Source organism: Methylobacterium sp. Leaf94 (assembly GCF_001426045.1).
GTDB lineage: Bacteria > Pseudomonadota > Alphaproteobacteria > Rhizobiales > Beijerinckiaceae > Methylobacterium.
In genome coordinates this window covers 1-82,656 of sequence record NZ_LMRM01000014.1, presented here as the reverse complement: position 1 = coordinate 82,656, position 82,656 = coordinate 1, and the positions used below count along the sequence as shown (strand labels likewise).

Below are 82,656 nucleotides of genomic sequence, written 5' to 3'. Positions count from 1 at the left end.
GTGATGACAGCGCCCACTAGGTGTTTGGTCCCGGCATGTGGTGTGACGGATCGAGCCTGAAGCGTTCTGGCTCTTTCGTCCAGGTGTGGCAGATGAATTCGTAGGGCGTGAGGCCGCGCAGGGTCTTGAGCCGACGGCCGTAGTTGTAGGCATCTACGAAAAGCTGCAGGTGCTGCCGGAGCTCGTCATGGCTGGCGTAATGGTAGCGCTTGACCGTGGCGTCCTTGATGGTTCGGTTCATCCGCTCGACTTGACCATTCGTCCACGGGCAGCGCGGCTTGGTCAGGCGATGCTCGATCTTGGTCTGCTCGCAGGCCCAATCGAACGAGTGCCAGCGGTAGATGCGCGGCCGATCCTGGATCGCCCAGTAGGCGGCCGCCTTGGCTTCAGCCTCCTCGTCCACCGGATGATTGTCGGTGAACTGGATGCCATTGTCCGTCAGCACCGTGTGGATCGTGTACGGCACGGCGGCGACTAGATCGTGTAGAAAGGCTGCCGCAATGCGTTGCGTTGCTCGTCCGTGCAGTTAGACGAAGGCAAATTTACTCGTGCGGTCGATGGCCACGAACAGGTGCAGCTTGCCCTGTTCGGTGCTGACCTGTGCGATGTCGATGTGAAAGTAGCCGATCGGGTAGGCTTTGAAGCGCGAGCGCTTAGGTTTGTCGCCGTCGATATCCGGCAGGCGGCTGATGCCGTGACGCTGCAGACAGCGATGCAGGGACGAGCGGGTCAGATGCGGCAGGCTCGGCAGCAGCGCGTAGAGGCAGTCATCGAGTGGCAGCAGGGTATGCCGCCGGAAGGCCACGATCACCGCCTCGTCCTCCACGCTCAGCACGGTGGAATGAGGCTCCTTCGGCCCCATCCGCGCATCCGTGCTGGTCTGGCGTGAGCGCCACTTCTGCACCGTCGTGGCGCTGATGCCGTAGCGCTTGGCAGCGGCCCTTACGCTCTCTTGACGAGCTTGGATTGCGCGACGGACCGTCTCAGTCGTCGTGGCGCTGCCGTGAAGAACCTGTCCCATAGCGCGTCCCTCCATGCGGCATCAGTCGTACCCGCGCGTCCCTCCATGCGGCATCAGTCGTACCCAGGGCGTACGGCGCGGCGGCAGCGAACCGGTCGACGCGATCAAGGGACTGCGGCAGCTACGCTCTCTTGACGAGCTTGGATTGCGCGACGGACCGTCTCAGTCGTCGTGGCGCTGCCGTGAAGAACCTGTCCCATAGCGCGTCCCTCCATGCGGCATCAGTCGTACCTTTCGAACCTGACGGGCTGCGCCGAGCATCCCACCGGCGTTCTCCTGCGCGTTGCTGGTGCTGTGTAGGTTGCGGACGCCTCGCGGGGCGACATGCTCGTCGCCACGACCCGTAAGTCCACGGTCGACCGTGGCATGCTGTTCTTGGGCCAGTGCGGCGAGGCGGTGACCTACACTGATTAGACAGTCTCGATCCCGCCCGACGCCATCCGCCATCCGAACTCGGTCCAGGGGCCGAAGTCGGTCCCCGGCAATCCTGCTACCGACTTCGTCGCGCTGCGCGCCGATCCGATTGAACGCGCCAAGGTCCCGGTCTGAATGCAACGTGCCGTCCATGGCTCGGCGAAACGCCACGTCCTCGTCTTCGTCCACGGGTTCGACAACAGGTTCGAGAACGCCGTCCTCCGCTTCGCCCAGATCGTGCACGACTACGGCGCCGGGGTCGCGCCCGTGCTTTTCACGTGGCCCTCGCGCCGATCTGTCCTCGCCTACGGCTACGACCGGGAGAGCACAAACTTCTCGCGCAACGCCCTCGAGACGCTGCGGCGGGATCTCGCCAAGGATCCCAACGTCGGCGAAGTGACGGCCCTGGCCCACTCCATGGGCAACTGGCTCACCCTCGAGTGCCTGCGCCAGATGGCCATCCGCGGCCGTAGGGCGGCCCCCAAGATCCGGAACGTCATCCTGGCCGCCCCCGACGTCGACATGGATCTCGCCCGCGCCACCTTCCACGACATGGGCAAGTATCGCCCAAGGCTCACGCTGATGGTCTCCGGCGACGACCAAGCCCTGGCCGTCTCCAGGCTCGTCTGGGGCGACAGCGTGCGCCTGGGCGCCATCGACCCGAGTGCAGAGCCCTACCGCTCCGAGCTCGCTCGCGAGAACGTCGCCGTCCTGAACCTGACCTCGATCAAATCGCGCGACGCCCTCAGCCACGACCAGTTCGCCGGCGGCGAAGTCGTCGCCCTCCTCGGCGGGCGCCTCGCGGACGGCCAGCCGATCACGGACGAGCGGATCGGCATTGGCGACCGATTGGTCAGCGCAGCGGCCGGCGCCGCGTCCACGGTCGCCACCGGAGCAGCCCCGGCCGTTGCCGCCCCGGTAGTCATGATCGATCCCCAGACCCACGAGACCTACGGCGAGCATCTCTCGAACGTCGGATCCGGCCTGCGTGACACCGTCGGATCGATAGTAGATCTCGCCGGCGCACAGGTGCGGGCCCTCGGAAGCAGCGGGCGCTAGCGGTTTACCCCAACCGGGGTCGGGATGAGGGCGATCACGCGCGGACATCGTTTGATCGACCTCGTGAGGCGGTCGCGTGGAACCCTGATCGCGTCCGAACCGACGTGGAGGGACAGCACGTCTAATCAATTGATGAATGGGCAGCGACATGCCCCGCTGATTAGGCGATGTTCTACCATGCGGAAGCGTGGACGAGGACCCTATCTGGTGCCATGGCAGAGGCCAATCTGCAAGATTTACGCTCGGGTCGCCAAAAGTAGCACCGATCTCGAATGTCCGAGACGGCTCGCTGAAAGGCTGCTGGCCAGTCGCAGCGCCGACGTGGCGTCCTATAGGAGAAACGGACTGCTGGGCTTCGATCAGGGGCACGCTCGGCTCGGAAAAGACGGTTATTGGCTTAGGGGTCATGATCGAGGTTCGGCTGGAGGGCACGCGCCTCTGCCTAGGCTTACCGGAGGGAGCCGTTCGAGGACTCTTCTTTTTGCCGGTGGGGTTGAATTGCAGCCGAGCGTGAAGGCTTTCATCACTGGGGATTAGAAGCAGGGTCAAGGACAGGCATCCATCCACGAATCTGACCACCGCCAAAGCTACGGCGTTCCCCCACTGGGACTGGCCCTCTCTCATCTTCTGATAGGCCCAGGCGAGCGAGTCTACGCACCCGTAGGGAGCGCGAGCCCTCGCCAATCCGCAAACATGGTGGGTGACGCTCAGGACGCGGCCATTGGGACGGCCTGCGACCGAGAGGCGAGCTCCTGTTACCTGGTCGACGAACGCCGAGCAAACCTCGATCTTCCCGTGAATGACCCATGCATCCTGGCTACCCCAACCCAGTTCGCGGCGGAGGCTCTCCTCGAACGTGCGTTTGGGCAGAGTGTCGATGTCGAAACGGTTCGATAAAGTCGGCCGGTTGAATATGGCGCGCATAGGGAATGCCTCCTCGTATCCGGAAGGCTCGTGGACCGCGTCGCAAGAGGCAATCGACTGAGTTCGGGCTTCAGGGACCTGCTTCCCCTCATCGGCTAAGATGTCCGATGCATACCTTTGCGATTTTCAGGAGCCGTCTCCAACCTAGAAAAACGGCCACGGTTGAGAGCGTGCCAGCAATGTCACGGTCATACCGCCGAAGCCCCTGCAATGGAGTTGGAGATGAACAAATCAGAGATCAGAAAACGAGTGCGGGTCGTCTCTGTGAGGCTGACCCCGGATGAGTGTGACGTACTGACGCGGGCAGCTGAAGGGATGGGAGTTTCAAGCTTTCTACGCGAGGCTGCTCTAGCCGACGCCCAGTGTGCAAAGGGCAAAGTTTCTGCACGCAGGACGCGTATCGCGCTGCTTCGGGAACTCGTTGTTGCCTTCCAACCAATGGCGGAAGCAGCAGCAGCCCTGGCCAAGCGGCCGGGCCAGGAAGCAGCTATCGCCGACCAGTTGCTGACCGAACTCAGAGCGACCCGCCAATTGATCGCCGCCGTCGTCGAGCCGAGGCGGTCATGATCATCACGAGCTATGGCGCTGGCCGTAGCCGTCGAGACACACGAGATCTCGTGGCCCATCTCGCACTAACGACGGATGGTCAGAGCGTTACCGTCGAGCGGATCGTCGGAAGTGTAGCGGAGACGCCGGCAGAAACATTGGCGGATATGGATGCACTCCGTGCCGCAACGACCGCGCGCATCGCATATTATCACTTCACCCTGAACCCTCGCTCCGGGGTACCGAATGAGCAGCGAGCAGAGCAATGCGATGCAGCAGTCTCGCTCACCCTGGAGGCCCTTGGTGCGCAAGATCATTTACATGTCGTCGTCGCACACACCGGCAAACCCCGGGCGCGCGGCGAAGGGGCCGCCGATTATCACTGGCATCTGCTCGTCGCCAATGTCGGTCCGAATGGGCGTTGTCTGAACAGCTCCCATCTGTTTCCGCGGCTGGAGGCAGCACGCGCGACCTTCGAGGCGAGATTCGGGGAGCCGCTAACGGCGAGCCGGCACACGGACGCGATTGCCACGTACCTGGAAAAACGAGGGGATGTTGAGCTAGCCACTCGCGTCCGGCAAGACCGACCGGCTGAGCTTCCATCCGCTGGTCTGAGCAGTGTCCTCCGCGGCCGCCTTGCGCGTCAGGGTCTGTCCGCGCCTCGCCTGCGCGCTGCGGTGATCGCGGCGTGGCAGGGTAGCGATTCCGCGCTCGGGTTTAAAGCAGCGCTGGCGGAAGCCGGCCTACGCCTCTTGCTTGAGCACGACGGAAAATGGTTCATCTATGCCGGAGAGCACCCGATCGAGTATCTCAACCGCCTCCTTAGTTTACCCGTGGAAGCGGTTGCTGAGCGGCTCAACGATGTTCCTGCTGCGGTATCGACAACATCGCATGACGGGGAGATCTGGGTCGGCGATACCACCTCCTCAACAGAGCATAAGGAAAGCGCCCATACGCCTCTTTCCGAACCATTCGACGCATTCGTCCTGACCTATGCGATCGGACGCATCCCCTCCCAGATTTTTGGATGGAACACCAGGGGATGGATCCCGACACAGACCGAAGCACAAGCTGATCACACGGCGGCCAAGGCATACTGGACAACCCTGGGGTACATCGATCGCGAAAGAGCAAAGGTCCAAAAAGCGCTCGAAACACTGCGTAAAGGGCCGCCCGGACCTAAGAGCCGAGGTCTTGCGCTTCGTCAGGCCGGTGAGACCTTGACCCTGGCTTCGGCTGCCGAGGTACAGGCGGAAAGCAAGCTCATTGATGCGAAAATCGCCCAGGCCAAGAGGGAACGGCAGACATCCGGCTTCAAGGCGCCAGCTCACAAGGTCCTGGCGTGGGTCCGGAGGCAACCAACGGCGGCTCAACGCGATGAAGCGGAAATCGCGCGGGCTGAAGCCGTACTCGTTGAGGCAAAAACCTTTCGGAAGAACGCGTTTGAGGAGCGCGCTAAGGTCAAAGCGCAAATAGAGGCCGACAAGAAAGTCTACGCCGATCTCCTCGTTCGAGATGCTTCCAGCCGAGAGCTCGAGGAGCGTGGCCTTTTAACGGAACTCTATCGGTGGAACGATCAACGGGCAGTTCTCGGCGATGATCCGTGGTTGGCATCGAGCGGCACAGCAGCAATTGAGGCAGCCGTCGCCGAGTTGCGTCGCGCCCGTGTCGATGGTCCTCGATGCGGTACGAACGGACCGGACGGCGTATCGGAGGACCACACCTACCTCCATGCCGCTCGAGGAGAGATCCAAGATACGATCGAGAGGCATTTCAACGCCCCAGGCATGTGACCCGAACTCTTCTGAACCAAGGTCCTCACACCGTTCCATAGTCCCTCGCGGAGATCGAGGCGGTGGGAGAGAAAAACTCCAACTGCATCGCATCCTGTCGGAAACAGTTTCCGATTAATCCGTTGCAGCTCCGGCAACTTCCGAAAGACGTTTCGGGCAGCGTACGAGATTATCTCCAGTATCAGGCTACATATATATCCACATTGATGAACTATTTACAGTACAGGCCCAAATATAAATTTCTGAAATAAAAGAATTCTACTTACTACAATCTAATACTAGAATATTTTCTGCTCTTTGAAATATAAAAATCACATTGCAATATTACTTTACTTATGGATAATATCTTTCTCCGACTGTTGAATGGCTGACTTATGTTTCAGATTATGTAATGTATCAGCCATTACAATAAAGAGATAACACCGACGATCATCAAGTATCAAAATTTTCCAAGCATCGGGAAGTCGATGCTCAGGGCCGATTCGGTGGCCAGCGGAGCCTCGCGCCGGCGCGGCTTGCGATTGATGACCTGCTTCAGCTTGGCCTTCAGCACCGACATGTCGAAGGGCTTGAGGATGAAGGCGTCGGCCCCGGCCTGGTGAGCGAGATTGATGTCCTCGAAGTCGAACGAGGCTTCCGTCAGCAGGAACGGCGTGTTCATCAGGGCGTCGTCCGCCCGGATCTCCCGCAGGAACGAGAGGCCGTCCATCGGCTCCATGTCGAGATCGGAGATCACGAGCGCGTAGCGGCGCTCCCGCATGCGCTCGAGGGCCGTGACCGCATCGGTCACACCCTCGACATCGGGGAAGCCGAGCCGATTCATCAGCAGGATGACCAGCTTGAGCAACTTCTCCTGGTCATCGACGATGAGGATCGCGGGCGTATCGCTCATGAAATTTCACGGGTTTGAGGACGGGGCGACGACGGCGCGCCACGCAACCGCAGCATCAGACGAAAAGGTGGTCGATACCCTGCTTCGTCATCGACTCCGCCTGAAGCGTCGCCGCGAGGGCATGGATCGCGATGCCCTTCGGCGTTCCGCGCTGGAACATCGGGAGCAGGTTGGCTTTCTGGAAGATGGCGTCGTTGACTTGGCTTCTGATCCCCGTGGTGAACGAATTCACGAACTCGCGTTTCAGGATCTCGCGCCATTCCACGATCTGCACGTCACGATGCCGCGAATCGTTGCTGATCCGGGCAAAGGTCTCGCTCACCGAAGCCCGCTCGCCCTCGATGACCTGCGCAGCGAAGTTCTGCTCGATGAGCAGGAAGCTGGTGATCACCGAGAACTCGTTCTTCTTCTGCGCCTGCCGCGTGATCTCGCCGATCTGCCGGGTGCGCGTCGCCGCGTCCGCCGCGAGGTTGAGTCGCGAGAAGTAGATCAGATGGACGAGGGTCGACCGTTTGGCTCTCATGATTTCGATCCACCACCTTGTTCCGGCGACCTTAGACGCGACGACGATAACGGCACGTAAACGACCTCGCCTGCGACCGTTGACCCGGCAAAAGCTGCCGATCGGACGAAGCAAAGTACGATTCCTGCCGGGTACCGGTCACGGATATCGACGGATAATCAACGACTTGCCCATGGCATGCCGATTGCTCGATGAGGCTGAAGCCGTGCGGGAACGCGCCGGCACTGCCACCGTGACGCAAGGTTTTCGGCCATGGATGTCTTCACCGCGATGCAGACGGCCGTTTCCGGCCTCAAGGCGCAGGCGTTCTCGCTCGACAACATCTCGGGCAACATCGCGAATTCCCAAACGACCGGATTCAAGCGGGTCGATACGAGCTTCGTCGACCTAGTCGCCGAGCAGCAGACGCCGAGCCGGCAGGTCGCCGGATCGGTCGCGGCGAATTCTCGCCAGACCACGACGGTGCAGGGCAACCTGAACGCCACCGACATCGGCACGAACATGGCGTTGAACGGGGAGGGCTTCTTCGCCGTGGCCACCAAGTCCGGCGACGCCAACGGCCAGTCAAACTTCGCGACCGGCGATTCCTATACGCGACGCGGCGACTTCGCTCTGGACAAGGACGGGTACCTCGTCAACGGCGGGGGCGCCTATCTCAAGGGCAGCAGCCTAGACCCGCTGACCGGACAAGCGACCGGAGAAGGACCGATCAAGGTTTCGAATTCGATCATACCGGCGCACGCCACCACAACGATCACCTACTCGGCCAACCTGCCCAAGACGCCAGCGACATCCGCCGCGGACGCCAACAAGCCGAACTCGGAACTCATCGGCGATTCCGCGTGGAGAGCGAGTTCGACGGGCGCGCAGGTCAAAATCTCCGATCCGGCAGACATACAGAAATTCGTTGCAACCAGCATCGCTGGGCCGGCACTCACCGCCTACACGCCGAGCGGTGGACCAGTCGGCATCCAGATGCGGTGGGCGAAAGTTCAGAACGGCGCAGCGGCCAACGGGGCGACCCCGGCGACCAACGATGTCTGGAATCTGTACTATGCCGACAAGAGCACCGTGTCGGATTCCGGAACGTCCTGGGTCAATGCCGGTACGGATTTCCAGTTCAACAGCAGCGGTCAGCTGATTTCGCCAGCCTCCAACGCGGTGACCATTCCTGCTCTCACGGTCGGCGACGTTAATCTGGGCAACATTCAGCTCAATTACGGCAGCGGCGGCCTGACGGCCTACACCTCGGCCGGCGGCACCGTGACGACAAATACCCAGACTCAGGACGGCTACACCTCGGGGACACTCACCGGCCTCAGCATCACAACCGACGGCAAGGTCTCCGGTACCTACAGCAACGGCAACACCATCGCGCTGGCGAACATCAAGGTGGTGCAGTTCACCAACTCGGACGGCCTGAAGGCGAATTCGAACGGCACCTATCAGCAGACCCTCGAGTCCGGCACGGCCCTCGTCGGACTGAACGGAACCACCGTCGTCGGCAGCAACGTGGAGCAGTCGAATACCGACATTGCGGGCGAGTTTTCTAAGATGATCGTAACCCAACAGGCATATTCCGCCAATACGAAGGTTATCTCGACCGCCCAGGACATGATGTCCGCGTTGATCAACATCATCCGGTGAGGACGCCTGACACCGGACGCGATCCGACACCGAGGGGAGGGGCTTCGTGAGCTTCAACGCCATCAACACCGCCTCCGCCGGGCTGAAGGCGACCCAGGCCGCGATCGGGGTCGTCTCGCAGAACATCGCCAATGTCGGCACGGTCGGGTACACGAAGCGCACCCTCGACACCGTCTCGACGGGCGTTGGCAATTCCGGCGTCTCGGTCGGCACGATCGGCCGGGCCCTCGATGCGGCCTCCCTCCGGCAACTGCGCATGGAGACCTCGGGTGCCGCCTATACCGGCTCCCTCTCCGCGGTTCGGACGCAGCTCGATCAGCTCTACGGGACCCCCGGCGCGTCCACGGCCCTGGACGGCGTAATGAACGACTTCGCCCAGTCGCTGCAAGCCCTCGCCAGCGATCCGACCTCCGCACCGGCCCGTGCCACGGTCGTCACAAAGGCCGCGAACCTCGCCTCCACCATCGGCACGATCGCGCAGGGCGTCCAGGACCTGCGCTCGGCGACCGAGAGCCAGCTCGGCAGCGACACGGCGAAGGCGAGTGCGTACCTCGCCTCCATCGCCAAGCTGAACACGCAGATCACGGGCACCACCGACGAGGGGGCCCGCGCCAGCCTGCTCGACCAGCGCGACCAGGCCGTGACCGGCCTGTCCGCCTTCCTGGACATCCAGACCGTCGACCAGCGGGACGGCACCCTGACGGTCATCACCACGTCGGGCATGACCCTCGTCGATCGTGGCGCCGCGGCGATTCTCAGCTTCGACGGACGCGGCACGCTCTCGCCCGACTCGGAATACACGGACAACGCGGCGACCCGGGGGGTCGGAACGATCACCGCGACGACGCCCGGCGGCTCCAAGATCGACCTGATCGCCACCCAGGCGATTCGCTCCGGCTCGCTCGCCGCCGGAATCGAGCTGCGCGACTCGGTCCTGCCGCAGGCGCAGCGCCAGCTCGACGAACTGGCGGCTGGGCTCTCGCGCTCCCTGTCGGATCGCAGCGCGGTGGGTACTCCGCCCACCGACGGGACGACGGGGGCCTTGGATATCGACCTCGCCGGACTGAAGGCCGGTAATGCCGTGACGGTGAGCGTGCGCGACGCCGCCGGCACACAGCGCAACCTCGTCCTCCTCCCCTACACCTCGGACTCTGAGCCGAAAATCGATCGCGCGGATATAAACGACCCGACGGCATCGATCCTTCCGATCAAGCTGACGGGGACCAATGCCGGGCTGCGCGACGCCATCCAGACGGCCCTCGGGGCGAGCTTCAGCGTCACCAGCCAGCCGAGCGCCGGCACCGGCGGCCTGCGCATCCTCACCGATCCATCGAGTGGGGCGCCGACGCTCCTCGGCGTCAGCGCCAGCGTCACGCAACTGAAAGACCCGAACGATTTCCAGAGCGGCGCCGCACAGATTCCGCTCTTCGTCGACGGAAACAAGAAGGGCACGCTCTACACCGGCTCCTTCGACGGCGGTTCGCAGCTGACGGGTTTCGCGCAGCGGATCAGCGTGAACCAAGCGGTGGTCAGCAACACCGCTAACCTCGTGACCCTCTCGTCCAAGACCCTGGCGTCGGATGCGTCGCGGCCCCAGTACCTGTACCAGGCCCTCACCGGTGCAAGCCGAACTTTCGCGGCAGCCAGCGGAATCGGCGGCGTCGCGGCGCCCTACACCGCGAGCGTCCAGGATTTCGCCCAGCGGATCATCGACGCCCAAGGGGCGGGAGCGGCCTCCGCGCAGGACCTCGACGAAGGGCAGGGCATCGCGCTGGCGACCGCCCAGTCCCGCGTCGCCTCCGTCTCCGGCGTGAGCATCGACGAGGAGATGTCGAAGCTCGTGCAGCTCCAGACCGCTTACAGCGCCAATGCGCGGGTGCTCACCGCCGCCCGCGACCTCCTCGACACCCTCCTGCGGATCTGAGGCCGAGCCCCCATGTGCCGAGCCCGACCGAGACCCCGCCCACTTCCGAGGCACCGATGAGCATCGCTCCGTTCAATGCCAGCACCTATCTGGGCGACCGCAACACGGCCAACCTCGTCGGCCTGAAGAGTCGCCTCGATACGCTGACGAACCAGCTCTCCAGCGGCAAGGTCGGCACGACCTATGGCAGCCTCGGCACGGGGCGGACGACCAGCCTGAGCGCGCACGCGGCCCTCAGCGCCCTCGACGGCTACGACGCGGTGATCACGAACGCGACGACCCGCGTCACCCTCGCCAACGCGAGCGTGACGCAGATCAACACCCTCGGCGACGGGATGCGGCGCTCGCTGACCGCCAGCAACAGCTCGACGATCGCCAACACACCGCAGGTCGCGCGCAACAGCCTGGACGCGGCGGTCGATGCCCTGAACGTCGATCTCGCGGGCCAATACATCTTCGGCGGTCGCGCCACCGACTCGCCCCCGGTCGCCGCCACCGACACGATGCTGAACGGCGACGTCGCCAAGGGCCTCGCCGGCCTGAAGACCCTGATATCGGAGCAGAAGACCGCGGACCTCGGTCTGCCGACCGGATCTGGCCGGGTCAGTAGTTCCGTGACCGGGACGCCGGCCAACACCGTGACGATCAGCGAGGACGGGACCGGGGCCGCCGGAACCGAGACGCGGGCCAATTTCGGTTTTCGGCTCCTCTCGGCGACGAGTTCCAACACGACGGCGATCGCCGCCAGCGCTACCACCGCCGCGACGGCTCCGCCGGTGACGTTCACCCTGGCGAAGCCGCCGGCCGAGGGGGATCGCCTTCGGATCGCGATCAATCAGCCGGACGGAACGCAGAGCTTCGTCGATCTCACCGCGAAGGCGTCCTCGTCGGCGGGCGCGACAGACACCATGCCGGTCTTCGCCACGGCGGCCGAGGCGCAGACCTACCTCAACACTCGCTTCGCACCCTCGCCGGTCGCGAGCATCCAGGGCCCCACCGATCTCGGTGTGCAAGCCAATTTCGGAACCGGCACGCCGGCGTCGCTGACGCTTGGCGTCAATGGAACACCCGTCGCGGGCGACACCGTGACGGTCAGCGTTGCCATGCGCGACGGCACGACCCAGACCCTGACCCTGACGGCCAGCCCCAACGCCGATCCGACCTCCACCACCGAGTTCTCCCTGGCAGGCGGCCCACAGGCTGTTGCGAACAGTCTCTCGCAGGCCGTCACCAATGCCCTGAAGGGTGCGGCTTCCACCAGCCTCGCGGCGAGCTCGGCGTCCCGAGCGGCACAGGATTTCTTCGCCGGGTCGCAATCCGCCGGCCTCGCACCGCGGCGCATCAGCACCGACGGCAACGGCTACGCCGAAGCGGCCAGCACCAAGACCGTGATCTGGTACACGGGCGACGACACCTCGTCGGATCCACGCGCCACGGCCACGGCGCAGATCGGGGCGAACCGGGTCCTGAACATCGGCGTGCAGGCGAACGAAGCTCCGATCCGGAAGGTGCTCGCCGGTCTCGCCATGATCGCGGCCGATGCGGGAACGACGGCAGTCAGCGGGACGCCGGAGGCCCAACGCTTCAGCGCGCTCGCCGACCACGCCGGCACCCTGCTCGTCTCGAACAACACCACGGGGGGCGTTCCGGGCATCGCCAGCGATCTCGGCCTCGCCGCCAGCACCCTCTCGGACACCAAGATGGAAAACCGGACCAACCGCAACGCCCTTCAGGGCTCGCTCGACGGCGTCGAGAACATCTCGGCGGAGGACGTGACGGCGCAGCTCCTGCAGTTGCAGACGCAGCTCCAGGCGAGCTACCAGGTCACCTCGATGCTCTCGAAGCTGAACTTAGTGAACTATCTCAGCTGAGATCGGCGAGTTGGTCCGGCGGACGGGATGGCTTAACCCAGGGGCCGGAGCGAATGCGGGAGCCCGGTCATGACCCCCAGGATGCCTACCGTGCTGGCCATGGCGATGCTGATCGTGCCCGGCCTCTCGGTGGGAGCCGGCGCGGCGGAGCGTCTCCGACCACAGGTTCAGGGGGAGAAACTTCTGCCCTGCCCGAAACAGGGTGCGGGCTTCGTCCGCGTGCCGGGCTCACCCACCTGCATCCGCCTCAGCGGCCGCGCCGTCGGTGGCATCGACGTCGGCAGCCACGGCGCCGCGCCGGTCACGGCGGGGCAGCTTTCGATCGACACGCGCAGCGAATCCGAGTTCGGGCCGGTGCGTGCCTTCGTCCGCATGGGTCACGGGCGTCCCTGACGCGCCCCGCGGACAGGCGTCCCGCCGCGCGTCCTGTTATTCAGAGGCTGCGCGACAGCACCAGCGGCTGGCTTCGCGCGACCCCGCTGCGGCCATAGGGGGAGGGGCCCTGGGACGGGCGGCCATAGACGGTGGGCGTGCGGGTGCGCCCGATCTCGTCCGCCAGGGTCTTCACGAGGCCTTCCGACACGGTTCGAGCCGTCGCCAGCACGGCCTGGTTGGTCTCCAGGGCATGGGCGAAGCGGGCATGGGCCGCCTTGAGGGTGGCGATCCCCTCCGGCGCGAAGCGCGCGAGGGCGATGGCGTTAGCCTTCGTCGCCTCGAGGCCCTGGAAATAGGCGGCCGCCAGGGCCGACTTGCGCTCGTTCTCGGCGAGGCCCTCCCGCAGGCGGCCGACGCGGATGTGGTCGCTCTCGCGGGCGAGCACGCCCTCAAGCGCTTCGAGGCTCGCGATCACCTCGGCGACCAGGGCCGTCGCCCCGGCCCGGTCCGACACGCGGGGCGCCGGAACGTCAGCTGACCTTTGCACCGGCACCCTCCTGCATTTTCATCATCTCGCGGAACACCTGGTCGGCAATACCGACGCCACCGCTCTTCACGATCTGGCCGGCGTATTCCTTGGTGAGCATCGACCGGTAGACGCCACCCCCGGTGCCGTTGTCGCCGAGCGGACCGTCGGTACCCTCGGATTGCGACAGGCGGTCGAGGGACTGCTCTAGGAACATCGATTCGAAGTCGGTCGAGGCCTTCTTAGCCTTGGCCTCGGCGGCCGACTTCGCGGTGCTACCGGCGCTCCCGCCGACCGCGCTCTGAACGGTCTTGGCGATGTCGCCGACGATGGCCTTGCCGACCCCGAGGGCGGCACTGGCGGCGAGGGGCGCGAACAGCATGGGTTCAGGTCTCCGGCTGGAGTTGGGAGAGGGCGGCGAGAGGCATCACATCACCTCGATATCGGCCTGGAGGGCGCCCGCGGCCTTGATCGCCTGCAGGATCGAGATGAGGTCGCGAGGGCCGACGCCCAGGGCGTTGAGGCCGTCGACGAGTTCGCGCAGGGTCACGCCCTCCTTGACCAGGGCGAGCTTGTTGCCGTCGCCCGTGTCGACCTTGACGCCGGTGCGCGGCACCACCGTGGTGGTGCCGCTGGAGAGGGGAGCAGGCTGGCTCACCTGCGGCTGTTCGGTGATGGTGACGGTGAGGTTGCCCTGTGCGATCGCCACGGTGGAGACCCGCACGTCGCGGCCCATCACGATGATGCCCGAACGCTCGTCGACGACGACCCGGGCGGTCTGGTCGGGCTCGACCTTCAGCTGCTCGATCTCGGTCACGAGCCGGATCATGTTGCCGGTGTAGCGGGCAGGGATCTGCAGGGTCACCGTGGCGGGATCGGTGGGTTCGGCGGTATCGGCGCCCATGAAGTCGTTAATCGCAGCGGCGATGCGCTTCGAGGTGGTGAAGTCGGGATTGCGCAGGGACAGGCGCAGCGAGCGCATGTCGTTCATCTTGAACGCCATCTCGCGCTCGATCATCGCGCCGTTCGGCACCCGCCCGTTCGTGGGAACGCCGCGGGTGATCTTGGCGGCGTCGCCTTCGGCCGAGAAGCCCGCGATGGCCACCGAGCCCTGCGCCAGGGCGTAGACCTCGCCGTCGGCGCCCAGCAGCGGCGTGACCAGGAGGGTGCCGCCCTGGAGGGACTTGGCGTCGCCGAGGGACGAGACGGTGATGTCGATGCGGTTGCCCTGGGTGGCGAAGGGCGGCAGGCTCGCGGTCACCATCACGGCCGCGAGGTTCTGGGTGCGCATGGTAGCGCCGCGGGTGTTCACGCCGAGGCGCTCCAGCATCGCCTGGAGGGACTGCTTCGTGAACGGGATGTTGTTCAGGGTGTCGCCGGTGCCGTTGAGCCCGACCACGATGCCGTAGCCCACGAGCTGATTCTGGCGCACGCCCTCCACGCTGGCGAGGTCCTTGACCCGCGACAGGGCGAGGGCGGGGACCGCCTGGCCGACCAGCATCGCCCACCCTGCCAGAAGGCAGAGGGCGAAGCGCCGGATTCGGGTGGGGCCGTTCGGAGTGTCGGTCATGGCGCACTTTGCGACGGGAAGGTCCTGTCCAGTCTGCCAGGACCATGCCAACCGAACGCTTGTGCCAAAGCGTTGTATTTGAACGATATTCTCTGGCAATACCGGCGCCGGCCGGGCAAAGGTCCCGGACGCTTCATGCCGACCCGGCACGTTCTGCCGGGTCATTTACGACCGGTTAACCACGCTTGCCGGATTCTGCCGGCGCCGGGCGGACCATCGCCCCGATCGGTCTCACCTCATGCGCGTCGACACCCGCTTCGTCACTGCCAGCACCGGCCCGAGCGCGGCACCGCGCCGGAGCGAGGGCGCGCCCGCCTTCGCCGTCGCCAACCCGGCGACGAACGCGGGCGGGCCGGGCGCCACCGCCGCGGCATCGCTCGCCGGCCTCGATGCCATCCTCACGCTTCAGAGCAACACCGATACGCCGGAGGAGCGCCGGCGCCGGTCGACCCAGCGTGGCAACGACCTGCTCGATGGGCTCGACCGGCTGAAGGCCTCCCTGATCATGGGCCGCGTCTCGACGCGCGATCTACAGGCCATCGCGGCCCGCCTGTCGGAGCGCAGCGGCACCAGCGGCGACCCCCGTCTCGATGGATTGATCGCCGAGATCGAGCTGCGGGCCGCGGTCGAACTCGCCAAGCTGTCCGCCGCCCGCGCCGCCTGAGGCGCGGGGGCCGGAGCCGACCTCAGGCCTTCGTCTTCTTGGCGCGCGGCGTGTCGTCCGATCCGGCGGCGACTTCGCTGCCCTCGGTGTCGATCCGCTCGGCGATCTGGCTCAGCAGGGCGTCGGTCTTCTTCTCCTCCTCGAGGGTCTGTTCCAGGAGCTTGGCGGCATCCTCGTAGCCAAGCTGGCGTGCCCAGGTCTTCAGGGTGCCGTAGCGGGCGATCTCGTAATGCTCGACGGCCTGGGCACAGGCAGCCAGCACCGCATCGGCGGCTGGGCTATCGCCGAAATCCTCGAGATCCTCCTCCATCTCGGAGGTAATGCCCTGCATCGCCTCGCAGGTCTTGGCGCGGGCCGGCTTGCCAATGATCTCGAAGACCTGCTGGAGCCGCTCCACCTGCTCGGCACTCTCCTCCGCGTGAGTCTCGAACGCGCTGCGAAGCTCCGCGTGCTCGGCCGCCTTGGCCGACTTCTTCAGGGCTCGGACGGATTGCTTCTCGGCGTAGTAGACGTCCTTGAGGGTCTCGTAGAACGCGTCGTGCAGGGTTTTGGCCTTGGCTGCCATGGGGCGATCTCCGAAGTCGTGACGGTGGAAAAGGATGCGATCACCAGCGGAGTCAGGGCCGAGAAACCGGAAGGGTCCCGCAAGCGTCGCCATGGGAGAACCACACCCGCCGAGGCCAGTTCCCCTGGGATTTTTCTTCAATTTCTCGCTTTGCCTGCAGTGTCTTAGGATAGAATTGCCTGGTAGCACCGAAAATTATCGTTTCCTTGAGGACACCTTCCTGGCCCTGAGAACGAGAGAAGCCAGCAATAGCTTTGCGCATGGGCCCGTGCGACCCCGACGGGACGGCGTCGCCCGCGTTCTCCGCCGGACCGCCCCGGCCTGTCGGCAGGTGCAGGTCCGGTCCTGATCCCTCGCCACTGAGACCTGCATTTTAACGCAGGACAGATTCTAGGTGACAAAGCGCAGCCGCTGTTGCAACGCACAGCCTCCGGTGGCGTGTTTGCAGCCGTTGCGTGTTTGCCGCAGCGCGCAAAACATCCGAGAGGATTGCGGTGTGCGGTAACCACGATGCGTTGTCGTGGCCTGCACCCTGCATTATAGCCACGCAAAACGATCGCCGCGGACCGGCTGCAAGAGGCGCGAATGGCGAAGGTCACGATTGAGGACGGGTACGTACCAAGTGAGAGCGAGCCGTTCATGAATGATCGGCAGCGGGAGTATTTCCGTCGCAAACTGCTCGGCTGGAAGTCCGATATTCTACGTGAGGCCCAAGATACGCTGGTCGCGTTACAGACCGAGAACGAAAATCATCCCGATTTGGCGGATCGTGCCTCGTCCGAGACGGACCGGGCCATCGAGTTGCGAGCGCGGGACCGGCAACGCAAGCTCACCGGCAAGATCGACGCCGCCCTGGCGCGGCTGGAGGACGGTTCCTACGGCTATTGCGAGGAGACCGGCGAGCCGATCTCGCTGAAGCGCCTGGATGCCCGCCCCATCGCGACGCTGTCGCTCGAGGCGCAGGAGCGTCACGAGCGACGCGAGCGCGTCTACCGGGACGACTGAGCGGGCTGGTCGCGGGCGGACCGCGATCCAAACCGTTCTCCGAGAGGGACGAACGGGCTCCGACGGGGCTCAGAACGGCAGGAGCACGTCGACCAGCTGCTGACCGTAGCGCGGCTGCTGCACATCGGTGATCTGGCCGCGTCCGCCATAGGCGATCCGGGCCTGGGCGATCTTGCTCGAATCGATGGTGTTGTCGGACTCGATGTCCTCGGGCCGGACCACGCCCGCGACGATGAGTTCGCGGACCTCGAAGTTGATGCGGATCTCCTGCTTGCCCTCCACCACGAGGTTTCCATTGGGCAGGACCTGCGTGACGATGGCCGCGACGCTGGTGGTGACGGTCTCGTTGCGCTGAACCGAACCGGCACCGTCGCTCGATGTGGTCGAGGTGGCGTTGATGAGCTTGTCGGGGCTGATCCCGGCCGCCGTCACCCCCTTGCTGCTCTCCAGGCCGAAGGCGTTGGGCAGGCCGAAACCCTCGGCGTTCGAGCGCGAGCGCTTGGTCTCGTTGTTCAGGTTCGCCTTATCGGTGACATTGACCTTCACGGTGACGAGGTCGCCGATTCGGGCGGCCCGCTGGTCCTTGAAGAAGGCGCGCGAGCCTGTCCGCCACAGGGAGTTCGGAGCGTACGAGACCGGCTGGACCTCCGGCATCGGCAGGCGCACCGGTTTGTAGCCGGCCTGGGCGGTCGGGTCCTCGATGGCCGAGAGGGCTGGCGTCGCACCGATCTGGGATAGTCGGTCCGCAGTGTTGCAGGCGCCGAGGGTCGTGCAGAGGAGCGCGACGGCGAGGGCTGGAGAGACGCGGTGGGTCATCGGGACCGAACCTTTGGCAAACCGAAAAGGGACGCGGACGGGGCGGCTCAGCGCTGAAGCGCGGGACCGTCGAGGGCGGCGCTGGCCTGGCGCACCAGGGGCGCGGGACCGACGGAAACGCGGCCGGGTCCGATCACGGTGGCGGACAGGATCTTCTTCGAGACCGGGTTGGTGACCGTGATCATGGCGCCGAGGCGGCCACCCTCGTTGGCCAGTCCCCGGAGGGAAAGATTGAGACCGGGGGAATCGAAGAGGATCGTGACGGCCTCGCCCCGGGCCACGAGGTCGGGCGGCGCGAGGTCGCCCGAGCGCAGGATTGCACCGGCACCGAGGCTGCGCTGCGCCACCTGTCCGGCGAGATCGCCGAGGGACCCCTGCGCGTCCGACGGTGTCGCTTCGCGCGGACGGCGCTCGAGGGTCAGGTCAGCCGCGTTGATCGTCTCGCCGCGATTGAGGCTGCGCCCCAGGACGGCGACCTCCCGGATCTCCATGACCTGGCCCGAGACCCGGAGGGATGCCTGGCGCTCGCCCAGGGTGATTAGGCCGGCGATCCGGCGCGAGCGCGGATCGTAGCTGAGGTCGAGGGCGACGGCCTGACCGTTCAGGTCCAGGGGCGCCAGAAGGGTCGGGGACTCGCCATCGAGGCGAATGGCGAGGTTGCGCGGATCGACGCCGTAGCCGGATTCCAGGGCGCGCTTCAGGGCGGCCTCGATCTCCGGCTGCGTCACCCGGCGGGCGGCGCGCTGGACCGAGACCTGGACCCGGCCGCCGGTCTCCACCGGGCCGAGCCCGAGACCGGCCATCGCATCGGCGATGCGACGCGCCTGGATCGTGCCGGTGGCGCCAAGGGCCGGCGCCCGGAACAGCGGACGCTGCGCCGTCTCCGCAGAGGCCCCCTCGACGAGGTCGCCGAGGGTGAGGACGTCGCCGCGGGCGGTGACGTCGCCGCGCAAGCGCAGGCTCGCCCCGGCGGGGCGGGCCTCCTGGGCCAGGACCTGGAAGGTGAGGAACGAGAAGGCCAGGACGGCCAGCAGGGTTCGGCCCACGATGGCGACGCTCAGGGTCGAGACCCGGATCGGGCGGCGGGGGGGGATCTGTCTGAGCGCATGCATGGTCAGGACCTCGATCAGCTGCGGAACATCTGGGAGGTGGTCGAGAGCATCTGGTCGGCGGCGGTCACCACCTTCGAGTTCATCTCGTAGGCGCGCTGTGCCGCGATCAGCGACGAGATCTCGGTGACGGCGTTGACGTTCGCCTCCTCGAGATAGCTCTGCTGCAGGTTGCCGAACCCTTCCGAGCCCGGCAGACCGTTGATCGCCGGACCGGACCCGGCGGTCTCGATGAACAGGTTGTCGCCGATCGATTCGAGGCCGACCTTGTTGACGAAGCGGGCGAGCTGGAACTGGCCCAGGGCCTGCGGCGCGGTCTGCCCTGGCACGGTGGCCTGGACTGCTCCCTGGGCGCTGATCGTCACCGACGTGGCGTTGTTCGGCACCGTCACCCCGGGATCGACGAGGTAGCCGTCGCGGGTGACGAGCTGCCCCTGGGCCGAGAGGTCGAACGAGCCGTCGCGGGTGTAGGCCGTGCGCCCGTCCGGCAGCGTCACCCGGAACAGGCCTTCGCCGCGAATGGCGACGTCGTATTCCTTCTCGGTGCTCGTCAGCGTCCCCTGCGACATCACCCGGGCGGTCGACGTCGTCTTCACGCCCGAGCCGATGGCGAGGCCTGCGGGCAGCTGCGTGTTCTGGTCGGAGGTCGAGGAGCCCGCCCGGCGCAGGTTCTGGTAGAGCAGATCCTGGAAATGCGGCTGCTGGCGCTTGTAGCCGGTGGTGCGCAGGTTCGCGATGTTGTTCGAGATGACCTGGACGTTGAGTTCCTGGGCCGCCATGCCGGTGGCGGCGGCGTAGAGGGCGCGCATCTGCTGAGATCCTTACGCGACGTCGGCGAGACGGCGGATCGCCGTGCCGCGCAGATCGTCGAGGCGCGAGATCACGCCCGAGACCATGGTGTAGGTGCGGTTCACGTCCATGAGCCGGGTCATCTCGATGACGGGCTTCACGTTCGAGCGCTCCAGGGCGCCGGCCTCCACCCGGCCGGCGAGGCCGGCGGCCTGCGGCTGTGCCGCGGAGGCGTAGAGATTCGCGCCCTCGTTGGTCAGCGCCTGGGGATTGGCGAAGGTGACGAGGCGGACGCGGCCGCGGATGCCGAGGTTGGTCGAGACCGTGCCGTCCGGGCCGATCGACACGCCGGTCTCCTGCTGGCCGATCTGGATCGGCCCCGCCTCGCCTTGCACCGGGTACCCGTCGCTGGTGACCAGCGTCCCCTGGGCGTCGGTCTCGAACGCGCCGTTGCGGGTGTAGCGATCGCCATTCGGGGTGCGCACCACCAGGAAGGCCTCGCCGCGCACCGCCACGTGGAGGGGATTGCCGGTCTGCTCGATGGGTCCTTGGGCGAGGTCCAGGGCGGTGCCCTGGTCGATCACGTAGGAGACGCGGCGGTCCGGCCTCTGGAAGGAATCCGCGCTCGCCACCGGCATCAGGTATTCCTGGAACCGGCTGTTGCGCCCCTTGAAGCCGTTGGTGGAGATGTTGGCCATGTTGTTGGCGATGACGTCCAGCTCGCGCTGGAGCGCGACCTGGCTCGAAACCCCCACGAACAATGCGTTCTGCATGACACTCTCAGCCCCGACGAGCGACGATGTCCCGACATCCGCATGGGCCGTGCCAGCTCTGAAAATCCGTATTTTACGAACATCGTCAATATCTTAAATAGACATCGACGACCAGGCAGCGCCTGCCGTGTCCGACCGCGCGGCAAGTCCGACCCGGCAGCTTTTGCCGCCTTAACGACGCGTTAACCTTGCTGGCCCGATACCTCTGCGAGGGTCGATATCCGAGGGTGTCGATGTCGTCGAGCGGGTCCCGCTCGCCCCACCGCGCAGTCCCGAGGTCCAGCGATGGCCAAGAAGCCGAAGAAGGCCACCGCCGAGGGTGAGGAGGGCGCGGAGGGCGAGGCCCCGAAAGGCGGCAAGAAGAAGCTCATCATCATCGGCGCGGTGGTGCTGGCGCTGGTGGGTGGCAGCGGTTTCGTCTTCCTGAAGAAGAAGGCCGGCGACGGCCACGCCGAAGCGGCCGCCGAGGTGAAGAAGCCGGTCGTGTTCCTCGATGTCCGCGAGATGATGGTCAATCTCGCCAGCGAGCCGGGCCAGGACCGGACGCGCTTCGCCAAGATCAAGGTCGCGATCGAGCTCAAGGACGCCAAGGTCGAGGGCGAGGTGAAGCCCCTGATGCCGCGCATCGAGGACGCCTTCCAGGTCTACCTGCGCGAACTGCGTGCGAGCGACCTCGCCGGGTCGGCCGGCATCTATCGCCTGCGCGAGGAATTGCTGCGCCGGGTCAACGTCGCCATCCACCCGGCCCGGGCGGAGGCGGTCCTCTTCAAGGACGTGGTGATCCAGTAGGCGGGCGCCGCCGATTGGGATGGATGAAGTTTCGCAGGTGACGAGAGTCTGATGGCCGGACCGGAAGACGAGATCGACGAGGACGACTGGGCCGCAGCCCTCATCGCCCAGAACGGCGAGGGAGGCGAAGCCTCGCTCGCCGACGAGTGGGGCGCGGCACTCGCCGAACAGGGCACCACCACGCATGCCAGCGACGTCGCCGCCGAATGGGCGACGATGATCGAGGACGGGGAGACCGACAATCTCCCCGAACTCGCCGGCAACGACCGCATCCTGAACCAGGACGAGATCGACGGCGTCCTCGGCTTCTCCCTGCGCGAGCTCTCGGCCTCGGGGGCCGGAGGCGTCCGCGCCATCGTCGATTCGGGCGTCGTCCAGTACGAACGCCTGCCGATGCTGGAAATCGTCTTCGACCGGATGATCCGGTTGTTGTCGACCAGCCTGCGCAACTTCTTCCAGGACAACGTCGAGGTGACCCTCGACAACATCACCTCGGTGCGCTTCGGCGACTACCTGAACGCGATCCCGCTGCCGACCCTGCTCGGCGTCTTCCGGGCCGATGCCTGGGAGAATTCCGGCCTCGTCACGGTGGAATCCAATCTCGCCTACTCGACCCTCGACCTGCTCCTCGGCGGCAAGCGCGGCGGCTCCTCGACCCGCCTCGACGGACGCCCCTTCACCACTATCGAAATGCAGCTCGTGCGGCGCCTGGTGGAGATCATCCTCACGGACCTCGAGCTCTCGTTCCAGCCGCTCTCGCCGGTGCGCTTCGCCATCGACCGGATCGAGACCAACCCGCGCTTTGCGACCATCACCCGGCCCGCCAACGCCGCCATCCTGATCAGCCTCAAGCTCGACATGGATGGACGCGGCGGCCTGCTGCAGATCCTGTTCCCCTACGCCACCATCGAGCCGATCCGTGAACTGCTCATGCAGAGCTTCATGGGCGAGAAGCTCGGCCGCGACCACGTCTGGGAGAGCCACCTCGCCACGGAGATCTGGCAGGCCGACGCGACCATGGAGGCGGTGCTGCACGAGATGATGCTGCCGTTGAAGAAGGTGCTGTCGCTCAAGGTCGGCGATACGCTGATGTTCGACACCAAACCCTCGGACCTGATCGCGATCCGCTGCGGCGACTGGGCCCTGACCCAGGGCCGGATCGGCCGGATCGACGACAACATCGCGGTGCAGCTCACCCGGCCGCTGCGCCGGTCGCGCACCACGCTCCAGGCCTTCGAAGCCTCCATGAACAACCGCAACGACGGGTGACGCGACCAGCCATGAGCCTCCTCGTTACCCTCCTGGCCGATGGCCTCGTCGCCGTCCTGCTGGTCGCCAGCATCGTCTCCTCGATGCGCCTGAGCGGCCGCATCACCAAGCTCAAGTCCGACGAGGCGGCCCTGCGCCAGACCATCGGCGACCTCGTCATGGCGAGCTCCACCGCCGAACGGGCCATCGTCGGCCTGCGCGCCACCCTCGACGAGTGCGACCGGACCCTGGCCGACCGCCTCGGCACCGCCGAGCGCTACGCCACCGACCTCGCCGCCCACGTGGAGGCGGGTGAGACGGTGATCGCCCGCATCGCCTCCATCGTGGCCCAGGCCGCCCCGACCCGCGAGCTCGCGCGCACGGCGGCCCCGGCACCGGAGCCGCGTGACCTCGAGCGCGTGGTCCCGCCCGTCCGCGTCGCACCGCCCGCACCGTCGAGCCCCAACGGCGAGCGCCTTGGGGTCGCCGCCGCCGCCGCCCTGGCCATGTCCGAGCGCGCCCTCGGCCGCCTGCGGAGCAAGGCCGCGTGACGAAGGCGCCCCCCGGGAAACGGACCGGCAGCCTGGTCCGGTTCCGTCAGACGCGGCCGCTGAAGCTGCGCCTGATCGATGCCGTGACCCTGGCGGCGGCCGGGCTTCTGGTGCTGAAGGTCGCGGCCATCGCGGTGGAGGAATCGAAGCCGCAACCGGGCGCGGCGATGCCGGAGTTCGCGCGCGTCCTCGCCAAGGCCCGCACGAATTACGAGCCCGCAGACCCGTCGACCACCGGCTCGGTGACGCCGAAGGAACCCGAGAAGCCGGCTCCGGAGCCCGAGAAGCCGGCACCGCGTCCACCGCCGCCGGAGCCGATGCCGGCGTCCGAGCGCGCCCTCCTCGAGCGCCTCGCCGCGCGGCGCGATACCCTCAAGCAGCGCAGCGAGGCCCTCGATCTGCGCGAGCAGCTGCTCGGCACCGCCGAGCGCAAGCTGGAAGAGGGCGTCGACACGCTCAAGCAGGGTGAGGACAAGGCCGAAGGAGGCGGCTCGCAGCGCGCCGAAGCCGAGCGGGCCGCGCTGAAGAACATCGTCACAATGTACGAGACGATGAAGCCGAAGGACGCCGCGCGGGTGTTCGACCGGCTGAGCCTCGACGTCCTCGTGCCGATCGTTCTGGCGATGAATCCCCGCAAGATGGCCGAGGTGCTGGCGCTGATGCAGTCGGAGCCCGCGGAGAAGCTCACCGTGGCCCTGGCCAATCGGGCGCGCGGGCAGGCCGGCGGCCCGGCAGCCACGGTCGCGGCCGGTCTCGCCCCGAACGAACTCCCGGCGATCGACGCACCGACGCCTCCGCCCCGGCGCTGACCACCCTGACGTTTGCAGGCGGTCATCCACTGGGTTGTCCGCGCCTCCATTGCGCGTTCGTCCGCGCCCGACTAGGGGCAGGCATCCCGAGCGGATGAAATCCCCACCGCACGGGTTCGGGGAGCCAAGCACGTGCCGTCCATCAGCCTGATCCGAGTCCTCGCCGTCCTGAGCTTCGCCCTGACCGTGGCGGCTCCCGTCGCGGCACAGGACGCCGAAGCTCCGACCGCCACCGAGGCGCCGGCCAAGCCGAAACCGCGCAAGGCCGCCCCGCCGAAGCCGGCTCCGGCGAAGCCCGCGGCGCCGATGCCGGCCGCCGCCTCCGCGCCTCCGACCACCACGGCCGGCTGGCCGACCGGTGCGAGCTCCCTCACCGAGGTCTATGGCGACTGGACCGTGACCTGCGCGAAGGCCGAGGCCAAGGCCGACGCGAAGGCGGAATGCGCGGTGATGCAGGCCCAGGGGGCCAAGGGCCGTCGCGAATTCGCCCTGGAGATCCGGACGCCCAACGATGGGCGCGCGCAGGGCTTCATCCTGATGCCGCTCGGCCTCGCCATCGAGCCCGGCATTTCGTTCAAGCTCGACGAGGCCGTCCTCGGCAAGGGCGCGCCCTATCTGTCCTGCAGCCAGGAGGGATGCCTCGTGCCCATCAGCCTGCCCACCCTGGCGACCGACACGATGAAGACCGCCAAGAACCTGCTGGTTTCCGCGACGAAGCCGGAGGCCAAAGAACCCGTCACCATCACGGTACCGCTCGAAGGATTCGCCAACGCGCTGGCGCGCGCCATCGGGCTGACGAGCTGAGCGGGACCGTGGCGCGGCCGGACCCGAGGAGCGTAGCTATGAAGAGATCGGCCCTGCTGACCCGAAGCCTGATGACCCTGATGGTGGCCGGAGCCCTGGCGGCGCCGGCATGGGCCCAGGAGGAACGGCCACCCGAGAAGCCGCCCGCCCCCCCGCCGACGGCCGCCGAGGCCAAAGCCGAACGCCAGAAGAACAGCGCAGCCAAGCTCGCCGGCCTGCTCGCTTTCGTGGAAACCTACTGCCGCGACCTCAAACCGAACTCCGAGCGCTTGAATTCCGTCGTCGCCGGCCTCGGTGTCGCATCCGACGATCTGGTCCAGGGTGACCTGAACCTGCGCAGCCGGGCCTATACGGAGATCTACACCAAGGACATTTCCGCCAATTGCGCGCGCGCCGCCGAGAATTTTGGCGAGACTGGCCGGACGATCCCGGGTCTGATCACCAAACGTTAGCGGTCCGGAGAAAGCGCCACCGCGTCTTAAGCGCCCGTTAGCCTCGACACGCGAGAGTGGCCGGACAGTGCGGCGTAAGGCGGATCGACTCGGTTGCGAGTCACTCCGCCCCATGGGTTTGGCGTATCCAGCGATGGCTCTCGATGCCGGTATCGCGACACGACGGCGTCGGCTTCGGGCTGGCTTCGCCGCGATCTCGATCATGGCTGCGGCTCTCTGCGGGGGGACGGAGGCGACCGCCGCACGCCTCACGGCGATCAAGGGCGCGCAGAGCGAGCGCTACGGTCGCCTCGTCCTGACCTTCGACGGCCCGGTTTCGGTCAAGGCGCGGATGTCCGGGTCCGTGCTCGTCCTCGGCTTCTCGGAGAAGGCGAGCGCCGGCTCCGAGCGCATCGCCGCCGAGATGCCGGACTACGTCACAGCCGTGCGGCGCGATCCCGACGGACTGGGCCTACGCCTTGCCCTGCAACGCCCCTACCGCGTCAACGTCCAGGAGGCGGGGGAGAAGGTGTTCGTCGATCTCCTGCCGCAGGACTGGAGCGGTCTGCCGCCGGCCCTGCCGCCGGAGGTGGTGGCCGAGCTGTTCCGGCGGACCCAGGCCGCTGAGGCGGCCTTGCGGGCGGCGCGCCCCCCCGCCGAGCCGAAGACCCTGCGCATCGAACTGGCGCATCTTCCGACGCTCACCCGCCTGAGCCTGCGTGCACCGGCGTCCGCCGCACCGCGCTTCGAGGCCGTCGGCCCGGCCATGCGCCTCGCGATTCCGGGAGCCTGGCGCATCGACGAGGTCGCCACCCGCGGGCGCCTGAAGCCGTCCATCGAGAGCCTGGCGGCCGAGAGCGACGAGACCGGCGCCCGTCTTCTCGTCACCCCAGCGGACGGCTACGAGATCCGAACCTTCAGCGACGAGGACGGCGCGACGATCGACCTCGTCCGAAAGCCTGCCGAGAAGGCCAAGCCCAGCGCGCAGGATGCGAAGGCCGGGGAGGGCGCTGGGCCCGTCGGCGAGGCCAAAACGACCGAGACCAAGACGACCGAGACCAAGGGAGTTGAGACCAGAGCGACGGAGGTGAGGGCGGCAGAACCCAAACCCGAGAAGGCCCCGCAGCGGTCGCCGAGGCAGACCACGGAGACGTCCGGGACTGCACCGGCGGCTCCCGTCGCCGCGACGGTTCAGCGCCCTGCCGGACCGGGCCTCGCGTTCCCGTTCAAGACCATGCCGCCGGCCGCTTTGTTCGAGCACGCGGGCATCGCCAACCTGGTCTTCGAGACCGCAGAGCCGGTCGTCGTCCCCGCGGGCGATCCCATGCTCGCGCCGCTCGGTCCGCCAGTGCGAACCGGTCGGATCGTGACCGTGCGCTTTCCTGTTCCGCGCGACCGGCTCCTGGACCTTGTGCCGGTCGGCCCCGCCGGGGCCCCGACCGGCTGGGAGTTGGTGGCCAGCGAGAACCTGTCTGCGAGCGACGCCCTCTCGGCGATTCGCGTCACCGATGCGGCCGGGCGGATCAGTGTCGGCGTGCGCCTCCCGAACCCCGGGGTCGCCTCCTGGCTCAGCCTCGACGGGGAGCGCATCGCCGTCGTGACGGGCCGGGGCCCGAAGCCGGCCGGAATTCCGAAACGGCAGATCTTCGTCGACTTCGAATTGCTGCCGAGCCGGCAGGGCGTCGCAGTCCTGGCGCAGGCGGACGACCTCCTCGTGCGGCCGGACCTCGACGGGGTCGCGATCAGCCGGGAAAGCGGCATGGCCGTCTCCGGCGTCGCGCGCCCCGCCGAGGCGCCCCTGATAACCCTCAGCGACCTCGCCGTGGACCGGGGTCCCTGGGAGGCCTCGCAGCGCGGCGACACCCGCGAGTTGATCCGCGACCAGCTTCAAGCGGCCGCGGAGGCACCGCGTGCCGCGCGCGGACCGCTCCGAATGGTCCTGGCGCGCACGATGCTCGCCAATCGCCTCTCCCTGGAAGCGCTCGGCGTCCTCAAGACCGCCTTCGGCGACGATCCCGTCCTGGCCGGCCAGCGCGATGTTCCGATGCTGACCGTGATCGGAAACGCCCTGATCGGGCGCATGTCCGACATGCGCACGGGTCTGGCCGTCGAGATCCTCAGGAACGATCCCGAGGCGCGGCTGTGGCAGGGCTACCTCGAAGCCCTCGAAGGCCGCTGGAGCGCGGCCGATGCCTCGTTCCGCGCGACCGCGAGCGTGCTCGACCGCTACCCCGAAGACCTCCAGGCCCTCCTGCGCACCGCAGCCGCCGAGGCCGCGGTCGAGACGGGAGACTGGGATGCAGCCAACCGCCAGATCGTCGCGGCCACCCGCGCAGCGGACCGCCCGATCCAGGAACGACTGGCCTTGCTGCGCGCCCGGATCGACGAGGTCACCGGCCAGACCGTGGCCGCCCTCGATGCCTACGAGCGCCTCAGCGAAAGCGGAGAGGCAGGGGTCGCCGCCTCGGCCCGCCTGAGGGCCACCGTGCTGGGGCACGCGGCGGGGAAGGTCACGGTGGCGGATGCCATCGAGCGCCTGGAGCTGCTGGCCCTGTCCTGGCACGGCGGCGACCTCGAACCGCGAACCATCTCGGCCCTGGCCAAGCTCTACGTCGAGGCGGGACGCTGGCGTCAGGCGATGATGACCGCCCGCCGCGCCGATTCCACCGGCACCGATTCGCCACTGGTGCGCGACGTGCACGACATGGCCCAGACCCTCTTCGAGGATCTCTACCTCGGTGAGCGCAGCTCCAAGCTGTCCGGGGTCGAGGCCCTGGCACTGTATTTCGACTTCAAGGAGTTCGCGCCGCTGGGCCGTCGCGGCGACGAGATCGTGCGCCGGCTGTCGGATCGCCTGGTGGAGTTGGACCTCCTCGATTCTGCGGGCGAATTGCTGCAGCATCAGGTCGACCATCGCCTGACGGGGCCCAGCCGTGCGGGCACGGCGGCGCGACTCGCTGCCATCCGGCTCATGGACGAGAAGCCCCTGCAGGCCCTCCAGACCCTGGACGCCACCTACCTGCCCGAACTCCCCGAGGATCTGCGCCGGGCGCGGGCGCTGCTGCGGGCGCGTGCCCTGTCCGACCTGTCCCGCACCGACCTCGCTCTCGAGACCATCGAGGGCGAGACGGGGCCGGATGCCGAGCGCCTCAGGGCGGACATCCTCTGGACCGGCCGGCGCTGGCGCGACGCCGGGGAGGCGCACGAGGCACTGGTCGGCGATGCCTGGCGCCGCCGCGTGCCCCTCGACGACGACGCCCGCACGGACATCCTGCGCGCGGCGATCGCCTACGGGCTCGCTGGCGAGACCCTTGGCCTCGAGCGCCTCCGGGCGAAATTTGCGGGTCCGATGGCCGAGAGCGTCGATGCCCGCACTTTCGCCCTTCTCACCCAAGCCAACGCCGTCCGCACCGCGGGCTTCCGCGAAATCGCGCAGAAGGCCACCAGTGCCGAAACGCTCCAGGCGTTCCTCTCGGAATACCGCAAGCGCTATCCCGAGAGCGCCGTGCCGGCGCCGGGCAAGCGCGAGACGGATGCGCGGGCCGACGCCCAGGCGAGTGCGACCCCGCCCGGCTGAGCGGGGACGACGTCACGCCGGACATGCGGCGTAAAAGCCTGATGCGATTCGCCGAATTCTGTCGGGCCCAGCGCAACAAACGCGCCGCGGCGACGTTCTGCCTCCAATCCCAATCACCCGTGCGGCTTACGTTCCAGCCCGGCACAGCAGAGGCCTTCCCATGCTCACGGAACCGCTCGACACCACGACCGGAAAGACCCACCTCGACATCTTCGACACGCAGCAGCGCAGCGCGATGGCCACGCGCCTCGGCGTGTCGGAAGATCGCCTGAAGCGCGCCGTGCGCCTCGTCGGCAACCGCATCTCGACCCTGAAAAGCTACCTCGAGCGCTAATCGCGCGAACCGGCATGTGACGATAGGGAAGGGCGCTCTCGGGCGCCCTTTTTCGTGCGCGGCCACCGGCTTACGCGGCCCTTCAGGTCCCGTAGCTCTGCACCAGCGAGCCCGCCACCAGGGTCCAGCCGTCGACGAGGACGAAGAAGATCAGCTTGAACGGCAACGCCACGGTCGCCGGTGGCACCATCATCATGCCAACGGCCATGAGGATCGAGGCGACGACGAGGTCGATGATCAGGAAGGGGATGAACAGCAGGAAGCCGATCTCGAACGCACGGCGCAACTCGGAGATCATGAAGGCCGGCGTCACCACTTCGAGGCCCACGGCTTCGGGGCCGGCCGGAACCGGCGCCTTCGCCATGTCCAGGAAGAGCTTGAGATCCTTCTCGCGGACGTTCTTCAGCATGAAGGTCTTGAAGGGTGCGGAGGCGCGCTCGAAGGCGACGCTCTGCGTGATCTGCCCGGCGATCAGCGGCTCGATGCCATTGCGATAGGCCTCGCGCCCGACCGGTGCCATCACGAAGGCGGTCAGGAACAGCGCGAGGCTGGTGACGACCGCGTTGGGCGGGGCACTCTGCGTCCCCAGCGCCGAGCGCAGAATCGACAGCACCACCACGATCCGGGTGAAGGACGTGGCCATCACCAGCACCGAGGGCGCCAGTGCGAGGACGGTCAGAAGCGCGACGAGCTGGAGGGCCCGTTCGGTCACCCCGCCGGTGCCGAGATCGACCGAAAGGCTTTGGGCCTGCACCGCCGTCGTGGCACAGGCCAGCCCCAGGCCGATCGGGACCGGCAGGCGCAAGCGTCTCAGGGGGAAGGAGCGGGGTTCGGTCATACCGGTTCCGGGCGATGCGACGCGATGCGGCCGCGCGCCCCTCTTAGCATTCGCGCCCCGGGCCGCATCCCCGTGCGAGGCCATGCGAACTCGGCCCCGGCGGGGTGTGCGGGTCGGGTGCGGGGCGCCCCCGGATCCGTCTACTGCTTGCGATCCAGAGGGCGGCCGAGTAGCCGCGCGAACTCCGCCTCGATCTCTTCCACGGAGAACGGATTAGGGCTGGCTGGCGCCTTTGCGGGCGCAGGAGCGGGAGGCGGCGGGGTCGGCGCTGCGGCGGGTGGCGATTCGATCACCGCCGGGGGAGCGGCATCTTCGACCTCCGGCGCGTCGGCGACCGCCGCGTGGATCACGGGGTCCGGCTCGATCGGAGCAGACTGAAGCGGAGCGGGCGGCTCCACCGGCACGGCCTCGAGCTCTGGCTCCTCGATACGATCGGCGAAGAGCACGTCGTCGACGGCAGACCGCGGTTCTACGGCGATCCGCTCGTCCGATGCCGACGTCTCAGCGGTGGCCGCCATCGCGGCGGCGATGGGATCGATGCCGGACGCCTCGGCGACCGGGACCCGGTTCACCTCCGGCTGGGGTTCGACGCGCGCTTCCGGGGCGTCAGGCCTGTCTTCGGGCATCGCAGGCGCGACGGCCTCAGCCACGGGGCTCTGCATGGGCATGGCGGGACGGACCGCCGCCGAGGGTCGGCGCAGGGCCTCCTCCAGCTGGCGTGCCATGTCGGAGAGGATCGCGGCATCGACGCCGCGGGCTGTGGGTGCCGAGACGGGAGATGCCGAGACGGGAGGCGCCGGTGCGGCGACCGCCTCCGCGGGCGTGTCACGACCGGTTTCGGGCTCGGATCCCCGCTCCGGCAGGCCGACGCGGTCCGCGATCGCGGCAGGAACGAAGTTCGCCAGGGAGGGCGGCGTCCGGCGCATGACGCGCGCAATCTGGGAGTCGCGCTGTCGCGGCGCGGCCGGCTCCGGGGCCGGGACGCCCGGCATCGGCTCTAGGGCAGCCGCACGCGGGCGATCGCCCAGGGGTGGGGCCACCTCGTAATCCGCGCCGGGGGACGGCACCGCCATCTCGAAGACCGGCTCACGATAGGGAGCAACGGGCGGACCGGATGGCGCCAGGCTCGGGACCGGAGCCTGCTCGGATACCGGCGGTTCCGGCATCGTCTTCAGCACCGGCTCGGGAGCCTCGTCGAAGGCGGTCTCATCGGACGCCATCCGGGCGCTCATGCCGCGCAGGATGTTGCGCTCGATCACGACGTCGTTGGGGCCGCCCACGAGAAGCAGATGCTCGACATTGTCGCGCCGCAGCAGGATCAGCTGGCGCTGACGGTCGAGCTCATAGATGTCGACGATACCGAGGCGCGGCTGGCGGCCGCGGGGAGAATTCTTGCCGGAGAGGGGCGATCCCTTCCCGCCGAGTCGCCGGATCAGGAAGACGCCCGCCGCAAGGATGAGGAAGATGACGACGAAGATGATGGCGAACTGGAGGGGAAACGAGCCATCCGAGCTGAAGAACGATGACAAGACCGGGGTCTCTCGCTTTTGGGGCTCGTGGCCCGACGCAACACTGGAAAACCCAGTATCATGTCCGGCGCCAGCGCGGGCAACAACGTTAAGACTTCGTTAACAGCTCCTTTGGCCAAGACAAATTCGGTAATGTCTTGAAGGACTTGCGGTTCGCCAAGGACGCCCCGCCGCCCGATCCGATCACGGAGCGGCGGGGTGTGCCGTGTCTCCACGGCGAAGCCGATACGCAACGCGGCTTGGATTGACAGTGCCCCGCCTGCGGTTAGCGGCGCATCAAGCGCTCGTCTGCGCCTCGTCTCGAAACGGGACCCGCCAGCGGTCCTGGCGCGTTGGATGGGCGGCACAGCCGGAGGTGGTTCGACGTGGCATCCGTGGAAGATCAGCATCAAGCGCATCTGCGCGACGCGGTCGCGTTGGCCCGCGACAACGTTCTCCGGGGCGGGCGCCCCTACGGCGCCGTGATCGTACGCGATGGCGATGTGCTGTCGCGGGCCGTCAACACCATCGCGATCACCCAGGATCCCACCGACCACGCCGAGATGGTGGCGATCCGGGAAGTGAGCCGTCGCCTCGGGCGGCCGAAGCTCGACGGTTGCATCGTCTATGCCAGCGGTCGCCCCTGCCCGATGTGCCATGCGGCCATGCGCTTGGCCGGCATTAAACAGGCCTACTTCGCCTACAGCGCGGAGGAGGGCGAGCGCCACGGACTCCTCGGCGCCGGCATCTATGCCGAACTCTGCCAGCCCCTGGGCGATCAACCGATGCGCGTGGAGCACCTCCCCGTGGCGGTGGAGGACCATCCCTACGTGCTCTGGCGCGAGCGGCAGGGCGCCTCCGAGACGGGTTGAGGCGATGACCGTTCCGCGTTGGATCCCCTTCCTCGCCGCCGGCCTCTTCCTCGCGGCCGCCATCACCCTCGGCGTTCTCTGGAGCCGCGGTGCCCTCCGCCATCCCAGCGAGGATGCCCGGTCGGCCGGTCCGCCTGCGGCTTGTGCGCCCCTCAATCCCAGCGGGCCGCCGCCGGCGGAATGCCCACAGGCGAAACCACCCACGCAGAGAACGCCCTGAGGTCTGTTCTTACTTCGAGGGAGACGCCCGGGGTTTAACCGGGCGTTAACCATGGGGGCGGCAGATTTTGCCGGTCCCACCGGGCAGATTCTTCCGGGTGAGGGGAGGGTCCAGCCCATGTCCGTCACCGACCTGCCCATTCTCGGCATGCTGCGCACGCGGATGCAGTGGCACCAGACGCGCCAGAAGCTCCTGGCCGAGAACGTGGCGAATGCCGACCTGCCCGGCTTCAAGCCGCGGGATCTCGCCAGCCCCGACCTCGGACGATCCGGTCCCGTCCTGTCGCAGCCGCAGGGCGCCACCACGAGCAGCAGCCTCGCGGTGACCAACGTGTCCCACATCGCCCCGGGTGGAGGCCCGGACGGTCCCGGAGCCGACCCGCGCCGCGTGAAGGACTTCGAGATCCGTCCCAACGGCAACGGCGTCAATCTCGAAGAGGAGATGATGAAGGCCGGCGACAACCAGGCGGATTATCAGCTGGCCGCCTCGCTCTACCAGAAGAGCCTCGACACCATCAAAATCGCCATCGGCAAGCGCTGAGCGGCCATCCAACGCCTGACGGAGCGCGCCATGGACTTCCTGAAATCCCTCACCACCGCCGCCTCGGGCCTGAAGGCCCAGTCGAGCCGGATGCGAATCATCGCCGAGAACATCGCCAACGCGGATTCCGCGCCGAGCGCCGTCGGCGGCCAGCCCTATCGCCGCAAGATCCCGACCTTCACCCAGCAGGTCGACCGCGAGACCGGCGCGTCGCTGATCGAGGCGGGGCGGGTGCGCCGCGATACCTCGCCGTTCCGGACCAAGTACGATCCGGGCAATCCGAGCGCCAACGCCAGGGGCGAGGTGGCGATGCCCAACGTCAACGGCCTGATCGAGAACATGGACATGCGCGAGGCCCAGCGCTCCTACGAGGCCAACCTCAACATGGTCACGGCAACCCGCCGCATGGTCGCCAAGACCCTCGAGATCCTCAAGGCCTGACCGCCGCTTCCGCTGCCTGAAAGTCCGCCGCCATGACCAGCAACGCCTTCGCCGCCGGCGCCTACGCGGCGATCCAGAACATCGGCGCCAAGGGTTCGCCGAAGATCGCGCCGGCCACCGGCGCGTCGGGCTCGAACTTCACATCGCTCCTGACGTCCAGCCTGGACAGCGTCGGCGAGGCGGGACGCAAAGCCGACAGCCAGGCGCTCGCCGTGGCGGGCGGCAAGGCGAACGTCGTCGACGTGGTGACGGCGGTGGCCGAGAGCGAGACCGCCCTCCAGACCCTCGTCGCCGTCCGCGACCGGGTGATCTCCGCCTACGAGGAAATCATGCGGATGCAGATCTAGGCCGCGGCCTCGCGGTCCCGGCGACGCAGCCGACACATTCGCACGAAGATCCCCGCCCCGACGCGAGATGACATCCCCTCCATGACCGGTCTCGCCATCATCGACGTCGCCCGCGACGGCATCTTCGTGTTCCTCAAGGTGGCGGGACCGGTCATGCTGGTCGCCCTCGTGGTGGGCCTCGTGATCTCCCTGTTCCAGGCCCTGACGCAGATCCAGGAGCAGACCCTGATCTACGTCCCCAAGATCGTGGCCGTGTTCGCGACGCTCCTGCTGATGCTGCCGTTCATGGGCGAAGCCCTCGGCAGCTACATGACCCGGATCGCGGCCCGCATCGTGTCCGGCGGCTGAAGCCTGCTATGACAGGCCATGAACCTCCTCCTGCCGGGCATCGCGGCGGCCTTCCTCCTCACCTTCGCCCGGATCGGCACCCTGGTGATGCTGATGCCGGGCATTGGCGAGCAGCTGGTCTCGCCGCGGCTGCGCCTCGCCTTCGCGCTGCTGCTCACCCTGATCCTGTTTCCGACGGTACGGCCGCTCCTGCCGATGCAGGGCGGAGCCATCGCGGGTCCGGGTTTGATCGCGCTGCTCATCGGCGAGTTGCTGGTCGGTCTGGTGCTCGGCCTCACGGTGCGGATGGTTCTCGCCGCCCTGCAGACCGCCGGCATGATCGTCTCGCAGCAACTCGGGCTGTCCTACGCCATGACGGTGGACCCGACGCAGGGCGGGCAGCAGACCGCGATCGGCAATTTCCTGGCGCTCCTCGGCATCACCCTGATCGTGGCGACCGACCTGCACCACGTCGCCCTCGAGGCGATCGGGCGCAGCTACGTCCTGCTCCCGCCGGATGGCGTCCCGGGCATGGGCGAGGCGGCGAGCCTCGCATTGAAGGCCATCGCGCGGGGCTTCTCGCTCGGCGTGCAGATCTCGGCCCCGTTCATCGCCTTCGGCATCCTGTTCAACGTGGGGCTCGGCGTGCTGGCGCGCCTGATGCCGCAGATGCAGGTGTTCTTCGTGGCCGTTCCGGCCTCGGTCCTCATCGGGATGCTGCTGCTGCTGGGCAGCCTCGGCGTGATGATGAGCGTCTTCCTCGACGATATCGGGCGCTATCTGGCCGAGCTCGCCGGGCGCTGAGCCCCCGCGCGGAGGTCTGAGCCGTGGCGGACGATTCCGATCCGGAAGACAAGACCGAAGACCCGACCCCGCGGCGGATCGAGAAGGCGATCGAGCAGGGCAACGTTCCCAACAGCCCCGAGATCAACACCTTCTTCATCCTGGCCGCCTTCACCATGGCGCTGCTCATGGTGTCTGGCCTGATCGCCAGGAACTTGGTGCCGAGCCTGCGGGGCTTCCTGATGAACGCCCATGCGGTGCCGTCGGATTCGGCGGCCTATACCGAGATGGGATTGCGCACGCTGATCATCTGCGCGCAGGCCCTCTGTATACCAGTAGGTCTCGTCCTGGTCGCGGGCTTGGCCGCCGGTCTCGTCCAGCATCCGTTCGTCTTCAGCACGGAGGCGGTCGGCCCGAAATGGGACCGGGTCTCGCCGATGGCGGGCGTCAAGCGCGTCTTCGGGATGGAGGCCCTGTTCCAGTTCGTGAAGGGGCTGGCCAAGCTCGGCATGGTTGGGGTCGTGGCCGGCACCATCCTGTGGGGCGAGCGCGACCGGATGGAGGTGTTCGCGCGCCTCGACCCGAGCGCCGTCCTGGCCGCGATCCTGACCCTCGCCCTGAAGATGATGGCGGGCATGCTCGCGGTGTTCGTCGCCATCGCGCTCGGCGACGCCGTCTACCAGCGCTTCCGCTGGCGCCAGCGCCTGCGCATGTCGAAGGAAGAGATGAAGCAGGAGCACAAGGAGAGCGAGGGCAGCCCGGAGGTGAAGGGCCGCATGAAGCAGATCCGGGCCCAGCGCGTGAAGAAGCGCATGATGGCCGCCGTCCCCACCGCCACCGTCATCGTCACGAACCCGACCCACTACGCGGTCGCCCTGCGCTACGAGGCCGGCATGGCGGCCCCCGTCTGCGTGGCCAAGGGCGTCGACTCGCTGGCCCTCAAGATCCGCGCGGTGGCCCAGGACCACGACGTCCCGATCCTCGAGAACCCGCCCCTGGCCCGGGCGCTGCACGCCACCGTGGAGATCGACGCGGAGATCCCGGCGGAGCATTACCGCGCGGTGGCCGAAGTCATCGGCTACGTCATGCGCCTGCGCCGGCGGGCCGCGTGAGGATTGGCGCTTGCGCTCGCCACGCTTTATGCACCCTCTTTCGCGAGATTTCTCGGCGACATACGCCGGTTTGCCCTTGCTGCGTGCGAAACCGAGGGGCTAACCGGATGAGCTTCAGGGATGGGTCGGCGGCGGATGGTTGAGTTCAGCGGACACGGTAAGCCCGCGTCGAACGCGATCGATCGTTCCGAGCGGCCCGGGCGCGTCGGGCTGCTCCTCGTGCTGGCGGGCCTGCTCGTCGGTGCCGCCGTGGGCCTGTCCTTCGTCGCGAGCGAGCAGGCCCAGCCGCTGATCCTCGGGCTGCTGGCGCTCCTCGCCATGGCGGGCGTGTTCTGCCTCTTCGCTCTCGCCATCGGGGCGATCCAGCTCGCCGGCCAGACCACCCGGGACGACATCACCAAGGCGATCGTCGACGCCGCGCCCGAGGGCGCGATCGTGGTGGAGGAGGGCGGGCGCCTGATCTACGCCAACGAATCGTACCTGCGCATTGCCGGCGGCGAGACCTTCGCCAGCCTGCGCCCGGTGGAGCGGGTGTTCGTCGGCTCGCCGGAGGTCTCCGAGGCGGTCTACCGCCTCGCCCAGGCCTCCCGCGACGGCCTCGGGCATGCCGAGGAGATCCGGATGGCCCCGCCTCCGGGCAGCGCGGCCGAGCGGGCCTTCGCCTGGTTCCGCATCAGCGTGCGCCCGATCGAGCGGCCCCGTCGCCCGGCGACCCTGTGGACGGTGAGCGACATCACCCACGAGCGCGAGCGCCAGGAGAACGTCTTCCAGGAACTCCAGCACGCGATCGACTATCTCGACCACGCCCCCGCCGGCTTCCTCTCGATCGATCCGACCGGCGCGATCGTCTACATGAACGCGACCCTCGCGGCCTGGCTCGGCTACGACCTCGCGACGGTCGGCTCCGGCGGCCTGCGCCTGCCCGAGATCGCCCCCGGCGCCGACGTCCTGACCGCCTCGGAGGGCCTGCCGGGCGAGGTCCGGACCGACCGGTTCGACCTCGACCTGCGCCGCCGCAACGGACATCCGCTGCCCGCGCGCCTGTACCATCGGGTCGCCTTCGGCCAGGACGGACGGCCCGGCCCGTCGCGCACCTTCGTGCTCAACCGCTCGGCGGGTGCCGAGAGCGACGAGCCGCAGCGGGTCGCCGAGGTGCGGCTCGCGCGCTTCCTGAACAACAGCCCCATCGCCATCGCGACCCTCGACCAGAGCGGTCACATCGCCCGCGCCAACGCCTCCTTCGCACGGCTGTTCGGTGGGCTTCCGCGCCAGGCCCTGCCCGATGGGCGCAACGACCTCCAGGGCGAGCCCACCATGTGGGATGCCATCGCCGAGCGCGATCGCGCCGGCCTCGAGGCGGCCCTGGGCAAGGCCGCGGCCGGTCTCGTCGAGGTGCAGCCCATCGAGATCGCGCTCTCGGGCCCCGGCAACCGGTCGGCCCGCGTCTGGCTGAGCCCGGCGGGCGGCGAGCCGGCGGGCGGCGGCCGGGACGAAGCCGAGCAGAGCGACCGCGAGCGGGTCATCCTCTATGCCCTCGACACCACCGCCCAACGCCAGCTCGAGCAGCAGGTGGCCCAGGCGCAGAAGATGGACACGGTCGGCCAGCTCGCCGGCGGCATCGCCCACGACTTCAACAACGTCCTCCAGGCGATCATCGGCTATTCGGACCTGCTCCTGGCCAGCCATCGGCCGACCGACCCGGCCTTCCAGGACATCATGCAGATCAAGCAGAACGCGAACCGGGCCGCGAGCCTGGTGCGCCAGTTGCTCGCCTTCTCGCGGCGTCAGACCCTGCGCCCGGAGGTGATGAACGTCGGCGAGGCCCTTTCGGACCTCACGCTCCTGCTCAAGCGCCTGCTCGGCGAGCGGGTCGACCTCGACCTGAAGCATGGGCGCGACATCTGGCCGATCAAGGCCGACGTGAACCAGTTCGAGCAGGTGATCGTGAACCTCGCGGTGAACGCGCGCGACGCGATGCCGGAGGGCGGCCGCCTGCTGATCCGCACCGCCAACGTCGTCGACGAGGCCGTTCCGAGCGAGACCCGCGTCGGCATGCCGGTGGGCGACCACGTGCTGATCGAGGTCCTGGACACCGGGCAGGGTATTCCGCCCGACGTCATGGAAAAGATCTTCGAGCCGTTCTTCACCACCAAGGAGATCGGCAAGGGCACGGGCCTCGGCCTCTCGACGGTGTTCGGCATCGTCAAGCAGAGCGGCGGCACCATCGACGTGCGCTCCACGGTGGGGGAGGGCACCGCCTTCCGGATCTACTTCCCGCGCCACGAACCCGCCGCCGAGCCCGCGCCCGAGCCGGAGCTCGCGCTGGCCCCCCCGACGGAGCAGAGCACCGCTGCGATCGCGGCCACCCGGCTCAAGGGCGGGCCGGACCGGCCACGCCCAGACGGCGAGAAGCCCGCGCCCCGCAAGCCGGCGCCGGACCATACCGGCCAGGGCGTGATCCTGCTGGTGGAGGACGAGGACCCCGTGCGCGCCGTGAACAGCCGCGCCCTGTCGGCCCGCGGCTACACCGTGCTCGAGGCCGCCTCGGGCCTCGATGCCCTGCGGATCATCGCCGAGACCACCGAGACCATCGATCTCGTCGTCTCCGACGTGGTGATGCCCGAGATGGACGGGCCGACCCTGCTGCGCGAACTGCGCAAGCAATCCCCCGACCTCAAGGTGATCTTCGTGTCGGGCTACGCCGAGGATGCCTTCCGCAAGAACCTCCCCGACGGCGAGGATTTCAACTTCTTGCCCAAGCCCTTCAGCCTGAAGCAGCTCGTGGAGACGGTGAAGGAGACCATCGCCCGCTAGGGTTTGTCATCGCCCGAGCCGGTCGAGGGCGGCTGCGCGGCAGAGGACGCCCATGTCCCGGATGTCCTCGCGGACGGCGTGGCTCGTGAAGCCGAGGTCGCCCACCACCCACCGGGGCACGCCCGGCGGCTGGTCGAGCAAGGGAACGGCGTGGGGTCGTTCATGGTCCTGACCGGGGTCCGACCGGACGGCGATGGCGCGCCCTCGGCCATCGGCGATCACGCAGGCCCTGGTGCCATAGCCGCCCCATGAGCGGCCCAGCGCTTCCTCAGCGTCTCGCTCGGCCGCAGCCAGAGGATCGCCGGGAGGGTGCGGCGTCGATCCTGCGGTGGTGTCTTGGCGCTCGGCCGGCAGGCCTCGACCAAGGGCTCCCGTTCGGCCCCTCGCGCCCCACTCGGCATCGACCCGCCCGACGCCGGGAGGGGAAAACGCGAGCGCGAGCAATCCGTTCAGGTGCCGACAGGCCCTCGCCGTGCTCGTCGTTCCACGAATATGCTATACTGGCATAAAACAGAGTACAGAGGCGATCAAGATTTCGAAAGCAGACCGCTGCTTTCCTTTCAAGCGTTATTGGCGATCAGATGAATTGCCTCTGATGCGGTTTTTCAATGGTCTTATGTCTGGCCGGCGAGGTGAGCGGAGAACAGCGTGGAGGCCGTCTTCGAGGCGGCCTGCATCATGGCATCCTGCGTGTATTTGATTTCACCGCCATACATGTCCAACATCTGCTTCAGGCGAGCGTCGGCTAACGACGTTCCGTGTCCGTCGTTGGCAAGGTCACTTGGCAGCTGGACCTCATTTGGAGTCGAAATAAGACCGCTCTTATACACAGTCGCAAGGACACGGCCGTTTTTTTCCAGAGTCGCATATTGGTTCGACGGATCATTGTCCGCCACGACGTTCCCAGGAGCCGGGGGTGGTGGCGGGTTCAACTCCGCCTCGCGTTCCTTGCGTCGACTTTCCGACATCTTGGTGATTGCCGGAGCCATCTCTGCGAGGTTGTAGATCTGTCCAAGGCTTGGATTGACGCTGGAAATCATGACCTTACGCCTGAGAGGATCGATCAGGGCAAGCAATCCGTGACGATGTCGGTACATGGACCTCCAAAGAAGGTGCCGTGTCCGCCACTTGATCCTCAGCGCCGCGGGTGCGTCATGTCGCGTGCATCGATGGCGACTGAGGAGTTCGTAAACAGCGCGGCGCAAGCACCAAGCGCGTCGAATCCGTCTCAGGTTCGACTTGTGGACGATAGATTGTATTATAAAATGTTGAAACCTGTTAGTGTACCAACCATCGTGTCACGAGGCGTAGGCGCGCGCATCGGGACGAAGGGTCCCGGGGGCGACGATTCCCGCGCCGCGACAGGAAATCTTCGCCCCGGCACCTTGCCCGATGAGAACAAAACAGGTACACAATCGGCAACCGGGGCGCATTGAGCCTTGCACCTCCCCCATGCATAAGGATGCCGACGAATGGCCCAGCCCGCGCTGAAAGTTGTGGATTCCCCGATGGTGGACAAGGACAAGGCGAAGGCGATCGACGCCGCGCTGTCGCAGATCGAGCGGGCCTTCGGCAAGGGCTCGATCATGCGCCTGGGCAAGAACGACAAGGTCGCGGAGGTCGAGGTGATCTCCACCGGCTCGTTGGGCCTCGACATCGCCCTCGGCGTGGGTGGCCTGCCCCGCGGCCGCGTCATCGAGATCTACGGCCCGGAATCCTCGGGCAAGACCACGCTCGCCCTGCACACCATCGCGGAGGCCCAGAAGAAGGGCGGCGTCTGCGCCTTCGTGGACGCCGAGCACGCCCTCGACCCGGTCTACGCCCGCAAGCTCGGCGTGCAGCTCGACGACCTCCTGATCTCGCAGCCCGACACCGGCGAGCAGGCCCTGGAGATCACCGACACCCTGGTGCGCTCGGGGGCCATCGACGTGCTGGTGGTCGACTCGGTGGCGGCCCTGACGCCGCGCGCCGAGATCGAGGGCGAGATGGGCGATTCGCAGCCCGGCCTTCAGGCGCGCCTGATGAGCCAGGCCCTGCGCAAGCTCACCGGCTCGATCTCGCGCTCGAAGTGCATGGTCATCTTCATCAACCAGATCCGCATGAAGATCGGCGTGATGTACGGCAGCCCCGAGACCACCACGGGCGGCAACGCCCTGAAGTTCTACGCCTCCGTGCGCCTCGACATCCGCCGCGTCTCGACCCTGAAGGATCGTGACGAGGCCATCGGCAACCAGGTCCGCGTCAAGGTCGTGAAGAACAAGGTCGCGCCGCCCTTCAAGCAGGTCGAGTTCGACATCATGTTCGGCGAAGGCGTCTCCAAGGTCGGCGAGCTCATCGACCTCGGCGTCAAGGCCGGCATCGTCGAGAAGTCCGGCGCCTGGTTCTCCTATGCCAGCCAGCGCCTCGGCCAGGGCCGCGAGAACTCGAAGGGCTTCCTGCGCGACAACCCGGAGATCGCCGGCAAGATCGAGACCTCGATCCGCCAGAATTCCGGGCTCGTCGCCGAGAAGATCCTCGAGAACGCCAAGCCGACCGAGGACGAGCTCGACGAGGGGGAGGCCTGAGGGCCTTCCGCGCTCCCGGAACAGGATGGCGCGGCTCTCAAAGCCAGAAAAAAGGCCGCCGGGCACGATGCCCGGCGGCCTTTCTCGTTCCTGAATCCGCCGGTCAGCCCGGAGGGAGAACGTCGACCTGGATCGCCGCGTAGTAGGCGGCCAGCTCGGCGATCTCGATGTCGCTGAGAGGCTTGGCCACGACGTTCATGATCTCGTTGCGCCGCGTGCCGTCCCGATATTCCTTGAGCGCCTTTACGAGGTACGGTTCGACCTGACCCGACAGGTTCGGAGCCTCGGGGAGCTTCGAGACCCCGTCGAGGCCGTGGCAGGTCTGGCAGGCCACCGCCGCCTTGCGGCCGGCCTTCGCGTCCCCCGCCCACGCCCCGTGACCGAGGAGCAGGATCGGGAGGACGCCCAGCAAAGCCGCCCGGACGGGCCCCGCGGTTCCGGAGACGGACCGCACGCTACTTGCCCTCGTAGGAGATGCGGTAGATCGCGCCCGCCGTGTCGTCGGCCACGAGGAGCGAGCCGTCGAGGAGCACCGCCACGTCGGTCGGGCGACCGAGATACTCGCCGTCCTGCGTCAGCCAGCCCTCCGCGAAGGGCTTCGGCGCGCCGGCCTTGCCCTCCTTGTCGATGGGCACGAACATGATCCGCGCCCCGAGGGGCTGGGTGCGATTCCAGGAGCCGTGCTCGGCGGTGAAGATGCCGCCCTTGTAGGAATCCGGGAACTGACGGCCGTTGTAGAAGGTCATGCCGAGATCCGCCGCATGGGGCGGCAGTTCCGCCTGCGGGAACACCACGTCCTTCGGCGGCGTCTCGTCCTTGTACTCGACGGTGCGGACCTGTCCGCCGCCGAACCACGGGAAGCCGAAATTCTCACCGGCCTTGGCGATGCGGTTCAGCTCGCCGGGCGGGATGTCGTCGCCCATGCCGTCGACCTGGTTGTCGGTGAACCACAGGGCCTTGTCGGCGGGGTTGAAGTCCATGCCCACCGAGTTGCGGATACCGGTGGCGTAAACCTCGCGGTTCTTGCCGTCGGCGTCCATGCGGATGATGCCGCCGATGCCGGTCTTGGCATAGAGGTCGCGCTTGGCGGCCGGGGGCACGTTGTAGGGCTGGCCGAGGGAGATGTAGGTCTTTCCGTCGGGCCCGACCCGGCACATCCGGGCGGTGTGGTTGTAGCTCTCCTCGGCGGCCGGAATCAGGTCGCCCTGCTTCACCAGCACGCCGGCGGCGACGTCGGGGCTCTCGTAGAAGAATTCCGCCGCCGGGAAGGACAGGACCCGGTTCTGCTCGACGATGGTCAGGACGCCGTCCTTGGAGAAGCAGACGCCGTTGGGGATCTTGAAATCGAGGCCGGGCGCGAAGGCGCGGACCTCGTCGGCGACGCGGTCCTTGTCCCGGTCGGTGACCGTGTAGACCTTGCTCTTGCGCGTTCCGACGAACAGCACGCCGGCATTGGGCCCGACCGCGATCGAGCGGGCATCGGGCACCACGGCGTAGAGGTCGATCTTGAAGCCGTCGGGGAGCTTGATCTTGGCGAGCGTCCTGCGCAGGGCGTCGGCGCGTCGGCCGGTCTGCGGGATCTCCGGCGCCTCCGCGGTGCCGGTGCCCTGCATCCCCGTGAGCTTTTCGAGGGCGTCGGCCTTCGCCTTGGTCTCGGCGGGCGCGGCGCCCTGCGCGCGGGCGCCGGCGGTGAACGCCAGCGCGGCGCAACCGGCCAGCAGCGTTGCGGTGAGGACCGATCGCATGGATGTCTCCCGAAGTCCGCCCGCATGGTTGGGGCGGTTGAGCCCCGACGATATGCGCCTGCCGGGCGCGCCGGCAAGGGGCGGGCAGGCGGGGGGCGGGCAGGCGGGGGGCGGGCAGACGGGCGACGGCGCGACCACGCCTCAGGGCGTGTAGGGCAGCAGCTTGATGAACAGGCCCCACAGCACGAACAGGATGCCGACGATCGAGACCAGCCAGACCAGGGAGCGGACCTTCGGGATGCCGAAGCCGTAGACGGGCAGGTAGACCAGCCGGGCGAAGAAGTAGAGGTAGGCGCCGAGGACGACCGCCGTGTTGTGGCGGCCCGTCGCCACGCAGGCGAGGACGAGAGCGGCGAAGATCGGGAAGGTCTCGAGGAAGTTCTTCGACGCCTTCTCCAGCCGGCTCGCGGCGCCCGTCACCTCGGGCGTCGGCCCCTCGCGATTGCCGGACGCCCAGCCGAAGCCGCCCCGCTGCTGCACGCCGCTCGCGGAGGCGGCGACGATGTGGACCAGACCGAGCAGGCAGGACCAGGCGAGGAGGCGTATTTCGACCGGCATGGGGGCGATGTCCCTGAGAAGAGGTGCGGGGTGTTCCTAGCTCGGCCCTGGGCAAAAGCGAAACCCGGTCGTGACTTGCGCCGGAACGCTCCTTATGAGTGCGCCTGCGCGGCGGAGCCCCTGGATACGGGATGTTCGGCGCGCAGCATGCGGCGCGCCGGAGCGTTCCGGGGCGCCCGTATGCCGGCGGCACCCTACGACAGAGTTGTGATGCGATGAGCGGCGTCAACGAGATCCGGTCGACCTTCCTCGACTACTTCGCGAAAGAGGGCCACGAAGTGGTGCCGTCCTCCTCGCTGGTGCCGCGCAACGACCCGACGCTGATGTTCACCAATGCCGGCATGGTGCAGTTTAAGAACGTCTTCACCGGCGTCGAGAAGCGCGCCTACGACCGCGCCACCACGGCGCAGAAATGCGTCCGCGCCGGTGGCAAGCACAACGACCTCGACAACGTCGGCTACACCGCCCGGCACCACACCTTCTTCGAGATGCTCGGCAACTTCTCCTTCGGCGACTACTTCAAGCCGCGGGCGATCGAGCTGGCCTGGAACCTGATCACCAAGGAGTTCGGCCTGTCCAAGGACCGGCTGCTGGTGACGGTCTATGCCGACGACGACGAGGCCGCCGGTCTCTGGCGCAAGATCGCGGGGTTCTCGGACGACCGCATCATCCGCATCGGCACCTCCGACAATTTCTGGCAGATGGGCGATACCGGCCCCTGCGGCCCGTGCTCCGAGATCTTCATCGACCAGGGGCCGACGCTCCAGGGGGGGCCGCCCGGCTCCCCCGACGAGGACGGCGACCGCTTCCTCGAGTTCTGGAACCTCGTGTTCATGCAGTACGAGCAGGTCGAGCCGGGCAACCGCCTCGCCCTGCCGCGCCCCTCCATCGACACCGGCATGGGCCTCGAGCGCATGGCCGCGATCCTCCAGGGGGTGACGAGCAACTACGAGACCGACCTCTTCCGCGCCCTCATCGACGCCGTGAGCCACGCGGTCGGTCGCCCGCCCGAGCCCGGCACGCAGGCCTCCTACCGGGTCATCGCCGACCACCTGCGCGCCGCGTCCTTCCTCGTGGCCGACGGCGTGCTGCCCGGCAACGAGGGCCGCGGCTACGTCCTGCGCCGGATCATGCGCCGCGCCATGCGGCATGCCGAACTCCTCGGCTCGCGCGAGCCGATGATGTACCGCCTCGTGCCGACGCTGCTGCGCGAGATGGGCCAGGCCTATCCCGAACTCACCCGCGCGGAGGGCCTCATCGGCGAGACCCTGCGGCTGGAGGAGACCCGCTTCCGCCGCACCCTGGAGCGCGGCCTCGCGATCCTCGACGCCGAGAGCCGCGACCTGCGCTCCGGCCAGAACCTCTCGGGCGAGACGGCCTTCACCCTCTACGACACCTACGGCTTCCCCCTCGACCTGACGCAGGACGCCCTGAAGGCGCGCGGCATCGGCGTCGACACGGACGCCTTCGGCCAGGCCATGGAGCGCCAGCGCAAGGCCGCCCGCGCCGCCTGGACGGGCTCGGGCGAGGCCGCCACCGAGACGGTCTGGTACGGCCTGAAGGAGCGCGTCGGCGCCACCGAGTTCCTCGGCTACGAGACCGAGAGCGCCGAGGGCATCGTCACCGCCCTGCTGCGCGACGGCGCCGAGACCGGGAGCCTGACGGCGGGCGAGATCGGCCTCGTCCTCGTGAACCAGACGCCGTTCTACGGCGAGTCCGGCGGCCAGGTCGGCGACACCGGCACCCTGTCGGCGGCCGGCCTGAAGGCGCGGGTCACCGCCACCGAGAAGAAGCTCGGCGATCTCTTCGTCCACCACGTCACGGTGGATGCGGGCACGCTGTCGCTCAACCAGGCCGTCGAACTCGCCGTCGACCACGGCCGCCGCGCCGCGATCCGCGCCAACCACTCGGCGACGCACCTGCTGCACGAGGCCCTGCGCCAGGTGCTCGGCGACCACGTCGCCCAGAAGGGCTCCCTGGTCTCCCCCGACCGCCTGCGCTTCGACTTCAGCCACCCGAAGCCCATGGACGAGGCCGAGATCCGGGCCGTCGAGGACATCGCCAACGCCGTGCTCCTGCAGAACACGCCGGTGGTCACCAAGCTGATGGCCGTGGACGAGGCCATCGAATCCGGCGCCCGTGCGCTGTTCGGCGAGAAGTACGGCGACGAGGTTCGCGTGGTCTCCATGGGCGCCCCGATCGCGGGCGAGGGCGGACGCAGCAAGGCGTTCTCGGTGGAGCTCTGCGGCGGCACCCATGCGGCGCGCACCGGCGAGATCGGCCAGGTCTCGGTGGTGGGCGAGAGCGCCGTCGGCGCCGGTGTCCGCCGCATCGAGGCCCTGACCGCGGATGCCGCGCGGCGCCACCGCGCCGAGGAGAGCCGGACGCTGGCGCAGATCGCCGGGCTGCTGAAAGCCGCCACGGCCGACGTGCCGGATCGCCTCGCGGCCCTGATCGAGGATCGCCGGCGCCTGGAGCGCGACCTCACCGACGCGCGCAAGAAGATCGCCATGGGGGGCGCGGGCGCGGGCGGCGACGACGGCATCGCCGAGATCGGCGGCGTGAAGGTCATGGCGCGGGTGGTCGAGGGCGTGGAGATGCGCGACCTCAAGAGCCTCGCCGACGAGGGCAAGACCCGCCTGGGCTCCGGCATCGTCGCCATCGTGGGCGTCGCCCCCGACGGCAAGGCCGGCCTCGTCGTCGGCGTCACCCCGGATCTCACCGAGCGCTACGACGCCGTGGCCCTGGTCCGGGCCGGCGCGGGCCATCTCGGCGGCAAGGGCGGCGGCGGGCGCCGCGACATGGCCCAGGCCGGTGGTCCCGAGGGCGCGGGGGCCCAGGCCGCCATCGACGCCATCCGCGCCGCCCTCACGGCCTGACACGCCCGCGCCCGCCCCTCCGCTTCGTCCGGGGGGCGGCGCGTGCTCAGTTCACGCGCTTCCAGGTCTGGCTCTTGCAGAACACGCTCATCACGCAGCCCGAGACCTCGACGATGTCCGCCCCCTTCAGCGTCAGGGTGCCGGCGTAGGTCTTGCCGTCGTTGGGATTGTAGAGCGTGCCCTCGTAGCCGTTCGCGCCGGCGGTGCGGGTGTCCATGATCTGCACGCCGACGAGGCTGCGAGTGCGCAGGGACGGGTCGGGGTTCTTCGCGTCGAGGCCAGGACCCGCGACGCTCGCCAGCGTCCCGCAATAGCCGTTGCCGCAGCGGCTGATCCGCACCTTCGAGGCGCCGGTCTCCGTCAGCCACAGCCCCGTGGCGTCCCGTCCCTGCTGGGCCGAGACCGCGCCGCTCAGCAGAAGCGCGACCGCCCCTGCGCAGCCTGCGCTCCGCAACACCCGTCCCGTGATCGCCATGTCGGAAATCCTCGCCCTGCGCGTTCGTCGGGCGGGGGCATAGCGTGCGTCTATTCCGCTGGCCAGACCTTCGGTCGGCCGTGACGGCGGGGCGGCCTCAGGCGCGGGCCAGGACGGCGCCGGTATAGGTCTCGCCGACCTCGCAGAGCGGCAGGCCGTCCGCCCGCAGCAGGAGCGCCTCGATCGCGAAGAGCGGGTCGGCAGGCCCGGCGGTGTCCGGACGGTCCCCCGCGGGCAGGAGGCGCAGGGACAGGGTCCGGCGGGTGGGCGACAGGTCGTGCACGACGCGGCCGAAGGGCACCGTGCTGGTCTCCAGCAACCGGTTCATCGCGGGCGTGAGGCGCGACGGGACGTACCAGTTCTCCGCCTCCGACAGGACGAGCGCGCCGCAGGTCAGGCGGACCCGGCGGTAGCGCACCGGCACCGTGCGCGGCAGGGCGAGGCGCTCCCGCTGCACCGGGCTGGCCGGCCGCTCCGGCGCCGGGACCGCATGGGCGACCAGGCCGGGGGACTGGGCGAGCCCTCGGGCGCGGCACCAGTCCTCCAGAACCGCCGTGGCACTCGGGCCGGCGCGCAGCCGGTCACACAGGTCCTTCAGGAGGGTGGCCGCAGCAGGGATCGTGACCGGGTCGCCGGGGAGGGACGTCGCCATGAACACCGAACCACGTCCCATTCACCTGCACCGCGCGTCGTCGTGGCCGCCGAACGTGCTCACACCGCACCGCCATACGCAGCACGTGAGAAAAGGTCTACGTCGATGTCGGGACGGGGGGAGGGGAAGTTTGGTGGAGCCTAACGGGATCGAACCGATGACCTCTTCCATGCCATGGAAGCGCTCTCCCAGCTGAGCTAAGGCCCCACTCTCGACACCCGGGGTTCTGGATCACCCGGGTGGGTCGTCCGCAGCGGAGAGGCCTGAGCCGCACCGGCGATGGCGGTGACATACTGGGATCGGGCCGCCGCCTCAACCCCTATTTCGTGGTCCGGGCGATTTCCTGCGGGCGACGTCCAGAGGGATCGCGCGCCGTTCGCAGCGCGGAGGCCAAACGCCGAAAACCGCACGACGCGGATGCATCGGGCGGGGCCAGGGGCTGGGTATGTCGTGGTCTGAATAGAGAGTTGGTGGAGCCTAACGGGATCGAACCGATGACCTCTTCCATGCCATGGAAGCGCTCTCCCAGCTGAGCTAAGGCCCCACTCTCAACACCCCGGCCTCTGGAAGGCCCGGGGTGGTCGTCGTCGGCGGGCGTGCCGCCCACCGCCGATAGCGGTGATGTACTGGGGCTTGTCCGCGGCCTCAACCCCCTTTGTGCCCCGCCGGCAAACTTTTTTGCCGGCGGTTGGGCGGAGGGCGCGGGCGAGCGTCAGCTCTCCTCGTCGTTCTCGATGTCGCCGTCGATCAGGTCGGCCACGTCGTCGTCGCCGGCGTCCTCTTCCTCGAGGAAGGTGTCGTCCGTATCGTCGTTGCTGTCGCCGTCGACGTCCTCGGTCGTCGTATCCGCCTCGTCCTCGGCCGCCTCGACCTCGTCGAGGGACACGATCTCCGGACCGCCCTTCTCGGCATCCGTATCCTCGTCGTCATCGGCCGGGGCGGCGTTGGCCCGCGCCGCGAGGGCCGGGGCGGCACGGCCGGAGGCTGCCGCGACCTGATAGATCGTTCCGCATTTCGGGCAGGTCGGAGGGTCGTTGTCGAGGTCGTAGAACTTGGCGCCGCAGCTCATGCATTGACGCTTCAAGCCGAGTTCCGGTCTGGCCACGGGCGAACCTCTAGTACGTGCGATCTTTTGGGAGAGGCGCCCCGTTAGTCGCGTGGGACGCTCCTGTCAAATTCTCTTGCGGTTGACGTACGTTCCACGTCCGTCTTCGGCCGTCCACGGGCGTTTTCCGGGCCAAGCGGCCCGGGATGCGCGCCATCGGATGACGGCGGCGGCGACGCATGTTAACCGGCCCCATGATCGGCGCGCCTGCAGAAGCCCGCAGGCGCCCCTGCGCCCAGCCGAAAAGTCGACGCCCGTGTCCCATGATTCCCAGCCGCACCCCCTGACCGCCCATGCGGGCCTGCCCCTCCAGGGCAGCCTGCGGCCTCCGGGGGACAAGTCCATCTCGCACCGCGCGATGATTCTCGGATTGCTCAGCATCGGCGAGACCAATGTCGAGGGCCTTCTCGAGGGCGACGACGTCCTGCGCACCGCGGCGGCCGCCAAGGCCCTCGGGGCCGACGTGGAGCGGGTGGGCGAAGGACGCTGGCGCTTGCGCGGCGTCGGGATCGGCGGCCTGAGCGATCCCGAGGACGTGCTCGATTTCGGCAATGCCGGGACCGGCTCGCGCCTGATGATGGGCGTCGTGGGCGGCCAGCCCGTCACCGCGACCTTCGACGGCGATGCCTCCCTGCGCAAGCGGCCCATGCGCCGCATCCTGGATCCGCTTGTGCGGATGGGAACCGAGGTGGTTCGCGAGGAGGAGGGCGGCCGCGTGCCCCTGACCCTGCGCGGCCCCCGCGAGGCGATCCCGATCACCTACGAGACGCCCGTGGCCTCGGCGCAGATCAAGTCGGCCGTGCTGCTGGCCGCCCTGAACGCCCCCGGGACCACGACGGTGATCGAGGCGGCGGCCACCCGCGATCACACCGAGCGGATGCTGCGCCTGTTCGGCGCCGAGGTCACGGTGACGCCCCACGGCCCCGACGGACACGGGCGGACGATCGCGCTCACCGGGCAGCCCATGCTCCGGGGTACCAAGGTGGTCGTCCCCGCCGATCCCTCGTCGGCGGCCTTCCCCCTGGTGGCGGCCCTCATCGTGCCCGGCTCCGAGGTGACGCTGGAAGGCGTCATGATGAACCCCCTGCGGATCGGGCTCATCACCACCCTGATCGAGATGGGCGCCGACATCGAGCGCCTGCGCGAGCGGGAGGAGGGCGGCGAGACCGTCGCCGACCTGCGCGTGCGGGCGAGCCGCCTCAGGGGCGTCGACGTGCCCCCGGAGCGCGCCCCAGCCATGATCGACGAGTACCCGGTGCTCGCCGTCGCGGCCGCCTTCGCGGAGGGCACCACGCGGATGCGCGGCCTGCACGAGCTGCGCGTGAAGGAATCCGACCGCCTCGCGGCGGTGGCGGACGGACTCAGCGCCAACGGCGTCGCCTATCTCGTCGAAGGTGACGATCTCGTCGTCCACGGCACCGGCGAGCCGGCCCGGGGGGGTGGCACCGTGGCGACCCATCTCGATCACCGCATCGCCATGGCGTTCCTGGTGATGGGCCTCGCCACCCGGGAGCCGGTCACGGTGGATGACGGCGCGATGATCGCCACGAGCTTCCCGAGCTTCCTGCCGACGATGCAGGGCCTCGGCGGCCGGATCGAAGGGTGAGCGCGATGCCGATGGTGATCGCGATCGACGGCCCCGCCGCCTCGGGCAAGGGCACCCTCGCCAAGCGGCTGGCCGCCCATTACGGCCTGCCGCATCTCGATACCGGCCTGCTCTACCGGGCCGTCGCCCTGACGGTGATCGATTCCGGCCACAGCCTCGACGATCATCAGGCCGCGGCGCGGGCCGCCTCCAGCCTGATCGCGGACCGGCTCGCCGATCCTCGCCTGCGCGAGCGCGCCATGGGCGAGGCGGCCTCCCGCATCTCGGCGGTCCCCGCCGTGCGGGCCGCCCTCCTGGCCTGGCAACAGCGCTTTGCCGGCGATGCCAGCGGCGCCGTGCTGGACGGACGCGATATCGGGACCGTGGTCTGCCCCAACGCCCAGGTGAAGCTCTTCATCACGGCCGCGCCCGAGGAGCGCGCCCGGCGCCGCCACCTCGAATTGCTGCGGCGCGGGGAATCCGCGAGCCTGGGCGCCATTCTCGACGATATCGTCGCCCGCGACGCACGGGACGCGCAGCGTTCCACGGCGCCGCTGAAGGCGGCGACCGACGCCGTCCTCCTCGATACCACCGCGCTCGATCCCGACGAGGCCTTCGCGGCCGCCCGGGCCATCGTCGATCGCGCGCGCCCGCACTAGGGCGGTCCGGGTCGCGGATCGGCGGCGACGGCACCGATCCGAAGACGCATTCCGCGCCGGAGGGTGTCCGGCGCGGGGGGCCTGGATCAGGCGCGCTGATCGATCGGGGTGTATTCCCGCTTGTCGGGACCGATGTAGAGCTGCCGCGGCCGGCCGATCTTCTGCGAGGGATCCTCGATCATCTCGGCCCACTGGGCGATCCAGCCGGTGGTGCGGGCCAGGGCGAACAGCACCGTGAACATCGAGGTCGGGAAGCCCATCGCCTTGAGGGTGATGCCCGAGTAGAAATCGATGTTCGGATAGAGCTTCTTCTCGATGAAGTAGTCGTCCTTCAGGGCAATCTGCTCCAGCTGCACGGCGACTTCGAGCAGCGGATCGTCCTTGATCCCGAGCTGACCCAGCACCTCGTGGGTGGTCTTCTGCATGATGCGCGCGCGCGGATCGTAGTTCTTGTAGACGCGGTGGCCGAAGCCCATCAGGCGGAAGGGATCGTTCTTGTCCTTGGCCTTGGCCACGTACTTGGCCACGTTCTCCGGATGCCCGATCTCCTCGAGCATCTTCAGGGCTGCCTCGTTGGCGCCCCCGTGGGCGGGTCCCCACAGGCAGGCGATGCCGGCCGCGATGCAGGCGAAGGGATTGGCCCCCGAGGAGCCCGCGAGACGCACGGTCGAGGTCGAGGCGTTCTGCTCGTGATCGGCGTGGAGGATGAAGATCCGGTCGAGCGCGCGCGCGAAGATCGGATTGACCTTGAACTCCTCGCACGGAACCGCGAAGCACATCCGCAGGAAGTTCGAGGTGTAGTCGAGATCGTTCTTCGGATAAACGAAGGGCTGTCCGATCGAATATTTGTAGGCCATCGCCGCCAGGGTGGGCATCTTGGCGATCATCCGCATCGACGCGACCATGCGCTGCTGGTCGTCCGAGATGTCGGTGGAGTCGTGATAGAAGGCCGAGAGGGCACCGACGCAGGCGACCATGATCGCCATCGGGTGCGCGTCGCGGCGGAACCCCTGGAAGAAGCGGTTCATCTGGTCATGCACCATGGTGTGGCGCGTGATCCGGTAGTCGAAATCCGCCTTCTGGGCCGGGGTCGGCAGCTCGCCGAACAGCATGAGGTAGCAGGTTTCGAGGAAGTCGCCGTGCTCGGCGATCTGTTCGATGGGATAGCCACGATAGAGGAGAATGCCCGCATCGCCGTCGATGTAGGTGATCTTCGACTCGCAGGAGGCGGTGGAGGTGAAGCCGGGATCGAAGGTGAACTTGCCCGTCTTCGCGTAGAGCTTGCCGATATCGATCACGTCCGGCCCGATGGTGCCGGTCTTGATCGGAAGTTCGACGTGGTTGTCGCCCACGGTGATCGTGCTGGAGGCGCTCATGGAGACCTGGACCCTTTCGTGGCAACGGGGCGGCGTCGGCCCGCGTGGCGATGCAATCGACCACCCGGGTCCGGGGTGCAAATGCGGCGCATGCTGCACTTGCTCACACGAGCATGGGGGTAGCGGATCGGCGGACCGTCATCAACCGACGGCCCGGCTCACCTCGACGTCGAAGCGAAATCCGGGCCGATTTGTCATTCTTCCACTCGGAGCACTCGGACGAACCGGCATTTTGCTGCAGTGCGATGGTCAGCCGGTCTGGTCGCGGAGCCGACCGAGACACTCCTCCCGGCCGAGCACGGCCATGACGTCGAAGACCGGCGGCGAGGTGGCGCGGCCGGTGAGCGCCGCCCGGAGGGGCTGCGCGATCTGGCCGAGCTTCAGGCCGTTCGCCTCGGCAAACTGCCGGACCGCGCCCTCGGTGGCGGCGGCGGTCCAATCGGGCAACCCCTCGAGGGCCGGCAGGAGGGCGGCCAGGCGATTCCGGGCCTCGTCGCCGAGCAGCCCCTTCGCCTTCTCGTCGGGCACGAGGGGCCGGGCCGCGGTGAGGTAGTAGGCGCTGTCCAGGAGTTCGACGAGGGTCTTGGCCCGCTCCTTCAGGCCCGGCATCGCGGCAGTGAGCGTCTCCCGCAGAGCCGGACTCATGGGCACCGCGATCCCCCGTGCCGGGCCGAGCGCCGGCAGCACGTCGTCGATCGCCGCGACGAGGTCCGCATCGGCCGCGCCACGGATGTAGAGGCCGTTGAGGTTTTCCAGCTTGGCGAAGTCGAAGCGCGCGGGCGACCGCCCGATGGCCTTGAGGTCGAAGGCGGCGATCATCTCCTCGGTGGAGAAGACCTCCTGGTCACCGTGGCTCCAGCCCAGGCGCACGAGGTAGTTGCGCAGGGCGCTCGGCAGGTAGCCGAGGTCGCGGTAGGCATCGACGCCGAGGGCCCCGTGCCGCTTTGACAGCTTGGCGCCGTCCGCGCCGTGGATCAGCGGGATATGCGCCATGGCGGGCGCCTCCCAGCCGAGGGCATCGGAGATCTGGCGCTGGCGCGCCGCATTGGTCAGGTGGTCGTCGCCGCGGATGACCTGGGTGACGCCCATGTCGTGATCGTCCACCACGACGGCGAGCATGTAGGTCGGGTTGCCGTCCGAACGCAGCAGGACGAGGTCGTCGAGATCCTTGTTCTGCCAGACGACCCGGCCCTGCACGCCGTCCTCGACCACGGTCTCGCCGTCGGTCGGGGCGCGCAGGCGAATCACCGGCTTGACGCCGGCGGGCGCCTCGGACGGGTCGCGGTCGCGCCAGCGGCCGTCGTAGCGCAGGGGCCGCCCCTCTGCGCGGGCCGCCTCGCGCATCGCCGTCAGTTCGTCGGGCGTCGCGTAGCAGCGATAGGCGTGGCCGGAGGCCAGCAGGCCCTCGGCGGCTTCGCGGTGACGGGCGGCGCGGGCGTATTGGTAGATGACGTCCCCGTCCCAATCGAGCCCGAGCCAGCGCATGCCGTCCAGGATCGCGTCGATGGCGCCCTGCGTCGAGCGTTCGCGATCGGTGTCCTCGATGCGCAGCAGCATGCGGCCGCCGAAGCGGCGGGCATAGAGCCAGTTGAACAGGGCCGTGCGAGCCCCGCCGATGTGAAGGTAGCCCGTGGGCGAGGGCGCGAAACGCGTGACGACGGCTGACGACATCAATCTGGACTTGAATGGCTCGTGATTCGGGCGGGAAGCGGATCGACCGGCCCGGAACCGCGCGTGTAGCATGCGCGCGGGCACGCGTTAAGGAATCGTCCTGTCCCCAGGATCGCAGGGCGCATCGCCGGCTCCCGGTCACGGACGCACGCCCGGAGGTTTTCGCGATGGCGCAGGCGCGGGCGACGGCGGCGATGGGGCGCATCACGCGCCACCTCGCCGCGCGTCGCCCGGGCGCCGGGCCGATCCGCGACTGGTTCCGGGCGGGATGGACCCGCGAGATCGAGCAGCGCCGTCTCTTCGCCTGGCTCGCCGTCGCGTTCGGATGCGGCATCCTCGCGTTCTTCCTCGGTACGCAGGGGACGCCGTCGCTCCTGGCGCCGCTCGCGGCCGCCGCCCTGCTCGCCGCGACGACGCCCCTCCTCGTGGCGCGCCCGTTCGGCCTGGCCCTGGTGCTCGCCGCCGTCGCCGCCCTCCTGGGCTTCGCGGCGGCCGCCACGCGCGTCCGCTCGGTCGACGGGCCGATCCTCGCCCGCACCACGGTCGGTCCGCTGGTGGGCACCATCGAAGGGCTGGACGAGCGGGAGGACGGGGCGCGCCTGATCCTCCGCGTCGAGAGCTTCGGCACCCTCGGCGCCGAGGTCCGCCCGGTCCGGGTGCGGGTCTCCTACCGCAAGGCGAATACCCTGAAGCCGGGCGACCGCATCGCCGCGACCGCGCGCCTGCTTCCGCCGCCGGAAGCCGCCCGCCCCGGAGGCTACGATTTCGCCCGGGATGCCTTCTTCCGTGAGATCGGCGCGGTGGGCTCCCTCGTCGGCAAGGTCGACCTGCGACCGCCGGCCGAGAGCGCGGACTGGCAGATCCGCCTCGCGGCCGCCGTCGACGCGGCCCGCAACGCCCTGACGCGCCGCATCACCGACGCCAACGGCGGACAGGCCGGGGCGGTGGCGGCGGCCCTGGTGACGGGCAAGCGCGGCCTGATCAGCCCCGAGACCAACGACATCCTGCGCGCCGCCGGCATCTACCACGTCGTCTCGATCTCGGGCCTTCACATGGTCCTGGCGGCCGGCGTGGTGTTCTGGCTCGTGCGGGCGCTCCTGGCCCTCGTTCCGTTCGCGGCGCTGCACTGGCCGATCAAGAAGATCGCCGCTGCCGTCGCCATGGTGGGCGTGACGGCCTACTGCGTCTTCTCCGGCTGGGACATCGCCGCCGAGCGCTCGCTGATCATGACCCTCGTGATGCTCGGCGCGATCCTGGTCGATCGCCCGGCGCTCAGCATGCGAAACCTGGCCCTCGCCGCCCTGATCGCCCTGGCCCGCGAGCCGGACGGCCTCCTCGGCCCGAGCTTCCAGATGTCGTTCGCGGCGGTGGCCGGCCTGATCGCCTGCGCGCCGCTGATCGCCGGACGCGGGCGGCAGCGCGACGGTGCCGGCCTGCTCCCCCGGATCTTCGCCCTGGCGTCCGCGGCGGTCTTCGGCACCCTGGCCACGACGCTCGTGGCCCAGATCGCCACCGCGCCCTTCGCCACCTACCACTTCCAGACGGTGCAGCCCTTCGGGCTGGTGGGCAACGCGCTCACCCTGCCGCTGGTCTCCCTGGCGGTGATGCCGTCAGCGGTTCTGGGCATCCTCGCCTATCCGTTCGCGCTGGATCAGCCGGTCTGGTGGGCCATGGGCCTGGCGGTGCGGGGGATGCTGACCATCTCGACCTGGATCGCGGGCTTCGGCAACGCCGTCGTCGTGGTCCCGGCCTTCGGCACGGGGGCCCTCGGCCTCCTGGCCGCCGCCCTGATCGTCCTGACGCTCCCGGCCTCGTCGCTGCGCTGGCTCGGCCTCATTCCGGCAGCGATCGGCATCGCCTGTGCGGCTGCCCCGGATCGCTACGACATCTACGTCGATCGGGAGGGGGCGGGCGCCGCCATCCGCGAGCGCAACGGGCGGCTCGCCACCCTTGGCCGGCCGCCCCCCTTCGTGCTCGCGCAATGGCTCAAGGCCGATGGAGACGACCGACGGGTGCAGGACGTCACGAGGTTCGAGGGCGCGCGCTGCGATCGCCTGGGCTGTACCCTGACCACACCCGACGGCCGCGTGCTCGCCCTGACCACCGACAAGCGTGCCCTCGGAGAGGACTGCGCCAGGGCCGACATCCTGATCACCCGGCAATCCGCGCCCGGGGGCTGCGCCGCATCTATCGTCATCGACCGGAATTTCCTGGGATCCCACGGTGCGACCGCAATTCGCCTCACCCGCGATGGGCCGTCCCTCGCCACCGCGAAGCAATTCGGGGATGTCGTGCCCTGGCGTGCGACGCCTTTGCGCAAGCCGGTGGACCCGCCGGGAACGTCCTTGCCATCTTCGACACCGCCGGCGTCGGTCTTACCGGAAATCCCCGATCGCACCCGCGACCCGTCGGATCCGTCCGGCGATGAACCGGACGGGGACCCCCTTCAGTAGCGGCGCACCAGGCTGACGAGACGTCCCTGGATCTGCACCCGATCCGGGCCGAGGACCCGCGTCTCGTAGGCCGGATTCGCCGCTTCCAGGGCGATGGACGATCCACGCCGGCGCAGGCGCTTCAGGGTCGCCTCCTCGTCGTCGATGAGGGCCACGATGATGTCGCCCGTGTTGGCGGTGTCCTGCTTGCGGATGACCACCAGGTCGCCGTCGAGGATCCCGGCATCGACCATCGAATCGCCGCGCACCTCCAGGGCGTAATGCTCGCCGCCGGCCAGGAAATCTGGCGACATCGTCACCGAATGGCTCTGTTCCTGGATGGCCGAGATGGGCGTACCGGCCGCGATCCGACCCATCACCGGGATGGTCACGGCCCGACCGCTCTCGTCGGTGGCCTGCGTGGTCGGCAGTCGGGACACCGATGCGCCGGCCGGCAGGCCCTTGCCCTTGCCGCCTTCGACCACGCTCGGCGTGAAGCGGCGAACCTCGGAGGCCGGAGCGGCGCGCGGGGCGCCCGCATTCCCCCCGAGGCTCTCCGGCATCCGGATCACCTCGATGGCCCGCGCCCTGTTGGGCAGCCGGCGCAGAAAGCCGCGCTCCTCCAGGGCCGTGATCAGGCGGTGAATGCCCGACTTCGACTTCAGGTCGAGGGCGTCCTTCATCTCGTCGAACGACGGGGGAACGCCGCTCTCGCGCATCCGAAGCTGGATGAACTGGAGCAGGTCCAGCTGCTTACGCGTCAACATGCGGGACACTCTTCGTTAGCGCCACGGATCGCGGCGGGTGGCACTAGAAACAAACCACGAACACGTTAAACGTTCCGTAAGTGTTCTGCAAGGGTTCCCATCTCAAGCCTCCCGGGCGCGATCCGTTCGATCCCCTCGGCAAGGGCGGATCCGGGCGTCGCCCGAGCGCCACGCCGGCCTGCCGCTGCGGCCATCGCTGCGATTGAGTGGTGCCCCGATCCGACGAATGAGTTGGACGGCCGGCGTCTAGACCGGTCGGCAGGGCGCCCGGGCGCAGCGCCCTCGGGTCGATGGCCCGGCGACGATCGGTTCTCTGCCGTCCTCTGCCGGCGTCGCCGACGGCGGGTCTTCGGCTAGCGCTGCCCGGTGCGCCCTGCCTTGGGCCGGTCACCCGAACCGTTGCCGCCCGTCTCGGTGGGATTGCGGGGATCCTGCCAGAAGGTATCGAACAGGCGCTGCATCGCGCGGGCGTTCTCCTGCTGCACCTCCAGGCCCGTCTGGAACATCTGCTGCATCACGTCGAAGGGCGCTTCCGTGGCCGACCTGTCCGGCGCGGCGGACTCCGGCCGGGGCGAAGCCGCGAGCCACGTCGACGCCGCACGCGGTCGCGCCTGGGGCGAGGGCGTCGCGGGCTTCGGGGTCTTGGCGCCGGAGTTCAGGAACGCCTGCATCATCTCCGACCAGGCATTGGGCGGGAAGCCGAAGGGGTTCGCCTCGGCGCGCGGGGCCGGCGCCGCGGCAGGCGGCTGGTTGATCATGACGTGGACGATCCCCGCCACCACCATGCCGGCCATGATCGGCAGCATCTGCTTCAAGGCCGGCATCGCCACGCCGCTGACGGCAGCTGCCTGCTGCAGAACGGCCTGACTCAGATGGGGCGAGCCGAAGAGTTGCTGGACCAGCATGTCCATCTGAGGCGTCGCGCTCGACGCCTTCGGCGCGGCGGGGCCGACGAGATTGAAGAGGTGGGCGAAGCCGGTCGGATCCTGGGCGACGTTCCGCTGCAGCCCCATCGTGAGGGCCGGAAGCAGGGCTTCCATCGCGCGCAGGCTCTGCTCCGGCGACAAGCCGAACTGCCGTCCGAAACCCTGCGCGTTGGGGCCCGCCTGCGCCTGAAGGATGTCGAACAGATTGAACATGGCGGCCTCGCGGACGAACTGCGGCTTTCCCGGTCATCGACCCGGGCGCGCCGCGCGAATTCTGTCGCATCCGGTCGGTACTGACCAGCCCGGGCGCCTCACGACGGCCCGATTCCCCGTCGACGGGGGCCCGTATCAACCCGTTTCTTGCCCCGGACCCGCGATGCGCTTCCCTTCGCCCCTGATCGAGGCGCGCCTGGTGCGTCGCTACAAGCGCTTTCTCGCCGATCTGCAGCTTGCCGACGGGTCCGTGATCACGGCCCATTGCCCCAACCCGGGGGCGATGCTGGGACTTGCGGTGCCGGGCGCGCGGGCCCTGTTGTCCGACGTCCGGGGCCCGACGCGCAAGCTCCCCTTTTCCTGGGAACTGGTGGAGGCGGATCTGCCCGGCGGCCGGCAATGGGTCGGCATCAACACGATGCGGCCGAACGCCCTGGTGGCGGAGGCCTTCGCCGCCGGCGGCCTGCCCTGCCTCGCCGGCTACACGGGCCTGCGCCCCGAAGTCCGCTACGCCCGGGCCAGCCGGGTCGACTTCCTCGCCACCGGGGAGGGGATGCCGCCCTGCCATGTCGAGGTGAAGAACTGTCACCTGATGCGCAGCCCCGGCCTCGCGGAATTTCCCGATTGCGTCGCCGCCCGCAGCGCCCGCCACATGACGGACCTCGCGGCCGTCGTCGAGGCCGGGGGCCGTGCCATGGTCATCATCGTGGTGCAGATGTGGGCGGATCGCTTCGATGCCGCGCGGGACCTCGATCCTGCCTTCGACCGGGCGCTTCAGGCCGCTCGGGCGGCCGGCGTCGCCGTCCACGCCCATCGCTGCCGCATCGACCCGGTCGGCATCGCCGTGGCCGACGCCATCCCGGTGCTGTAGGGCGCCCGTCCCAGAAGAACCGCGCGGGCCCGTCAGTCGGCCCGCTCGAAGATCAGGTTGAGGCGGGTGCGAGCGATCCGGCGATAGCCGTGCTGCTCGAGCAAGGCGGGCAGGTCGATCTGCCACTGGTCGGTGCCGTTCTCGACGATGAGCAGCCGCGGGTGGAGGCTCGCGGGGGCGGCCCGCAGGAAAGGTTCGAGGATCAGGTCCTCGGCGCCCTCGACATCGAGCTTCATCGCGTCGATGCGCGCGATGCCCTCGCCGAGGGCGAGATCGAGCAGGGGCACGGCCGGCACACGAATCTGCGCGCCCTCGTTCGTCCCGACGATCTTCAGGCTCGATTCCCCCCGGTTGCGGGGGTCCACGAACAGGGTGAGTTCCCCCGCCTTGTCGGCGACCGCGCAGGCCACCGCCTTGACCGTTCCGAACGGATTCTGCGCGATGTTGTAGGTCAGGCGGTCGAACACGTCCGGCTGCGGCTCGACGGCCAGGATCCGGGCGCGCGGCCCCGCGAAGGCCGCCACGAACAGCGCGTAGGCGCCGATATTCGCGCCGATATCCAGGAAGGTGCAGCCGGGCTGAAGCTTCGCCCGGAGAAGTGCGCGCTCCTCCGGATCGAAGAACTGCGGCGTGAAGAGCACCTTCTTCTCGCAGTTGTTGTTGTAGGGGTAGAGCCGCATGCGGGCGCCGTAGCGTTCGACGTCCAGAGGGGCGCCGCGCAGCAGCCCGATCGCCACGCGGCGCAGGAACAGGGCGAGGCGTCGCCCGGCCCAGCTCGCGTAGGAGATCCGGCCCGTCTGCCGAGCGATGCGCGCGACGAGGCCTGTGGGAGCGTAAGTGCCGTAGGGCTGCGTGTCTTTCATCGTGCGTGCTGATGCCAGCGCACGGACGCGGCGGCAAGCGACGCCGCCGCGGGAGGATCGAAAGGTCCGGACATTCCGGGCCGATCAGCCCGCAGCGCCCCCTCCGGGCGAATGCGGTCGGCCGCAGATCAGACCTGACCGTCGCGCCACTTCGGAAGCAGAGGACAATCGTCGAGACCGGATCTGGTGCTCAGACCTGTTCCATTGCGGCAACACCGCGACCGAAACCCAGTTCGAGCGGCCTCGATTGCCCGAAAAATAGGCGTCTGCACAAAGGATAGCTTTGCCGTAAACGGGAACCTTTGAGAACGTCGCCCCAACGCAGATCCTCCCGCAGAGTTCCCATCGCCATGCAGCGCTCTCTTCTCGCCCTTTCCGCCGTCCTGCTGTCCTCGGTCTGCGCCTTCGCGGCCGACATGCCGGCGAAGGTGCTGGCGGTCCCTGCCCCGCCCGCGCCGTGCAAGGCCGAGATCACCTTCCCGGCCTATGGCGGCGTCATCAAGCAGAACCCGAACCCGTCCTGCCTGACGCTCGGCGCCTTCGGCGACGTCTATGTCGGCGGTGCGGTCACGGGCTACTTCTACACCCAGCCCAACCAGTACACGTTCTCGCCCGCTCCGCTGCCGAGTGACCGGGCCGGCCGCGTGGACGTCTCGAACCTGATGGGCTTCATCCAGAAGGCCGACGGCCCGTTCCAGTTCTACGCCGCCTTCGGCGCCTACTCGATCCCCGGCCTCGGCCTGCCGATCTACGGCACCTTCGACCAGACGGACCTGCTGTATTCCCCGGCGCCGATCGTGTTCGGAAAGTACGTGATCAACGACAACTGGTCGATCCAGGGCGGTCGGATGCCGACCCTGATCGGCTCCGAGCTGCCGTTCACCTTCCAGAATCTGAACATCTCGCGCGGCCTCCTCTTCGGCCAGGAGAACGTGATCAACCAGGGTGTGCAGGTGAACTACTCGGATGGTCCGTGGGCGGCCTCGTTCGCCGCGACCGACGGCTTCTATTCCGGCGAGATCAACTGGGTCACGGGTGCAATCACCTACAAGATCGACCCCGCCAACACGGTGGGCATCAACGGCGGCACGCACTTCTCCAGCTACACCAATTTCGACTTCGCGGACCCGTTCGGTCGTCGCGGCCTTCGCTTCCAGTACGCCACGCCCGTCTCGCTGCAGAACAGCAGCATCATCAGCGCCAACTACACCTATGCGGACGGTCCCTGGATCGTGACGCCGTACGTCCAGTACACCAACGTAGAGCAGAACGCCGTCCTCGGCCTCGCCGGTGCCGAAACCATCGGCGGCGCCCTCCTCGCCAGCTACGCCTTCACGGACAACTTCGCCCTCGCGGGCCGCGTGGAGTACATCAGCCAGAGCGGCAATCGCAACAATCCGTTCGGTCAGACCTCGGTGCTCTACGGCGCCGGCAGCTCGGCCTTCTCCTTCACCGTGACCCCGACCTTCACCTTCGATCGCTACTTCGTCCGTGGCGAGTTCTCGACCGTGCAGCTCTACGACATCACGCCCGGCCTCGGCTTCGGCCGCAGCGGCCTGAAGACCTCGCAGGAGCGCTACATGCTGGAGACCGGCATCACCTTCTGATCCGTTTCGGACGATCCGGTTCGGCGAAACGCGGCGGCAGGGCAACCTGCCGCCGCTTTCATGTGCGCCCATGCGCCACCGGAGGGCTTCCGTCCACGCGCCCGACGGTTCAAGGAGGCGGGACCATGCCCCGACCGATAAGGCCCGAGCCCATGCAGCGCTTCGATTCCGACGGTGTTTCCCTCGCCTACATCGACGTCCCCGCCGTCGGCGGGTCGGGCGACCCGGTCCTGCTGATCCACGGCTTCGCCTCGAACCATGCGGTGAACTGGGTCAACACGCTCTGGGTCCGGGCCCTGACCCAGGCCGGCTACCGTACCATCGCCCTCGACAACCGGGGGCACGGCGAGAGCCAGAAGCTCTACGATCCGGAGGTCTACGGCGCGGACCTCATGGCCCAGGACGCGCGCCGCCTCCTCGACCATCTCGGGATCCCCAAGGCCGATGTCATGGGCTACTCGATGGGCGCGCGCATCGCCGCGTTCCTGGCCCTCGATGCGCCGGAGCGCGTCCGTTCGCTGCTGCTCGGCGGTCTCGGCCTGCATCTGATCGAAGGCAAGGGCCTGCCGGACGGGATCGCCGAGGCCTTGGAGGCGGAGCCCGGCGCACCGGCCCCGAACCCGACGGCCGCCGCGTTCCGCACCTTCGCCGAGCAGACGAAGAGCGACCTGCGGGCCCTGGCCGCCTGTATGCGCGGCTCGCGCCAGACCCTGTCGCGCGCCGAAGTCGCCGAGATCTCGTCACCGACCTTGGTGACGACCGGCACCCTCGACACCGTCTCGGGCTCGGGTCCGGCGCTGGCGGCGCGGTTCCCGAACGGCACCGCCCTCGAACTGCCGAACCGCGACCACAGCACGGCCGTGGGCGACCGCGGTCACCGCACGGGCGTCCTCGATTTCCTGGCCCAGCGGCTCTGAGAGGGCACCACCGCGCCTCAGGTCTTCAGGCGGTAGCCGGTCCGGAAGATCCAGGTCACGCCGGCGAGGCACAGGATCAGGAAGATCAACGCCATGGTGAGGCTGACGCCGACGCCGACATCCGACGTGCCGAAGAAGGACCAGCGGAAGCCGCTGATCAGGTAGACCACCGGGTTGGCGAGGCTCACCGCACGCCAGAACGGCGGCAGCATCTCGATGGCGTAGAAGCTGCCGCCGAGGAAGGTCAGCGGCGTCACGATGAGGAGGGGCACCAGCTGCAGCTTCTCGAAGCCATCGGCCCAGAGGCCGATCAGGAAGCCGAACAGGCTGAAGGTGACCGCCGTCAGGAGCAGGAACAGCACCATCACGAAGGGATGCTCGATCCGCAGGGGCACGAACAGGGCGGCGGTGGCCAGGATGATGAGGCCGATGAGGATCGATTTCGAAGCCGCCGCGCCGACATAGCCGAGCACGATCTCGAGGGGCGAGACGGGCGCCGAGAGGATCTCGTAGATCGTGCCGGCGAAGCGCGGGAAGTAGATGCCGAACGAGGCGTTGGCGATGCTCTGCGTCAGGAGCGAGAGCATCATCAGGCCGGGCACGATGAAGGCGCCGTAGGCGACCCCGTCCACCGAGGCGACCCGCGAGCCGATGGCCGCTCCGAAGACCACGAAGTAGAGCGAGGTGGCGATGACCGGCGCCACGATGCTCTGCAGCGCCGTGCGCCAGAAGCGCGCCATCTCGAAGCCGTAGATGGCGCGGACCGCGTACCAGTTCATGCGCGTTCCTTCACGAGGTCGACGAAGATCTCCTCCAGCGAGGACTGGCTGGTCTGGAGGTCGCGGAAGCGGATGCCGGCGGCGGCGAGGTCAGCCAGCAGCGCCGTGATGCCGGTGCGCTCGCCCTTCGTGTCGTAGGTGTAGACCAGATCCTGTCCGCCCGGCTTGAGGGTGAGATCGTGTCGCGCCAGGGCCGGGGGCAGGGCGGCGAGCGGCTCCTGCAGGTTCAGGGTCATCTGCTTCTTGCCCAGCTTGCGCATCAGCTCAGCCTTCTCCTCCACCAGGATGATCTGGCCCTTGCGGATCACGCCGATGCGGTCGGCCATCTCCTCGGCCTCGTCGATGTAGTGCGTGGTGAGGATGATGGTGACGCCCGTGTCGCGCAGCGAGCGCACCAAGCGCCACATGTCGCGGCGCAGTTCCACGTCGACGCCGGCGGTGGGTTCGTCGAGGAAGAGGATGCGCGGCTCATGGCTCAGGGCCTTGGCGATGAGCACCCGCCGCTTCATCCCGCCCGACAGGGTCATGATCCGCGCGTCGCGCTTCTCCCACAGGGAGAGGTCGCGCAGGACCCGCTCGATATGCGCCGGATCCGGCTTGAGGCCGTAGAGCCCGCGGCTGAAGCTCGTCGTCGCCCACACCGTCTCGAAGGCGTCGGTGGTGAGCTCCTGCGGCACGAGGCCGATCATGCGGCGGGCCTGGCGATAGTCCCGGGCGATGTCGTGCCCACCCGCGAGGATGCGGCCGGCGCTCGCCGTGACGATGCCGCAGACGATGCTGATCAGCGTCGTCTTGCCGGCCCCGTTCGGACCGAGAAGCGCGAAGATCTCGCCTTCGGCGATGTCGAGATTGATGCCGTCGAGGGCTTTGAGGCCCGAGGCGTAGACCTTGGACAGGTTCTGGATCGCAATGATCGGCTGCATCGAAACTCCGCTGCGGCGTGGCGCCGGCGCGATCGGGGCGGCCTTCTAGCACGCTGCCGGCGTGGGACGGCGCCGAAAACGAGAAAGCCGCCTCGCGGCGGCTTTCCCTGGTGTCGCAGAGGGAAGGATCAGGCCCGCAGGCGGGTCCGAACCTCGCCGAGGCTCTGGCGGACGAGGCCTTCGGCCGTCTCACCCTGCATGCGCTCGCGCAGGATGACCTCCGAAACCTTCACCGCGGCGTCGGCAGCGGCGGCCCGAACCTGGGCGGTCGCCTGGACCTCGGCCTGCGCGATCTTGGTCTCGGCCGACTTGGTACGACGGGCGATGAAGTCGTTCAGGCGGGCATGGCCCTCGTCGGCGATCCGCTGGGCCTCCTCGCGGGCGGACGCCACGATGGCCTCGGCCTCGCGCTCGGCCTCGGCGCGGCGCTTCTTGTAATCGGCGAGGACGCCAGCGGCCTCCTCACGCAGGCGACGCGCCTCGTCGAGTTCGTGGCGGACGCGCTTGGCCCTGCCGTCCAGCCCCTTGGTGATCTGGTTGAAGCCGCCGACCTTCCAGACCACGGCCATGAACAGGACGAAGGCGACTGCGACCCAGAATTCGGCTTCCAACAACATGCTCGTCGTCCCAACTCGATGGTGTCCAGCGGTCCGGCGGGGTCTTCGCCCCTCGGGTCCTGCCGGTCAGGTATGGTTTGGCGTCCGCCTCAGTGCGGGAAGGAGACGCTGTCGAGGGCCTTGGCGAGGGCGGCCTCGTCGGGGCTGCGGCCCGTCAGGCGCTCGACGATGGCCGAGGCCGTCTCGCCGGCGATGCCGCGGACGTTGCCCATGGCCTCGGCGGTGCGGGTGCGAAGCGTCGCCTCGGAGGCGGCGATGCGGGCGTTCAGCTCGGCCTCGAGCGCCTTCCGCTTGGTCTCGGCTTCCTGCGAGAGGGCCGTGCGGGTCTCGAGGGCGATGGCCTGCGCCTTGGCCTGCGCATCGCTCAGGGATTTCTCGTAGGCGGCTCCGGCGGCATCCGCCTCGGCCTTCAGGCGCTGCGCCTCGTCGAGATCGCCCGACAGACGCACGGCGCGGTCGTGCAGGATGGCCTGGATGCGCGGCAGCGCGATCTTGTCCATCAGGTAGTAAAGCAGCCCGAAGGCAAGGGCGAGCCAGATGAGCTGGGACGCGAAGGTGTGGCTCTCGAAGGGCGGGAAACCGCCGCCATGCTCGGCGGCCGGCGTCGCGACGAAGCCTTCATGCGTTGCGGTCGAATGGGCCGGCTGAGCCATGACGTCCTTCGCGTAAATTCAAGGAGTGAGGACCGGACGCCTCCGCCATCCCTGCGGGAGGCGGCGTCCGGTCCGGTATCGGTTCGAGATCCGTGACGAGCGTGTCTTAGACGGCGAACAGGAGCAGCAGCGCGACGAGCAGCGAGAAGATGCCGAGCGCTTCCGTGAGGGCGAAGCCGAGGAGCAGGTTGCCGCGCTGGCCGTCGGCGGCCGACGGGTTGCGGAGCGCGCCGGCGTAGAACTGGCCGAAGAGGTTGCCGAGGCCGATGGCGGCGCCCGCCATCCCGAGACAGGCGAGGCCGGCACCGATGTACTTGGCAGCTAAGGGATCCATCAAATTGCTCCTGGTGTCCGTGTCGTCGTTGCGTGGAGAGAAATCCGGCCGCGATCGCGAACCGGGGACGGAAGGGGGTGTCCCGGCCCTCGGCCGGGATGACCCGGCTCAGTGGCCGGGATGCAGGGCGTCGCTGAGATAGATCGAGGCGAGCGTCGCGAAGACGTAGGCCTGCAGACCGGCGACGAGGAACTCGAGAGCCGTGACGGCGACGCTGAGGGCCAGGGGCAGCGGCGAGATGGCCCCCCAAGCGCCGGCGGCGAGCAGCGCCGGGACGAAGCCCGCGAAGATCTTGAGCGCGATGTGACCGGCCAGCACGTTGGCGAAGAGACGAACCGCGAGGCTGATCGGACGCGAGATGAAGGACACGATCTCGATCGCGACGATCATCGGCAGGAGCCAGCCGGGCACGCCCGACGGAACGAACACCTTCAGGAACTTCGTGCCGTGGGCCATGAAGCCGTACACGATGACGGTGCCGATCACGAGGAAGGCCAGCGCGAAGGTGACGATGATGTGGCTGGTCACCGCGAAGGCGTAGGGGATCATGCCGAGCATGTTCAGCACGAGCACGAACATGAAGAGCGAGAAGATCAGCGGCATGAAGCGCTCGGAGCCGTGGCCGGCGGATTGGCGCAGGGTCGAGCCGATGAACTCGTAGAAGATCTCGGCCATGGACTGCATGCGGCCCGGCACCACCGAGCGGCGGGCGGTGGCCACGACGGTGATCAGCGCGATGATCCCGACGGCGGCGAACATGTAGAGCGCGGACTGGGTGAACGCGATCTCCTGGTTGCCGATATGACCGAAGGAGACCAGCGGCTTGAGCTCGAACTGGTGGATCGGATCCATCTTTACGGCCATTGCCGCTCCCGCCCTTCTGACTCTCGGCCGGCCAGACGGCCCGCCACCACCGGTGCCGCGCGAGCGGCATGATTTCGATTCGGTTCGCCGCGTGCGCGGCGCTTCCCCGAGAACCGCTAGCGGTCCTCTTCCTTGGTCGGCGCCTTGGGAAGAGACCCCGAGGCGCGCATGACGTTGTAGACGCCGGTGACGAACCCCAGCATCAGCAGGACGATCAGTCCCCAGGGTTTCGTCCCAAGGTAATGATCGAACATCCAACCGAGAATGCCCCCGGCGAGGACGCCCGCGATGAACTCGGTCGAGAGCCGCATCGCCTGGCCGAGAGGAGAGGGCCCGGCCGAAGGACCGGGACGCGTCGAATGACCGGGAGGGGCACTCGGCCGCTTCCGCTCAATCTGCGTCTCAAGACGTTTGAGCCTCTGAGAGAGGTCCGCGTCCAGTGCTTTCTTCCGCCCGTCCCCGCCTTCGTCCGCAGTTTCGTTGCCGCTCACGGCGAGAACTCACATTGGCGAGAGCGGAGGGAACCGGCGGAACGCCTCCTTCAAGCGGGGCGCACCATAGTTTCGCCCACCTTGGGTGTCAAGGCGCCCTCGACCTTACGTAAGATATTGTTGCACCACGAGAAATCGGTGTTTTGCCGATCCGCCCCCCGGTGTTCTCGCACCCGGCCGACGGCGGCGGGCGAGGCCGTCGCCGCGACGGACCCGCTTCGGGGATCTCAGGCGCCCAGGAGGGGCTTGATCACCTTCTCCATGCCCTCGATGGTCATCTCGCCCTTGAAGCGCTCGCCGTTGATGAAGAACGTCGGGGTCGAATCGACCTTGAAGGTGTCCATGCCCTTCTGCTTCACCGCGTTGACGGCGCCGTAGAGCTTCTGGTCCTTCAGGCAGGCCTCGAACTTCTCCTTCGAGAAGCCGGCCTGGCGCAGCATCTGCTCCATGGCATCCACCGGCGATTGCGGCTTCTGGACGTAGGCCCAGGCCTGCTGCTGGTCGAAGAGCAGGTCTGTGATGGGATAGTACTTCGCATCGCCGTCGCAGCGCGCCAGCATGAAGGCCGCCGTCGCCAGCGGGTCGAGGGGGAACTCGCGGAGGGTGAAGCGCACCTTGCCGGTGTCGATGTAGCGCTCCTTGAGGGCCGGCCAGGTGTTCCTGTGGAAGGCGGCGCAGTGCGAGCAGGTCATCGAGGCATACTCGATGATCGTCACCTTGGCGTCCTTCGGGCCGAGCCAGACGTCACCGAGCGGACCGGGCTCCATCAGGGTCGACAGGTTCGCGTCCTCCGCCGCGGCCGGGAGGGTGAACCGGGGCAGGAGGATCGCCGCGCCGACGGCAAGGCCGGTGGCTTTCAGGGCATCGCGTCGGGTGATCATGATCGGGAGGGCTCCGGTCGCGGACCAAATCTTCTCGTCCGCGATGCGGTAGAATCCTGCAGGCGTCCTGACAAGGCTGCGCGGCGCGCCTAGCGCTTGTGTGTTGTCGCCACCACTGCCGTTCCGAGGCGGTCGAGGGCGTCGCGCAGGGCGTCGTGCTCGATCGCCTGGACCGCAAGCGCCACTTCGCCGCGGCGGACGGGATCCACCACCGGCGGCGCGGGGCGACGCCCGATCCGGTCGACCCGTCCCTGGCGCATCACGATCTTGCCGACGCAGGCCCAGCCGTAATGGGCATTGATGCGCTGGATCACCACCGGCGCGAGGTGCTGCAATTCGAGGGCGAACACGCCTTCGACCCGGACCACGAGGGTGCCGGGATCGGGGCGCCCCTCCTCCTCGCGCCGACGCCGGCGCGGCCATTCGAGCTTCGAGGGCTGGCAGTACCGCGCGAGCCGCTCCCCGACGATCTCGGGCCAGGCGGCCAGAATGTCGGTGGAGGCGAACCCTTGCGCCGCGAAGGCGGGGCCGATGCAGCCCTCCAGCAGCTCGGCGAGGGGTTTGACACGCGCCATGCGCAGGGTTTCCGTAGTGTCCGACCGGGACGAGATCGAGGCTCCGATATCGCCCGCAATGGTTAGCATGCCGTTCCGTCCGGCCGAAGCGGGGCGCCGCCCCCCCCGCCCGACGACACGTTCAGGCAGGTCGGCCCTGGAGAAGTCGGCCTTGGACGCACCCGGCCGGCGGTCTATGGACGGGCTTCCCCATCACGCGCCGGTGCCCGTGCCCCACACCTCAGTTCCAGCCCCCGAGGCCGCGGATCTCCTGACCTGGTACGACCGGCACCGCCGCGTCCTGCCCTGGCGGGCGCTGCCGGGCGAGACGTCCGATCCGTACCGGGTCTGGCTCTCGGAGGTGATGCTGCAGCAGACCACGATCGCGGCCGTCAAACCCTATTTCGCGAAGTTCCTGGCGCGCTTCCCCACCGTCGACGACCTTGCGGCGGCGCCCGAGGAGGCGGTGATGTCGGCCTGGGCCGGGCTCGGCTACTACTCCCGGGCCCGCAACCTGCACGCCTGCGCCCGGGCGGTGGCGGCGGCCGGGCGTTTTCCCGACACGGCCGCGTCCCTGCGCAAGCTGCCGGGCATCGGCGCCTACACGGCGGGCGCCGTCGCGGCGATCGCGTTCGACCGTCAGGAAGCGGCGGTGGACGGCAACGTCGAGCGGGTGATGACGCGGCTCTTCGCCGTCGAGACCACCCTGCCGGCAGCCCGCCCCGAGATCCGGGCGCTGACCCAGGCCCTCGTGCCCGCGGACCGGCCCGGCGACTTCGCCCAGGCGGTGATGGATCTCGGCGCCACGCTGTGCACGCCCAAGCGCCCGGCCTGCGCCCTCTGCCCCTGGATGGCCCCCTGCCGCGCCCGGGCCCTCGGCCTTCAGGAGACCTTCCCCAGGAAGGTGAAGGCCGTGAAGGGCACCCTGCGCCGGGGTGCGGCCTTCGTGGCGATCCGCAGCGGCGACGAGGCGGTCCTGCTGCGCACCCGGCCGCCCGAGGGTTTGCTGGGCTCCATGGCCGAACCACCGATGAGCCCCTGGGAGCCCGACTACGATCCGGCCCAGGCCCTCCTGGACGCGCCGCTCGACGCGCGCTGGCGGCGGCTGCCGGGCCTCGTCCGACACGGCTTCACGCATTTCCCCCTGGAGCTGACGGTGTTCGTCGCCAAGGTGGCGCTCAGCACGACGCCGCCGCCGGGCCTGCGCTTCACGCCGCGCCGCGACCTCGACGGGGAACCGCTGCCGGGCGTGATGAAGAAGGTCCTGGCACACGCCTTCGATCCGAAGCCGGAGGCCGCGGAGCCGCTGGCGGAACGGGCTGCCAAGCGCGGCAGGCCGAAGGCGATGCGGAGCCTCACGGATACGCCGCTCTTCGCCGAGCCCGAGCCGGAGGCACACGCTGCGTCGCCGCGCTTCCGCCCGGTGCCCAAGCCCGCCCCGCGCCCGGCGCCAGCCCCGATTCCCGACGGGTCGATCGACGAGTTCGAAGGCCCGGCCGAGGCGGCACCCCCGGCCGCCCCCCGCAGACGGGGACGACCGCGGTCGCGCTGACCGGCGCCCCTCAGGCGGCCGAGCCCATGGCGGAGCGCATCTGGGCGCGGAAGACGTCGATGAGCACCGGCTTGCCGTTCCGGGTCGCATGCCAGAAATCCCAGCCGTTGCAGGCCGGAAAGCCCTGCACCAGGGCGCCGATCTTGTGGATCGAGCCCGTGGCCGGCCCGGCCATCAGGGTGCCGTCGGGACGCACGATGGCGCTGTGCCGGCCGCGCGCGTCGGTCAGGGTCTCGCCGGCGCGGATATGCCCGGCCTCGATGACGCTGAGGAAGGCGACGCGGGGCTCGGCGCGCTTGCTCGGAGCCACCAGCAGGGCGGCCTGCGACAGGGGTTCGACGGCGTCGATGCGGGCGCGGGCCGCCTCGGCGTAGACCTTCTCGCGCTCGATGCCGATGAAGTGCCGGCCGAGGCGCCTGGCAACCGCACCGGTGGTGCCGGTCCCGAAGAACGGGTCGAGCACCACGTCGCCGGGATTCGTCGCCGACAGGAGCGTGCGGGCGAGCAGTGCCTCCGGCTTCTGCGTCGGATGGACCTTCTGCCCGTCGGCGCCCTTCAGGCGCTCGTCGCCGGTGCAGAGCGGGATGAACCAGTCGGACCGCATCTGGACGTCGTCATTGCCGCCCTTCAGCGCCTCGTAGTGGAAGGTGTAGCCCTTCGACTCCGCGGAGCGGGAGGCCCAGATCAGGGTCTCGTGCGCGTTGGTGAAGCGCTTGCCGCGGAAGTTCGGCATCGGGTTGGCCTTGCGCCAGACGATGTCGTTGAGGATCCAGAAGCCGAGATCCTGCAGCGTGGCGCCGACCCGGAAGATGTTGTGGTACGAGCCGATGACCCACAAGGTGGCGTTCGGCTTCATCACCCGGCGCGCGGCCGCCAGCCATTCGCGGGTGAAGGCATCGTAGGCGGCGAAGGTCGAGAACTTGTCCCAGTCGTCGTCGACCGCGTCGACCCTGCTCTGGTCGGGACGCAGGAGCGCGCCGTCCCCGAGCTGAAGATTGTAGGGCGGATCGGCAAAGACGCAGTCGACGCTGGACGCCGGAAGGGCGTTCATCGCAGCGATGCAGTCTCCGACGAGAATCTCGTCGAGGGGGAGACGGTCTTCGAGAGGAAAACGCTTGGCGGCGGGTACGAGACCCATCCGCGGCGCCGACACGGGCCGCCCGGTACGCGAGACACTTTTCCGGGCGACGGTGTCGGCAACCGCGGTACGCAGGGAAGCCATGGCAAACACCGGTTACGCGACTGACCGGCAGACCTTGGCCCCGTTAACGTAAAGGGCGGGTTGCCGGGACGAAGACAAGGCGTCTCGATTTGGGGCTGCAATTTTTGCCGGGTTGGTCGTTCGAAGAGCCACGAGGCTATTGCGACAGCATCGCCGCTCGAACGAGCAGGTCTCGAAAGATCTGGGAGAGACCGGCCGCAACCGTCCCAGCGGACCCTGTAGCGGCCCAGCCGGTGCCGCGATCGGCGCCGGGTCCACCCGGCCTGGACCTCACAACTGCGCGGAAAGAGAAAATTCGTCTCCGGTGCCCCTCGCGACCCCGTCGCAGACCAGGGTTTCACTGAGCGCAACGCTGATTTCGTTTTTCCGCATCCCACCGTTGCGCAGCGACGCCGGCTGCAACGCGGTCTCGGCGACTTCACTGGTGTTCCAGCATTGCCGTTTCGTCATCGCAAAGCCCGCGGATATTCGACAATATGGCCACACACAACCAGTGATGAATAAACCGTTATAGCCTCAATTCCGGCCCCGGCCGCCACATTTGTCCGGTCTCATTTTGGCCCTGTTCCGCTTCATTTTGCCGGCCATCCGAAACAACAAAGGGAATACGGATGACCATCAAGCCTGTTCGTGGGGCCGCTGCCATCATCGGGACCGTCGTGACACTTGCCGCCGTTCAGCCAGCCAGCGCCCAGAGCGGTGCCGCCTCCTGGTACGCGAGCGGCCATCGGACGGCGAATGGCGAGCGCTTCAATCCGAACGGGATGACCGCCGCCCATCGCACGTTGCCGTTCGGCACCCGGGTCCGGGTCGAGAACAAGCGCAATGGCCGTTCGGTGGTGGTGCGCATCAACGATCGTGGCCCGTTCATCCGAGGCCGGATCATCGATCTCGCCAAGGGCTCGGCCCGCGCCCTCGGCATGGGCGGCACGACCTACGTCGCCCTGAGCGTGGTGAACTGAGCTTATCGGGCCGGTCGGCGTTGTGAGAGGGACCGGCCGGCCCCATCTGGTCGGTGAAACCGAGAGCTCAGACCCTTATGGCAAAGCCGCTGATCGTCGAAATCCCCCATGAACTCGGCCTGGCCGAAGCCCGTCGGCGCATCGCGGACGGGATCACCCAGGCCGACGGGTTGTTCGCCAAGGCGGGTGTCGCCGTCGAGAAGATGGCGTGGACCGACGACCGCCTCGACTTCGCGATGGCTGCCCTCGGCCAGAAGGTCGACGGGCAGGTGGATGTTCGCCCCGAGACCGTGCGGGTCGAGGTCCGGCTGCCGCTGTTGCTGGCCCTGTTCGCGCAGCAGATCCAGAAGAAACTTGGCAACGAGGGCAACCTGCTCCTGACCAAGAAATGACGAGTGCCGCCGGCATCGCGCCCGGAACCTCCCTCGGCGACGGACTGTTCCACCGGTCCGCTCCCCGAGGCTCTTGAGAGGCGCAACCGATGTCGAACCCCGGCCCGATCCCCGAAGTCCCGGTGCCCGAGACGCCCTACGAGGCGCCTCAGACCCCGCCCCCCGGCCCGGACACCCCCGGGACCGACGTGCCGGGGACGACCCCCACCGAAGCGCCCGACGTGACGCCCACCGAAATCCCTGTCAACGATCCGGATATCGGCCCGGCCATCGCCCCCGATCCGATGCCGACGGGCCCCGCCAACCCGACGATGTGAGCGGGGCACGACCGCGGGTTTGCAAGGGCATTCCGATTCCGGGTTTGTTCGAAGGCGCGGTCGCTGCCATAAGCCGGCCCCATGGCCGCTCCCCCGCTCCTCACCCTCCAAGACGTCGCGCTCACCTTCGGCGGCACGCCGCTGATCGAGCGCGCCGAGCTCGCGATCTCCCCCGGCGAACGCACCTGCCTCGTGGGTCGCAACGGCTCGGGTAAGTCCACTTTGATGAAGATCGCCGCGGGGCTCGTGGAACCCGACCGGGGCGTGCGCTTCGTCCAGCCCGGCACCACGATCCGCTATCTGGCGCAGGAACCCGACTTCTCCGGCTTCGAGACGACCCTCGATTTCGTCGAATCCGGCCTGACCCACGGGGATGACGCCTACCGGGCCCGCTACCTGCTCGAGAGCCTGGGCATGACCGGTGCCGAGAACCCGAAGAGCCTCTCGGGCGGGGAGGGGCGGCGGGTCGCCCTGGCCCAGGCCCTGGCGCCGGAACCCGACATCCTGCTCCTCGACGAGCCCACCAACCACCTCGACCTGCCGGCCATCGAGTGGCTCGAATCCGAGCTGAAGAGCGTGCGCGGCGCCCTCGTGCTGATCAGCCACGACCGGCGCTTCCTGTCCGCCCTGTCGAAGACCACGATCTGGCTCGACCGCGGCGTCACCCGCCGGATCGAGCAGGGCTTCTCCACCTTCGAGGCCTGGCGCGACGCCTTCTTCGAGGAGGAGGAGCGCGACCGGCACAAGCTCGAGCGCAAGATCGCCGACGAGGAGCACTGGCTGCGCTACGGCGTCACCGCCCGGAGGAAGCGCAACGTGCGTCGCCTCGGCAACCTTCATGCCCTGCGCAAGGAGCGGCGCGAGGATCGCCGGCCCGTCGGCACCGCGACCATGACCTCGACGGAGGCCGAGAGCTCCGGCGCCCTGGTGATCGAGGCCAAGCACGCGGCCAAGGCCTACGGCGCCCGCAAGATCGTCGACGATCTCTCGCTTCGGGTGATGCGCGGCGACCGCCTCGGCATCGTCGGGGCCAACGGCGCCGGCAAGACCACGCTGATCAACCTGCTCACGGGGCAGCTCCCGCCCGAGTCCGGCACGGTGGCGCTCGGCACCAACCTCAAGATGATGCTCCTCGACCAGGCCCGTGCGGTGCTGGAGCCGACCATGACGGTGACGGAGGTGCTCACCGGCGGCAGCGGCGATTCGGTGAACGTCGGCGGCGTCAGCCGCCACGTCATCGGCTACCTCAAGGATTTCCTGTTCGCGCCAGAGCAGGCCCGCACCCCGGTGAGCGTCCTCTCGGGCGGCGAGCGCAACCGCCTGCTCATCGCCCGCGCCCTCGCCCAGCCCGCCAACCTCCTCGTCCTCGACGAGCCCACCAACGATCTCGACCTCGAAACCCTCGACCTCCTCCAGGAAATGCTGGCGGATTATTCCGGCACCCTGATCCTGGTGAGCCACGACCGCGACTTCCTCGACCGGGTCGTCGGGAGCGTGCTGGTCAGCGAAGGGGAGGGCCGCTGGGTCGAGTATGCCGGCGGCTACACCGACATGATCGCCCAGCGCGGGGAGGGCGTGCAGGCCCGGGCGGCCGCCGGGCGGACCGAGAAGGCGGAGGCCCGCGCCGACGCGAAGGATCGCGCCAAGGGCGGCGATGCGGGAGCCCCGGCCGGCAAGCCCAAACTCGGCTTCAAGGACCAGCACGAGTTGAAGACCCTGCCGGACCGGATGAAGAAGCTCGAATCCGATATCGCCAAGCTGCGCGAGGTCCTGGCCGATCCGGGACTCTACGCGCGGGACCCGGCCCGCTTCGCGAAGGCATCGGATCTGCTCGGCGTCGCCGAGACCGAATTGGCCAAGGCCGAGGACCGCTGGCTCGAACTGGAGATGCTGCACGACGCCTGAGCGACGCTCAAGCGGCGCCCCGGCCTTCATGATGCCGTGAACGCCGTGTGAAGTGCCGCCCTGGCGTTCGCTCCCGCGCGCCTGCCACCGGGGTCCGACGTGTCCGCCGCTTACGCACTCCGTGACCGATCCCGCCGCCTCGGCTGGGCTGCCGGCCTGCCCGGCCTCGCCCTGATCCTCGGCTTGTCCGCCGCCTGGTTCACGCCGCGCCTCGAGTCGCAACTCGGCGAAAAGGCCGATGCGGTGGCTCGGGCGACGGCGACGCCCGGTGCCGAGCCGTGGCTGCGCGTGTCGGTCGAGGGGCGAGACCTCGTGGTCACCGGCGAGGCGCCGGATGCCGCGACCCGCGATGCGGCGTATCAGCGGCTCGCTGCCCTCGACGGTGTCCGGCGAATCGTCGGCCCCGTGGGCGTGGTCGAGCCGGCTTCGCCCTTCCTGTGGATCGCGACCAAGGGCAGGGACGGGGTCGACGTGACCGGCGTGCGGCCAGCCGAAATCGGCCCGAGCGCCCTGGCCGAGCAACTCTCCCCCGCCCTCGACCCCGGAACCGGTCTGCACGACCGCGCCCGCGCCGCCCTCGGCGCGCCACCGGACTTCGCCGCGGCGGCCGCCTATGCCCTGGCGCGGCTGCGTGCCCTCGCGCCCGGCGGCCGGGTGATGCTGGAGGACATGCGCCTCTCGGTCGTAGGCGAGGCGGCCTCCATCGCCGACGACGAAGCCTTGCGGACGGCCCTGGCCGATCTGCCGACCGGCTATGGTCTGGGCCAGATCGAGATCCTGCCGGCTGTCGTTCCGGATTTCCGCTTCGTCGCGTCTCGGGAGCCGGGGGGCACCCTGACGCTCTCGGGCCACGTGGTCTCGGACGCGGCGCGCGCCGAGATCCGGGCGCAAGCGGCACAGGCCTCGGAGACGGGGCGGATCGAGGACCGGATGCGCAGGGCGCGTGGCCTTCCGCCCGGGGTCGATGCAGCCGCGATGGCGCGTTTCGCCCTGAACCTCGCCGCATTGCTGCAGGAGGGGAGCGTCACCGTCGCCGATGCGCGGATCGCACTCGAGGGCGTCGCCCTCGACGCCCAGGCGATCCCCGAGATCGAGGGATTGTTGCGCGAGGGGATGCCCGCCGGGCTGAGCCGGGGCGGCGCGACCCTGAGCACCCGACCGCTCTCGCCCTATCAAATCCTGCTCCGGCACGACGCGGAAACCGTGACGCTGTCCGGCCACCTGCCGGATGCCGAGGCGCGCGAGGCCCTGCTCGGGACCTTTCGTCCACGGCTGTTCCGCGAGCGCCTGATCGACCGCACCCGCCTCGGCGAAGGGGCCCCGCCCGAGCTCGCCCGGGTGCTGCGCGCGACCGCCACGGCCCTCACCCTGCTGGGGCGGGGCGAGGCCCGGTTCGCCGATCGCGCGATCACCCTGACGGGCGAGAGCCTGTATGCGCAGGGTGGCCGGCGCGTTTCCGAAGACCTGTCGGCCGCGATGCCGCCGGGCTGGACCGCGGAGATCTCGGTGACGACCCCCGACGCAGCGTCGGCCTGGACACCGGAGCGCTGCGTCGCTGCGCTCGGGACCAAGCTCATGGGCCAAGCCCTCATATTCCCGCCCGGAAGCGCGATTCTGACGCCGGCCTTCTACCCCCTCCTCGATGGGATTGCGGCCCTGGGCAAGACCTGCCCGACCCTGCGCCTGGTGGTCACGGGCCATCTCGATCCGAGCGGCGCCACCGCGGCACCGAAGCCTGTCGTCGAGACCGCGGTGGACAGCACGGCGTCGCTCGACGCGGGCAAGGATGCCGGCAGAGCACCGAGCAAGGCACCGGCCGGATCCTCCGGCTCGCGTGCCTCGGATAAGGCGCCCGGCAAGTCCAATCCGAAGGACAAGGCCGTCAGGACCGAGGCGAAGCCGGCGGCTCAACCGGAGCCCGCCCCCGATCTCGCGCAGGGCCGTGCCCTCGCGATCGTGGAGTATCTGCTCCAGGCCGGCCTTCGTTTCGAACAGGTCGCTGCCGCCCCGGCCGGCTCGCCGCGTCCGGCTGGCCAGGGCGTCGGGATCGAGTCACGGTCATGACGATCCGACGGAGACGAAGGGCGTGACGCTCCTGGCAACCCTGCTCTGGCCCCTGGCGGCCGCCAGCGCCCTCCTCGGCGGCGCCATCGGCGCGCTGACGGGCCTGCCGCGGACACCGACTGCGCGCCGGAGCGCCGGCCTTCTCGTCCTGGCAGCGGGTCTGGCCGGGGGCCTCGCCGCCGGGGGCTTCCTTTCGGGGCGGGCAGGCTTCTGGCTGGAGGCCGGGGCGCTCGGACTCGGGTCCTACCTGATCGGAGCGATCCTGGCGGCCGGGGTCACAGACCGGATGGGCACCCGGTCGTGAGACGACGAATCCCGTCGGCGTCGCGCCGGCCTGTGGCATCCGCAACACAATCGACTCGAAACTGCGTCCGTTGCCCGACCATCGAGGAGACTTTCCGGACGGTCTGTCGTTGGTCTCGACGCGCTTCTCCGAACGGACATGGGACCGGCGAATCAGAGACCTGATGATCGAATCTTCAGCACGTCCCCGACCTGTGGACCTCACGTCCTGCGATCGGGAACCGATCCACATCCTCGGCGCGGTTCAGCCCTTCGGTTTCCTCATCGCGGTCTCCCCGGACTGGATCGTGGTCCGGGCCTCCGAGAATGCCGCCGGGTGGTTGGGGCAGGCGGGAGCCGATGTGCTCGGCCTTCCCCTGGCCGACCTGATCGACGCGGAGGCGATCCACCTGATCCGCGGTCACCTTCAGGCCCTGCGCGGGCCCGATGCCATCGACCGGATTTTCGGCACCGTCCTGCAGGCCGGAGGTGCCCCCTTCGACATCGCGCTGCACATCTCGGACGGCATCATCGTCATCGAGGCCGAGCCGAGCGTCAGCGAACACCTCAACGCCGGCAATCTTGTGCGCAGCATGGTCGGACGCCTGCAGCAGACGGTGGGTTTCGACCCGTTCTGCCGGGAGGCCGTGCGCCAGATGCGGGCGCTCACCGGCTTCGATCGCGTCATGGTCTACCGCTTCGACCCGGACGGCTCGGGGGTGGTGATCGCCGAATCCGCACGCTCCAGCCTCGCCCCCTATCTCGGACTGCATTACCCGGCCTCGGACATCCCGAAACAGGCGCGCGCCCTCTACGAGCGCAACTGGCTGCGCATCATCGCGGATGTCGATGCCGAACCTGTCGCCGTGCTGCCGCAGCGCGATCCCCACGGCCGACCCCTCGACCTGTCGATGAGCACCCTGCGCACGGTGTCGCCGATCCACCTCGAATACCTGCGCAACATGGGGGTGGCGGCCTCCCTGTCGGTGTCGATCCTGCGGGGCGGCAAGCTCTGGGGCCTGTTCGCCTGCCATCACACCGAGGCCCGCCACATCTCGCTGGAGCGCCGAACCGGCGCCGAACTGTTCGGGCAGATGTTCTCGCTGATCCTGGAAAGCCGGGAGCGCGAGGCGGAGGCCGCCTACGAAGGCAGTTCCCGGGCGCTGCACGACCGACTGATGGGTGCGCTCGCCTCGGGCGGAACGAGCCTCGAGAACATCACCGATTTCCTCGACGACATCGCAGGAATCGTCACGTGCGACGGCATCGGCGTCTGGGTCAACGGCGAGATCACCCTGCGGGGGGCGACCCCGACGGCGGAGGAATTTACCGGTCTCGTGCGCTTCCTCAACCGGACGGCCGCGAGCCGGGCCTTCGCCACCCAGGAGATCGGCGCGGTCCATCCCCCGGCCGCCGACTACCCCGAGCGGGCCGCGGGACTCCTGGCGATCCCGATCTCGCGGGCGCCGCGGGATTTCCTGGTGTTCTTCCGTCGCGAGATCGCCCGCACCGTCACCTGGGCCGGCAATCCTGAGAAGCCGGCGAGCCTCGGACCGAACGGTCTGCGCCTCACGCCCCGCAAGAGCTTCGAGGCCTGGACCGAGGTGGTCCGGGGGCAGGCCGCCCCCTGGAGCGCGGTGGACCTGCGCATCGCCGAGGCCCTGCGCATCACGCTGCTCGAGGTCATCCTGCGCCTCACCGATTCCGCCGAGAAGGAGCGCAAGACCGCGCAGGAGCGCCAGGAGCTCCTGATCGCTGAGCTGAACCATCGGGTGCGCAACATCCTCAACCTGATCCGGGGCATCGTCGCCCAAAGTCGCTCGGGGTCCGACAGCGTCGAGGATTTCGCCGGCGTCGTCGGGGCGCGCATCCAGGCCCTGGCCCGGGCGCACGACCAGATCACCACCACGAACTGGGGACCGGGTTCCCTGCGCGACCTCATCACCCTGGAGGCGGAGGCCTATCTCGACCAGCAGGCGGGCCGGGTCCGTCTGGACGGCACCGATGTCCTTCTGGATCCCCAGGCGTTCTCGACGCTTGCCCTGGTCATCCACGAGTTGATGACGAACTCGGCGAAGTACGGCGCCCTGTCGGAGGGGGTCGGACAGGTGGACGTGGCCTGGGAGCGCGATGCCTCGCAGTGCCTGGTGATCCATTGGCGCGAGAGCGGCGGCCCGCCGGTGAAGCCGCCGAGCCGCCGCGGCTTCGGCACCACGCTGATCGAGCGCTCGATCCCCTACGAGCTGAAGGGCGAGGCGGAGATAGCCTACGAACTCACCGGCCTGCGCGGCCGCTTCGCCGTGCCGGCGCGCTACGTGCGGGCTGCACCGACCGTCACCGCCCCCCTGTCGCGGGAGCGCGACCGGACGCCCGAACTCGATGCCGCGGCGTTGTCCGGGACCGTCCTGGTGGTCGAGGACAACATGATCATCGCTCTGGAGGCCGAGGAGATCCTGTCCACCCTCGGGGCAAGCGCGGTCGACATGGCGGGATCCGTGCACGAAGCCCTGCGGCAGATCGAGGCGGCGCATCCGAGCTTTGCCCTCCTCGACGTCAATCTCGGCGCCGAGACGAGCCTGCCGGTCGCCCGACGCCTGATCGCGGCCGGCGTGCCCTTCGTCTTCGCGACGGGCTACGGCGAGAGCTTCCGAATCCCGTCCGAGCTCGGCGCCGTGCCGATGATCAAGAAGCCCTACACCGCGGATACCCTACGCCGGGCCCTGGCGAGCACGCCCCCCCGGGACTAGCCCGGCGCCTGCGCCGCCTCGAACAGCGCGAAGGCACGTTGCGCACCACGGATCGCGGCGGCGTGATCCGCGACCGGGCGCGTCCCGAGCCAAGTCGCGAAACTCGGCCAGAGGCGGAGCCCCGCGCCGTGCCGGAGGAAGCGGGCGTTCCCGTGGACCAGCGGGTCCGGGCTCGCCAGGACCTGACGGAGCAGAACCTGGCCGCCGAGGCGCGAACCTTCCAGAACGTAGAGGAGACCGGGCGCCTCGGCGCTCGACAAGGTGGGGGGCAGGGGGGCGGGCGCGACCTCCGGAGGGGAAATCGCCAGCCCGGACAGGTCGGCCTGCAGGACCGTGGACCGGCGGCGGGCCGCCCAGTCCGGCGGCAGGTCGGCGGCATCGGCCCCGTCGAGCCAGGTCTCGATCTGCGCGAAGGGGTCACGCATCGCCGACAGGAAGCGCACATAATCGGCTCGCCGACTCAGGTCGTAGGCGACGAACCCCGCATCGAGGCGCCGATGGGCCGCATCGGTCTCGGCGCGCAGGGCGAAGCGAAGATCGCGCGGTGCATCCGCACCACCCCGCCGCGGCTCCGGATCTCCCGCGTCGACGGACCCCCTGGCCGTCCCATCCATACCGCGTTTCCCTGTTATTTGGCCCCGTCGCCGTTCTTAGCCGATCTCGGGCCCCCGCCAAGGACTTATCACAGGGTACCTGCACGACCCCGGCTCGCTCTCGCGGCCCGGTCCGCAACGCTGAAGGCCCAGGATCGACCATGTGGCTCCTCTACGGTTTCGTCCTCCTAGCCGGCATCGCGAACGCAGTGCAGTCGGGCGTGAACGCGACGCTCTCCAAGAACCTGGCGCAGCCCTTCGCCGCAGGCATCGTCGTCTCGCTGGCCGGGGGCGCGACCCTCCTCGCCCTCGGCCTGGTCCTCGGTCGTTTCGCCTTTCCGAGCCTCGGCGACATGCGGGCCGTGCCGCTCTGGGCCTGGTTCGGCGGCGTGGTCGGGGCGCTCCTCATCCTGTCCCAGCTGTTCGCCGCGCAGCAGATCGGGGCCGCGCCCTATCTGGGGCTTCTCATCACCGCCGGCGTCATCACCTCCATCCTGCTCGACCATTTCGGCTGGATCGGGTTCGAGCAGCATCCCCTCACCCTCTGGCGCGCGCTCGGGGGCGTGCTGATGATCGGCGGTATCGCCCTGGTGGCGCTGTTCTGAACCGACGGACGCTTGTCATCGGCGCGTGGAACCGCGATGCCTGCCGCGGCGTCGATGCCGCGCCCCGCAACGATCCCGTCCGTGTCCAGAGCCCCCAATGAACATCTTCCAGGACATCGTCAGCCGCTTCAGCCAGACCGTGACGGCCTATGCCGGCGATACGGTCCTCATGCAGGCGATGGTCTCCGCCGCCGCCAACGTGATGGTCGCGGACGGGGAGATCGCCAGCGCGGAATTCGATACGGCGCTGGCCGGCCTGCAGGCCAATCCCATCCTCGAGAAGGGCTACGACCGGCTGATGCTCGAGAGCGAACTCTACGACGGGATCGCCCGTGCCCGGACCCGGGCGGGCCGGGCCGAGAACCTGCGCCGCGTCGCCGCCATCGAGGGCCGGGGGCAGGAGGAGCGCGAAGCGACATTCCTGATCGCGGCGGACGTGGCCGACCTCGACGGCATCGCCGACGTGGAGGCGCAGGCCCTCGAGGAAATCGCCACCGCGCTGGGCCTGGACCGGGCCGCGTTGCTGGCCGCATCCCCTGTCCGACGCCCGGTTCCGTAGCGTGCCGGAGCGCCTTGTCCCGCAAAGCCCTTGATCAAAGGACGGCAAGCCTCTAAGCGGGCCCCCGTCTTTCGCCCGGCTCGACAACGCGTCGAGCGACAGCCCGGGCGACCGCTCGTGTGAGCTTGCCGCAGGAAAGAGACGATGGCCAAAGAGAAATTCGCGCGTACGAAGCCGCACTGCAACATTGGCACGATCGGTCACGTGGATCACGGCAAGACGTCGTTGACGGCGGCGATCACGAAGGTTCTGGCCGAGACGGGCGGAGGATCACGAAGGTTCTGGCCGAGACGGGCGGACTCTGGGGCGACGCGGCCCTGGCGGCGGGCCGCGACAGCACCACG

At 68.5% G+C, this 82,656-nt stretch carries 80 protein-coding genes, 2 tRNA genes and 2 pseudogenes; 44 read left to right on the top strand and 40 right to left on the bottom strand.

Annotation, left to right across the window (positions count from 1 at the left end):
• Positions 1-16: 16 nt before the first annotated feature.
• Positions 17-1,021: pseudogene (locus ASG63_RS10975) on the bottom strand (IS481 family transposase).
• A gap of 549 nt (positions 1,022-1,570) precedes the next feature.
• Between ASG63_RS10975 and ASG63_RS10970 the strand changes: the two are divergent.
• The 3 genes from ASG63_RS10970 (at position 1,571) to ASG63_RS25205 (ending at position 5,757) form a co-directional block, all read left to right on the top strand.
• Positions 1,571-2,494: an alpha/beta hydrolase gene (locus ASG63_RS10970; RefSeq protein WP_244479872.1), complete on the top strand. Its 924-nt coding sequence runs from the start codon at positions 1,571-1,573 to the stop codon at positions 2,492-2,494.
• A 1,146-nt stretch (positions 2,495-3,640) separates the two neighbouring features.
• Positions 3,641-3,985, top strand: coding sequence for a hypothetical protein (locus ASG63_RS25210; protein ID WP_156394155.1), 345 nt, complete (start codon positions 3,641-3,643; stop codon positions 3,983-3,985).
• A complete protein-coding gene (locus ASG63_RS25205; protein WP_156394154.1) occupies positions 3,982-5,757 on the top strand; it encodes a relaxase/mobilization nuclease domain-containing protein in 1,776 nt (591 codons plus the stop codon). Before ASG63_RS25210 ends, ASG63_RS25205 begins: the two co-directional genes overlap by 4 nt.
• Positions 5,758-6,196: 439 nt before the next feature.
• On the opposite strand, the gene ASG63_RS10965 is transcribed toward ASG63_RS25205, so the two are convergent.
• Together ASG63_RS10965 and ASG63_RS10960 are read right to left on the bottom strand one after the other, a co-directional pair.
• Entirely contained in the window at positions 6,197-6,649 is a 453-nt protein-coding gene (locus ASG63_RS10965) for a response regulator (RefSeq protein ID WP_056215936.1), read from the bottom strand.
• Between the two features lie 55 nt (positions 6,650-6,704).
• A complete protein-coding gene (locus ASG63_RS10960; protein ID WP_056215933.1) occupies positions 6,705-7,172 on the bottom strand; it encodes a BLUF domain-containing protein in 468 nt (155 codons plus the stop codon).
• Between the two features lie 252 nt (positions 7,173-7,424).
• On the opposite strand from ASG63_RS10960, the gene ASG63_RS10955 reads away from it, so the two are divergent.
• The 4 genes from ASG63_RS10955 (at position 7,425) to ASG63_RS10940 (ending at position 13,007) form a co-directional block, all read left to right on the top strand.
• Entirely contained in the window at positions 7,425-8,819 is a 1,395-nt protein-coding gene (locus ASG63_RS10955; RefSeq protein WP_056215930.1) for a flagellar hook protein FlgE, read from the top strand.
• Positions 8,820-8,865: 46 nt separating this feature from the next.
• Positions 8,866-10,743, top strand: coding sequence for a flagellar hook-associated protein FlgK (gene flgK, locus ASG63_RS10950; protein WP_056215928.1), 1,878 nt, complete (start codon positions 8,866-8,868; stop codon positions 10,741-10,743).
• A 56-nt stretch (positions 10,744-10,799) separates the two neighbouring features.
• Positions 10,800-12,614, top strand: a complete 1,815-nt coding sequence (locus ASG63_RS10945) for a hypothetical protein (RefSeq protein ID WP_056215924.1) — start codon at positions 10,800-10,802, stop codon at positions 12,612-12,614.
• 69 nt (positions 12,615-12,683) lie between these two features.
• The gene (locus tag ASG63_RS10940; protein ID WP_156394153.1) at positions 12,684-13,007 is read left to right on the top strand and encodes a porin; all 324 of its coding nucleotides are present in this window, start codon (positions 12,684-12,686) and stop codon (positions 13,005-13,007) included.
• A 40-nt stretch (positions 13,008-13,047) separates the two neighbouring features.
• Here the strand turns inward: ASG63_RS10940 and ASG63_RS10935 are convergent, their stop codons facing one another.
• Genes ASG63_RS10935 through ASG63_RS10925 form a run of 3 tightly spaced genes read right to left on the bottom strand, consistent with a single transcriptional unit; the run spans position 13,048 to position 15,016 of the window.
• Positions 13,048-13,536: a hypothetical protein gene (locus tag ASG63_RS10935; protein WP_056215960.1), complete on the bottom strand. Its 489-nt coding sequence runs from the start codon at positions 13,534-13,536 to the stop codon at positions 13,048-13,050.
• On the bottom strand, positions 13,520-13,897 hold the full coding sequence (locus ASG63_RS10930; RefSeq protein ID WP_056215917.1) for a rod-binding protein: 378 nt from the start codon (positions 13,895-13,897) through the stop codon (positions 13,520-13,522). The genes ASG63_RS10935 and ASG63_RS10930 overlap by 17 nt, the downstream gene beginning before the upstream one ends.
• Before the next feature lie 45 nt (positions 13,898-13,942).
• Positions 13,943-15,016: a flagellar basal body P-ring protein FlgI gene (locus ASG63_RS10925; protein WP_244479637.1), complete on the bottom strand. Its 1,074-nt coding sequence runs from the start codon at positions 15,014-15,016 to the stop codon at positions 13,943-13,945.
• Between the two features lie 307 nt (positions 15,017-15,323).
• Here ASG63_RS10925 and ASG63_RS10920 point away from each other — a divergent pair, with 307 nt between their 5' ends.
• The gene (locus ASG63_RS10920) at positions 15,324-15,749 is read left to right on the top strand and encodes a flagellar assembly protein FliX (protein WP_056215912.1); all 426 of its coding nucleotides are present in this window, start codon (positions 15,324-15,326) and stop codon (positions 15,747-15,749) included.
• 22 nt (positions 15,750-15,771) lie between these two features.
• Here ASG63_RS10920 and ASG63_RS10915 read toward each other — a convergent pair whose 3' ends face one another.
• Complete coding sequence (locus ASG63_RS10915; protein ID WP_056215910.1) at positions 15,772-16,314, bottom strand: YciE/YciF ferroxidase family protein; 543 nt, start codon at positions 16,312-16,314, stop codon at positions 15,772-15,774.
• A 585-nt stretch (positions 16,315-16,899) separates the two neighbouring features.
• On the opposite strand from ASG63_RS10915, the gene dksA reads away from it, so the two are divergent.
• On the top strand, positions 16,900-17,319 hold the full coding sequence (dksA, locus tag ASG63_RS10910; RefSeq protein ID WP_055951344.1) for an RNA polymerase-binding protein DksA: 420 nt from the start codon (positions 16,900-16,902) through the stop codon (positions 17,317-17,319).
• Positions 17,320-17,388: 69 nt separating this feature from the next.
• Here the strand turns inward: dksA and flgH are convergent, their stop codons facing one another.
• From flgH to flgF, 4 genes are read right to left on the bottom strand one after another with little or no spacing between them, the layout of a single operon-like run.
• A complete protein-coding gene (gene flgH / locus ASG63_RS10905) occupies positions 17,389-18,135 on the bottom strand; it encodes a flagellar basal body L-ring protein FlgH (RefSeq protein ID WP_056215907.1) in 747 nt (248 codons plus the stop codon).
• A 47-nt stretch (positions 18,136-18,182) separates the two neighbouring features.
• The gene (flgA, locus tag ASG63_RS10900; protein WP_056215903.1) at positions 18,183-19,247 is read right to left on the bottom strand and encodes a flagellar basal body P-ring formation chaperone FlgA; all 1,065 of its coding nucleotides are present in this window, start codon (positions 19,245-19,247) and stop codon (positions 18,183-18,185) included.
• 14 nt (positions 19,248-19,261) lie between these two features.
• Entirely contained in the window at positions 19,262-20,053 is a 792-nt protein-coding gene (gene flgG, locus ASG63_RS10895) for a flagellar basal-body rod protein FlgG (RefSeq protein ID WP_055951334.1), read from the bottom strand.
• 12 nt (positions 20,054-20,065) lie between these two features.
• Positions 20,066-20,806: a flagellar basal-body rod protein FlgF gene (gene flgF / locus ASG63_RS10890; protein WP_056215900.1), complete on the bottom strand. Its 741-nt coding sequence runs from the start codon at positions 20,804-20,806 to the stop codon at positions 20,066-20,068.
• A 285-nt stretch (positions 20,807-21,091) separates the two neighbouring features.
• Between flgF and fliL the strand changes: the two genes are divergently transcribed.
• The 8 genes from fliL to ASG63_RS24125 all read left to right on the top strand — a co-directional run bounded on the left by fliL (position 21,092) and on the right by ASG63_RS24125 (position 29,349).
• Positions 21,092-21,595: a flagellar basal body-associated protein FliL gene (gene fliL, locus ASG63_RS10885; RefSeq protein ID WP_056215895.1), complete on the top strand. Its 504-nt coding sequence runs from the start codon at positions 21,092-21,094 to the stop codon at positions 21,593-21,595.
• Between the two features lie 51 nt (positions 21,596-21,646).
• Positions 21,647-22,864 carry a flagellar motor switch protein FliM gene (gene fliM / locus ASG63_RS10880; RefSeq protein ID WP_056215891.1) on the top strand — a complete coding sequence of 406 codons (1,218 nt, stop codon included), beginning with the start codon at positions 21,647-21,649 and terminating at the stop codon, positions 22,862-22,864.
• 11 nt (positions 22,865-22,875) lie between these two features.
• Positions 22,876-23,394, top strand: a complete 519-nt coding sequence (locus ASG63_RS10875; protein WP_056215888.1) for a DUF6468 domain-containing protein — start codon at positions 22,876-22,878, stop codon at positions 23,392-23,394.
• Entirely contained in the window at positions 23,391-24,203 is an 813-nt protein-coding gene (locus tag ASG63_RS10870) for a MotE family protein (RefSeq protein ID WP_244479871.1), read from the top strand. Before ASG63_RS10875 ends, ASG63_RS10870 begins: the two co-directional genes overlap by 4 nt.
• 132 nt (positions 24,204-24,335) lie before the next feature.
• The gene (locus ASG63_RS10865; RefSeq protein WP_056215884.1) at positions 24,336-25,007 is read left to right on the top strand and encodes an invasion associated locus B family protein; all 672 of its coding nucleotides are present in this window, start codon (positions 24,336-24,338) and stop codon (positions 25,005-25,007) included.
• Positions 25,008-25,078: 71 nt separating this feature from the next.
• Complete coding sequence (locus ASG63_RS10860) at positions 25,079-25,459, top strand: hypothetical protein (RefSeq protein ID WP_156394152.1); 381 nt, start codon at positions 25,079-25,081, stop codon at positions 25,457-25,459.
• Positions 25,460-25,592: 133 nt separating this feature from the next.
• On the top strand, positions 25,593-29,015 hold the full coding sequence (locus ASG63_RS10855) for a hypothetical protein (protein ID WP_056215878.1): 3,423 nt from the start codon (positions 25,593-25,595) through the stop codon (positions 29,013-29,015).
• Positions 29,016-29,175: 160 nt separating this feature from the next.
• Positions 29,176-29,349: a DUF3606 domain-containing protein gene (locus tag ASG63_RS24125; protein WP_082487900.1), complete on the top strand. Its 174-nt coding sequence runs from the start codon at positions 29,176-29,178 to the stop codon at positions 29,347-29,349.
• Positions 29,350-29,431: 82 nt separating this feature from the next.
• Here ASG63_RS24125 and fliP read toward each other — a convergent pair whose 3' ends face one another.
• Both fliP and ASG63_RS10845 read right to left on the bottom strand, forming a co-directional pair.
• Positions 29,432-30,187 carry a flagellar type III secretion system pore protein FliP gene (gene fliP / locus ASG63_RS10850; protein ID WP_056215874.1) on the bottom strand — a complete coding sequence of 252 codons (756 nt, stop codon included), beginning with the start codon at positions 30,185-30,187 and terminating at the stop codon, positions 29,432-29,434.
• A 140-nt stretch (positions 30,188-30,327) separates the two neighbouring features.
• Positions 30,328-31,716 carry a hypothetical protein gene (locus tag ASG63_RS10845; RefSeq protein WP_056215870.1) on the bottom strand — a complete coding sequence of 463 codons (1,389 nt, stop codon included), beginning with the start codon at positions 31,714-31,716 and terminating at the stop codon, positions 30,328-30,330.
• 365 nt (positions 31,717-32,081) lie between these two features.
• Between ASG63_RS10845 and ASG63_RS10840 the strand changes: the two genes are divergently transcribed.
• The 8 genes from ASG63_RS10840 to cckA all read left to right on the top strand — a co-directional run bounded on the left by ASG63_RS10840 (position 32,082) and on the right by cckA (position 39,151).
• Positions 32,082-32,567, top strand: coding sequence for a nucleoside deaminase (locus ASG63_RS10840; protein ID WP_244479636.1), 486 nt, complete (start codon positions 32,082-32,084; stop codon positions 32,565-32,567).
• A gap of 337 nt (positions 32,568-32,904) precedes the next feature.
• Positions 32,905-33,327 carry a flagellar basal body rod protein FlgB gene (gene flgB / locus ASG63_RS10835; RefSeq protein WP_056215862.1) on the top strand — a complete coding sequence of 141 codons (423 nt, stop codon included), beginning with the start codon at positions 32,905-32,907 and terminating at the stop codon, positions 33,325-33,327.
• Between the two features lie 30 nt (positions 33,328-33,357).
• Positions 33,358-33,768, top strand: a complete 411-nt coding sequence (gene flgC, locus ASG63_RS10830; RefSeq protein WP_056215858.1) for a flagellar basal body rod protein FlgC — start codon at positions 33,358-33,360, stop codon at positions 33,766-33,768.
• 32 nt (positions 33,769-33,800) lie between these two features.
• Entirely contained in the window at positions 33,801-34,115 is a 315-nt protein-coding gene (gene fliE / locus ASG63_RS10825; protein ID WP_056215853.1) for a flagellar hook-basal body complex protein FliE, read from the top strand.
• A gap of 81 nt (positions 34,116-34,196) precedes the next feature.
• The gene (fliQ, locus tag ASG63_RS10820) at positions 34,197-34,463 is read left to right on the top strand and encodes a flagellar biosynthesis protein FliQ (RefSeq protein ID WP_056215843.1); all 267 of its coding nucleotides are present in this window, start codon (positions 34,197-34,199) and stop codon (positions 34,461-34,463) included.
• 18 nt (positions 34,464-34,481) lie between these two features.
• Positions 34,482-35,246: a flagellar biosynthetic protein FliR gene (gene fliR, locus ASG63_RS10815; RefSeq protein ID WP_056215837.1), complete on the top strand. Its 765-nt coding sequence runs from the start codon at positions 34,482-34,484 to the stop codon at positions 35,244-35,246.
• A gap of 23 nt (positions 35,247-35,269) precedes the next feature.
• Positions 35,270-36,337, top strand: a complete 1,068-nt coding sequence (gene flhB, locus ASG63_RS10810; RefSeq protein ID WP_056215836.1) for a flagellar biosynthesis protein FlhB — start codon at positions 35,270-35,272, stop codon at positions 36,335-36,337.
• A 135-nt stretch (positions 36,338-36,472) separates the two neighbouring features.
• Positions 36,473-39,151 carry a cell cycle histidine kinase CckA gene (cckA, locus tag ASG63_RS10805; RefSeq protein ID WP_056215833.1) on the top strand — a complete coding sequence of 893 codons (2,679 nt, stop codon included), beginning with the start codon at positions 36,473-36,475 and terminating at the stop codon, positions 39,149-39,151.
• Positions 39,152-39,199: 48 nt separating this feature from the next.
• On the opposite strand, the pseudogene ASG63_RS24120 reads toward cckA, so the two are convergent.
• Positions 39,200-39,552: pseudogene (locus ASG63_RS24120) on the bottom strand (transposase); the annotation flags it as partial.
• Between the two features lie 213 nt (positions 39,553-39,765).
• On the bottom strand, positions 39,766-40,227 hold the full coding sequence (locus ASG63_RS25200) for a hypothetical protein (RefSeq protein ID WP_156394151.1): 462 nt from the start codon (positions 40,225-40,227) through the stop codon (positions 39,766-39,768).
• A 396-nt stretch (positions 40,228-40,623) separates the two neighbouring features.
• On the opposite strand from ASG63_RS25200, the gene recA reads away from it, so the two are divergent.
• Positions 40,624-41,715 (top strand): recombinase RecA, encoded by a 1,092-nt coding sequence (gene recA, locus ASG63_RS10800; protein WP_056215830.1) that lies wholly within the window; start codon positions 40,624-40,626, stop codon positions 41,713-41,715.
• A 103-nt stretch (positions 41,716-41,818) separates the two neighbouring features.
• Here recA and ASG63_RS10795 read toward each other — a convergent pair whose 3' ends face one another.
• The 3 genes from ASG63_RS10795 to ASG63_RS10785 form a co-directional block, all read right to left on the bottom strand.
• On the bottom strand, positions 41,819-42,169 hold the full coding sequence (locus tag ASG63_RS10795; protein WP_443189787.1) for a c-type cytochrome: 351 nt from the start codon (positions 42,167-42,169) through the stop codon (positions 41,819-41,821).
• A gap of 1 nt (position 42,170) precedes the next feature.
• Entirely contained in the window at positions 42,171-43,460 is a 1,290-nt protein-coding gene (locus tag ASG63_RS10790) for a PQQ-dependent sugar dehydrogenase (RefSeq protein ID WP_056215823.1), read from the bottom strand.
• Between the two features lie 141 nt (positions 43,461-43,601).
• Positions 43,602-44,018, bottom strand: a complete 417-nt coding sequence (locus ASG63_RS10785) for an MAPEG family protein (protein ID WP_056215820.1) — start codon at positions 44,016-44,018, stop codon at positions 43,602-43,604.
• A gap of 215 nt (positions 44,019-44,233) precedes the next feature.
• On the opposite strand from ASG63_RS10785, the gene alaS reads away from it, so the two are divergent.
• Complete coding sequence (gene alaS, locus ASG63_RS10780; protein WP_056215818.1) at positions 44,234-46,897, top strand: alanine--tRNA ligase; 2,664 nt, start codon at positions 44,234-44,236, stop codon at positions 46,895-46,897.
• Positions 46,898-46,943: 46 nt separating this feature from the next.
• Here the strand turns inward: alaS and ASG63_RS10775 are convergent, their stop codons facing one another.
• The 5 genes from ASG63_RS10775 to ASG63_RS10755 all read right to left on the bottom strand — a co-directional run bounded on the left by ASG63_RS10775 (position 46,944) and on the right by ASG63_RS10755 (position 49,129).
• The gene (locus tag ASG63_RS10775; RefSeq protein ID WP_056215815.1) at positions 46,944-47,372 is read right to left on the bottom strand and encodes a DUF2147 domain-containing protein; all 429 of its coding nucleotides are present in this window, start codon (positions 47,370-47,372) and stop codon (positions 46,944-46,946) included.
• Positions 47,373-47,469: 97 nt separating this feature from the next.
• Positions 47,470-48,024: a hypothetical protein gene (locus ASG63_RS10770; protein WP_056215956.1), complete on the bottom strand. Its 555-nt coding sequence runs from the start codon at positions 48,022-48,024 to the stop codon at positions 47,470-47,472.
• Between the two features lie 131 nt (positions 48,025-48,155).
• Positions 48,156-48,231 (bottom strand) — tRNA-Ala (locus tag ASG63_RS10765).
• Positions 48,232-48,492: 261 nt separating this feature from the next.
• Positions 48,493-48,568, bottom strand: a tRNA-Ala gene (locus ASG63_RS10760).
• A gap of 168 nt (positions 48,569-48,736) precedes the next feature.
• Positions 48,737-49,129 carry a TIGR02300 family protein gene (locus ASG63_RS10755; protein WP_082487898.1) on the bottom strand — a complete coding sequence of 131 codons (393 nt, stop codon included), beginning with the start codon at positions 49,127-49,129 and terminating at the stop codon, positions 48,737-48,739.
• A gap of 256 nt (positions 49,130-49,385) precedes the next feature.
• Between ASG63_RS10755 and aroA the strand changes: the two genes are divergently transcribed.
• Together aroA and cmk are read left to right on the top strand one after the other, a co-directional pair.
• Positions 49,386-50,735: a 3-phosphoshikimate 1-carboxyvinyltransferase gene (gene aroA / locus ASG63_RS10750; protein WP_056215810.1), complete on the top strand. Its 1,350-nt coding sequence runs from the start codon at positions 49,386-49,388 to the stop codon at positions 50,733-50,735.
• A 5-nt stretch (positions 50,736-50,740) separates the two neighbouring features.
• Complete coding sequence (gene cmk / locus ASG63_RS10745) at positions 50,741-51,373, top strand: (d)CMP kinase (protein ID WP_056215952.1); 633 nt, start codon at positions 50,741-50,743, stop codon at positions 51,371-51,373.
• Between the two features lie 86 nt (positions 51,374-51,459).
• Here the strand turns inward: cmk and gltA are convergent, their stop codons facing one another.
• Together gltA and gltX are read right to left on the bottom strand one after the other, a co-directional pair.
• Entirely contained in the window at positions 51,460-52,749 is a 1,290-nt protein-coding gene (gene gltA / locus ASG63_RS10740; protein WP_056215808.1) for a citrate synthase, read from the bottom strand.
• Between the two features lie 249 nt (positions 52,750-52,998).
• Positions 52,999-54,420, bottom strand: coding sequence for a glutamate--tRNA ligase (gene gltX / locus ASG63_RS10735; RefSeq protein WP_056215805.1), 1,422 nt, complete (start codon positions 54,418-54,420; stop codon positions 52,999-53,001).
• Between the two features lie 167 nt (positions 54,421-54,587).
• Here gltX and ASG63_RS10730 point away from each other — a divergent pair, with 167 nt between their 5' ends.
• Positions 54,588-56,873, top strand: coding sequence for a ComEC/Rec2 family competence protein (locus ASG63_RS10730; protein WP_082559259.1), 2,286 nt, complete (start codon positions 54,588-54,590; stop codon positions 56,871-56,873).
• Here ASG63_RS10730 and lexA read toward each other — a convergent pair.
• Both lexA and ASG63_RS10720 read right to left on the bottom strand, forming a co-directional pair.
• Complete coding sequence (gene lexA / locus ASG63_RS10725) at positions 56,867-57,619, bottom strand: transcriptional repressor LexA (protein WP_056215804.1); 753 nt, start codon at positions 57,617-57,619, stop codon at positions 56,867-56,869. The two genes, ASG63_RS10730 and lexA, sit on opposite strands and share 7 nt — an antisense overlap.
• Positions 57,620-57,972: 353 nt before the next feature.
• Positions 57,973-58,758 carry a DUF937 domain-containing protein gene (locus ASG63_RS10720; protein ID WP_056215803.1) on the bottom strand — a complete coding sequence of 262 codons (786 nt, stop codon included), beginning with the start codon at positions 58,756-58,758 and terminating at the stop codon, positions 57,973-57,975.
• Between the two features lie 163 nt (positions 58,759-58,921).
• Here ASG63_RS10720 and sfsA point away from each other — a divergent pair, with 163 nt between their 5' ends.
• The gene (sfsA, locus tag ASG63_RS10715; protein WP_056215802.1) at positions 58,922-59,629 is read left to right on the top strand and encodes a DNA/RNA nuclease SfsA; all 708 of its coding nucleotides are present in this window, start codon (positions 58,922-58,924) and stop codon (positions 59,627-59,629) included.
• A gap of 32 nt (positions 59,630-59,661) precedes the next feature.
• Here sfsA and ASG63_RS10710 read toward each other — a convergent pair whose 3' ends face one another.
• On the bottom strand, positions 59,662-60,492 hold the full coding sequence (locus ASG63_RS10710; RefSeq protein WP_056215801.1) for an FkbM family methyltransferase: 831 nt from the start codon (positions 60,490-60,492) through the stop codon (positions 59,662-59,664).
• 344 nt (positions 60,493-60,836) lie between these two features.
• On the opposite strand from ASG63_RS10710, the gene ASG63_RS10705 reads away from it, so the two are divergent.
• Both ASG63_RS10705 and ASG63_RS10700 read left to right on the top strand, forming a co-directional pair.
• Positions 60,837-62,099, top strand: coding sequence for an outer membrane beta-barrel protein (locus ASG63_RS10705; RefSeq protein WP_056215943.1), 1,263 nt, complete (start codon positions 60,837-60,839; stop codon positions 62,097-62,099).
• Between the two features lie 152 nt (positions 62,100-62,251).
• Complete coding sequence (locus ASG63_RS10700; RefSeq protein WP_056215798.1) at positions 62,252-63,016, top strand: alpha/beta fold hydrolase; 765 nt, start codon at positions 62,252-62,254, stop codon at positions 63,014-63,016.
• Positions 63,017-63,033: 17 nt separating this feature from the next.
• Here ASG63_RS10700 and ASG63_RS10695 read toward each other — a convergent pair whose 3' ends face one another.
• The 9 genes from ASG63_RS10695 to ASG63_RS10655 all read right to left on the bottom strand — a co-directional run bounded on the left by ASG63_RS10695 (position 63,034) and on the right by ASG63_RS10655 (position 69,133).
• Complete coding sequence (locus tag ASG63_RS10695) at positions 63,034-63,795, bottom strand: ABC transporter permease (protein WP_056215796.1); 762 nt, start codon at positions 63,793-63,795, stop codon at positions 63,034-63,036.
• Complete coding sequence (locus ASG63_RS10690) at positions 63,792-64,718, bottom strand: ABC transporter ATP-binding protein (protein WP_056215793.1); 927 nt, start codon at positions 64,716-64,718, stop codon at positions 63,792-63,794. Before ASG63_RS10690 ends, ASG63_RS10695 begins: the two co-directional genes overlap by 4 nt.
• A 128-nt stretch (positions 64,719-64,846) precedes the next feature.
• The gene (locus tag ASG63_RS10685) at positions 64,847-65,332 is read right to left on the bottom strand and encodes a F0F1 ATP synthase subunit B family protein (protein ID WP_200927220.1); all 486 of its coding nucleotides are present in this window, start codon (positions 65,330-65,332) and stop codon (positions 64,847-64,849) included.
• Between the two features lie 92 nt (positions 65,333-65,424).
• Positions 65,425-65,988: a F0F1 ATP synthase subunit B family protein gene (locus ASG63_RS10680; protein ID WP_056215787.1), complete on the bottom strand. Its 564-nt coding sequence runs from the start codon at positions 65,986-65,988 to the stop codon at positions 65,425-65,427.
• 106 nt (positions 65,989-66,094) lie between these two features.
• Positions 66,095-66,322: a F0F1 ATP synthase subunit C gene (locus tag ASG63_RS10675; RefSeq protein ID WP_018044493.1), complete on the bottom strand. Its 228-nt coding sequence runs from the start codon at positions 66,320-66,322 to the stop codon at positions 66,095-66,097.
• Between the two features lie 108 nt (positions 66,323-66,430).
• Complete coding sequence (locus ASG63_RS10670; RefSeq protein WP_056215786.1) at positions 66,431-67,186, bottom strand: F0F1 ATP synthase subunit A; 756 nt, start codon at positions 67,184-67,186, stop codon at positions 66,431-66,433.
• 116 nt (positions 67,187-67,302) lie between these two features.
• Positions 67,303-67,677, bottom strand: coding sequence for an AtpZ/AtpI family protein (locus tag ASG63_RS10665; RefSeq protein ID WP_056215783.1), 375 nt, complete (start codon positions 67,675-67,677; stop codon positions 67,303-67,305).
• A 227-nt stretch (positions 67,678-67,904) separates the two neighbouring features.
• Positions 67,905-68,558, bottom strand: a complete 654-nt coding sequence (locus ASG63_RS10660; RefSeq protein WP_056215780.1) for a thioredoxin domain-containing protein — start codon at positions 68,556-68,558, stop codon at positions 67,905-67,907.
• Positions 68,559-68,647: 89 nt separating this feature from the next.
• Positions 68,648-69,133: a DUF721 domain-containing protein gene (locus tag ASG63_RS10655; protein WP_056215776.1), complete on the bottom strand. Its 486-nt coding sequence runs from the start codon at positions 69,131-69,133 to the stop codon at positions 68,648-68,650.
• A gap of 175 nt (positions 69,134-69,308) precedes the next feature.
• Here ASG63_RS10655 and mutY point away from each other — a divergent pair, with 175 nt between their 5' ends.
• A complete protein-coding gene (mutY, locus tag ASG63_RS10650) occupies positions 69,309-70,664 on the top strand; it encodes an A/G-specific adenine glycosylase (RefSeq protein WP_056215774.1) in 1,356 nt (451 codons plus the stop codon).
• A 10-nt stretch (positions 70,665-70,674) separates the two neighbouring features.
• Here the strand turns inward: mutY and ASG63_RS10645 are convergent, their stop codons facing one another.
• Positions 70,675-71,886: a site-specific DNA-methyltransferase gene (locus ASG63_RS10645; RefSeq protein WP_274534729.1), complete on the bottom strand. Its 1,212-nt coding sequence runs from the start codon at positions 71,884-71,886 to the stop codon at positions 70,675-70,677.
• A 270-nt stretch (positions 71,887-72,156) separates the two neighbouring features.
• On the bottom strand, positions 72,157-72,336 hold the full coding sequence (locus tag ASG63_RS25195) for a hypothetical protein (RefSeq protein ID WP_156394150.1): 180 nt from the start codon (positions 72,334-72,336) through the stop codon (positions 72,157-72,159).
• 161 nt (positions 72,337-72,497) lie between these two features.
• Between ASG63_RS25195 and ASG63_RS10640 the strand changes: the two genes are divergently transcribed.
• From ASG63_RS10640 to ASG63_RS10610, 7 genes are all read left to right on the top strand, one after another.
• Positions 72,498-72,848 (top strand): septal ring lytic transglycosylase RlpA family protein, encoded by a 351-nt coding sequence (locus ASG63_RS10640; protein WP_056215770.1) that lies wholly within the window; start codon positions 72,498-72,500, stop codon positions 72,846-72,848.
• Positions 72,849-72,925: 77 nt separating this feature from the next.
• Positions 72,926-73,240 carry a polyhydroxyalkanoic acid system family protein gene (locus tag ASG63_RS10635; protein ID WP_056215767.1) on the top strand — a complete coding sequence of 105 codons (315 nt, stop codon included), beginning with the start codon at positions 72,926-72,928 and terminating at the stop codon, positions 73,238-73,240.
• Positions 73,241-73,329: 89 nt separating this feature from the next.
• The gene (locus tag ASG63_RS10630; protein ID WP_056215764.1) at positions 73,330-73,557 is read left to right on the top strand and encodes a hypothetical protein; all 228 of its coding nucleotides are present in this window, start codon (positions 73,330-73,332) and stop codon (positions 73,555-73,557) included.
• A gap of 81 nt (positions 73,558-73,638) precedes the next feature.
• Entirely contained in the window at positions 73,639-75,462 is a 1,824-nt protein-coding gene (locus ASG63_RS10625) for an ABC-F family ATP-binding cassette domain-containing protein (protein WP_056215761.1), read from the top strand.
• 99 nt (positions 75,463-75,561) lie between these two features.
• Positions 75,562-77,526 (top strand): BON domain-containing protein, encoded by a 1,965-nt coding sequence (locus ASG63_RS10620; RefSeq protein ID WP_156394149.1) that lies wholly within the window; start codon positions 75,562-75,564, stop codon positions 77,524-77,526.
• A gap of 22 nt (positions 77,527-77,548) precedes the next feature.
• On the top strand, positions 77,549-77,830 hold the full coding sequence (locus ASG63_RS10615; protein WP_056215754.1) for a hypothetical protein: 282 nt from the start codon (positions 77,549-77,551) through the stop codon (positions 77,828-77,830).
• 163 nt (positions 77,831-77,993) lie between these two features.
• Positions 77,994-80,555, top strand: coding sequence for an HWE histidine kinase domain-containing protein (locus tag ASG63_RS10610; RefSeq protein WP_056215751.1), 2,562 nt, complete (start codon positions 77,994-77,996; stop codon positions 80,553-80,555).
• On the opposite strand, the gene ASG63_RS10605 is transcribed toward ASG63_RS10610, so the two are convergent.
• Positions 80,552-81,169, bottom strand: a complete 618-nt coding sequence (locus tag ASG63_RS10605) for a biliverdin-producing heme oxygenase (RefSeq protein ID WP_056215748.1) — start codon at positions 81,167-81,169, stop codon at positions 80,552-80,554. The genes ASG63_RS10610 and ASG63_RS10605 overlap by 4 nt on opposite strands.
• Before the next feature lie 140 nt (positions 81,170-81,309).
• Here ASG63_RS10605 and ASG63_RS10600 point away from each other — a divergent pair, with 140 nt between their 5' ends.
• The 3 genes from ASG63_RS10600 to ASG63_RS26425 form a co-directional block, all read left to right on the top strand.
• Positions 81,310-81,753 carry a DMT family transporter gene (locus ASG63_RS10600; protein ID WP_056215746.1) on the top strand — a complete coding sequence of 148 codons (444 nt, stop codon included), beginning with the start codon at positions 81,310-81,312 and terminating at the stop codon, positions 81,751-81,753.
• A gap of 97 nt (positions 81,754-81,850) precedes the next feature.
• Entirely contained in the window at positions 81,851-82,312 is a 462-nt protein-coding gene (locus ASG63_RS10595) for a tellurite resistance TerB family protein (protein WP_056215742.1), read from the top strand.
• A gap of 144 nt (positions 82,313-82,456) precedes the next feature.
• Positions 82,457-82,656: GTP-binding protein (locus ASG63_RS26425; protein ID WP_244479869.1), on the top strand; the 200-nt coding region annotated here is incomplete at its 3' end.

What these genes read in the sequence shown, in the direction of transcription:
- ASG63_RS10970 (WP_244479872.1), top strand. Translation starts at nt 1,571, where the DNA reads ATGCAACGTGCCGTCCATGGCTCGGCGAAACGCCACGTCCTCGTCTTC.
- ASG63_RS25210 (WP_156394155.1), top strand. Translation starts at nt 3,641, where the DNA reads ATGAACAAATCAGAGATCAGAAAACGAGTGCGGGTCGTCTCTGTGAGG.
- ASG63_RS25205 (WP_156394154.1), top strand. Translation starts at nt 3,982, where the DNA reads ATGATCATCACGAGCTATGGCGCTGGCCGTAGCCGTCGAGACACACGA.
- ASG63_RS10965 (WP_056215936.1), bottom strand. Translation starts at nt 6,649, where the DNA reads ATGAGCGATACGCCCGCGATCCTCATCGTCGATGACCAGGAGAAGTTG.
- ASG63_RS10960 (WP_056215933.1), bottom strand. Translation starts at nt 7,172, where the DNA reads ATGAGAGCCAAACGGTCGACCCTCGTCCATCTGATCTACTTCTCGCGA.
- ASG63_RS10955 (WP_056215930.1), top strand. Translation starts at nt 7,425, where the DNA reads ATGGATGTCTTCACCGCGATGCAGACGGCCGTTTCCGGCCTCAAGGCG.
- ASG63_RS10945 (WP_056215924.1), top strand. Translation starts at nt 10,800, where the DNA reads ATGAGCATCGCTCCGTTCAATGCCAGCACCTATCTGGGCGACCGCAAC.
- ASG63_RS10940 (WP_156394153.1), top strand. Translation starts at nt 12,684, where the DNA reads ATGACCCCCAGGATGCCTACCGTGCTGGCCATGGCGATGCTGATCGTG.
- ASG63_RS10930 (WP_056215917.1), bottom strand. Translation starts at nt 13,897, where the DNA reads ATGCTGTTCGCGCCCCTCGCCGCCAGTGCCGCCCTCGGGGTCGGCAAG.
- ASG63_RS10925 (WP_244479637.1), bottom strand. Translation starts at nt 15,016, where the DNA reads ATGCTGGTCGGCCAGGCGGTCCCCGCCCTCGCCCTGTCGCGGGTCAAG.
- ASG63_RS10920 (WP_056215912.1), top strand. Translation starts at nt 15,324, where the DNA reads ATGCGCGTCGACACCCGCTTCGTCACTGCCAGCACCGGCCCGAGCGCG.
- ASG63_RS10915 (WP_056215910.1), bottom strand. Translation starts at nt 16,314, where the DNA reads ATGGCAGCCAAGGCCAAAACCCTGCACGACGCGTTCTACGAGACCCTC.
- dksA (WP_055951344.1), top strand. Translation starts at nt 16,900, where the DNA reads ATGGCGAAGGTCACGATTGAGGACGGGTACGTACCAAGTGAGAGCGAG.
- flgH (WP_056215907.1), bottom strand. Translation starts at nt 18,135, where the DNA reads ATGACCCACCGCGTCTCTCCAGCCCTCGCCGTCGCGCTCCTCTGCACG.
- flgA (WP_056215903.1), bottom strand. Translation starts at nt 19,247, where the DNA reads ATGCATGCGCTCAGACAGATCCCCCCCCGCCGCCCGATCCGGGTCTCG.
- flgG (WP_055951334.1), bottom strand. Translation starts at nt 20,053, where the DNA reads ATGCGCGCCCTCTACGCCGCCGCCACCGGCATGGCGGCCCAGGAACTC.
- flgF (WP_056215900.1), bottom strand. Translation starts at nt 20,806, where the DNA reads ATGCAGAACGCATTGTTCGTGGGGGTTTCGAGCCAGGTCGCGCTCCAG.
- fliL (WP_056215895.1), top strand. Translation starts at nt 21,092, where the DNA reads ATGGCCAAGAAGCCGAAGAAGGCCACCGCCGAGGGTGAGGAGGGCGCG.
- fliM (WP_056215891.1), top strand. Translation starts at nt 21,647, where the DNA reads ATGGCCGGACCGGAAGACGAGATCGACGAGGACGACTGGGCCGCAGCC.
- ASG63_RS10875 (WP_056215888.1), top strand. Translation starts at nt 22,876, where the DNA reads ATGAGCCTCCTCGTTACCCTCCTGGCCGATGGCCTCGTCGCCGTCCTG.
- ASG63_RS10860 (WP_156394152.1), top strand. Translation starts at nt 25,079, where the DNA reads ATGACCCTGATGGTGGCCGGAGCCCTGGCGGCGCCGGCATGGGCCCAG.
- ASG63_RS10855 (WP_056215878.1), top strand. Translation starts at nt 25,593, where the DNA reads ATGGCTCTCGATGCCGGTATCGCGACACGACGGCGTCGGCTTCGGGCT.
- ASG63_RS24125 (WP_082487900.1), top strand. Translation starts at nt 29,176, where the DNA reads ATGCTCACGGAACCGCTCGACACCACGACCGGAAAGACCCACCTCGAC.
- fliP (WP_056215874.1), bottom strand. Translation starts at nt 30,187, where the DNA reads ATGACCGAACCCCGCTCCTTCCCCCTGAGACGCTTGCGCCTGCCGGTC.
- flgB (WP_056215862.1), top strand. Translation starts at nt 32,905, where the DNA reads ATGTCCGTCACCGACCTGCCCATTCTCGGCATGCTGCGCACGCGGATG.
- flgC (WP_056215858.1), top strand. Translation starts at nt 33,358, where the DNA reads ATGGACTTCCTGAAATCCCTCACCACCGCCGCCTCGGGCCTGAAGGCC.
- fliE (WP_056215853.1), top strand. Translation starts at nt 33,801, where the DNA reads ATGACCAGCAACGCCTTCGCCGCCGGCGCCTACGCGGCGATCCAGAAC.
- fliQ (WP_056215843.1), top strand. Translation starts at nt 34,197, where the DNA reads ATGACCGGTCTCGCCATCATCGACGTCGCCCGCGACGGCATCTTCGTG.
- fliR (WP_056215837.1), top strand. Translation starts at nt 34,482, where the DNA reads ATGAACCTCCTCCTGCCGGGCATCGCGGCGGCCTTCCTCCTCACCTTC.
- cckA (WP_056215833.1), top strand. Translation starts at nt 36,473, where the DNA reads ATGGTTGAGTTCAGCGGACACGGTAAGCCCGCGTCGAACGCGATCGAT.
- recA (WP_056215830.1), top strand. Translation starts at nt 40,624, where the DNA reads ATGGCCCAGCCCGCGCTGAAAGTTGTGGATTCCCCGATGGTGGACAAG.
- ASG63_RS10790 (WP_056215823.1), bottom strand. Translation starts at nt 43,460, where the DNA reads ATGCGATCGGTCCTCACCGCAACGCTGCTGGCCGGTTGCGCCGCGCTG.
- ASG63_RS10785 (WP_056215820.1), bottom strand. Translation starts at nt 44,018, where the DNA reads ATGCCGGTCGAAATACGCCTCCTCGCCTGGTCCTGCCTGCTCGGTCTG.
- alaS (WP_056215818.1), top strand. Translation starts at nt 44,234, where the DNA reads ATGAGCGGCGTCAACGAGATCCGGTCGACCTTCCTCGACTACTTCGCG.
- ASG63_RS10775 (WP_056215815.1), bottom strand. Translation starts at nt 47,372, where the DNA reads ATGGCGATCACGGGACGGGTGTTGCGGAGCGCAGGCTGCGCAGGGGCG.
- ASG63_RS10770 (WP_056215956.1), bottom strand. Translation starts at nt 48,024, where the DNA reads ATGGCGACGTCCCTCCCCGGCGACCCGGTCACGATCCCTGCTGCGGCC.
- cmk (WP_056215952.1), top strand. Translation starts at nt 50,741, where the DNA reads ATGCCGATGGTGATCGCGATCGACGGCCCCGCCGCCTCGGGCAAGGGC.
- gltA (WP_056215808.1), bottom strand. Translation starts at nt 52,749, where the DNA reads ATGAGCGCCTCCAGCACGATCACCGTGGGCGACAACCACGTCGAACTT.
- gltX (WP_056215805.1), bottom strand. Translation starts at nt 54,420, where the DNA reads ATGTCGTCAGCCGTCGTCACGCGTTTCGCGCCCTCGCCCACGGGCTAC.
- ASG63_RS10730 (WP_082559259.1), top strand. Translation starts at nt 54,588, where the DNA reads ATGGCGCAGGCGCGGGCGACGGCGGCGATGGGGCGCATCACGCGCCAC.
- lexA (WP_056215804.1), bottom strand. Translation starts at nt 57,619, where the DNA reads ATGTTGACGCGTAAGCAGCTGGACCTGCTCCAGTTCATCCAGCTTCGG.
- ASG63_RS10720 (WP_056215803.1), bottom strand. Translation starts at nt 58,758, where the DNA reads ATGTTCAATCTGTTCGACATCCTTCAGGCGCAGGCGGGCCCCAACGCG.
- sfsA (WP_056215802.1), top strand. Translation starts at nt 58,922, where the DNA reads ATGCGCTTCCCTTCGCCCCTGATCGAGGCGCGCCTGGTGCGTCGCTAC.
- ASG63_RS10710 (WP_056215801.1), bottom strand. Translation starts at nt 60,492, where the DNA reads ATGAAAGACACGCAGCCCTACGGCACTTACGCTCCCACAGGCCTCGTC.
- ASG63_RS10700 (WP_056215798.1), top strand. Translation starts at nt 62,252, where the DNA reads ATGCAGCGCTTCGATTCCGACGGTGTTTCCCTCGCCTACATCGACGTC.
- ASG63_RS10695 (WP_056215796.1), bottom strand. Translation starts at nt 63,795, where the DNA reads ATGAACTGGTACGCGGTCCGCGCCATCTACGGCTTCGAGATGGCGCGC.
- ASG63_RS10690 (WP_056215793.1), bottom strand. Translation starts at nt 64,718, where the DNA reads ATGCAGCCGATCATTGCGATCCAGAACCTGTCCAAGGTCTACGCCTCG.
- ASG63_RS10680 (WP_056215787.1), bottom strand. Translation starts at nt 65,988, where the DNA reads ATGGCTCAGCCGGCCCATTCGACCGCAACGCATGAAGGCTTCGTCGCG.
- ASG63_RS10675 (WP_018044493.1), bottom strand. Translation starts at nt 66,322, where the DNA reads ATGGATCCCTTAGCTGCCAAGTACATCGGTGCCGGCCTCGCCTGTCTC.
- ASG63_RS10670 (WP_056215786.1), bottom strand. Translation starts at nt 67,186, where the DNA reads ATGGCCGTAAAGATGGATCCGATCCACCAGTTCGAGCTCAAGCCGCTG.
- ASG63_RS10660 (WP_056215780.1), bottom strand. Translation starts at nt 68,558, where the DNA reads ATGATCACCCGACGCGATGCCCTGAAAGCCACCGGCCTTGCCGTCGGC.
- ASG63_RS10655 (WP_056215776.1), bottom strand. Translation starts at nt 69,133, where the DNA reads ATGGCGCGTGTCAAACCCCTCGCCGAGCTGCTGGAGGGCTGCATCGGC.
- mutY (WP_056215774.1), top strand. Translation starts at nt 69,309, where the DNA reads ATGGACGGGCTTCCCCATCACGCGCCGGTGCCCGTGCCCCACACCTCA.
- ASG63_RS10645 (WP_274534729.1), bottom strand. Translation starts at nt 71,886, where the DNA reads ATGGCTTCCCTGCGTACCGCGGTTGCCGACACCGTCGCCCGGAAAAGT.
- ASG63_RS25195 (WP_156394150.1), bottom strand. Translation starts at nt 72,336, where the DNA reads ATGACGAAACGGCAATGCTGGAACACCAGTGAAGTCGCCGAGACCGCG.
- ASG63_RS10640 (WP_056215770.1), top strand. Translation starts at nt 72,498, where the DNA reads ATGACCATCAAGCCTGTTCGTGGGGCCGCTGCCATCATCGGGACCGTC.
- ASG63_RS10635 (WP_056215767.1), top strand. Translation starts at nt 72,926, where the DNA reads ATGGCAAAGCCGCTGATCGTCGAAATCCCCCATGAACTCGGCCTGGCC.
- ASG63_RS10630 (WP_056215764.1), top strand. Translation starts at nt 73,330, where the DNA reads ATGTCGAACCCCGGCCCGATCCCCGAAGTCCCGGTGCCCGAGACGCCC.
- ASG63_RS10625 (WP_056215761.1), top strand. Translation starts at nt 73,639, where the DNA reads ATGGCCGCTCCCCCGCTCCTCACCCTCCAAGACGTCGCGCTCACCTTC.
- ASG63_RS10610 (WP_056215751.1), top strand. Translation starts at nt 77,994, where the DNA reads ATGATCGAATCTTCAGCACGTCCCCGACCTGTGGACCTCACGTCCTGC.
- ASG63_RS10605 (WP_056215748.1), bottom strand. Translation starts at nt 81,169, where the DNA reads ATGGATGGGACGGCCAGGGGGTCCGTCGACGCGGGAGATCCGGAGCCG.
- ASG63_RS10600 (WP_056215746.1), top strand. Translation starts at nt 81,310, where the DNA reads ATGTGGCTCCTCTACGGTTTCGTCCTCCTAGCCGGCATCGCGAACGCA.
- ASG63_RS10595 (WP_056215742.1), top strand. Translation starts at nt 81,851, where the DNA reads ATGAACATCTTCCAGGACATCGTCAGCCGCTTCAGCCAGACCGTGACG.